Origin of the sequence: Citrobacter sp. Ca225 (assembly GCF_030337175.1) — a bacterium.
GTDB lineage: Bacteria > Pseudomonadota > Gammaproteobacteria > Enterobacterales > Enterobacteriaceae > Citrobacter_A > Citrobacter_A amalonaticus.
The window spans coordinates 170213-285555 of record NZ_JAOWCD010000100.1 but is presented as its reverse complement, the minus strand read 5'-3'; the positions used below and the strand labels follow the sequence as shown (position 1 = coordinate 285555).

The window sequence follows — 115343 nt, the reverse complement described above, 5'->3', positions numbered from 1 at the left end:
CGCGGCGAGTTGATACATTGCCCGCCAGCCAAAGGCTTCTCCGACCAGACCACTCACGGTGCGTGACAATAAAATGCCCAGCAGCAGGCCGGTCATCACTGTCCCGACCGTTTTTCCTTGTTTGCCCTCTGGGGCGAGAATCGCCGCCGCCGGGACGATATCCTGCGCCATCGTCGCGGCCATCCCCAGCAACAGGCTTACGGTCAGCAGAGAATGCACCTGGCCTGTGACGCTACAGGCCAGCAGCAACAGGGCGAGCGCGGCGCTTTTCATCAGAATGAGCCAGCGCCGATCGTAACGGTCGCCGAGCGGCAATAAAAACAGGATCCCTAACGCATAGCCAGCCTGCGTTAACGTGGGCACCAGTCCCATGCCGGTGATGCTGAGCGCCAAATCGGCCCCCATTAGCGGTAACAACGGTTGTGCATAGTAGATGGCGGCAACGCTGAAGCCTGCGCCCAGCGCCAGAACAAAGATCAGCCAACGAGACGGTGTGTGCATTTCAAAATCCTCAATCACAGGTGTGAGGCTATTTTTCTCTGAATGGCGGTGGTCTGGTAGTCAGCGAAGTGGTAAAACGATTATACGTAAAGCGTATGAGCATAGAATGAATGAAAAAGAATGAGCGTATAGACAGGGTGGAACTGATGCGAACGTTTGTGCGCATCGTGGAGGCCGGATCGTTGTCAGCTGCCGCTCGTCAGTTGAACACGACCCAGGCGACAATCAGTCGGCGGTTGCAGACGCTGGAGGCGATGCTGGGGGTAAAACTGGTCTTACGTACCACGCACGCCATGAAGCTAACGGACGACGGCGAGCGCGGATACCAGCACGCCAAACATATCATTGACGCCTGGCTGGCACTGGAGGACGGACTCAACGTCACGGAAGATGAGCCCGTCGGGACATTGCGGGTGCGGGCTCCGCATGCTTTTGGCCAGCAGCAGCTCCTCACGCCGTTACTGCACTTTTTAGCGCGCTACCCCAATCTGTCGGTGGAGTGGATGCTCAACGATAAAACGGTCGATTTTCTCAGCGACAATATCGACTGCGCGATCCGCGTGGGCGCGGAGGTCGATCCGGCAACGGTTTCGGTGCTGCTAGCGGAAGTGCCGCGTAGCGTGGTCGCTTCACCGGCGCTGCTGGCGCAATTTGCAACGATCGCGGTACCAGAACAGCTATCGTCGCTGCCCTGGATTGCCGTCAACACCTTCTATCAACACAACGTCTCACTTAGCCATCAGCACAGTCGGGAACCGGTGACCTTTCCGATCACGCCGCGACTGAGTACCGACAGTATCTACGTAGCGCGCAATGCAGCGCTGGCGGGGTTAGGCGTGGTGGTGGTGTCAAGCTGGACGGTGACCGAGGATATCGCGCAAGGACGACTCGTCGAGCTGGTTCCTGACTGGCAGGCCGCACCTTTGCCAGTACACCTGGTCTATCCCTGGGCGCGTTATTATCCCACTCGCCTGCGTAAGTTTCTGGAATTGATGAAAAAGGTGATGCCGGAACTGGCGGGAATGCGCCGACCTGAAGGGGAATAAAAAAGCCGACCCTGAGGTCGGCTTTTTACGCTATCGATTTTACTCGACAGGCTGAGGACGAGTCGGTCCAGCAGAGGCACTGTGCGAGGCAGTGTGACCACCTGCGGCGCCTTTACCATCAAAGGCGAAAGCAGGGCGCTGCCAGTCACTGTGGCGTGGCGCTTCAGGCACATATTCCGGCGCTGGCGCACGGGTCATCGGTGCGGTTGCGTGGCTGTGCTCAGCAACAGGTTCTGCCACGACTGGCGTTGCGGCTTCTGCGATCGGTGCAACGACAACGGGTTCGGATACTGGCGCAGGCGCTGTGGGTGCTTCAACGATCACTGGCGCTGCAACCGGTTCTGCAATGACTTCAGGCTCCGCAACCACTTCAGGCTCAACGGCGACAGGTTCAGCCGCAACCACTTCAGGCACGGCAGTCACTGTTTCAGGCTCGACCGTAACCACGTCTGGTGTCTCTTCAACGACCGGAGCAGTTTCCTGCGTTTCAGCGACAGGTTCTGCCTGAGCGGCAACCTCTTCGGCGACCGGCACATCGGCGTCGGCAATCACCTGCGGCTGTTCAACCACCGGGGCGGCAATAACTTCCGGATGCGTCGTTTCAACCACGGCCTCAGCCTGAACCGGCGCTTCTGCTACCGTTTCAACGACAGTTTCAACGGCGGGTTCGACTGCGGCAACAGCTTCAACGGCGGCTGCCACGGCTTGCGGTTCGGTCACAACAGGCTGGGCCTGTACCTGTTCGATTTCCTGTGCTTCTGGCTGCGCATCCTGAGGACGGGCTACCGGGTAGCGGATCCACACTTTGCCGGACGCCATTTCTGGCGAGGCGCAGGCGACAGTCAGCGGCATCGGCGACTGCAGTGGGTAACGTTCGTCACGATAACGACGACGACGCTGGCCGCTCACACGCAGATGACGTGGGGAACGACGCGAACGACGCGGCATACCGGCGTTATCACGTGCTTCACCATTGTCATCCTGCTCTGGGGTTGCTTCTGTCACGACAGGCAGCGGCACTTTCACCAGTTCAGTGCTTTGCGCTGGCGCAGCCTGTGCTGCAACTGGTGAGACAACGTTCTCTTCCGTGGTGGCGGTTTCTACCTCTGCCACTTCTGAGGCCTGGTCGTGGTAACGAACTTTCTGGTTCAGCTGACGCTGTTTACGGCGCGGCTGAGCCTGACGAACGCGCTCTTCCTGTTCGGTCTCTGGAGTCTGCTGCTCATCAAGATTCAGCGCTTTTACTTCCTGCTGAGCCTGACGTTTATCATCACTGCGACGGCGGTTACGTTCGCGACGTGGCTGCTGCTGCTCATCACCAGACTTTGCTTTATCCGCTACGTCGGTCGCTTGCTGACGGTTATCACGGTTTTCGGCATTCTGCTGCGCATTACGGCGGTTACGGCGATTCTCGTCGCGGTTCTCGCCATTTTCTGAACGTTCGCCACGGTTATCGCGGTTGTCACGACGTTCGTTGCGATCGTTACGGTCACGACGGTTGTTCTGGCGTTTACGGCGATCCTGCTGACGCTCTGGCTTCTCCGCGGCTTTCGGCGCAGGCTGCTCGGCAGGTTTCACGTCTTCACTACCGCTGAACAGCGATTTCAGTGCGCCAAAGAAACGGCTCAGCAGCCCCGGCTCTGCCGGAGCGGCTGGCGCAACGGCGGCCTTCGGCGCAGCGGCTTTCACTGGCGGTTCGGCAGGCGTTGGCGCAGGCGGAACTTCTGGCATGGCGAAGGTGGCAAGAGCGGGCTGCTCAGGACGTTTACGCTCGGCGAACTCTTCTTCAGACGGTAACGCCATCGCTTCTTCATGTAGCTTCGGCAGCATGTAGCTCAGAGTCGGCGTCTCTTCACCTTTACGCACGCGCAGTACGGAGTAGTGCGGTGTCTCCATTTGATCGTTAGGTACGATCACGCAACGCACGCCATCCTGTCGGGTTTCAATCGCATTAACGGCAGTACGTTTTTCGTTGAGCAGATAGGAGGCAATTGGCACTGGGACAATCGCGTGGACTTCCTGAGTATTCTCTTTCAGCGCTTCTTCTTCAATCAGACGCAGAATAGACAGGGACAGCGACTCGTTATCACGCACGGTGCCGGTACCGCTACAGCGTGGGCAGACGTGATGGCTGGACTCGCCCAGCGACGGGCTCAGGCGCTGACGGGACATTTCCAGCAGGCCGAAGCGTGAAATATGGCTGATCTGGATACGCGCACGATCCTGGCGGACCGCTTCACGCAGACGGTTTTCCACCGCACGCTGATGGCGTACCGGGGTCATATCAATGAAGTCGATAACGATCAGGCCGCCGAGGTCACGCAGGCGCAACTGACGGGCGATCTCATCGGCCGCTTCCAGGTTAGTGTTGAACGCCGTTTCTTCAATATCGCCGCCGCGGGTTGCGCGAGCGGAGTTAATGTCGATGGCGGTTAACGCTTCGGTGCTGTCGATAACGATAGAGCCGCCGGAAGGCAGACGCACTTCACGCTGGAACGCGGATTCAATCTGCGACTCGATCTGATAGTGGCTGAACAGCGGGATTTCACCGGTGTAAAGTTTGATTTTGCTGCTGAAATCCGGACGACCTAACGCCGCAATATGCTGGCGCGCCAGTTCGAGCACTTTCGGGTTATCGATAAGGATTTCACCGATATCCTGACGCAGATAGTCGCGGAAGGCGCGAACAATCACGTTGCTCTCCTGATGGATCAGGAACGGAGCAGGGCGGCTTTCCGCGGCTTTCTGAATGGCTTCCCAGTGTTTCAGACGGAAGCTTAAGTCCCACTGCAGCGCTTCGGCAGATTTGCCTACGCCCGCAGTACGTACAATAAGACCCATGCCATCAGGCAGTTCAAGGCTTGCCAGCGCTTCTTTCAGCTCGGTACGGTCGTCGCCTTCGATGCGACGAGAGATACCCCCCGCACGCGGGTTGTTTGGCATCAGAACCAGATAGCTGCCCGCCAGGCTGATAAAAGTGGTCAGGGCAGCGCCTTTGTTGCCACGTTCTTCTTTATCAATCTGAACAATAACTTCCTGGCCTTCGCGCAGCACATCTTTGATGTTTGGACGACCATGAGCGTTGTAATTAGCGGGGAAATATTCGCGGGCAATTTCTTTTAACGGGAGGAAACCGTGACGTTCAGCGCCGTAATCAACAAAAGCCGCTTCCAGACTCGGTTCAATACGGGTAATTTTGCCTTTATAGATGTTCGCTTTTTTCTGTTCATGTCCAGGACTTTCAATATCCAGGTCGTACAGACGCTGCCCATCTACAAGGGCAACACGCAACTCTTCCTGCTGAGTTGCGTTGATTAACATTCTTTTCATCGTAACTTACTCATTATTCTTACATTGACGACTAAGCTGCGGGCAGAGTATTGCCTTTCCGGGTGTGAACCGATGGCCTCGTGTCTATTCGCGTCGCCAACCTCACGGTTATCGTCAGCTCAAAGAGGCGCAGAGTGTCGGTTGCCTGCATTTCATACGGAAACGCAGCGCAATTATCAGGGGAACCGCCTGGGTATTACTCTCCAGAGAAGATCCGATCTACCGGTAAGGACTGCAACCCGCAGCCCGCTAACTGTCAGAAAGATCAATACGTCTTACGCCATTGCTGCGTGGATGATCGTCCGGACAAAATTGGGTCTTTCCGTAAAATTCCTTGTTTTAACAAGATTCAGCACAGAAGCGGTGACATTATTCCACTGCTAACCTTGTTATAGCAAGATGACTTTTACCATTTATCACCCGCTTACTCACAGTTTTTTCACTTATGCGCGGTGATTGGTTTAATAACCACCAAATCAGTCATGAAACACGTGAGTGACGAAGGATAAAGATAAATATAAGCATAGAAAAATGAGTGGCGCTAATCCTTGTGGCTATTTAGAATCGGCCCCCATGAAAACAGAGACTCCATCCGTAAGAATTGTTGCTATTACTGCTGACGAAGCGGGGCAACGCATTGATAATTTTTTGCGCACACAGCTCAAAGGTGTGCCGAAAAGTATGATTTATCGCATTTTGCGTAAAGGCGAAGTGCGGGTGAATAAAAAACGCATCAAACCCGAATACAAACTGGAAGCGGGTGATGAAGTGCGCATTCCGCCGGTTCGCGTGGCGGAGCGTGAAGAAGAGGCCGTTTCGCCGCATCTGCAAAAAGTGGCGGCGCTGGCGGACGTTATCCTTTATGAAGACGACCATATTCTGGTGCTGAACAAGCCGTCGGGAACCGCGGTGCATGGCGGCAGCGGGTTAAGCTTTGGCGTGATTGAAGGGTTACGTGCGCTGCGTCCTGAGGCGCGTTTTCTTGAGCTGGTACACCGTCTTGACCGCGATACGTCGGGCGTGCTGTTGGTCGCGAAGAAACGTTCAGCACTGCGTTCGCTACATGAGCAACTGCGCGAGAAGGGGATGCAAAAAGATTATCTCGCCCTGGTGCGCGGGCAATGGCAGTCGCATGTCAAAACGGTACAGGCACCGTTATTGAAGAACATTCTGCAAAGCGGCGAGCGTATTGTGCGGGTGAATCAGGAAGGCAAACCGTCGGAAACGCGTTTTAAGGTGGAAGAACGTTACGCGTTCGCCACGCTGGTTCGCTGTAGCCCGGTGACGGGCCGCACACACCAGATTCGCGTGCACACTCAGTACGCGGGTCATCCGATTGCTTTTGACGATCGCTACGGTGACCGCGAGTTCGATAAGCAACTGGCAGGGACCGGATTGTCGCGTCTGTTCCTGCATGCAGCAGCACTGAAATTTACCCACCCGGGTACGGGTGAGGTGCTGCGCATTGAAGCGCCGATGGACGACCAACTGAAGCGCTGTTTACAGGTGTTACGTAAGCCGGCCTGATGCGCATTTATCGCGCTAAACCTGCCGGATAAGACGTTTACGTCGCCATCCGGCAGGTCTCATTCTCCCGCCTACTGGATAGTGCTATTAATCAGGTTTTCAGCGGGTTCATCTCTTCCCGACGTAACATCTGGCACAGTGCGATCAGCGGTAAACCAATCAGCGTGTTTGGGTCTCGCCCCTCTAAGCGCTCAAAGAGCGCAATCCCCAGACCTTCGCTTTTAAAACTCCCTGCGCAGTGCAGCGGGCGTTCTTTACGCACATAGTCTTCAATTTCCGTTTCACTGAGATGGCGGAAGTGAACGTCAAAGGGCTCCACCTCGGTCTGTAAATGTCCCGTCGCGGAGTTATACAGCGCCAGACCGGTATAGAATGTAATGATATTGCCGCTGGCTTTGGCTAACTGTTGGCAGGCTTTCTCTTCTGTTAAGGGCTTACCGGCGATTTCGCCATCCAGTACGCATACCTGATCGGAACCAATAATAAGATGAGACGGAAAGCGGTGAGCCAGCGATTGCGCTTTCTCTTGCGCCAGTCGGTTGACTAAGTGGCGAGGACTCTCTCCGGGCATCGGCGTTTCGTCAACCTCAGGGGCCGCGCATTCAAAGGGCATCGCCAGTTTTTCCAGCAGGGCGCGGCGCCAGGGAGATGTGGAGGCAAGAATGAGATTAGGCATATTTTTTCCACCAGATATAGCGTATTGATGAGAGCCATTTTAAACTATGCTCTTCGTCCTTCAGGCGTGCCGTTGTGGCGTCTCCTGAGCGAAAATAAGTCTGTAAACCGCAATGTGTGCGAATTATTGGCAAAAGGCAACCGCAGGCTGCCTTTTTCTTTGACTATATGACGTTACAAAGTTAATATGCGCGCCCTATGCAAAAGGTAAAATTACCCCTGACTCTTGATCCGGTTCGTACGGCTCAAAAACGCCTCGATTATGAAGGTATCTATACTTCTGATCTGGTAGAGCGCGTCGCCGATTCTGTAGTCAGTGTGGACAGTGATGTGGAATGCGCCATGTCGTTTGCTATCGATAACCAACGTCTTGCCGTGATTACCGGTGATGCGAAGGTTTCGGTAACGCTCGCATGTCAGCGTTGCGGGAAGCCGTTTCCTCATCATGTTCACACAACGTATTGTTTCAGTCCGGTTCGTTCCGACGAACAGGCTGAAGCACTCCCGGAAGCGTATGAGCCGATTGAGGTTAACGAATTCGGTGAAATCGATCTGCTTGCAATGGTGGAAGATGAAATTATCCTCTCCTTGCCGGTAGTTCCGGTGCATGATTCTGAACACTGTGAAGTGTCCGAGGCGGACATGGTCTTTGGTGAACTGCCTGATGAAGCGCAAAAACCAAACCCATTTGCCGTATTAGCCAGCTTAAAGCGTAAGTAATTGAGGAGTAAGGTCCATGGCCGTACAACAGAATAAACCAACCCGTTCCAAACGTGGCATGCGTCGTTCTCATGACGCTCTGACCGCAGTCACCAGCCTGTCTGTAGACAAAACTTCTGGTGAAAAACACCTGCGTCACCACATCACCGCCGACGGTTACTACCGTGGCCGCAAGGTAATCGCTAAGTAATCACGCGTTACTCAACGAATTTTACGTAGCAGGCAGGCTGTTAATGCCTCTTTCGCGTAAGAGACGAAGAGAAACCGTGTGATGAAGCTTAGTGAGGAAATTCCCCGTTGCTGCGGGGAAATACCAAACCAGGCGGCGAAACGACTTTGACACGTCTAACCCTGGCGTTAGATGTCATGGGGGGTGATTTTGGCCCTTCCGTGACAGTGCCTGCAGCATTGCAGGCACTGAATTCTAATTCACAACTCACACTTCTTTTAGTCGGGGATCCCGATACTATCACGCCATTACTTGCTAAAGCTGACTTTGAACAACGTTCGCGTCTGCAGATTATCCCTGCACAGTCAGTTATCGCCAGTGATGCCCGGCCTTCGCAGGCAATCCGCGCCAGTCGCGGGAGCTCAATGCGTGTGGCGCTGGAACTCGTGAAGGAAGGGCGAGCACAAGCCTGCATCAGCGCTGGAAATACCGGTGCGCTGATGGGACTTGCAAAATTATTGCTCAAACCGCTCGACGGTATTGAGCGTCCTGCGCTGGTGACGGTTTTGCCGCATCAGCAGAAAGGGAAGACGGTGGTCCTCGATCTGGGGGCGAACGTCGATTGCGACAGCAAGATGCTGGTGCAATTTGCCATTATGGGCTCGGTGCTTGCGGAAGAAGTGGTCGGTATTAACAACCCTCGTGTGGCCCTGCTCAACATTGGTGAAGAAGAAACCAAGGGGCTCGACAGCATTCGGGATGCCTCTGTGGTGCTAAAAACGATCCCTTCCATCAATTACATCGGCTATCTTGAAGCCAATGAGTTATTGACGGGGAAAACGGATGTGCTGGTATGTGACGGTTTTACAGGCAATGTCACATTAAAGACGATGGAAGGTGTTGTCAGAATGTTCCTTTCACTGCTGAAATCTCAGGGTGAGGGTAAAAAACGGTCGTGGTGGCTGCTGATATTAAAACGTTGGTTACAAAAAAGCCTGGCGAGGCGATTCAGTCACCTCAACCCCGACCAGTATAATGGCGCCTGTCTGTTAGGATTGCGCGGCACGGTGATAAAAAGTCATGGTGCGGCCAATCAGCGAGCGTTTACCGTCGCGATTGAACAGGCAGTGCAGGCGGTGCAGCGACAAGTTCCTCAGCGAATTGCCGCTCGCCTGGAATCTGTATACCCAGCTGGATTTACAATGCTGGATGCTGGTAATGGCGACACATCGCAGCCACACTGATTACGGTGTGGCGTGAGAGCCCCAGCATCTTAGCCGTTGTGATGCGCGGTATATAACCAAAAAGTGACTGAGCGTACATGTATACAAAGATTATTGGTACTGGCAGCTATCTGCCTGAACAGGTGCGGACTAACGCCGATCTGGAAAAAATGGTCGATACGTCTGACGAGTGGATTGTCACCCGTACAGGTATTCGTGAACGCCATATTGCTGCGCCGAATGAAACCGTCTCAACGATGGGTTTTACGGCGGCTCAACGCGCGCTGGAAATGGCGGGCATTGATAAAGAACAGATTGGCTTGATTGTGGTAGCGACCACCTCAGCGACACATGCATTCCCCAGCGCAGCATGCCAGATTCAGAACATGCTGGGCATCAAAGGCTGCCCGGCGTTTGACGTCGCCGCAGCCTGTGCCGGCTTTACTTACGCATTAAGCGTCGCCGACATGTACGTTAAAACGGGTGCGGTCAAATACGCGCTGGTGGTTGGTTCCGATGTTCTGGCCCGCACCTGCGATCCAACCGATCGTGGCACAATCATTATTTTTGGCGATGGTGCCGGTGCCGTGGTACTGAGCGCCTCTGACAAGCCGGGCATCATCTCTACCCATCTGCATGCTGATGGCCGCTATGGCGAACTGCTGACGCTGCCGAATGCCGATCGCGTGAATCCGGAAAATTCGATTCATTTGACGATGGCAGGCAACGAAGTGTTCAAAGTGGCTGTTACCGAACTTGCACACATTGTCGACGAGACACTGGCGGCCAATAACCTGGATCGTTCAGAACTTGACTGGCTGGTTCCGCATCAGGCTAACCTACGTATCATCAGCGCGACGGCCAAAAAACTGGGCATGTCGATGGACAATGTGGTGGTGACTCTGGACAGACACGGCAACACGTCTGCGGCCTCCGTTCCTTGCGCGCTGGATGAAGCCGTGCGTGACGGACGTATCAAAGAAGGTCAGCTTGTGTTGCTTGAAGCCTTTGGCGGTGGATTCACCTGGGGCTCCGCGCTGGTTCGTTTCTAGTATAAGGATTTAAACATGACGCAATTCGCATTTGTGTTCCCTGGACAGGGTTCCCAGACCGTTGGGATGTTAGCCGATATGGCGGCAAGCTATCCCATCGTCGAAGAGACGTTTGCCGACGCTTCTGCGGCGCTGGGCTATGACCTGTGGGCGCTGACTCAACAGGGGCCGGCTGAAGAACTGAACAAGACCTGGCAGACGCAGCCTGCGCTGTTAGCCGCGTCCGTTGCGCTGTATCGCGTCTGGCAACAGCAGGGCGGTAAAGCGCCTGTGCTGATGGCGGGTCATAGCCTTGGTGAATACTCTGCGCTGGTTTGCGCCGGTGTCATTAATTTTGCTGACGCAGTGCGTCTGGTTGAGCTGCGTGGTAAATTCATGCAGGAAGCCGTTCCGGAAGGCACAGGCGGTATGTCTGCTATCATCGGTCTCGATGATGCGTCCATTGCAAAAGCGTGCGAAGAAGCCGCAGAAGGCCAGGTGGTCTCGCCGGTGAACTATAACTCACCGGGACAGGTCGTTATCGCCGGGCATAAAGAAGCCGTTGAGCGTGCTGGTGCCGCCTGTAAAGCCGCCGGTGCAAAACGTGCGCTGCCGTTACCGGTGAGCGTACCGTCTCACTGTGCGCTGATGAAGCCAGCAGCGGAAAAACTGGCAGCAGAATTAGCGAAAATTACCTTTAACGCGCCATCTGTACCGGTTATCAACAACGTGGACGTGAAATGTGAAACTGACGCAGACGCCATTCGCGATGCGTTGGTGCGCCAGTTGTACAGTCCGGTACAGTGGACGAAGAGCGTTGAATTAATGGCGTCTCAGGGTGTCGAGCACCTGTATGAAGTGGGACCAGGTAAAGTGCTTACGGGCCTGACGAAACGTATTGTTGATACCCTGACTGCCTCGGCTCTGAACGAACCGGCGGCAATGTCGGCGGCACTTGCGCAATAAAAGAGGAACACCATGAGTTTTGAAGGAAAAATCGCGCTGGTTACCGGTGCAAGTCGTGGCATTGGCCGCGCAATTGCAGAGACGCTTGTTGCCCGTGGCGCGACCGTTATCGGTACCGCGACCAGCGAAAGTGGCGCTCAGGCCATCAGCGATTACTTAGGTGCTAAAGGTAAAGGTCTGATGTTGAATGTGACTGATCCAGCATCTATCGAATCTGTTCTGGAAAAAATTCGCGCAGAATTTGGTGAAGTGGATATCCTGGTCAATAATGCCGGTATCACACGTGATAACCTGCTGATGCGAATGAAAGATGATGAGTGGAACGATATTCTCGAAACCAATCTTTCATCTGTTTTCCGCCTGTCAAAAGCGGTAATGCGCGCTATGATGAAAAAGCGTCATGGACGTATTATCACTGTCGGTTCTGTGGTTGGTACCATGGGAAATGCGGGTCAGACAAACTACGCTGCGGCGAAAGCGGGTCTGATCGGCTTCAGTAAATCGCTGGCACGCGAAGTTGCGTCCCGCGGTATTACAGTGAACGTTGTTGCTCCGGGCTTTATTGAAACGGACATGACGCGTGCGCTGACTGATGAGCAGCGTGCGGGTACGTTGGCGGCAGTTCCTGCAGGTCGTCTTGGCGATCCGAAAGAGATCGCCAGTGCGGTTGCATTTTTAGCCTCTGACGAAGCAGGTTACATCACGGGTGAGACTTTGCACGTCAACGGCGGGATGTATATGGTTTAACCACGAGATACGCAAAATCATCCAAATTGTATCAAGGCGGCAAGACCGAAAAGCCGGCGAGCATAGATGACTATGTGACCAGAGTTTGAGGATGCAGCCAACACAGAGACAATTTGAAGGATAAAGCGTAGAAAAATATTTGCGTTATTATAGGTCTTGGCCTCAAAATAACGTAAAATCGTGGTAAGACCTGCCGGGATTTAGTTGCAAATTTTTCAACATTTTATACACTACGAAAACCATCGCGAAAGCGAGTTTTGATAGGAAATTTAAGAGTATGAGCACTATCGAAGAACGCGTTAAGAAAATTATCGGCGAACAGCTGGGCGTTAAGCAGGAAGAAGTTACCAACAATGCTTCTTTCGTTGAAGACCTGGGCGCAGATTCTCTTGACACCGTTGAGCTGGTAATGGCTCTGGAAGAAGAGTTTGATACTGAGATTCCGGACGAAGAAGCTGAGAAAATCACCACCGTTCAGGCTGCCATTGATTACATCAACGGCCACCAGGCGTAAGTGAACATCTCCAGGCGGTCATTCGACCGCCTGAGTTTTATCTTTTTGTCCCACTTGAATCAATTATCCCTCCCTGGAGGACAACCGTGTCTAAGCGTCGTGTAGTTGTGACCGGACTGGGCATGTTGTCTCCTGTCGGCAATACCGTAGAGTCTACCTGGAAAGCTCTCCTTGCCGGTCAGAGTGGCATCAGCCTGATCGACCATTTCGATACTAGCGCCTATGCAACGAAATTTGCTGGCTTAGTAAAGGATTTTAACTGTGATGACATTATCTCGCGCAAAGAACAGCGCAAGATGGATGCCTTCATTCAATATGGAATTGTCGCTGGCGTTCAGGCCATGCAGGATTCTGGCCTTGAAGTAACGGAAGAGAACGCATCCCGTATTGGCGCCGCTATTGGCTCCGGTATCGGCGGTCTCGGACTGATTGAAGAAAACCACAGTTCTCTGGTGAACGGTGGACCGCGTAAAATCAGCCCATTCTTCGTTCCGTCGACGATTGTTAACATGGTGGCGGGTCACCTGACCATCATGTATGGCCTGCGTGGGCCAAGCATCTCTATCGCGACCGCCTGCACCTCAGGCGTACATAACATCGGTCATGCCGCGCGTATCATTGCATACGGCGATGCGGACGCGATGGTCGCGGGCGGTGCTGAAAAAGCCAGTACGCCACTGGGCGTAGGCGGCTTTGGCGCAGCACGTGCGTTGTCTACCCGTAACGATAACCCGCAAGCGGCAAGCCGCCCGTGGGACAAAGAGCGAGATGGCTTTGTTCTGGGCGACGGTGCAGGCATGGTGGTACTGGAAGAGTACGAGCATGCTAAAGCGCGCGGCGCAAAAATTTATGCTGAAGTCGTTGGCTTCGGGATGAGCAGTGACGCTTACCACATGACGTCGCCGCCGGAAAACGGCGCTGGTGCAGCCCTGGCGATGGTCAATGCATTGCGTGATGCGGCGATTGAACCTGGCCAGATTGGCTACGTTAACGCCCATGGGACGTCCACGCCTGCAGGCGATAAAGCTGAAGCGCAGGCTGTTAAATCTGTCTTTGGCGATGCGGCAAGCCGTGTGATGGTGAGTTCCACCAAGTCCATGACCGGCCACCTGTTGGGTGCAGCGGGCGCGGTAGAGTCGATTTACTCTATCCTGGCGCTGCGCGATCAGGCTGTTCCGCCAACCATCAACCTGGATAACCCGGATGAAGGTTGCGATCTGGACTTCGTTCCTCACGAAGCGCGTCAGGTCAGCGGAATGGAGTACACGCTGTGTAACTCCTTCGGTTTCGGTGGGACTAACGGTTCATTGATCTTTAAAAAGGTCTGACCGCCGTTCTGCCTTCCTGGTTAAAAGGTCCGCTTGTCGGGCCTTTTTTATTGCGTTTTCTTCCCTTGTCCTGCGCTAACCATCCTGCGACACTAACGGGCCATGCCTAAGGAGCCACCATGTTCTTGATCAATGGCCGTGAACAGGAATCTCTTCCCGCAAGCGATCGCGCCATCCAGTTTGGCGATGGCTGCTTTACCACTGCGTGCATTCTCGACGGCACCGTATCGCTGCTGGCGGCGCATTTGCGGCGCTTGCAGGCGGCCTGCGCAACGTTGCTGATTGCCTTTGATGACTGGGATGTGCTTGAGCGCGAAATGACCGTGCTGGCCGCGGGCCATCCACGTGCGGTACTGAAGGTGATTATCAGCCGTGGAAGTGGGGGACGAGGATACAGCGGCGCGCAGTGTCGTGACAGCACCCGCATTCTCTCTGTGTCTGCCTATCCGCAGCATTATGACCGCTGGCGCGAACAGGGGATCACGCTTGCCTTAAGCCCGGTTCGTCTGGGGCGTAACCCTTTGCTCGCGGGCATCAAGCACCTGAACCGGCTCGAACAAGTGCTGATCCGTTCTCATCTTGAGCAGACGGACGCCGAAGAGGCGTTGGTTCTTGACAGTGAGGGTTGGGTTACGGAATGCTGTGCGGCTAATTTATTCTGGCGAAAAGACAATGTGGTCTATACGCCGCGCCTCGATCAGGCGGGAGTGAACGGTATTATGCGACAATTCTGTATCCGGAAACTGGCACAATCGTCTTTTCAGGTTGTCGAAACCCATGCCCGCGAAGCAGCGCTGCAACATGCCGATGAAATGGTGGTCTGCAATGCGCTGATGCCGATTGTACCTGTGCGGGCTTATGGCGCTAACACGTTGTCTTCACGTGTATTATTTCAGTTTCTGGCCCCACTGTGTGAGCATCCGAATTAGTCATGAAAAAAATGTTTCGTGTTGTCTTTTTACTGGTTGTTGTATTGGGCATTGCCGCAGGGGCGGGAATGTGGAAGGTTCGCCATCTGGCGGACAGTAAAATCCTGATCAAAGAAGAGACCATTTTTACCCTTAAGCCGGGTACCGGGCGTCTGGCCCTGGGCGATCAGCTGTATGCGGATCGGGTGATTAACCGCCCGCGCGTGTTTCAATGGTTGCTGCGCGTCGAGCCAGAACTCTCCCACTTTAAGGCCGGAACCTACCGTTTAACGCCGGGTATGAGCGTCCGCGAGATGCTGCAACTGCTGGAAAGTGGCAAAGAGGCGCAATTCCCACTGCGGCTGGTAGAAGGTATGCGCTTAAGCGACTATCTCAAACAGCTGCGTGATGCGCCGTATATCAAGCATACCCTGAGCGACGATCGCTACGAAACCGTTGCAAAAGCGCTGGGCCTTGAAAGTATGGATGGGCTGGAGGGTTGGTTCTGGCCCGATACCTGGATGTATACCGCCAATACCACGGATGTTGCCTTGCTTAAGCGCGCACATCAGAAAATGGTGAAGGCGGTTGAGCGCGTCTGGGAAGGGCGTGCGGAAGGACTGCCGTATAAAGATCAAAACCAACTGGTGACGATGGCCTCGATTATTGAAAAAGAGACGGCCATTGCCAGCGAGCGCGATCAGGTCGCCTCTGTCTTTATTAACCGCCTGCGGATCGGGATGCGTCTCCAGACCGATCCAACGGTGATTTACGGAATGGGGGAGCGTTATAATGGCAAGATCTCGCGCGCGGACCTGGAAACGCCAACGGCCTATAATACCTACACGATAACAGGACTCCCGCCAGGACCGATTGCGATGCCGGGTGAAGCCTCGCTAAAAGCGGCGGCGCATCCGGCCAAAACGCCGTATCTCTATTTTGTGGCCGATGGTAAAGGCGGTCATACTTTTAATACTAATCTTGCCAGCCATAACCGGTCAGTGCAGGACTATCTGAAAGTGCTTAAGGAAAAAAATGCGCAGTAAGTATATCGTCATCGAGGGGCTGGAAGGCGCCGGAAAAACGACTGCAAAGAATGTTGTGGTTGAGACGCTTGAACAACTCGGTATTCGCGAGATGGTTTTTACCCGCGAGCCGGGCGGTACGCAGCTGGCAGAAAAACTGCGTAGCCTGGTACTGGACATTCGTTCGGTCGGTGACGAAACCATTACCGTAAAAGCCGAAGTGCTGATGTTCTATGCCGCGCGAGTGCAGTTGGTTGAGACGGTCATTAAACCTGCGCTTGCAGAAGGTAAATGGGTAATTGGCGACCGTCATGATCTGTCCACGCAGGCGTATCAGGGTGGTGGGCGCGGGGTCGATCAGCAGATGCTGGCGACGCTTCGTGATGCGGTACTGGGGGATTTCCGCCCGGATTTAACCCTGTACCTCGACGTCACGCCAGAGGTGGGTCTGAAGCGCGCTCGCGCCCGTGGCGAACTGGACCGCATCGAACAGGAATCGTTTGATTTCTTTAATCGTACTCGCGCTCGTTACCTCGAGCTTGCCGCTCAGGATGCCAGTATCCGCACGATTGATGCGACGCAGCCGCTGGATACGGTGATGAGCGATATCCGTACCACCATCACCGAGTGGGTGAAGGAGCAGGGAGAATGAAATGGTATCCATGGTTACGACCTGACTTCGAGAAGCTGGTAGCGAGCTATCAGGCGGGAAGGGGTCACCATGCGTTACTGATTCAGGCCCTACCGGGGATGGGCGACGATGCTTTGATCTATGCGTTGAGCCGCTACCTGCTTTGTCAACAACCGGATGGACATAAAAGCTGTGGCCACTGCCGTGGTTGCCAGTTGATGCAGGCAGGAACGCATCCGGACTACTATTCACTGTTCCCGGAAAAAGGGAAAAGCACGCTGGGTATTGATGCTGTGCGTGAAGTGAGTGAAAAACTGTATGAGCGTGCGCGACTGGGCGGAGCCAAAGTGGTCTGGATCCCGGATGCGGCGCTGATGACTGATGCCGCCGCCAATGCGCTGCTCAAAACGCTGGAAGAACCGCCCGCGCAAACCTGGTTCTTTCTCGCCAGCCGTGAACCCGCGAGGTTACTGGCAACGCTGCGCAGCCGGTGTCGTTTACATCATCTCGCGCCGCCGAGTGAATCATACGCGGTATCGTGGCTTGCACGAGAAGTGACAGCGTCACAAGATGCGTTATTGACTGCGCTGCGCCTGAGTGCCGGTTCTCCGGGGGCGGCGCTGACGCTCCTGGGGTCCGAAAGCTGGTCCCAACGTGACGCGTTGTGTCAGGCGCTGGCGAGCAGCATTCCTGCTGGTGACTGGTACTCATTATTGACGGTGCTTAACCATGAACAGGCGCCTGTCAGACTGCACTGGCTGGCGACGTTAATGATGGATGCGCTTAAACGTCAGCACGGGGCCAGTGTGATGACCAACGCGGATGCCGGGCAACTGATCGCCACGATTGCGGGTCAGCTTTCTCAGACGCGTATTCAGGCAATCCTCAATGCCATCTGCCACTGCCGCGAACAACTGCTTAACGTGACCGGAATAAACCGTGAACTGGTGTTAACCGATCTTCTTTTGCAAATCGAGCATTACCTGCAACCAGGCACTGTGTTGCCTGTTCCCCACCTGTAAGAGAGACATTATGTTTTTAGTCGACTCGCACTGCCATCTCGATGGCCTGGATTATCAATCTCTGCATAAGGATGTGGATGACGTGCTGGCGAAAGCCGCTGCGCGCGATGTGAAATTCTGTCTGGCGGTGGCGACAACGCTGCCAGGGTACCGCGGAATGCGGGAACTGGTCGGCCAGCGCGATAACGTCGTTTTCTCGTGCGGCGTACATCCACTCAATCAGGACGAACCGTATGACGTGGAAGAACTGCGTCATCTGGCGGCTGATGACGACGTGGTGGCGATGGGAGAGACGGGACTGGACTACTTTTATACTCCCGAAACAAAAGTGCGCCAGCAGGCGTCGTTCATTCATCATATCCAGATCGGCCGTGAACTGAACAAACCGGTGATCGTCCACACGCGCGATGCCCGCGCCGATACGCTGGCGATTCTTCGTCATGAAAACGTGACGGATTGTGGCGGCGTACTACACTGTTTTACAGAAGACAGAGAAACGGCGGGTAAACTCCTGGATTTGGGTTTTTATATCTCCTTTTCCGGCATTGTGACCTTCCGTAATGCTGAACAATTACGTGACGCTGCGCGATATGTGCCGTTGGATCGACTGCTGGTGGAGACGGACTCTCCGTATCTCGCGCCGGTACCGCATCGGGGTAAGGAGAATCAGCCTGCGATGGTCCGCGATGTGGCGGAATACATGGCCGTATTGAAAGGTGTGGCGGTTGAAGAATTGGCGCAGATCACCACCGATAACTTTGCCCGCCTGTTCCATATCAACGCTTCCCGCCTGCAGTCAGCCTCGTAGATGAGTTTTTTTAAAGCTCGTAATTAATAACTAAAGCGAGTAAAGTTCACCGCCACAAAGTGGGCGGTGAATGAGCGAACTGACACATTCTGATACCTTTTTTGTCAAAATGTGCAACTTAACGCGCTGTCCAGAGTTGAAACGTGATAGCCGTCAAACTATATTTCGCCGATTTATTTTACTCTGTGTAATAAATAAAGGGCACTTAGATGCCCTGTCCACGGCGGGGTTCTCCCCCCTCGCCAATGCGTGTGAACGTAGAAAGCACAAATACTCAGGAGCACTCTCAATTATGTTTAAGAATGCATTTGCTAACCTGCAAAAGGTCGGTAAATCGCTGATGCTGCCGGTATCCGTATTGCCTATCGCAGGTATCCTGCTGGGCGTCGGGTCCGCAAACTTCAGCTGGCTGCCAGCCGTTGTATCGCACGTGATGGCAGAAGCCGGCGGTTCTGTTTTTGCAAACATGCCGCTGATTTTCGCTATCGGTGTCGCGCTTGGCTTTACCAACAACGATGGCGTTTCGGCTCTGGCTTCGGTTGTCGCCTATGGCATCATGGTAAAAACCATGGCCGTGGTCGCGCCGCTGGTTCTGCATTTACCTGCTGAAGAAATCGCAGCAAAACACCTTGCGGATACGGGTGTACTCGGGGGGATTATCTCCGGTGCGATTGCAGCATACATGTTTAACCGCTTCTACCGTATCAAGCTGCCTGAGTATCTGGGCTTCTTTGCTGGTAAGCGTTTCGTGCCGATCATCTCTGGTCTGGCGGCGATCTTTACCGGTGTGGTTCTGTCCTTCATTTGGCCGCCAATCGGTACGGCAATCCAGACATTCTCTCAGTGGGCTGCGTATCAGAACCCGGTTGTGGCGTTCGGTATCTACGGCTTCATTGAACGCTGCCTGGTACCGTTTGGTCTGCACCATATCTGGAACGTTCCTTTCCAGATGCAGATCGGCGAATACACCAACGCGGCAGGTCAGGTCTTCCACGGCGATATCCCTCGCTACATGGCGGGTGATCCGACAGCGGGCATGTTGTCTGGCGGCTTCCTGTTCAAAATGTATGGTCTGCCGGCGGCTGCGATCGCTATCTGGCACTCTGCGAAACCAGAAAACCGCGCCAAAGTGGGCGGCATCATGATCTCCGCGGCGCTGACTTCGTTCCTGACTGGTATCACCGAACCGATCGAATTCTCCTTCATGTTCGTTGCGCCGATCCTGTACGTTATCCACGCGATTCTGGCGGGTCTGGCGTTCCCAATCTGTATCCTGTTGGGTATGCGTGACGGTACGTCGTTCTCACACGGTCTGATCGACTTTATCGTGCTGTCCGGTAACAGCAGCAAGCTGTGGCTGTTCCCGATTGTCGGTGCGGGCTACGCAATTGTTTACTACACCATCTTCCGCGTGCTGATCAAAGCGCTGGATCTGAAGACTCCGGGTCGTGAAGATAATACCGATGACGCGAAAGCGGGCGCGACCAGTGAAATGGCTCCTGCGTTGATTGCGGCATTTGGTGGTAAAGAAAACATCACTAACCTGGATGCGTGCATTACCCGTCTGCGTGTCAGCGTGGCTGACGTGGCTAAAGTGGATCAGGCTGGCCTGAAGAAACTGGGTGCCGCTGGTGTGGTGGTCGCAGGTTCCGGTGTTCAGGCAATTTTCGGTACGAAATCCGATAACCTGAAAACTGAGATGGATGAATACATCCGTAACAGCTAAGACCTAAGAAGTTGGGGAGAACTAAGGCAGCCGAATGGCTGCCTTTTTTACGGGCTACAATCAGAACTGATAGTTTGCGGTGATGCTCATATTGCGTGGCTCACCATAAACAATCGACCCTTCAACGTTGGTATCGTAGGTTTTATCGAACAGGTTATTGACGTTACCCTGCACGGAGAAGTTTTTGGTTACCTGATAGCGGGTGAATAAATCCACCAGCGCGTAACTGCCTTGCTCAGCACGGAAGGTACCGTACGGCGTCGCGGTATCGGTGTAGACGCGGTTCTGCCAGTTCACGCCACCGCCGACGGTCAAATCAGGTATCACCGGCAGACGGTAGCGGGTGAAAAGCTTGACGCTGGTACGTGGCAGATTCGGATTAACGGCGTTGCCTTCATTGTCTTCTGCGACGTAACGCGTCGCGCCAAAGGTCATCTGCCAGTTATCGGTAATCGCGCCGTTAACTTCGAACTCAACCCCTTTACTGACGGTCCCGTTCGCGGTTCTATAGGCGATTTCGCCATTGCTACCCGGAATCGGTGAACCGGTCGACTGGGCAACGTTATCCTGCTCAATGCGGAACACGGCGAGGGTGGTGGTCAGTCGGCTGTTCATCCAGTCAGACTTGAGGCCAACCTCATAGTTGTTACCGGTGATGGGCGTAAGGTATTTCCCGCCGCTATCGCGTTTATTCTGAGGCTGGAAGATGGAGGTATAACTGGCGTAAGTAGACCAGTTATCATTGATGTCATAAACCAGACCGGCATAGGGCGTAGTGTGGTTTTTTTCCATGCTGTAGCTTAGGGTATCAATACGCCAGTTGGTATAGCGTGCGCCGAGGATCAAGTGCAGCGGATCAGCCAGTGAAACGCGCGTTGCGGCGTACAACGACTTCATGTGCGTGGTGTCGTCCTGGGCCAGTGATTGCGGTGCCCAGTCGGTTTCCGGGAAATTGCCATTGAAGTTATTGAAACTGCCGATCTCATCCGGGAAGACGTTAGCCCAGGAGCTGTAATAGCGGTTGTTCTGTTTGCTGTAGCTGCCGCCGAACATCAGGTTATGCTGACGACCAAACAGGTCATAGCTGCCGTCAGCAAAAAGATCCAGCGCATCGACTTTACGTTTGCCGCTGTTCCAGCCCGTACCGCCCACGTAATCGAACCCCGGTCCATAGTTGCTGTAAGGACCGACCAGCATGCCATCTGCCTTATTCACATACGCATCGACATACATCGTTTTACTGTCGAACTTGATTTCCGAGTGAGTGGCATTCATCGTCGCCTGCCAGGTGTCGGTAAAACGCTGTTTGAACGTGACAAAGACTTTATTGATCTCTTTATCGTTATACGCCCAGTCTGGCGCGGTGCTACGGGCGCGGTCATAGCTGTTTTTGCTGCCATCGGTGTTCCAGCGCGGCAGGCCACCCCAGGTTGGGCTATCCACTCTGATTTTTTGGTACTCATACCCGGCGGCCAGGCTGGTGGTTTCACCCAGGTCAGCATCAATGATGCCAGAGAAGAAGTTTTTCTCGTTGTGATAGCGATCGAGCCAGGAGTCGTTGTCCTGATAACCTGCCACTATGCGGCCGCGTACATTACCGTCATCGGTGAGCGGGCTTTGCAGATCCATCACGTAGCGCTGTTTATTCCAGCTGCCATATTCCGCCGAGACGTTACCTTTGAACTCGCGGCTGGTGGCGTGTTTGCGGATCATATTGATGGAGGCTGACGGGTTGCCGGTGCCGGTCATCAGACCGTTTGCACCGCGTACCACTTCCACGCGCTCATAGAGCGCCATATCGGTGAGGGCGTCACCCAGGTTCCAGCGGGATTCGAACCAGGTCGGAATACCATCAACCATATAGTTATCAATCTGGAAACCACGGGAGAAGTAACTGACGCGGTCAGAATCCGCCTGGCTTTTGCTGATCCCCAGCGTGCTGTCCATCACGTCGCCCAGCGTTTGCAACTGCTGGTCTTCCAAACGTTGTTCGCTGACGATGCTGACCGACTGCGGAATATCGCGTTGGGTCATCATCATTTTGGTTCCGGCGGTGGTGGATTTGACGCTGTAATCCTGTTCGTCGTTGTCCGCAAAGGTTGCTGGCGCAGAACCGTCAACAATGACGGTCTCTTCCGGTGTGGTCGCCGCGAAACTCATGGATGGTATCAATGCCATCGCGATGCAGGCTGCCAGCAACGAGGGTGTTGCGCCAGCCTGGCATTGTTCATCCTTGTTGTGTGTTGTGAAAGACATCAGAAAGCCCTTAATAGTGAACGAACTCTGGCTCAGGCCGTGTAAGGTGGCGATGAGCCCCTTTTTATTTTTCTAACCATTTAATACGCATGAAAATGCAAATGCGAAATATACGCATTCATATTTACTCTGTAAACAGATGTAACTTGCTTTCTGAAATCTTGTTTCATTACTTTTTGGCACAGGAGAGGGGATAAATGGTTATAAGAGCGCCATTGTGATGGTTTTTTGCTTAAGAAATCGTGGGTTAAGGTTGAAAGAGCAGGTTTAAGTCGATCATACTCTATACTCGCAATGTGGCTCAGCGTAGCATGACATCACGCATGGCAATTTTTAGAAAAGGAAAACGTCGTGGCAGAAGAGACTATATTCAGCAAGATTATTCGTCGTGAAATCCCTTCCGATATCGTTTACCAGGATGACCTGGTGACGGCATTCCGGGATATTTCACCTCAGGCGCCTACACACATCCTGATCATTCCCAACGTTCTGATCCCGACGGTCAATGACGTCAGCGCAGAGCATGAGCAGGCGCTGGGACGGATGATTACCGTGGCGGCAAAAATTGCCGAGCAGGAAGGCATTGCCGAAGATGGCTACCGCCTGATCATGAATACCAATCGTCATGGCGGTCAGGAGGTGTATCACATCCATATGCATCTGCTGGGCGGTCGCGCGCTCGGTCCTATGCTCGCGCACAAAGGCCTGTCATGATGACCAGAGGATGCATTGCGCTGTCACTGGGTCTGCTCTTACTTGCCGGGTGCCGTTCTCATCCTGAGATCCCGGTAAGCGATGAACAGTCGCTGGTGATGGAGTCGACGCTGCTGGCAGCGGGTATCACCGCGCAAGCGCCGACATTGACCACGTCTGATATTCAGCCCTCTGCATCCTCAACGCTGTATAACGAAAGGCAAAAACCCGTTACCGTTCATTATCGCTTTTACTGGTATGACGCCAGGGGGTTAGAAATGCATCCTCTGGAAGCGCCGCGCAGCGTGACGATTCCGGCGCATTCGTCGGTCACGCTGTATGGCAGCGCCAATTATCTGGGGGCGCACAAAGTCAGACTTTATCTTTATTTGTAAGGGGTGAATCTTGAAGACAAAAATGAGTCGCTACGCATTGATAGCCGCGCTGGCGATGTTCCTGTCCGGTTGTGTGGTGCAACGTGAACCTGCTCCGGTTGAAGAGGTGAAACCCACGCCGGAACAGCCCGCACAGCCGCAAGAACCTGCTCCTGGGGTCCCTTCGGTGCCCACGATCCCGGGGCAGCCGGGGCCTATTGAACATGAAGATCAGACTGCGGCACCGGCGCCGCGCATACGTCATTACGACTGGAATAGCGCGATGCAGCCGATGGTGGGCAAAATGTTGCAGGCCGACGGCGTGACGGCGGGGAGCGTACTGCTGGTCGATAGCGTGAATAACCGTACTAACGGTTCGCTGAACGCGGGTGAAGCCACTGAAACGCTGCGCAATGCGTTGGCGAACAATGGCAAATTTACCCTGGTCTCTGCGCAACAGTTGTCGATGGCAAAACAGCAGTTAGGGCTGTCGCCGCAGGACAGTCTGGGAACGCGTAGCAAAGCGATTGGTATTGCCCGTAACGTTGGCGCGCACTACGTGCTTTATTCCAGCGCCTCGGGTAACGTCAACGCGCCATCACTGCAAATGCAACTAATGCTGGTACAAACTGGCGAGATAATCTGGTCAGGTAAAGGTGCCGTTCAGCAGCAATAATATCCCAGAGCGCGACGCGGTGTTGTCGCGCTACTTTCCGCACTATCGTCCCGTCGCTGAAGGCCAGAGCGGTCTTAGCGGTGGGAGTGTGATTATTGAAAGTCCAACCCAGCGGCTGGTTCTTCGCCGCCATCACGATCCCGATGCGCCGCAAGCGCATTTTTTACGCCAGTATCATGCTTTATCGCGGCTGCCTGAAAGCCTTGCGCCGAAGCCGCGTTTTTACCTGAACGGCTGGATGGCGGTGGACTATGTTCCGGGTGAGATAAAATCCGGACTGCCGGGAGCCGACGAACTGGCGAGCTTACTGTATTATCTTCATCAGCAGCCCTGCTTTGGCTGGCGTATCTGTCTGCTACCGCTGCTGGAACAATACTGGCAGGGAAGCGATCCGGCACGGCGAACACCACGCTGGTTAAGAGAGTTAAAACGTCTGCGCAAGCGAGGGGAGCCTCGTCCGCTACGCCTCGCGCCGCTGCATATGGATGTCCACGCCGCCAACATCGTTCATGGCCCGGCAGGGCTACGGCTGATCGACTGGGAATATGCCGGAGACGGTGATATCGCTCTTGAACTGGCGGCGGTGTGGGTGGACGATGTTGAGCAACACCGGCAACTGGTCGATGCGTATGCCGTTAGCGCACGCATAGACGGGCACAAATTATGGCAACAGGTCAGACGCTGGTATCCGTGGATACTGATGCTGAAGGCCGGTTGGTTTGAATACCGCTGGCAGCAGACCGGCGAACGACAATTTATCAGTCTGGCCGATGCAACCTGGCGGCAGCTGGCAACGAAGGATTAAGGAGAGCAGTGTGGGTCCAGTAATGTTGAATGTCGAAGGGTTTGAGCTGGATGCGGAAGAGCGTGAGATTCTGGCCCATCCGCTGGTGGGCGGTTTGATTCTGTTTACGCGCAATTACCACGACCCGGAACAGTTACGTGAACTGGTGCGCCAGATCCGTGCGGCGTCGCGCAACCATCTGGTAGTGGCCGTCGATCAAGAAGGCGGGCGCGTACAGCGTTTCCGGGAAGGATTCACCCGACTGCCCGCCGCACAGTCTTTTGCGGCGCTGCACGGGCTGGAAACAGGCGGTAAACTGGCGGAAGAGGCCGGATGGCTGATGGCCAGTGAAATGATCGCGATGGATATTGATATCAGCTTTGCGCCGGTACTGGATGTCGGGCATATCAGCGCCGCGATTGGCGAACGTTCCTATCATGCTGACCCGATCAAAGCGCTGGCGATGGCGACCCGTTTTATTGACGGTATGCACGCGGCAGGAATGAAAACCACCGGCAAACATTTCCCTGGACACGGCGCGGTAACCGCCGATTCGCATAAAGAGACGCCGACCGATCCGCGTCCGGAAGCGGAAATTCGGGCGAAAGATATGTCCGTGTTCCGCACGCTGATTACCGAAAACAAGCTGGACGCTATCATGCCGGCGCACGTCATTTACAGCGACGTTGATCCGCGTCCGGCGAGCGGCTCTCCGCACTGGCTGAAAACAGTTCTGCGTCAGGAGTTAGGTTTTGACGGCGTCATTTTCTCTGATGATCTGTCGATGGAAGGGGCCGCGATCATGGGCAGCTATGCTGAGCGTGGGCAGGCATCGCTGGATGCGGGTTGTGATATGATTCTGGTCTGCAATAATCGTAAAGGGGCGGTCAGTGTGTTAGATAATCTGTCGCCGATCAATGCAGAGCGTGTTACACGTTTGTATCATAAAGGTTCATTTTCGCGTCAGGAACTGATGGACTCGGCACGCTGGAAAACCGTCAGCGCGCAGCTCAACCAGTTACATGAACGCTGGCAGGAAGAGAAAGCAGGTCATTAACGCACGTTTGGTGAGGATGCGATGATTATCTATTTACACGGTTTCGACTCTAACAGTCCGGGAAACCACGAAAAAGTCTTGCAGCTGCAGTTTATCGACCCGGACGTCAGACTGATAAGCTACAGCACGCGTCATCCGAAACATGACATGCAGCATCTGCTGAAAGAAGTGGACAAAATGTTGCAGCTTAATGTTGATGAGCGACCGTTGATTTGCGGCGTTGGCCTCGGCGGCTACTGGGCAGAACGCATTGGTTTTCTCTGCGATGTTCGCCAGGTGGTGTTTAATCCGAACCTGTTCCCGTATGAGAACATGGAAGGCAAGATCGATCGTCCGGAAGAGTATGCCGATATCGCCACTAAGTGCGTGACCAACTTCCGCGAGAAGAATCGCGATCGTTGCCTGGTTATTCTCTCGCGTCATGACGAAGCCCTGAACAGCCAACGGTCGTCAGAAGAGCTCCACCATTTCTATGAGATCGTGTGGGATGAAGAGCAGACACATAAGTTTAAGAATATTTCGCCGCACTTGCAGCGCATCAAAGCGTTTAAGACCCTGGGTTGACCCCTTGTCTGTCAGAATTGTCGAATCAAGCCAGCCTTCGGGCTGGTTTTTTTTGCCTGTTTTTCTGGCGTTGTCTATCTTTTCAGCAGCAAAACTTGATACACATCAATTTTGGTATGACCAATGCACCGCATGTGTTATTCTCACTCTCGAAGGACATTTTCATTGTCGTAACTTGTTGTTAATTAAAGGCTATGTTTATAACGTTTAATTAACAATTGGTTAATCATTTTAAGGGGGTCACGTTGACTACACCATTGAAAAAGATCGTGATTGTCGGCGGGGGAGCTGGCGGGCTGGAAATGGCGACGCAGTTGGGACACAAGCTGGGTCGCAAGAAAAAAGCGAAAATTACGCTGGTTGACAGAAACCACAGCCACCTGTGGAAACCCTTGCTGCATGAAGTGGCGACCGGTTCGCTGGATGAAGGCGTGGACGCGCTGAGCTATCTGGCGCATGCCCGTAACCATGGCTTCCAGTTCCAGTTGGGCTCGGTGATGAACATCGATCGCGAAGCGAAAACCATCACTATCGCAGAACTGCGCGATGAGAAAGGTGAGCTGCTGGTGCCTGAACGAAAAATTGCCTATGACACGCTGGTGATGGCGCTGGGTAGCACCTCCAACGACTTCAACACGCCGGGCGTGAAAGAACACTGTATCTTCCTTGATAACCCGCATCAGGCGCGTCGTTTCCACCAGGAAATGCTGAACCTGTTCCTGAAGTATTCCGCCAATCTGGGCGCGAACGGTAAGGTGAATATTGCGATTGTCGGTGGCGGCGCGACGGGCGTAGAACTGTCGGCGGAACTGCATAACGCAGTGAAACAGCTGCACAGCTACGGCTACAAAGGACTGACCAACGACGCGCTGAACGTGACGCTGGTGGAAGCCGGTGAACGTATTCTGCCTGCACTGCCACCGCGTATTTCTTCGGCGGCGCATAACGAATTAACGAAACTCGGCGTTCGCGTACTGACCCAGACGATGGTGACCAGCGCGGATGCGGGCGGCCTGCACACTAAAGACGGTGAATATATTGAAGCCGATCTGATGGTCTGGGCGGCGGGCATCAAAGCGCCGGACTTTATGAAAGAGATTGGCGGTCTGGAGACCAACCGGATTAACCAACTGGTGGTCGAACCGACGCTGCAAACCACCCGCGATCCTGATGTTTACGCGATTGGAGACTGTGCTTCCTGTGCGCGTCTGGAAGGGGGCTTTGTGCCGCCACGTGCTCAGGCTGCGCATCAGATGGCGACCTGTGCGATGAACAATATTCTGGCGCAGATGAACGGTAAGCCGCTGAAAGCATATCAGTACAAAGACCACGGCTCGCTGGTGTCGCTCTCCAACTTCTCGACCGTCGGCAGTCTGATGGGCAATCTGACCAAAGGGTCGATGATGGTGGAAGGGCGTATTGCTCGTTTCGTCTACATCTCACTGTACCGTATGCACCAGATCGCACTGCACGGCTATTTTAAAACCGGTCTGATGATGCTGGTGGGCAGCATTAACCGTGTGATCCGCCCGCGTCTGAAACTGCATTAATCCCGCCTGACTCAGCATCGCCCGTGGGCGGTGCTGAGTGCCTTCTCCGTTCTGCCTCTTCCTTCAGAGTTCTCTGAATCATCCTGTTTTAACGACGACCAACGATATTTTCATCCGCAGTCTGATGGGCTTCTTATTGCATTGGTTGCAAAATTGTAACCAATAGCAAAGAAGGAGGATCTCCCGTGAATAAATCGATGTTGGCGGGTATAGGGATTGGCGTAGCTGCTGCGCTGGGTGTGGCGGCGGTTGCCAGTCTTAACGTGTTTGATCGTGGCCCACAGTATGCTCAGGTGGTTTCTGCAACACCTATCAAAGAGACGATTAAGACGCCGCGGCAGGAGTGTCGCAACGTGACGGTGACGCATCGCAAGCCTGTCCAGGATGAGAACCGCATTACCGGTTCAGTGCTGGGCGCGGTTGCCGGTGGCGTGATTGGTCATCAGTTCGGCGGCGGACGAGGTAAGGATGTGGCAACGGTGGTCGGGGCGTTGGGGGGCGGTTACGCCGGTAACCAGATCCAGGGCTCGATGCAGGAAAACGACACCTATACGTCCACGCAGCAGCGCTGCAAAACCGTCTATGACAAGTCGGAAAAAATGCTCGGTTACGATGTCACCTATAAGATTGGCGACCAGCAGGGCAAGATTCGCATGGATAAAGATCCCGGCACACAGATCCCGCTGGATAATAACGGCCAGCTGATTCTGAATAACAACGCGTAAAAAAGCGGTACTCTGTAAGTTAGCCCCTCATTCGCTCAGGCTGAGGGGCTTTTTTTATCAGAAAGTTAAGGCGTAGTTCAGACCAAAGGTGCGACCCCGGCCCTTATATTCGTACAGCGATGGACTGCCATAGGTTGGGCTGTACAGCAATGGCGCGCGCTGTCCCCACAGGGTGGTGTAATCTTCATCCAGCAGGTTTTCAATGCTGAAGGTCAGTTTGCCCAGCGGGAGTTGATAGCTGCCAATAAAGTCCACGGTGTTATAGCCATCCAGCTTGTTGCCGCTGGCATCGGTGAGATCAAACGACTGTTGGGTCTGAACCCGCAGCGACCACGGCTCGGGCGCCCAGCCGACCCAGGCGGTGGCTTTGGACGGCGACGCGAGCGTTACGTCCCATTTTTCCCATTTCCCGTTCTTTTTCACTTCAGATTTCAGGACGTTAAAGTTCGCACCGAGACTCCAGTCAGTGTCAGGGATGAAGTAATCCGCCGCGCCTTCCACGCCGTAAATCCGGCGATCGTCAGGTTCCACGCGGATCGTCATATCGCTACGGTTAATCACAATCGACTTATCGGACGTCGAATAGTACGCCGCCAGCTGGGTACGCAGATTATCGCCGGTATAACGCCAGCCCAGCTCATACGAATTGACCTTGATCCCTTCGAGACGCGAATCCGCCACGTTCACGCTGCGCTGGAGCTGGTAATGATCGCCCACCAACTGGTAAGTGCCGTTGCCGTAGTATTTCCCGGGATCCGGTAGCTCAACGCCCTGGGAGAAGTTAAACCAAGTCTGCTGGCGTTCGGTGAGATGCGCCAACAGCCCGGCATTGAACAAGAAGTTGTCGTAATCGGTTTTGCCGCCAGGGATGACATCGGCAGAACTTGCTAAACCGTTGGCAATCCCCTGTTGCTGCGCGTAACCCACGAAATCATCAACGCGGTTTTCTGTCCATTGATAGCGCACACCACCGCTCAGAGTGAAGATGTCGTTAATGTCGTAACTGCTTTGCAGGAACGGAGCGAAGTTGGTGATGCTGTATCCGGGATAACGTCCGGTCGTGTAGGCCGTGCGATTGTCCATCCCGCCTGACGGCACAGACCAGGCCAGATCGAAGAACTTCTGGTTGGAGTCGAAGGTTTCATGATCCGCATCGACGCCCCACGTCAGCTCCCAGTTGTCCATCAACTGACTGTTGAGAGTGATTTTGGCTCCGAACTGGTCGGTATCCTGCTGCGACGCCGAGAAGCTGGTCACTTGACCTTTGCTGAGCGTCGGGAAGGGGTAGAACTTTAGCGACTCGTCGCGGTAATAGATTTGGCTGACCAGATTCTGGCCGAAGAAGTCAGCGTCAGAGTATTGCAGGCTGATCAGATGGCGCTCCGTCCCCGGAATACGGTCTGAACTCAGTCCGCTGCGTGTGCTGGCGGTGCCGCTACCGGTAACGGCGGACATGTTTTCGCCCAGGTATAACCCGTAATCTTCATCGCCCTGACTCTTATAGTACTGGGTGACCAACTGTATCTGGCGGTTGTCATCGATATCGAGGGTGCCGGTCCCCATTACGTCCAGACGATCGGAGTGCTGCAGGCCGGTTTGCGTGTTGTCGAGCATCAGGGCATCACCGTTACCGTCGTACCAGCCGCCAAAGCGCTGATAGGCTACGGACAGTCGACCAGACGCGCGATCCGTTCCACCGCTGACCGCGGCGGCAACGCGCTCGTCGTGATCGTTGCTGTTGTTAAAACCCGATTTGCTGCCCAGTTCAAGGTCAACCTGGCGGTCCGGCTGGCCTTTTTTGGTCACAACGTTGATTAAGCCGCCGGTACTGCCGCCGCCATATAGCGAGGTTGCGCCTGAAATGACCTCAATGTGGGCGATGTTAAAGGGATCGATAGAATCCAGCTGACGACTGTCGGTACGTGAAGAATTCAGGCGTACGCCGTCGATCAGCACGACAATCGCACGACCACGCATGTTCATTCCGTAGTTGGTACGTCCCTGGCTGCTGACATCGATGCCCGGAATCAGTTGCGCCAGCACGTCTTTGAACTCTTTGCCGCCCTGAACCTGTTGTTCAATCTCCTGGCCTTCAATGACCCAGGTGGTCTGTGCCATCTCGGCGACGGTTTTCTGGCTACGGTTAGCGCTGACGATGAGGTTTTCTTCTTCTGTTTGCGCCGCCGCAGCGGGCAGAGTCAAGGCTAACAGGACAGGGTTGAGAACCCAAAGACGCTTATTCATTCGCATTCCTTTCTGAAAATATCTGTGCAGGTGAAGGTTTTCACCGGTCGTAGCCGGCTGTTACATTGTGAAACAGATACAAAATCAAATGCGAATATTGCTGATAATAATTGTTATTATCAATGTTTTTTTACAAAAAAGTGAACCTAACTCAGTGATAACATTAGTTATTATGCGGGAATCATGGTGTGGAAGGACCGGGAAATGACGTTTCCCGGTCAACAAAGCGATCAGGTCTTCAGCAGTTCAGGCCACAGGCGTAGGGTAGTGTGGGTGATTTGCTGCAGCTTGTCGAAACTGGCGCCTTCCCGGGCGCTGATGGACATCCCCTGCAAAATGCAGCTCAGATACTCGGCAAGATATTGCACATTGCAGTGCACCGGGATCTCGCCGCGTTCCTGCCGTTGACGAAGAAATTGCGTCAGGGTTTGTTCCTGCATGGCGTGACGTGATTTCACCGTATGCGCAATATCGCGTGACGCGGCGGCAAGCGTCGCGGAGGTATTAATCATAAAGCAGCCAGCGGGGGTGTCTTTGCTGGTGAAACAGGTTGCCACTGCGGTGAAGTAATCCTCCAGTGCCGCTTCAACGCTTTTCTCTTCGCAGAATAACTGCGCTTCATGTTTTGCCGCGAAGCGGGCGATGTATCTGTCCAGCACCGCGCGGAACAGACCCTCTTTATTGGTGAATTCCGCATACAGCGTTGGCGCTTTCGCACCCGTCGCTTCAACAAGGTCAGAAAGCGATGTTGCTTCATAACCGTGCTGCCAGAAGAGTGTCATGGCCTTATCAAGCGCGGCTTCCCTGTCGAACACTTTTGGTCGGCCACGGCTTTTTTTAACACAACCTGTCGATTCAGTTGTCATGATGCCGTTGTACCTTAATGGGCTTAGTGAGCAACCATTATAAAAATAAACCCGCACAGGCTCCAGCGCATTCGTGAGAAAAAGTTTTTCTGCTTAGTTGTATGAAAGATAAGTGCTTTTGTTTTTATATAACGATCGTTATAAAAAATGAGTTGACGTGTGACCTGGATCACATCTATCATTTATCTATCGATCGTTAAGTAAATGCTTACGACGCCCAATCATCTGCAAAAGGTCACTATTATGAAAAACGTAAAAACCCTCATCGCTGCTGCTGTTCTGAGTTCACTGTCATTCGCAAGCTTCGCGGCTGTAGAAGTTCAGTCCACGCCTGCCGGTCAGCAAAAAGTCGGCACCATCTCTGCAAATGCAGGGACTAACCTGAGTTCATTGCAGGACGAACTGGCGCAGAAAGCGGATGCCATGGGGGCGAAATCATTCCGCATTACTTCTGTGACGGGTCCAAACAACCTGCACGGTACCGCGGTAATTTATAAATAAGCATTAACCCTCATTGATGCCTGCTGCTGCAAAATAACGTGATAAAAAAAGCCCCGCTGATTGTATTTCAGCGGGGCTTTTTCATGTCCGGAATCGTTACATCGACTGCTGATCCACCTCGCGATGGCGTCGGACATCGACCGGCATCCCGGAGCGAACGTCCATCACATGCTGCATCACCGCCGCGTCCGTCTGTGCGGAATCTTTAAACGATTGCAGAGTGCTGTTCAATACGATAGGCAGAACCTGCGGGTCATCATCTATATTTTTCGACAGCGGCTGGTGGACTTCGACCAGCCGCGTCCCGTCCGGCTCAACCGAGGCTTTGATCGGGGTATTGATGATATTCACTTTGGTGCCCGGTGTAACCTGTCTGAACAGGGTCTCAATATCGCCATCACGCAGGCGGATACAGCCAGAACTGACGCGCATGCCGATACCGAAATCAGCGTTGGTGCCATGCAGCAGATAGACGCCACCATACGCCGCTAAGCGAATGGCATGGTGTCCCATCGGGTTATCCGGTCCGGCAGGCACCACCGCCGGAAGGATAATTCCTTGCGCTTTATAGCGGGCACGGATATTCGCCGTCGGCGTCCAGGTTGGGTTGGCGCGCTTGTCGGAGACGGTCGTGACCATCGTTGGAGTCAGGGTATCACCGCCCAACTGGCCAATGCCGATAGGGTAGACGGTGACCGAATTTTTCCCCGGATGGTAGTAGTAGAGACGCAGTTCAGCCAGATTGATAACAATGCCTTCACGCGGAGCATCCGGTAGCAGCGTCTGCAAGGGGATGGTCAGCACGCTGCCCGCGCGGGGAACGTAGGGATCCACGCCGGGATTCGCCTGCAACAGCGCGAGAAAACCGACGTTATATTTTTTCGCGATGGCTTCCAGCGAACCTCCGTTATTTTCAACAACGTGGTACTTATTTTCCCCAACCAGTTTGCTGCCAGGCGGAGGAAGAGGCCAGGTATTCGCCTGTGCGGGAAGCGCAAGCGTAATGCTGGCGGCGAGCGCAAAAAAGGCCAGCCAGCGGGAAAGTCGCATCTTGTTCATTATCATCACAAATCAAAGGGTTATTATGCCAGAAGAATCCAATAATAATTATGGCGGGGCGGCGTGTCTTAAAATGCAAGGGAAGTGCAAAGAGTTGTAAAGATCGCGGAACCTTGCCTGATAGCGCGGCGCTTATCAGGCCTACGGCCAGGAATCGATGTGTAGGCCGGATAAGGCGCAACCGCCATCCGGCACCACTCAATCACGCTACGGCGTTTTCTTCCAGTTGCTGCATAAACTGACGCACCCAGTCCATCCGCGTTTTCCGCTCGGTCAGATCCTGGATGAACTTCAGTCGTGTCGGCCCGTCAAGACGGAAGTGCTGCGGCTGTTTTTGCAGCAGTCCAATCAGCCAGCCTGGGTTAACATGGTTCTTCTCGGCGAATTCGATAGTGCCGCCTTTCTCATTGCCTTCCAGTTTGCGGATACCCAGCTTCTGCGCCTGTTGACGCAAGCGGGCGATATCCAGCAGGGTACGCGCCGGATCGGACAGCAGACCGAAGCGGTCGATCAGCTCCACTTTGATCTCTTCCAGTTCATTCTCGCTCTTCGCGCTGGCGATACGCTTGTAGAACGACAGGCGGGTATTCACGTCCGGGATGTAATCGTCCGGCAGCAGCGACGGCATACGCAGTTCGACTTCAGTTTGCTGGCTGGTGAGATCTTCCAGCGATGGCTCGCGTCCGGCCTTCAGGGCATCGACGGCGTTTTCCAGCAGCTCCATATACAGCGAAAAGCCGATGGTTTCCATCGAACCGCTCTGTTCTTCCCCGAGCAGTTCACCTGCGCCGCGGATCTCCAGATCGTGAGTCGCCAGCGCAAAGCCCGCCCCCAGGTCTTCCAGCGAGGCAATCGCTTCCAGGCGTTTTTGCGCGTCGGTGGTCATCGCTTTGGGATGCGGCGTCAGCAGCCAGGCATACGCCTGATGGTGTGAACGTCCTACGCGGCCGCGCAACTGGTGTAACTGTGCCAGACCGAAATGATCCGCACGCTCGATAATAATCGTGTTGGCGGTCGGGATATCAATCCCGGTTTCGATAATGGTGGTACAGACCAGCACGTTAAAACGCTGATGGTGGAAGTCGTTCATCACGCGTTCCAGTTCGCGTTCGCGCATCTGCCCATGACCAATGGCAATTCGCGCCTCCGGCACCAGCTCCGCCAGCCTGTCGGCGGCTTTCTGGATGTTCTCGACATCATTATAAAGATAGTAGACCTGCCCGCCGCGCAGCACTTCGCGCAGAATTGCCTCACGGACCACCAGTGCATCGTACTCGCGAACAAACGTTTTCACCGCCAGACGCCGCGCTGGCGGCGTGGCGATAATCGACAGATCGCGCATGCCGCTCATGGCCATGTTCAGCGTACGCGGGATTGGCGTGGCGGTCAGCGTCAGAATGTCCACATCGGCGCGCATCGCTTTGATCCGCTCTTTATGCCGCACGCCGAAGCGGTGCTCTTCATCGACGATCAGTAGCCCCAGATCTTTCAGTTTCACATCGCTTTGCAGCAGTTTATGCGTACCGATCAGAATATCAATTTTCCCTTCGGCAACCTGTTCCAGGATCTGCGCCTGTTCTTTGGCGCTACGGAAGCGGGAAAGCATTTCGATGCGCACCGGCCAGTTGGCAAAACGGTCGCGGAAATTATCAAAGTGTTGCTGGGCGAGCAGAGTGGTTGGCACCAGCACCGCCACCTGCTTGTGGTTTTCGACCGCGAGAAACGCGGCGCGCATCGCCACTTCGGTTTTACCAAATCCAACGTCACCACACACCAGGCGGTCCATCGCCAGCGGCTGACACATGTCGCTAAGTACAGCGTTAATCGCCTGTGCCTGGTCGGGGGTGGTTTCAAAGGGGAAACCGTCGCAGAACAGTTGATACTGCTCGCGATCGTGTTTGAAGGCGAAGCCCTCTTTTGCCGCGCGCTGGGCGTAGATGTCCAACAACTCGGCTGCCACGTCGCGCACTTTCTCTGCCGCTTTTTGTCGCGCGCGTGACCAGGCGTCGCCGCCGAGTTTATGCAGCGGTGCGTTCTCTTCTGCGCCTCCGGCGTAACGGCTGATCAGATGCAAAGAGGAGACCGGGACGTACAGTTTGGCGTCATTAGCGTAGGTGAGCATCAGATATTCACCTTTGATCCCGCCCGCTTCCAGCGTGGTCATCCCGGCATAGCGTCCAACGCCGTGCTCCAAATGCACCACGGGTTGACCCGGATGCAACTCTGCCAGGTTGCGGATCAGCGTATCCGGGTTAATCGTGCGGCGCGAATCCTGACGACGGCGCGCCACGCGCTCGCCCAGCAGGTCGCTTTCACAAATGAGTGCCAGATGGCGCGTCGTATCGATAAACCCGTGCTCGGCAGCGCCAATCATCAGGTAGCGTCCAGCCTCCGTCGCTTCATCCAGACGCATAATGCGCTTCGGCGCGACTTTGATTCTGGCGAGCAGTTCACCCAGAGATTCACGGCGGCCTTCACTCTCAACCGAGAAAATCACCGGCCCGTTGAAGGTCTCGAGGAATTTGCGCAGCGCATCCAGTGGTGATTTTTGCTGCGCCTGAACCGCGAGATCCGGCAGCGACTGGAAGCCTAAGTTGGTATTAGCCGCCTTGGCGGGAAGGTGGTCGGTTTTGAGCTGCACGCGCGGCCAGCGTTTGAGTTCAGAAAAGAGCTCATCGACACGCAACCAGAGGGACTCCGGTGGCAGCAGCGGACGCATCGGATCCACGCCACGGTTTTCGAAACGCGCCAGCGTATCGGCCTGGAAACGCTCGGCGCTGTTTTCTAAATCGCCAGTATTGACCACCAGCGTATTGGCCGGGAAATAGCTAAACAGCGGCGGCAGCGGCTCGCTGAAAAACAGCGGCTGCCAGTATTCGATCCCCGCCGGCAAAGTGCCTTTGCTGACCTGTTGATAAATATGCTCTGCGTCGCGCTTCACCTCGAAGGTATCGCGCCACTGGCTGCGAAACAGTTCGATCGCCGTTTTGTCGGTTGGGAACTCGTGGGCGGGCAGCAGATTGATGGCGTCGACTTCTTCCAGCGTGCGCTGGGTGTCCGCGTCAAACAGGCGCAGACTGTCAATTTCATCGTCGAAGAAATCCAGACGATAGGGCTGTTCGCTGCCCATAGGGTACAAATCCAGCAGCGCGCCGCGGGTAGCGTATTCGCCATGTTCCATGACCTGATCAACATGCCGGTAACCAGCGCTGTCGAGCTGTAAACGCAGGGCATCGCGCGATAAACGCTGGCCTTTTTTCATCACCAGCGCATGACCGTGCAGATAGCTGTGCGGGCAGACGCGCTGCATCAGGGTATTGACCGGGACGATCAGCACGCCGCGCTGCATCGACGGTAACTGATACAGCGTGGAGAGACGTGAGGAGATAATTTCCTGATGCGGGGAGAAACTGTCGTAGGGCAGTGTTTCCCAGTCCGCGAGGCTCATGACCATCTGATCGGTAAACTGACGGATTTCATCATGCAGGCGCAGCGCGTTTTGCATATCGGGCGCCACGAGCACGACGGGACCATCATGACGTTCGGCAATTTCCGCCACCAGTGTGGCGCAGGCAGCCCCGGTCAGTTCACCTAACAGGCGCTGATCGCCCGCTTTCACGGGCAGCGTGTAACGTTGTTGTTCAGGCATTCGGTTGTCAGAATCTCTTTTAGGTAGTCGTCTGATAAGCAATGCCCTTTATTATCCGTGATCGCTCCTCATTAGCAAATTGAATCGCCCTCACCGGAGGGCGAAAAGTTTAGCGGGAATAGCTAACGGTTTGCGGGCGAGAAGGGGGAGAGAAGAGGATATCGCCGAACAGGTCCTGCGACACTTTACGCATGGCAAGACCCAACAGCGTGCACACCAACAGACTGGCAAACGGATAGACCAACAACAGGGCCAGTTCCAGTTCGGGGGACCAGCCGGCGGCATTGATTTGCGGGATCAGCAGCAGGCTGAACGCCTCGACCAGAATGCGATGCGTGGTATAAATCGCGATAGTATTCGAACCGATCACGTTAAGCAGACTGGATTCACGCATACCGAAGCGCTGCTCATACTGATAAAACAGCTTCATGATCAGCACAATAGAGACCAACGACAGCAGCAATGAGACGTTAAACAGCCATGCGGCGATAGCCAGCACGAAGGCAGCTGCGCAGGGCAGCGCATATCGGCGCAACGGCACTTCTTTAATCCCTGCCATCAGCGGGACGCCAAACCAGGCGCCAAGGCTGTAATACGGCAGGTTGCGGATCACACTGTTCATTCCCCACCACGGGGTGGCAGAAAAGTTGACCGTCACGCTCAGTACAACAAACAGGGCGAACAGCGGCACGGCCCAGCGGCTGAACACTTTACAGACTATGAAATAGACAATGAGCGCATACAGATACCACAGGCTGGTGCTGGCAGTCAGCATGCCGTGAAGGAACTGGCTAACGGAACTGGCGTAAGCGGCGTTGGACGCATGAAGCAGATCGCGTGACGGCGCCAGCCAGTTGTTCAGGGCGTTGAGCGCCAGCCACTGGACCACACCCCACAGCGCCAGCACCCAGAAAATACTCCAGATTCGCTTATTAACGCTTTCTTTCCAGCTCACGCTGTCGATGTAGCGGCGAATCAAAAAGCCCGAGATAAAGAAAAATACCGGCATGCGAAACGGGGCGAGATAGAGATTAAAGTAAACCCAGCATTTCGACAGCAGCTGTGAAAGGGGCAACTGGAAGTGGGTCAGATGCGGGTAAAAGGTGATGACTGAGTGATAGATGACGACCAGACAGATACATAACCCTTTGATTTGATTAATCCATAGTTCTTTCTTTTTCATCAGGACAGCACGCTCGCGTTATTCAACATAGCCTGTGATCCTGCGGGGTGACTCTGGTGCTGTAATGCGTAACATTCTGTTTTTTGTTTTTTTTAAGAAAAGGATCAGGGTCAGCGAGGACGGTATCCTGCGCCTGTCGCGCGGTGGATCCCTTTCAACTGTGTACTGACGAACACTTACGGTTCAGGCGTTTACCCATGCGGCTTTCGCTTATATACTCGTGACTTTGCTAACAGCAACCAGACGGATTTCATGTACCAACCTGTCGCTCTATTCATCGGCCTGCGTTACATGCGCGGGCGTGCAGCAGATCGCTTCGGTCGCTTTGTCTCCTGGCTTTCCACCATCGGCATTACCCTTGGGGTGATGGCGCTGGTCACGGTTTTGTCAGTGATGAACGGTTTTGAACGTGAACTGCAAAATAACATCCTGGGGTTGATGCCCCAGGCCATCCTTTCTGCGGAACAAGGCTCTCTGAATCCACAGCAACTGCCGGAAAGCGCTGTAAAACTGAACGGTGTCAATCGTATTGCGCCGCTGACAACCGGCGATGTCGTGCTGCAAAGCGCGCGCAGCGTGGCGGTCGGGGTGATGTTGGGTATCGACCCGGCACAAAAAGATCCGCTTACGCCGTATCTGGTCAATGTGAAGCAAACCGATCTGCAGCCAGGTAAGTATAATGTCATCCTCGGTGAGCAGCTCGCAGGCCAGTTGGGGGTTAATCGTGGCGATCAGATCCGCGTGATGGTGCCGTCTGCCAGTCAGTTCACGCCGATGGGCCGTCTGCCAAGCCAGCGTCTGTTTACCGTGATCGGCACCTTTGCAGCGAACAGTGAAGTCGATGGTTACCAGATGTTGACCAATATTCAGGACGCCTCGCGCATCATGCGCTACCCGGCCGGGAATATCACCGGTTGGCGTTTGTGGCTGAATGAGCCGCTGAAGGTGGACTCGCTCAGTCAGCAGACGTTGCCGGAAGGGACGAAATGGCAGGACTGGCGCGAGCGTAAAGGCGAACTGTTCCAGGCCGTGCGGATGGAAAAGAACATGATGGGGCTGCTGTTGAGCCTGATCGTAGCGGTTGCCGCGTTCAATATTATTACCTCGTTGGGTCTGATGGTGATGGAGAAGCAGGGAGAAGTGGCTATTTTGCAAACGCAGGGGCTGACGCCGCGACAGATCATGATGGTCTTTATGGTACAGGGGGCCAGCGCCGGGATTATTGGCGCGCTGCTGGGTGCCGCGCTGGGTGCGCTGTTGGCCAGTCAGCTCAATACCCTGATGCCGGTGATCGGTATCCTGCTGGACGGTGCGGCGCTGCCGGTGGCGATCGAGCCGCTGCAAGTTATCGTCATTGCGCTGGTGGCAATGGCCATCGCGTTGCTTTCCACGCTTTATCCTTCCTGGCGCGCTGCCGCTACTCAACCCGCTGAGGCTTTACGTTATGAATAAGATCCTGTTGCAATGCGACAAACTGTGCAAACGCTATCAGGAAGGTTCCGTGCAAACCGACGTGTTGCACGATGTCAGCTTCAGCGTGGGCGAAGGCGAAATGATGGCGATTGTCGGCAGCTCCGGCTCCGGCAAAAGTACGTTGTTGCACCTGCTGGGCGGGCTGGATACCCCGACCTCCGGCGATGTCATTTTTAGCGGTCAGCCGATGAGTAAACTGTCGTCGGCGGCGAAAGCGGAGCTGCGTAATCAGAAGCTCGGCTTTATTTATCAGTTCCACCACCTGCTGCCGGATTTCACCGCGCTGGAAAACGTGGCGATGCCGCTGCTGATTGGCAAACACAAACCGGCTGAAATTAACGCACGGGCGCGTGAAATGCTGAAAGCGGTAGGGCTGGATCATCGTGCCAGCCATCGTCCGTCTGAACTCTCCGGCGGTGAGCGTCAGCGCGTGGCGATTGCCCGCGCGCTGGTCAACAACCCGCGACTGGTGCTGGCGGATGAACCAACCGGTAATCTGGATGCGCGCAACGCCGACAGCATCTTCCAGCTTCTGGGCGAATTGAACCGCTCGCAGGGCACCGCGTTTCTGGTCGTCACTCACGATCTGCAACTGGCGAAGCGCATGAGTCGCCAACTGGAAATGCGTGACGGACGCCTGACGGCAGAACTGAGCCTGATGGGGGCGGAGTAATGGCCTCGCCTTTATCGTTATTAATCGGTCTGCGCTTTAGCCGGGGACGGCGGCGCAGCGGTATGGTATCGCTGATTTCGGTGATCTCGACTATCGGTATCGCGCTGGGGGTGGCGGTTCTGATCGTCGGCCTGAGCGCGATGAACGGCTTTGAGCGTGAGCTGAACAACCGCATTCTGGCCGTGGTGCCGCACGGCGAGATTGAAGCGGTTAATCAACCGTGGACCAACTGGCGCGACGCGCTGGAGAAGGTACAAAAGGTGCCGGGTATTACCGCCGCAGCGCCGTACATCAACTTTACCGGACTGGTGGAGAGCGGGGCGAATTTGCGCGCTATTCAGGTAAAAGGCGTGGATCCGCAGCAGGAACAGCGTTTGAGCGCGTTGCCCTCGTTTGTGCAGAATAACGCCTGGGCTGATTTTAAAGCTGGTGAACAACAAATCATTATCGGTAAGGGCGTTGCAGACGCGCTGAAGGTGAAGCAGGGGGACTGGGTCTCCATCATGATCCCCAATTCAAATGCCGATCATAAGCTGATGCAGCCGAAACGCGTGCGGCTACACGTTGCTGGCATTTTGCAGTTAAGCGGTCAACTGGATCACAGCTTCGCGATGATCCCGATGGCCGATGCCCAGCAGTATCTGGAGATGAACAATACGGTTTCCGGCATCGCGCTGAAGGTCAACGACGTTTTCAACGCCAACAAACTGGTGCGTGATGCTGGTGAAGTGACCAACAGCTATGTTTACATCAAGAGCTGGATTGGCACCTATGGCTATATGTACCGCGATATCCAGATGATTCGCGCCATTATGTATCTGGCGATGGTGCTGGTGATCGGTGTCGCCTGTTTTAACATTGTCTCAACATTAGTGATGGCGGTAAAAGACAAGAGTGGCGATATTGCGGTATTAAGAACGCTGGGGGCGAAAGATGGCCTGATCCGCGCCATTTTTGTCTGGTACGGTTTGCTGGCAGGACTGTTCGGCAGCCTGATCGGCGTGGTCATTGGTGTGGTGGTTTCGCTACAGCTGACGCCAATCATTAACGGCATCGAAACGCTGATCGGCCATCAGTTCCTTTCCGGGGATATCTATTTTATCGACTTCCTGCCATCCGAATTGCACTGGCTGGATGTGATTTACGTGCTGGTCACCGCACTGTTGCTGAGTTTGTTGGCGAGTTGGTATCCGGCGCGGCGCGCCAGTAACATCGATCCTGCAAGAGTACTTAGCGGCCAGTAACCATAATTGCGTGAGAGATACACAACAACCTCCCTGTGACCAGAACAGCGGCCGCCTGAAGGATGAAGTGTATAAAACAAGGAGCGGCAATGTATTACGGGTTTGATATTGGTGGGACAAAAATTGCGCTAGGCGTCTTTGACAACGAGCGGAAATTACGGTGGGAAAAGCGTGTTCCCACGCCGCGCGACAGCTATGACGCTTTTTTAGAGGCTGTTTGCGGGCTGGTGGCGGAAGCCGATCAGCGTTTTGGCGTGAAAGGTTCGGTGGGCATTGGCATCCCCGGAATGCCGGAAACCGAAGATGGCACGCTGTACGCCGCGAATGTCCCTGCTGCCAGTGGCAAACCCCTGCGCGCCGATCTTAGCGCGCGCCTTGATCGCGACGTTCGTCTCGACAACGATGCAAACTGTTTTGCCCTGTCTGAAGCCTGGGATGATGAATTCACCCGCTATCCGCTGGTGATGGGCTTGATTCTGGGCACCGGGGTGGGCGGCGGTTTAATCCTCAACGGAAAACCGATTACCGGGCGCAGTTACATTACCGGCGAGTTTGGTCATATGCGTCTGCCGGTCGATGCGCTCACCCTGATGGGTCTCGATTTCCCGTTGCGCCGCTGTGGCTGCGGTCAACTCGGCTGTATTGAAAATTATCTGTCCGGGCGAGGATTTGCCTGGTTGTATCAGCATTATTATCATCAACCGTTACAGGCGCCTGAAATCATTTCACTGTGGGAGCAAGGCGATGAACAGGCGCGGGCGCATGTTGAGCGTTATCTGGATTTGCTGGCGGTGTGTCTGGGAAATATCCTGACTATTGTCGATCCGGATTTGGTCGTCATCGGCGGCGGATTGTCGAATTTTACCGCCATTACCACCGATCTGGCGGACAGACTACCGCGTCATCTGCTTCCCGTGGCACGAGTGCCCCGCATTGAGCGAGCACGACATGGTGATGCCGGTGGGATGCGTGGTGCTGCATTCTTACATCTTACCGATTAATCAAAAGAGGTTGCTATGCTGTCGCGTCGGGGTCATCGGTTAAGTCGATTTCGGAAAAACAAACGCCATCTGCGCGAACGCCTTCGTCAACGGATCTTTTTCAGAGACAGAGTGGTACCGGAAGTGATGGAAAAACCAAGAGTTTTGGTGCTTACAGGGGCAGGGATCTCCGCGGAGTCTGGTATTCGTACCTTCCGCGCTGCTGATGGACTGTGGGAAGAACACCGGGTTGAAGATGTGGCGACGCCGGAAGGCTTTGCCCGTAATCCCGCGCTGGTGCAGTCATTCTATAATGCCCGCCGTCGGCAATTGCAGCAGCCTGAAATCCAGCCTAATCCGGCGCACATCGCGCTGGCAAAGCTGGAAGAGGCATTGGGCGACCGCTTTTTGCTGGTGACACAGAATATCGATAACCTGCATGAGCGGGCGGGTAACCAGAACATCATCCATATGCATGGCGAGCTGTTGAAAGTGCACTGCTCGCAGAGCGGACAAATTCTGGAGTGGACGGGCGATGTGACGCCGGAAGATAAATGTCACTGCTGCCAGTTTCCTGCGCCGCTGCGTCCGCACGTGGTGTGGTTTGGTGAGATGCCGCTCGGGATGGATGAAATCTATATGGCGCTGGCCATGGCGGATGTTTTTATCGCCATCGGCACCTCCGGACACGTTTATCCGGCGGCTGGTTTTGTCCACGAAGCGAAGCTGCATGGCGCGCATACGTTTGAGCTGAATCTGGAACCAAGCCAGGTCGGCAGTGAGTTTGAAGAAAAATATTACGGTCCGGCAAGCCAGGTTGTACCTGAGTTTGTGGAGAAGTTATTGAAAGGTTTGTAATAAAAAGGCCCGGATTTTCCGGGCCTTTTTGCTGGATTAGCGTCCTGCTTTTAGCTTCTGATAATACTCTTCGTAGATCGTGCTGGCGGAGCCTACATCGTTCTGCCATTCGCCTTTGCTGATGGTTTCTGCATCCGGATAGAGTGATTTATCGTTGGCGATTTCCGGGCTTAACAGCTTACGTGCCGCCAGGTTTGGCGTCGGATAGCCGATGGTTTCCGCCACTTCTTTCGCCACATCCGGGCGCAACAGGAAGTTGATCAACTTCAGCGCGCCTTCTTTGTTTTTGGCGTTTGCCGGAATTGAAAGGCTGTCCATCCAGAAGATCCCGCCTTCTTTCGGCCAGACTACTTCCAGCGGCGTACCGGCCTGACGGGCGACGAAGGCAGAGCCGTTCCACACCATCCCCAGATTCACTTCGCCTTCCATATACGGATTCGCCGGGTTGTCGGAGTTAAACGCGGCAACGTTAGGCATCAGCTTTTTCAGCTCGTTATAGGCTGCTTCAATCTCTTTAGGATCGGTGGTGTTGCCGGAATAGCCCAGTTTACGCAGCGCCATCTGGAACACTTCGCGCGCATCGTCGGTCAGCAGCAGACTGCCTTTGTATTCCGGTTTCCACAGGTCAGCCCAACGGGTGACGGTTTTCGGGTCGATGCTGTCGCTGTTCACGCCAATGGCCGTCGCGCCCCAGATGTACGGAATGGAGTAGTCGTTGTTGGGATCGAACGGCTTGTTCAGCATCTCCGGATCGAGATTGTTGAAGTTGGATAACTTCGACTTATCAATCTTCTGAATCATGCCTTCTTTACGCATTTTATCGACATAGTAAGTCGATGGCACGACCAGGTCATATGCGCCGTCTTTGTACGTTTTGAGCTTGGCGTACATGGTTTCATTCGACTCGTAGGTCGAGTAAATAACCTTGATGCCGGTCTCTTTAGTGAACTGTTCCAGCAGTCCTGGCGGAACATACTCGGTCCAGTTGTAGAAATAGAGTGTTTTACTGTCGTCCGCGTGCGCAGCGCTGATTCCCATGACGAGAGCGCCTGCCGCGAGCAGGTGGCGTGACCATTTTTTCATTTTAACGTCCCCTGAACTTTAGTTTTATCACGAGCAATAAGTTGGCTGGCGATCACCAGAACCAGCGATAACACCAACAGAATGGTCGCCAGCGCATTCACCTCCGGTGAAACGCCGACTTTCACCATTGAGTAGATCTTCAACGGTAGAATTTCATAACCCGGCCCGGTGACGAACGACGAAACCACCACATCGTCCATCGACAGGGTAAAGCTCAACAACCAGCCAGCGGCGACTGCTGGCATCGCTAATGGCAGAATGATTTTACGCAGGATAGTCATTTCGCTGGCACCCAGATCTTTTGCTGCTTCCAGCATCCGCACGTCAAACCCCTTCAGCCGCGAATAGACCGTCACAACCACGAAAGGCAGGCAGAAGGTGATATGTGAGAACAGTAGTGACCAGAAGCCCAACTGAATGCCCAGCAGCATAAACAGCACCAGCAGTGAAATCGCCATCACGATATCCGGCGACATCATGACCACAAACAGCATCCCGCTGACGAACGGCTTGCCGCGAAAACGGTAGCGATACAGCGCCACGGCCGTTAACGACCCGATAGCGGTGGCGAACGTTGCGGAAAAAATCGCCATCGTCAGCGAATGTTGCGCCGCCTGCAGCAGGCTATCGTTGTTCATCAGCAGGCTATACCATTTGGTGGTAAAGCCCTGCCAGTTAATGCCAAAGCGCGAGCTGTTAAAGGAGTTCACAATCAAAATAATGATCGGAATATACAGGTACGCGTAGATAGCGGTCATGAAACCGCCGCGAAGCAGACGACCGATCATTCGAGTTCTCCCTTTTTGTTCAGCAATCGGGAGGCGCGCCAGTAAACCAGCAGCATCAGGCCCATCACAATCGTCAGGGTAATGCTGGTTGCGGCACCAAACGGCCAGTCGCGGATATTGAGGAACTGAACTTTAATCACGTTACCGATCAGCAGGTTTTTCGCGCCGCCCATCAGATCGGAGACGTAGAACAGTCCCATCGCGGGCAGCATTACCAGCAGGCAGCCCGCAATAATCCCTGGCATGGTCAGCGGAATGATGATCCGAATAAAGGTCTGCAATTTACTGGCACCCAGATCTTTTGCCGCTTCCAGCAACGGTCTGTCGAGTTTCTCAATGCTGGAATACAGTGGCATCACCATAAACGGCAGCAGGGTATACACAAGACCAATAATGACTGCGCTCGGGGTAAACATAATGCGCATCGGCGTATCGATCACCCCGAGCCAAAGCAGAAACTCGTTCAGGTAACCCTTGGTGCTAAGGAAAATTTTCAGCCCGTAGATGCGGATCAGCGAGTTGGTCCAGAAGGGAACAATCAGCAGAAATAGCAGCAGTGGGCGGACTTTCTCTGGCAGTCGCGCCAGAAACCAGGCAAATGGATAGCCGAGCACGAGGCAGGCGAGGGTGGCGATCAGCGCCATATTCAACGAGTGCAACAGCACTTCAAAATAGAGCGGATCGAGCAGGCGCGCGTAGTTGTCCAGCGTAAAGACCATTTTGACGAAGCTGGCATCGTCGCGGGTCAAAAAGCTGGTACCAATGATCATCAGGTTGGGCAGAAAGACAAACAACACAAGCCAACCGACGATAGTGACAATCACCACATTCTGGAATTTACTTGTGTTCTTCATCAGCCAGTACGACCTCCCAGCTTTCTACCCAGTTAATGGCCATTTTCTGGTCGAGAGAGTGGTCAAAGTCCGGGTCATCTTCGTTGAAGAATTCGCTGACCATCACCATCTTGCCATTTTCCAGTTCAACCACCGACTCCAGCGTCATACCTTTATAGTTACGTTCACGGACATAGCCGATCAGGCCGTCAATGTGGTTGTCATCGTTGATTTCATCCACGCGCAAATCTTCCGGGCGTAACAGAACGTGCAGTTTCTGTCCTGGCTCAACGGCGAAGTTGACGTAGATATTGCATTCACGGCCTTCGACGTTAGCACGAACGCGCTGTTCGTCCAGACGCTCGATCACCGTGGCGTTAAACATATTGATTTCGCCAATGAATCCGGCGACGAACAGGTTTTTCGGCTCTTCGTAAATTTCACGCGGCGTGCCGTCCTGTTCGATGCGCCCATCGCGCATCACGACGATGCGATCGGACATGGTCAGGGCTTCTTCCTGATCGTGCGTCACGAACACGAACGTGATGCCGAGCTTACGCTGCAAGGCTTTCAGTTCGTTCTGCATCTGCTTTCGCAGCTTATAGTCCAGCGCGGAGAGGGATTCATCCAGCAGCAACAGGCGGGGTTTATTGACCACAGCACGGGCAATCGCTACGCGCTGCTGTTGGCCGCCGGAAAGTTGATGTGGTTTACGCTGTGCAAACTCTTCCAGTTGCACCATCCGCAGGGCTTCCAGTACGCGTGGCGTGATGTCGGCTGCAGGGGTTTTCTGCATACGCAAACCGAAGGCCACATTTTCAAAAACAGTCATGTGGGGGAATAGCGCATAGCTTTGAAAGACGGTATTCACATAACGGTTTTCTGCCGGTACGTGAGTGATATCCTCGTTATCGAGCATGATGTGCCCGGAATCTACGGTTTCCAGACCGGCAATCAGGCGCAAAACGGTTGTTTTACCGCAGCCAGAAGGGCCAAGCAGCGTGAGGAACTCGCCATTATTGATTGTCAAATCCAGTTCAGAAATGACCTCTTTTCCATCGAAGCTTTTGCTGATACCTGACAAAAGAACCAGCGGTGAAAGCGAACGCGGTTGTTTATTCAATTTTTTACTCTGTCCCATGTAGACGCAACGGATGGCTGACCGAAGCGGGGTTTGTGGTTGACCACCTTGGTGACTCTTAATGAGGGCCGTAATTCTACGGCAAACCGTTGTCATCGCCAATGTTTGTTGCTAATTACTCTACACTTCATCCTTCAGACTGCCTGTTTGTAGACTGCACTCACATACCCCAGTCACGTACGGTTTGTTCGCGCCTGGGGGATTCATGCGCTTGCCGCCGCGATGCATCCTGTACGCTTTTGTGTATATATTTCCTGAATAAAGGGGTCCGGAAGCGAAATATTCTCGTTTGCGGGGATAAAAGTGACCTGACGCAATATTTGTCTTTTGTGGCTTACTGATAATGTTGTCACAAATAGTGAGGGTGACTGCATGGATAAACTACTTGAGCGTTTTTTACACTACGTTTCATTGGATACCCAATCGAAAGCGGGTGTGAGACAGGTTCCCAGTACCGAGGGACAGTGGAAGTTATTAAATTTGCTCAAACAGCAGCTCGAAGAGATGGAGCTGGTCAATGTGACGTTAAGTGACAAAGGGACGCTGATGGCAACGTTGCCGGCGAATGTCCCTGGCGATATCCCTGCTATTGGCTTCATTTCCCATGTGGATACCTCACCGGATTTCAGCGGTAAGCACGTAAATCCGCAGATCGTGGAGAACTATCGCGGCGGTGATATCGCGCTGGGCATTGGTGATGAAGTGTTGTCGCCGGTGATGTTCCCGGTGCTGCATCAGTTGCTTGGTCAAACGCTGATCACCACCGACGGCAAAACGCTGCTGGGGGCGGACGACAAAGCGGGTGTGGCGGAAATCATGACCGCGCTGGCGGTACTGAAGCATAAAAATATTCCGCATGGCGATATTCGCGTCGCTTTTACACCGGACGAAGAGGTGGGCAAAGGGGCGAAACACTTTGATGTAGCAGCCTTTGACGCCAAATGGGCCTATACCGTCGACGGCGGCGGCGTGGGTGAACTTGAGTTTGAGAACTTCAATGCCGCTTCGGTGAATATCAAAATCGTCGGCAATAACGTGCATCCGGGGACGGCAAAAGGCGTGATGGTCAACGCATTATCGCTGGCGGCGCGTATTCACGCCGAGGTTCCTGCGGATGAAAGCCCGGAAATGACCGAAGGATATGAGGGCTTCTACCATCTGGCGAGCATGAAAGGCACCGTGGATCGCGCCGATATGCACTACATCATTCGCGACTTCGACCGCAAACAGTTTGAAGCGCGCAAACGTAAGATGATGGAGATTGCCAGGAAGGTCGGGAAGGGGCTGCATCCGGACTGCTATATTGAACTGGTGATTGAAGACAGTTATTACAATATGCGCGAAAAAGTGGTTGAGCATCCGCATGTTCTGGATATCGCACAGCAGGCGATGCGTGACTGCGATATTCAACCAGATATGAAGCCGATTCGCGGCGGTACCGACGGCGCACAGCTCTCTTTCATGGGATTACCGTGCCCGAATCTGTTCACTGGCGGCTACAACTATCATGGCAAGCATGAGTTTGTGACGCTGGAAGGGATGGAAAAAGCGGTGCAGGTGATTGTGCGGATTGCCGAATTAACGGCGAAGCGGTCGTAGCGTGGTTGATGCCAGTTGACGCGACGCTTATCTGGCCTACAGGACATGTGAACCGTAGGCCGGATAAGACGCGTTAGCGCCGCCATCCGGCATCGTTTCAATGTTACCCTTCGAAGAACCAGTACCCGCTGTTAACCAGGGCTGCCAGCATCGCGAGGAACGATGGATCTTCCAGCGCGTCACCAAAGTTCTCTGCAGTCAGCACGATATGACTGGCAAGGGCTTCCAGCGCCGGACGGTGCGGAGAATCAATTCTCTCGCCGTTGGCATAAACGTCATCACCCACACGCAGTACCCGTAACCCCCCCAGACGCACCAGTACATCGCCTTGTTTCAGGGCATCGTAGATTTCATCAGGCTGATATGGCGGCTCTGGCGGCGCAATATCCAGTTCATGACGCGACTGGGAGATAAACTCGCCAAACCACTGTTTAAAATGCTCTGGCTGATTAATCAGATCCAGCATCATAGTGCGTAGTTTGTCCATCTCCTGCGGCAGGACGTCAGCAGGATGCTCACGCGACGGCATGTCCGGGTCGCAGTAATAAGTACTGCCCAGCTCACGTTGCAGGACGTAGTCGGCAAACCCGCTGATCAGTTCACGGGTGTTTGGCGCGCGGAAACCGACGGAATAGTTCATCGCGTTTTCCAGCGCATAGCCTTCATGCGGGAATCCTGGCGGAATGTAGAGAATATCGCCCGGCTCCAGTTCTTCATCAATGATGGCTTCAAAAGGATCGACCTGCAGCAGGTCCGGATGCGGGCAGTGCTGCTTCATCTGCAACTTTTCACCCACGCGCCAGCGACGACGACCGGTTCCCTGAATGATAAACACATCATACTGATCGAGATGGGGACCTACGCCGCCGCCAGGGACCGAGAATGAGATCATCAGATCGTCGATACGCCAGTCAGGCAGGGCGCGGAAGGGGCGCATCAGCGCGGCGGTTGGCTCATGCCAGTGGTTCACCGCCTGCACCAGTAACGACCAGTTATTCTCGCCGAGATGGTCATAGCTTTCGAACGGACCATGGCTTACCTGCCATTTGCCATCCTGATGGCTTACCAGGCGGCTATCGACTTCACTTTCCATCGCCAGCCCTGCCAGTTCGTCAGGGGAGAGGGGATCGATGAAGTTATTAAAGCCGCGTTTTAACACCACTGGGCGCTTTTGCCAGTGACGTTCAAGAAATTCGGGCCAGTTGAGTGTTAATTGGTATTCCATATTGAGCTTCCACAGGCTGGGGCGGGTATCTGTCACCGATTATAACGGATGCTTAACCAGATGCGTGCAGTTGGCTCATATTTATTACATTTTGGTTTAGTCGTCTTTCGGCCCCGGCTGTTGATGTCCAAAAATGACTTCCATACGTGCACCGCCGAGCAGGCTGTCGCTGGCAACGATTTTGCCATCGTATTGCTCGGTAATTTCTCGCGCCACCGCCAGTCCTACGCCTTGCCCCGGACGCATCGTATCCACGCGTTGACCGCGGTCAAAGACCAGATCGCGCTTGCTGAGTGGGATCCCTGGACCGTCATCTTCCACCACGATGTACAGATGATCGTCGGTCTGGCGGGCAGAAATCTCAACAAACTCGAGACAGTACTTGCAGGCATTATCCAGCACGTTGCCCATCACCTCGACAAAATCGTTCTGCTCGCCGACAAAGCTGATTTCCGGTGAGATATCGAGGCTAATGTTCACGCCTTTACGCTGATACACTTTGTTCAGCGCCGAGGTGAGATTATCCAGTAGCGGTGCGACCGGATGCAGTTCGCGGCTTAGCAGGACACCCCCGCCGCGCATACTGGCGCGATGCAGATAGTAGCCGATTTGCTGTGAAATCCGGCTGATCTGTTCGAGCATTACCGGTTCTGCCTCGCTGACGCTCATCTTATCGCTACGCATCGAACGCAACGTACTTTGCAGCACGGCGAGCGGCGTCTTCAGGCTGTGGGTGAGATCGGTCAGCGTGGTGCGGTATTTGTCATAACGTTCGCGCTCGCTTTTCAACAGGCGGTTCAGGTTACGCACCAGGCTGGTCAATTCCCGCGTCGTTGCAGGGTTAAGCTGTTCGCGGTGGTGTTCTTCCAGTTCGCGCACCTCACGAGCCAGTGCCTCAATGGGGCGCAAACTCCACCAGGCCGCCACCCAGAGCAGGGGAATGACCAGCAACAGGTTGGCAGCCAGCACATAAATAAACCAGCTCCAGACCATATACGAGCGTTTAAGCTCAATCGGAATGGTGTCTACCACCACAATCGTCAGTTGCGGCATGCGCGCGGTAGCCGGGTAGACGTTAACCGCCACCGAGTGGGTCATTTCGGCGTCGTCGTCATCTTCCCGAACCTCTTTCAATCGTTCCTGAACGGAGTGATCGTCATTGAGCAGCGAGCTGCTGGCGCTGATGTCGGCTTCTATTTCATGAAAACCATTACTTTTCAGCCAGTCGGGCTGAATCAGTCTGACCAGCCAGGGGACGTTACGCTGGGCCCACAGCAGTTTGCCGTTCTCATCATAGATCAACGACATCGTGGGACTCTGCATGTCGAGGTGCTCGGGAAGTTCGACGTGGATCTTATTACCTTCCCATTTTGCAAGCGTATAAAAGAGATTACTTTCGCCGCGCAGCAGACGAAACGTGGTCTTATCGAAACTCACGCTGTAGCCGACCAGCGCAACCATGCCATAGGCCAGAGAAAGCACCAGCACTACGCCTGCGGTGGCCAGCAGAAAACGCAGGCGCAGTGACAACGGAAAAAGATGACGCAACAGTTTATTCATCAGCGCAATTCAAAAAGATATCCCTGACCCCGCACAGTGGTAATGACTTCATCCGGATACTGCGCCTGTATTTTTTTACGCAGGCGGCCCATCAGCACGTCGATAGTGTGGCTTTCACGTAGCTCGGCGTCCGGATACAGCTGCAACATCAGCGAGTCTTTGCTGACCACTTTGCCATTATTGCGGATCAGCGTTTCCATGATGGTGTACTCAAACGCGGTCAGTTTGATCACTTCATCATTGACCGAGAGTTCGCGGCGCGAGAGATCAACCTGAAAAGGTGGAATAGAGATAATCTGCGAAGCGTGGCCGCTGTTACGGCGCATCAGCGCCTGCATCCGCGCGGCGACTTCCTCAATATGGAACGGCTTGGTGACGTAATCATCTGCACTTGCGCTCAGCACTTCCACTTTGTCCTGCCAGTTTTCACGGGCGGTGAGGACGAGAACCGGGAGAGAAACGTCATTGCTCCGCCAGCGGCGGATCAGTGAAAGTCCATCTTCATCCGGAAGACCCAAATCGACGATAGCGATGTCAGGCAAGTGTTCGTTAAGGTAATAATCGGCCTCTTTGGCATCTTCGGCGTCGTCAACCTGATGTCCGGCATCCTGAAGCTGAACTTTCAGGTGATGACGTAATAACGCATTATCCTCAACAACCAGTACACGCATCATCTTTTCTCACTCTATTTACGGTATGAATAGTTTAACGCTGATTATGTAAGTTGAAACCAGCACAATGAAATTAAATGACTTTTTTATCAGGCCCCGCCCTTGGGAGAATCCCTGGAGCAATGCTGTTGGCATTTGATTATTCCGCAGGCTGACCTGGTCCTGGTTTATGTCACCAATCCACGTAGAATAAACCTCACACACCATGCGAGCATCTTCATGCCCCATCTGGCGGGGCAATGAATGAAGGATTCGCTACGGCTATCAGCATCCAGCCAGCATAAGTATGCCGTGACTGACAGGCATTTCTCTCCCTGATACCTGAAAGTTTAGTACCACGTTTCCCGCCACAGGAAATCGAGTATTTGGAAAAGAAACCTTCTTTAGTATATGAGCCCGATCCGGGGATAAAGACAACGCGACGTTCTTATGCCAGCAACCGTTATGGGCGGAACACACAAATGTTTATTCGTCTGGTTTCTGGATACATGGATCTCACCTTTTTCAGGTCTACATCCTCCCAGGCCAGCGCACATATTTCCCCTGGTCTTATCCCCGTGTGTGCTGCCACTATAATGATGAAGGCAAGTTTGTGGGGAAGTGCCAAGATCAGCGCCTGATACTCATGAAGTAAAAGTGGATCGGGATCTGCTTTAACGAGCTGGAGCCTCGATACCCCCTCATAAGGTGCATGTAATATAAACTGACTTCTGTTCGCAAGCTTCAGCATTTACGATAAAACTGCCATTTGTTTATTTACTGTTGAAGGGGAGCGACCTTTTTTGATGAATTCTGGCATTGCAGGGTTACCCTATATTGCCATGCAGACGGACAGGCATGATGGACAGGACTGTCCGGGGAAATGTACGGTCAGGTTATAGTATTCGCGGTCACTTAATCTTTCTCACAGATAACTGAGGGAGTGAAACTTATCGGGAAACCTCACCTGTATCTCCATGGATTATAGGTCGCGGTGAGGGCGGAAAGCATATAAAAGTGTGCGGACTGCCACTTATCAGCGACAGCCCCGCAGATACTTATCGTTATGTTTTGGCGGATGATTAAAAGAGGAAGGTCACAGAACCATTGACAAATGAATAATCTTTTCCAGTTTTAAACTCCGGTGATACACGATTAAAAGATAAGGTGAAAGCGACCGGAGAATAACCTAAAGTGGCTCCGATGCGATATTCATCAACGGTATGATTAAGGGAGACGGTTTCATTTCGGGTCTGAAGCGTTTTTCCTTGTAATGTATAGTTACGGTCAACTTCCCGACGTTCCATCCCGGCAAATATCTTGTATATTAAACCATCATTTTTTGATGTATGCATTAACCCACGAGTCGCAAGCAGACCATACCCGTTATCTGAGTTCAGGGTTTTGTCATTGCCTATGGCAAGCGTTGCACCGTATCCTACATATTCAAAAAGATTTCCGCTTACCGCGGATATTTCTGGATAAATACCAACATTCGTTCCCAGGATATCCACATCAGGAGTCAGCGATAGCATTCCTTTAACCGTATACCCATAGCGATTTTCGATTTGATCATCCCATGCTTGATATTTTTCAGCATTAATCATTTGATGAGCTTTATTCTGGACTTGTTGACCGCCAGCATCTGGTCCAATCACGCCGACGTCTGTCCCCAGGCGATAGCGAAACCAGCTATTTGCTACAGAATTCCATTCAACACCCGTGTACAGAAAGGCACTAAAAGCTCTGTCTCCGGTTATTGCTGTCGGTAACCGCTTGTTGTCTCCTGATGGTGAGTAAATATCTTGTGCGATATGAAACGATAACTGGCTTGAGTCTGTAACATCATGGCTATAACCCAGGAAGAGACCTTGTGTATAATCATCGCGAGCTTCATCTTTATGACTATAAATTTTGTTAAGCGCAGGCTGAAAGATACCTGCGTCATCATTTGATAATGATAATGCGATGCTATCAGCCTGAACAACAGGTGTCATGAAAAACATTGTGAATAACGCAATGCGGGTTAATGATTTATTCATAAGCAGCCTCCTGAGAATTTCCCTTTTTTAATCGGCCAGGTATTACTTCTTTCATAAATTAACATAAAATAAACACCTTCCTCTCTGCAATAAAATATGGTTAATGTGTTATTTTTTTATCGCTTTATATGGCTTATATGTGGTAAAAGTTTTTTCATGAGAAATGGATATGAACAGTCATGCACTTTTGAAAAACTCTTCCGTATTTATTGCATATATGGGATGTTCTTGATGAAGTTGTGCGTTTTTACGGGTAGTGTATTGCTTTCTTTTTTCTGTAAAACAGAAAGATAAATGAGTGTTATTCCTGTCCTGAAGCGCGGGATATGATGCATGTCATCGACTCTACTGCAATGAATATGTTCATTTTGGTTATGCTTTTTTATGCAAAAAAAACCGCATATTGCTATGCGGTAAACCATTGGGAAGAATATTAAACACATCTGAATTTCGCAAGAACACTGTAATAAATAACGAAGGTTTATTCAATGTGTCATAGGCTAATTATGCTGATCTTTGCATATTATTATCATTTTGTTTCTTTTTTGCGTGATGATAGAGTGTAACATGACTATGAGAACACACTATTTTATCAATCCGTACGGACAAATGGCTATTCTGCAGTGTAGAGCACTTGTACATTGGGCTCCTTTAATGCTTTGCCTTCCAGGACATTCATTGCTGCACTCGATTATTTTCCAGAAGATCTTGTTAAAGGGAGTGACGTTATAAATTGTCAATGGAAAAAATTTCCCGTCAATGTAAATCCCTGAGTCAGTCTGCGAGACACTGGAACCTGGAGGAAGGAAAACATCAGATTCATACCAAATAATAAGCTTTATTTTACACCAGAGGATTGAAAATGAAATTCCACTCGAAGAACAGACAATAGTGTCAACAACTAACCATTCCATATTAGAGACCTTAACATTACTAATGACAATTTTTCATAGATGAAAAGTGTAGTTGTTTTTTGATAACTCATTGAAAAAGATCATTTTTTTTGATTTTGTTTTTGTTCGTGAGTTATTGATTTTATTATTATAACGATCTTTTGTTGAATCTTTTTGTTTCACTTTTTTAATATTTGTATTTCTTTTTTATAAGTCTTTATAAAATTGGTGGTCAAATTATAAACATAGATTTTTTCAGGGTGAGAGGGAATTATTTAATCTGTGATACCCCTATTTGTCATTGTGCATAGTGACATGCCTTATCCTTTTCTTTAGAGATGGTGATACAGCCTGTATGTTGAAGGTCGATTATTATGACTAGTACAAATCATCTTGTACCTGGGAGGCCAGTTATCACGTTAAGTCGTGGTTATGTCTCTCGTGGGCGCTAATGGAAGAAGGCTTTCGCGTAGTGAAAAATAACGGCGTCGGCCTGGTAGTGGTCTCTCTTTCTTATGCGATGAGGTTCATTGGAATAGTGGCGTGGGATGAATGTTTATGTGATAAGATGATTATACAGTAATCCCTATGTTAACTATTTATGGTTCATTAACTATAAGGTTGGCTGGCAATGAATACGCTACTTTTTCGATTAATAATGTTTATATTCATGTTTGGTTCTTTCCCATTACAGGCGGAAGTGCCAGATGACATGAAGCTTGAACGAGTTGTGATAGTAAGTCGCCACGGTGTAAGAGCACCAACAAAGTTCACCCCATTGATGCAGGAAATCACACCTTACCATTGGCCGCAATGGGATGTTCCCCTGGGCTGGTTGACGGCTCGGGGTGGTGAGCTCGTCACCGAAATGGGACGATATCAACAAAAAGTATTAATCGATAACGGCGTTCTGGAAAGTAACGTATGTCCGTCACCAGAACAGGTGGCAGTTATTGCCGATACCGATCAGCGCACTCGTAAAACCGGTGAGGCATTTCTGGCTGGATTTGCGCCGGGATGTAAAAATAAGGTTCATTATCAAAAAGATCACGATAAAAAAGATCCTCTTTTTAATCCAGTAAAAATGGGGGTGTGCGCTTTTAATGTACAAAAAACTCAGGAAGCGATTCTGACACGTGCCGAAGGAAACATTGAACGGTACACTCAGCGTTATGACTCTGCATTCCGTACTCTGGAACAGGTTCTCAATTTCTCCCGGTCAGCAGCATGCCGATCAGCAAGCCAGTCTGGTTGCACGCTACCAGGAACCTTACCTTCAGAACTCAGGGTTTCTGCGGATAACGTTGCATTATCTGGCGCGTGGAGTCTTTCTTCCATGCTGACGGAAATATTTCTATTGCAAGAGGCGCAGGGAATGCCAGAGGTTGCGTGGGGACGAATTCACGGGGAGAAAGAATGGACAGCATTATTAAGTCTGCATAATGCTCAGTTTGACCTTTTGCAAAGAACTCCCGAAGTTGCCCGCAGCAGAGCAACACCATTACTCGATTTGATCAGCGAAGCATTAGTGAGTGATGGGTCAACAGAAAATCATTACGGAATTAAATTACCCGTCTCATTATTGTTTATTGCTGGTCATGATACCAATCTTGCAAATCTCAGTGGGGTATTTGATCTTAACTGGTCTCTACCTGGGCAGCCAGATAATACACCTCCTGGCGGGGAGCTGGTTTTCGAAAGATGGACGCGAGTGAGTGATAACACTGACTGGATTCAAATTTCGTTTGTTTATCAGACTATTCAACAAATGCGTGAGTTTAAACCTTTTTCATCTTCGTCTCTCCCAAACAAGATTGTGCTTACGTTGCCCTCTTGTCAGGATAAAAATCCTGAGGGTATGTGTCCATTAAAGCATTTTATTGACATTGTGCAGACAGCACGTATTCCACAATGTGCAGTGATGGCTGATGTAACCCGTTAAATATAATTCGTAGAGAATAGGGAGATTAAGAACGGTAGTGGCAAACAGGTGAACGTTTAAAAGCGAAGTTTTGGGAATTTCAGGTGCGCATTTTGGGGCAGGATTTGGGAGCAAATCCTTCTCTAATGTCTCGGTATTAATATAATGTTTTGTTTTGATACTGTTTTATGTCTGCGTAGTTTGTGCTGATGATGGTGTTGTGGGGATCAATATTTCGTAAACCGGGGAAGGGACGTGCCGGGGGCGGCGCGAGCCATGCGCGAAAGTCGGCCCGGTGACGTCGTGTCACCGGGCAAGTGATTATTTCAGCTCATCCACCATGGTGATGGCTCGACCAATATAATTGGCCGGAGTCATGGCTTTCAGGCGGGTTTTCTCGTCATCCGGCAGCGGCAGGCTGTCGATGAATTGCTTCATGCCTTCCGCGTCGACACGTTTTCCACGGGTTAACTCTTTCAGCTTTTCGTACGGCTTTTCAATACCGTAACGACGCATCACAGTCTGGATCGGTTCTGCCAGTACTTCCCAGTTATGATCCAGTTCGTCCAGCAGATGGTCGCGGTTCACTTCCAGCTTGCTCACCCCTTTCAACGTGGACTGGTAGGCGATCAGTGCATAGCCGATACCCACACCCAGGTTACGCAGAACGGTGGAGTCCGTCAGATCGCGCTGCCAGCGGGAAACCGGCAGTTTGCTCGCCAGATGTTGCAATACCGCATTAGACAGACCCAGGTTGCCCTCGGAGTTTTCGAAGTCGATTGGGTTCACTTTGTGCGGCATGGTGGAAGAACCAATCTCACCGGCAATGGTTTTCTGTTTGAAGTGGTTCAGCGCGATGTAGCCCCAGACGTCACGATCGAAATCGATCAAAATGGTGTTAAAGCGGGCGATGCAGTCAAACAGTTCGGCAATGTAGTCGTGCGGCTCGATCTGTGTGGTGTACGGGTTCCACTGGATACCCAGCGAGGTGACGAACTCTTCGCTGAACTGATGCCAGTCTACTTCCGGGTAAGCGGCGATGTGGGCGTTATAGTTGCCGACGGCACCGTTGATTTTACCGAGAATTTCCACCTGATTAAGCTGGCGGAACTGACGCTCCATACGATAAGCGACGTTGGCCATCTCTTTACCCAGCGTTGACGGCGTAGCCGGTTGGCCGTGGGTACGGGAGAGCAGGGGAATGTCGCGATACTGTACGGACAGATCTTTGACCGCGTCGATCAGTTGACGCCAGTAAGGCAGCACCACTTCATCGCGGGCGGTTTTCAGCATCAGCGCGTGAGACAGGTTATTGATGTCTTCCGAGGTGCATGCAAAGTGAATGAATTCGGATACTGCATGCAGTTCCGGCACATTCGCCACTTTTTCTTTCAGAAAATACTCAACCGCCTTGACGTCGTGGTTGGTGGTGCGCTCGATAGTTTTAATACGCGCGGCATCTTCTTCATTGAAGTTCGCGACGATAGCGTCGAGGAAACCGATTGCGTCGGCAGCAAAAGCAGGAACTTCCTTGATCGCTGCGTGCGCGGCCAGTTTTTGCAGCCAGCGTACTTCTACCTGTACGCGGTATTTCAGCAAACCGTATTCGCTGAAAATCCCGCGCAGCGCGCTGACTTTATCGCCGTAGCGTCCATCGACAGGGGAAACGGCGGTCAGTGAGGATAATTCCATAGATCACAACTCCGGGGTTAAATGAGCAAGAATTTGTTTTGCCTGAGTGGTCAGGCGATTACGAGAAAACATGAGCTGCAGACGTCCACCGCCAACCTGGTGCCAGAGCACGGCAGCGCGAATGCCGGCCAGAAGCGAGGCGCGAACCTTGGCCTGTACCTGCGGGCTCTGCAATACAGCAGGGGAACCGGTCACCTGAATGCGCGGACCGAGCGGGCTGATGACATCGACATAAATTCCGGCCATCGCGCTCATCAGCGTTTCGGATTGCAGATCAAAGTGATCGAGCTGGCGTTGCAGGCCGTTGATCCGCTCGCCCAGTGTATCCAGAGCACCTTTGGCGGCGGTGAGTTTACGCTCGAGTACCATCAGACTTAGCGTGTAGCGGGTCAATTCCGCGTTCAGCCCCTGACGGCTGCTGGCATTCAGTACGCCGAGCAGGGTTTCCAGGCCGAGACGCAGATTCGCCTCGCTGCCGCCGAACACGCCCAGCGTTGAGCTGGGGTTCATATCGATAACGCTGTTCAGTGAGACGTGGAGCGCATCGGCATCACAATGTCCCTGGTGCGCCAGTTGTTGCACCAGGCGTGCAGACTGGCAGATCCCAGCCAGTGCGAGGGTGATGTCATAATAATTCTTTGCCACGGTCACTGCTTCCTTGTATCAGTCTGTTAAGAATAATTATACCGGCAGGGGCAGTCGCTGCTCGATAATACCGCCACCGAGGCACACTTCGCCGTTATAGAAGACCGCTGACTGGCCCGGCGTGACGGCGGCAACCGGCTCGTCAAACATCACTTCTACGCGTTCGGCGTCCAGCGCTTTGACGGTGCACGGAATATCAGTCTGGCGGTAGCGGGTTTTCACTGTGCAACGCATTGTGCCGGTGAACGGCAGGCGATCAACCCAGTGTAGTTGCTGCGCAATCAGGCCGACGGACATCAGACGCGGATGCTCATGACCCTGAGCGACCACCAGAATGTTGTTCTCAACGTCTTTATCCACCACATACCACGGATCTTCCGTGCCTTCTTTGGTGCCACCGATGCCCAGACCTTTACGCTGACCTAGCGTGTGGTACATCAGCCCCTGATGCTGACCAATCTCTTCGCCGTCCACGGTAATGATTTTACCCGGCTGCGCTGGCAGATAACGGCCCAGAAATTCGCGGAACTTACGTTCGCCGATAAAGCAAATGCCGGTAGAATCTTTTTTCTTCGCGGTAACCAGTCCCAGGTCTTCGGCAATTTTGCGCACCTGCGGTTTTTCCAGTTCGCCGACCGGGAACAGACTTTGTGCGATCTGCTCATGGCCCAGCGTGTAGAGGAAGTAGCTCTGATCTTTATTGCTATCTAAGCCGCGAAGCAGGCGACTTTTGCCGTCGACATCTGCCCGGCGGACATAATGCCCGGTAGCGATATAATCAGCGCCCAGATCTTCTGCAGCGAACTCCAGGAAGGCTTTAAATTTGATCTCTTTATTGCACAGAATATCCGGATTCGGCGTACGGCCAGCTTTGTACTCTTCAAGGAAGAGCTCAAAGACGTTATCCCAGTATTCTGCGGCAAAGTTTACGGTATGCAGTTCAATGCCGAGCTTGTCGCAAACGGCCTGAGCGTCAGCCAGATCGGCGGCCGCTGTGCAATATTCCTCACCGTCGTCCTCTTCCCAGTTCTTCATGAACAGGCCTTCTACCTGATAACCCTGTTGTTGCAACAGCCAGGCGGAAACGGAGGAATCGACACCGCCGGACATGCCGACGATCACTTTTTTTGGGCTTTCTGACATTGGAATACTCACGACATTGAACTTCAAGGCGGCGTATTCTATCACGCACCCCTTTTAGTTGACACCCTCTGTAAACGGCCAGTTAAATGCGCCGATCGTCTCCAGTGGGTAACGCACGCCGTTTTGATAGCAACGAACACTTTCGGCAACCAGCGGAGAACGCAGGTTTGGGGCGGTAAGGATGGTGTCGGCGCTCACCCACCGGCAGCAGTCGATATCGCTGTCATGGGGTTCGGTGTCGCACATATTGGCAAGTTCAATCGAAAACAGGAAACGCAAAAACGGCGTATTGTCCGGCGCAATCCACTGATGCATGCGAATGAAGTGCTGAGGCTGCGCCTGGATGCCGGTCTCTTCCCACAGTTCACGCGTGGCGGCCTGGACTAACGTTTCGTCGGCTTCCAGATGTCCGGCGGGCTGGTTCCACAGCGCTTTACCGTTGATGGTCTCTTCAACAATTAAAAACTTATCCTCTGCATGGACGATGCAGGCGACCGTGACGTGCGGTTTGAACATGATTTATCCTTTCTTTTGATCAGTGACATCCCGCCATTCACCGTTGCTCAGGTTTCCCAGGGTGTAATCACCCATCGCATAGCGGATCAGGCGCAGCGTGGGGAAGCCAACATGCGCGGTCATTCTCCGCACCTGGCGGTTACGTCCTTCATATAAGGTCACTTTCAGCCAGGCGGTGGGGATGCTTTTACGTTCGCGAATCGGCGGATTGCGCGGCCACAGCCACTCAGGTTCCTCGACGATCTCAACTCCTGCGGGCAGGGTAGGACCATCGTTCAGCGTCACGCCATTGCGCAACGCTTCCAGCGCTTCCACTGTCGGTTCGCCTTCCACCTGTACATAGTAAATTTTCCCGGTGCGCTTGCCGGGTTGTGTCAGACGCGCCTGCAATGCGCCGTCATTGGTGAGCACCAGCAACCCTTCGCTGTCTCTGTCGAGACGACCTGCGGCATATACGCCCTGCACAGGAATAAAATCTTTTAACGTGCGGCGTCCGGCCTCGTCGGTAAATTGTGGCAAAACATCGTAAGGTTTATTGAACAAAACCACGCGTTTTGGCTGGTTTTCTTTCCGGGGCTTAGTGACTTGTCGTTGGCTGAATCGCTCAACCCGGTGATTTCTAAAAGAAGTTTTTTGCATGGTATTTTCAGATCTTATCAATTGCCGCATTATAGCCTAATAACGAGTGTCTTTCATGGCAGCGAACATTAGGGTAGTATTGACATGCTCATTACAAAACATTAACAAAAAATTGCTCTAACGCAGTCGTGCAGCAGGACGCAAAGGCACATGCAGCGCGATGACAGACGAGCAAACCAGAAGCGCTCGAAGGAGAGGTGAATGGAAAGCAAAGTAGTTGTTCCGGCGGAAGGTAAGAAGATCACCCTGCAAAACGGCAAACTCAACGTTCCTGAGAATCCGATTATCCCGTTTATCGAAGGCGACGGTATCGGTGTTGACGTAACCCCTGCCATGCTGAAAGTGGTCGATGCCGCTGTCGAGAAAGCCTATAAAGGCGAGCGTAAAATCTCCTGGATGGAAATTTACACCGGTGAGAAATCTACCCAGGTATACGGCCAGGACGTCTGGCTGCCAGCTGAAACCCTGGATCTGATTCGTGACTACCGCGTGGCGATTAAAGGCCCGCTGACTACCCCAGTCGGTGGCGGTATTCGCTCTCTGAACGTTGCGCTGCGTCAGGAACTTGACCTGTACGTCTGCCTGCGTCCTGTTCGTTACTATCAGGGCACTCCAAGCCCGGTTAAACATCCGGAACTGACCGACATGGTTATCTTCCGTGAAAACTCAGAAGACATTTACGCCGGTATTGAGTGGAAAGCGGATTCTGCAGATGCGGAAAAAGTGATCAAATTCCTGCGTGAAGAGATGGGCGTGAAGAAAATTCGCTTCCCTGAACACTGCGGTATCGGTATCAAACCATGCTCCGAAGAAGGGACCAAGCGTCTGGTTCGCGCGGCGATCGAATATGCAATCACTAACGACCGTGACTCTCTGACCCTAGTGCATAAAGGCAACATCATGAAGTTCACCGAAGGCGCGTTCAAAGACTGGGGTTACCAGTTAGCGCGTGACGAATTCGGCGCTGAACTGATCGATGGCGGCCCGTGGATGAAAATCAAGAATCCAAATACCGGCAAAGAGATCGTGGTCAAAGATGTGATCGCTGATGCGTTCCTGCAACAGATCCTGCTGCGCCCGGCGGAATACGATGTGATTGCCTGTATGAACCTGAACGGTGACTACATTTCTGACGCCCTGGCAGCACAGGTAGGTGGTATTGGTATCGCCCCTGGCGCTAACATCGGTGACGAGTGTGCGCTGTTTGAAGCAACGCACGGTACGGCGCCGAAATACGCCGGCCAGGACAAAGTGAACCCGGGCTCTATCATCCTGTCCGCTGAGATGATGTTACGCCACATGCAGTGGTTCGAAGCCGCAGACCTGATTGTTAAAGGTATGGAAGGCGCGATTGCCGCGAAGACCGTGACCTATGACTTCGAACGTCTGATGGAAGGCGCTAAACTGCTGAAATGTTCAGAGTTTGGTGACGCGATCATCGCGAATATGTAATAGCGATAATTGTTAAATCTATTAACGGGAGCGTAACGCTCCCGTTGTTTTTTGTTAGTCTGCTAACGGTTATCAAAATTTTATCAAAACTAGTTATCAAAACCCCTGGTAGTCTGGGGGAGGCTGGTCGATCAGATGCCAGCTCCACTGCCCGGTTCCCATTAGGCATTTCTCAGTTTTGGTGGTGGATGCTCGTTAATAGTTAGGTCCGTTCTGTGCCAGGTGCGGGCGTCTTAATGTTTGTTCAGCTAACACAAGTTGAGCGTTTCATAATGATATCTCTTTGCGGATCAGCCCAACCTGGAAGATATGTTCACCCACTTCGGTAAACCCAACCTTACGGTAAAAAGAGATGGCATTACGCATTTTACCTTTACGGGCGAACTACACGGTCGTCTCTCATCATTTGAGGTGTTCGCGCGGTCAAGATCCCTGGCGTCCCGGATAGCCCTGCTGCAGCGACTGAGCGGGTGAATGCGTTACGTCAACATCTGCGCGCTGGCGTAACCATCGCTATCAGTGGCAATACGTATGCGGGGCTGGGATTAAATGCCGGTTGTGAGGTCTGGTACTCCGTATGTGGTGGGGCTGTTCCTGAAATGGCGAAACAAATCACTGAAGCTACGGCGGCAAACGCTCATCAACGCGTTATTGCCCATGTACAAGGGCGCTGGAGCTGAAGTCATTTCCCCGCAGGACTGGCAGTCTGTCGTCCTTTTGAAACCAGGCAGGAGATCGGTCATCTTCGCATGTTTGAAACAACAACTTTAGGCCGTTTTTCGCTCATAAGGAACAATCCTGCTCATCTCTCCCACATTAAGGAGATTGGAGTATGAACAGCGTCACTCAGGGTGAGATCATGGACGAACGGTGATGGCATCAGGGATGGTGAAAGACCAGCGAATAACCCTGCTCGTGCCAATGCTGAAGCAATTCCTGCTGGCGGCGGGTCGGTTCGATGCCGGTCCAGACAAACAACTGTTGTCCAGGAAAGAGTTCCGGACGTGGAGAATCCAGCGGTTCAGCCAGTACGGCGATGTGCCAGCCTTGCTGAGACAAACGCCAGGCTTCCAGCCACAGACGTGCGCGGTCTTCGGTATCCCAGCCAATCAACAACGCATCTTTGCCTGCTTTTTTGCGGGCTTCGGACATACAGGCGGTCACAAATTCAATCAGCACGCCATCAAGCAAGCTGCACATGATGCGGGCTGTATTATGGTCGAGGCTAAGGCGTTGGCGTACGGGAACGAAAATGTGATCGATAAGATCGTCTGAAGTATGCTCACGGGCAAGAGCACCGATTTTGGCCCGTAACCTGTCCGGATGAGCAAAACGCAGCACGCCCATCATTTCTTCCTGCAAAGTGGTCCAGTCATTATGGGTTGCCACAGTGCTTTGTTCCAGCAACACTTTGACCTTGCTTACCGGCACACCGCTTTTAATCCATCGCTTGATCTCTTCAATGCGCTGGATATCGTCTTCATCAAACTGACGATGGCCGCCTTCGCTGCGCCGGGGCTTTAACAATCCATAGCGCCGTTGCCAGGCGCGCAGGGTAACGGGGTTGATACCGCATCGTTCAGCGACATCGCCTATGCTGTAAAATCCCATAGTGTCCCTCATACGTGGACCGAATCGTTCCTTACAAACTAACGAATCAGCCGTGTTTGTACAATTTATTGTTTATTGTACAACAGCCTCGTAGTAAGCCTAGCTAAAAATAATGAACGTCAGGTAAACAAGACTGATGAGACAGGAAACGTGTACAGCATCCCCTGATGGTGTAGCGAGGTTCACCTGCCGCCATGAATACAGCAGGTGAAATAAGAGGATTACAGCGGTGTTTTTTTCTCAGGCCATGCAACCGGTGGAATTCCACAGAAGCAAGGCGCGGCAAAAAGATGCCCCTGGAACTGAGAAATACCCGCCGATTCCAGCCACATCCATTCTTCGGGCTTTTCAACCCCGACGGCTGATATCGCAATTTCCAGAGACGCACAGCACTTAATCATGGCCTGGATGATGGCCTGTCGTGGGCCGCTTTTATGAACATCGCAAATGAGGTCGCGATTAATTTTGATGCGATCGGGTTGGAACTGCGCCAGCAGCCGCAGACCGCCAAAACCGGCACCAAAGTGATCGAGGGCGATACTGATCCCAGATGATTTCAGGGTTCTCACCGTCTCCGTAAAGGCTTCAAACTCGGAGATAACCTCGCGTTCAGTGAACTCAACGATGATCTGTTCCGGAACAAGACCACTGTCAGCAATGGCATTAAGCAAATAGCTGGCTGCATCCGGCACCTTCACCAACGTCATGGGCAACAGATTCACGGACAAAACCTGATCGCGCAGACCCAGTGAGGTCGCCAGTGTAAAAGCGACTTTCTTACTTTCCAGGTCGGCCAGATAAATATCGTCGCCCTTAATATTGTCAAAATAGCGCTGTGGCGAATCACCCGAACGGGTACGCAGCAGCGCTTCCAGAGAGACAATTTCCTGAGCAAAAGGATCGATGATGGGCTGAAAAGCAAAGCTGCAATTGGCCTCCTCACTGACTGACGTCAGGGGAATCGTGCGAGCGGATTCGGTCGCAATAAAATCCCACGTGTCAGAGGGAGGGATCTCAAAATAATTCTCTTTTTCAGTGGCTTCCACGAAGGTGCGGAAGAACTGCAGCGCACGGTCGTTGTAGGTAAGTTGGTATCGGGATGTGCCCTTGTCGAGAATGGTCTGTAATACCTCCTCCCGATCATGTTCCCGTAAATCAAAAAGCTCCATTCCCACTTTCCCAAAGCGGCGGGAGGGACCGTGATCGCACAGCAGTTCGACAACATTATAGTGGCGCTTGTCTTCACAAATCGCCTGATAAATAGCCCTTACGTTTTCATCAGGGCCTTCAAGCAGCTGAAAAAAATGTGTGCCGTTAAACAGCAAAATGCCTGTCACGTCAGCACGCCCATTTGTAAGGTTAGCGGCGGCGACCATACTTTCGAGCGCCTTCACCGGGACGTCATCACAGAGATGACTGCGGTAGATAATGGTAGTGAGCATGATTTTCCGGCATTGAGGAATGATGTTTAACCCTAACAGAACGGAGGAGATATAACACATTAAATTAACGAAAGTTTTACTTAAAAGTGGCAGGTGGGGTTGGAAGTGGAGGATAGCGATGGCATCACCAAAAAATGAGCCTCAAAGTAGTGTACAGATAACTATCAGAAAAATACCTATGTATAAGTTATAACTTATTGAAAATAAATCATTAGCACTTTTTGTCAAAAATGAAATCATGCATTTGTACAGGTTTTGTGTACAATTTTTCTAACTTTGAATAACGCAGCATTAACCTTTTACTGATTCGCACAGGAGAGACTCATGCAGCAAAATGGTTACATTTCAGATACAGCTAACGCCATTGCGCAGTATTTCAGTAAGGCCAATTTGCCGACTCAGCAGGAAACATTGGGGCAGATTGTGGTGGAAATTCTAATGGACGGGCGCAATCTGAATCGCAAGACACTGTGTACAAAATTACTTGGTCGTCTGGAAAAAGCGACCTGTGTAGAAGAGGAGGGTCATTATAACGCGCTGATTGGTTTGCTTTTTGAGCGCTGAGCCCTCGTATTAAAATCGTGAATCAACATGATGCTGTGTTCCTGTCCCTGGCAACACGGCAGAAGAGAGAATGATGATGAACAGAAGTGACATTGAACAACTCACAGACGAACTTATCGGCCAGGCAGTGTTGACGCTGCTGAAACGTAAAGCGGCGGTGAATTCAATGGCCCTGGTCACTCAACTCCGCGTTATGCAGGAAACTGAAATGGACGCCCGTCGTCGAGAGGTATTTCCGCTAATTATTTCTTACATTGAAGCGGTGATAGCTGATAAAGCAACGTCAACACCGACATCCAGACATAGCGGTCAAATGGACACCGTCCGCTCACTTTCAGGGACAACCCTGAAGTCAGGAAAAGGAAAAATTCACTAAACGCTTAACTTTTAATGATGGTGAAAATGATGAACACAGCAATCACACAACAACCTGATATTTATAGTGCTTTGCCTGATCACGTCCTTTCAGATTATTTTCGTCATGCCGGCGACGCCCTTGCTGAAGAAGCAATGGTTTTGGGCGCAGCTATACGCCATATTCTTATAAAGGGTGAGCATATTAATAACAAAAATATCATTTTATCTCTGATACAAACGCTGGAAGTCACGGATGACATCGTACATGCAGATGTGATAAGAAAAACCCTGGAAATTGTTGTCGGACATACTATAGACGATATTTGATGTATTTAACGGGGGAAGTCAATTTTCTGCTCTATTTAAATGCTCAGCGTTGGGTCAGTCGATTATTGTCGACCTTATGTTCCTGGTTTTCCTGAACTGGAAAATAAATCATGCGTAGCGAAAACTAGGTGCAGTCAGCGCATGCCGACCTCTGGTTGTCAGATAATTATCTCAGGTGGGGAATGGAAAGCATTTTAGAACACATCTCCTTTGGGAATACTGCAATACGATACGTGTTTTAACCGAGAACCAATACATTGACGTCCTGAAGTATAACTACGATCGAGGTGGCAGCAAAATTATTCTCATGACGGAAGTGACGTTTGGAACAAACGTGCAGAATGTTCAGGTGGTGCGAAGATTAAAACTCGAGGCGATTCAGTCGCTAATGTGTAATTATCCCAGAAAGCTACATCGGCTACATTTGAATCCCTTTGGAGTCTGGATAAGTCTATGTCTGTTTTTCGCTGTGAGTTCAATGGGTCGATGCAACGCTATCCTTAATCAAGGTGGCGTTGTGATGCTTAAATTTTCACAACGTTACTTTGCTCCATCCTTTGCCGCAGTTATCGTGATAACGATCGGTTTGTTGATGCGTTTTATGGCCAGGTAGTTTTTGTATATCTAACCCTGTACTTTGTACAGACGCTCAGATAATAACCTCTGTTCATGGAAAATTGCCGGCGTTCCTTCTCCCCATTCAATGTCAGCAAGGTCTCCTGCTTTGCTAAAATTGATGCGTCGCATACAGTAGTTCGAAGCCGCAGACGCGATCATCAAAAGCATGTACTCCAGATTCTGGGTTGTATGTGAACGGGAGCCATCAGGCTCCCGTTATTACGTCCGTTCCGCTATCCTATCGCCTCGCAAAGGCGCGTCTTCATATCACTATAGGCCTGTGCGGCATAGCGTTCAGCCCACGACTGATCGTCGATCTTCTCGACATTAACCGCACAATACTTAGTTTCCGGCGTCTTTGAGATAGGGTCGAGATTATCCTGCGTGAGTTCATTACACGCGCCAATCCACCATTGATAGGTCATGTACACCGCTCCCTGATTGATGCGTCCGGAGACATCCGCCCGACTGATCACTTTTCCCCGACGTGAGCTGACCCACACCAGGTCGCGATGGCGAATTCCTGCCTTTTGCGCATCCTGCGTGCTGATCTGCACATAACCAGGCTCATCGGCAAGCGCCTGCAGGGCGGCACAGTTGCCGGTCATAGAACGACAGGAGTAGTGACCGACTTCGCGCACCGTACACAGAACCAGCGGATAGGCCTCGTCAGGCACTTCCGCGGGTGCGCGCCACGGTGCAGCAAACAGCTTGCCTTTACCGTCTGGCGTGTCGAAGCGGCTGTTTTCATACAGATAGGGCGTGCCGGGATGGTCGAGGTCGGGGCAGGGCCACTGGATATGCCCCAGGTCGCCCATCTTTTCCCAGGTGACGCCGTAGAACAGCGGACACAGTTCACGCATCTCATCCCAGATCTGTTGATTGTTTTCATAGTGCATGGGATAGCCCATTTCACTGGCGAGCAGGCTGATAATTTCCCAGTCTCGCTTCACGTCGCCAGTGGGGTCGACGGCCTTTTCGAAACGCTGGAAGCCGCGATCGGCGCAGGTGAATACGCCGCCGTGCTCGCCCCAGGAGGTGGCGGGTAAAATGACGTCCGCCATCTCGGCGGTTTTGGTCATAAAGATATCCTGCACCACGACAAAATCCAGCGCCGCGAAACCGTCACGCACCAGCCCCAGATCGGCTTCCGTTTGCAGCGGATCTTCCCCCATGATGTAGTAGGCTTTAATTTTCCCTTCCAGCGCCAGATGCGGGACTTCGGTAATGCGTGTGCCGACCTTGTCATCCATCCGGCTGGCGTCAATGCCCCAGGCTCTGGCGAACTTCTCTCTGACGGCCGCATCGGTGACATCCTGATATCCCGGAAAAAGATTCGGTAATACGCCCATGTCGCAGGCACCCTGGACGTTGTTCTGCCCGCGAACCGGGCCGACGCCGACGTGTGGACGACCCAGGTTACCGGTCAGCAGGGCAAGGCTCGATAATCCACGCACCACGTCCACGGCCTGACCGAACTGCGTCACGCCCATTCCCCACATCACTGTCGCGGAAGGGGCGGCGGCAAAGGTCCGCATCGCCTGACGAACTTGCGACGCCGGAACGCCGGTTAAATGCTCGACCGCTTCCGGCGCATAGTCTTTAACCGTTTGCCAGTAAGCATCCAGCCCCTGCGTGTGCTTATTCACGTACTCCTTGTCGTAAAGCAGTTCGTCAATGAGGACGTAACCAAACGCATTCACCAGCGCCATGTTGCACCCGTTATTCAGTTGCAGATGCTGGTCAGCAATGCGTGCGGTTTCAATACGGCGGGGATCGCAGACGATGATCTTCGCGCCATTCTGCCGCGCTTTGATCACCCGGCGCGCCACAATTGGGTGAGAGTCTGCGCAGTTATAACCGAAGATCAGCAGACATTTTGAGTTTTCGATGTCGCTGATGGAATTACTCATTGCACCATTGCCCAGCGTTTCCTGGAGGCCAGCGACCGAAGGCCCGTGACACACGCGGGCGCAGCAGTCCACGTTGTTGGTGTTGAGAACCGCGCGGGCGAATTTCTGCATCACATAGTTGGTTTCATTGCCGGTACCGCGAGAAGAACCGGTTGTCATAATGGCGCGAGGGCCCGCGTTGTCGCGGATTTCCAGTAAACGTCGGGCGGTATAGCGGATGGCTTCATCCCAGGTGACCGGGGTAAATTTGTCGCCTTTCTGGTAGCGGATCAATGGGCGGGTGAGGCGGGGAGTCAAAAGGCGGGTATCGTTAAGGAAATCCCAACCATAGTACCCTTTCAGACAAAGTTGGTTCTGGTTAGTCACCCCCTCAGCCGCTTCAGCACGGATGATTTTGTTATTTTCAACAACAAGCTTGAGCTTGCACCCGGCCCCACAGTAGGGACAGACACTGGTGATTTTTTTCATCAATAACAGACCTGTTAAAAGCTGAAATAGCGCGAATTGTGACGAAGCCTGAGCGGAGCCGCTGAAGCTTCGGGTTGTCGTCATGACGCAGGGGATAAGCACAATACGTGCCAGAGTGGCAAAGCCTGGGCTGACGCGGAACGAGGCACAAGCTGCAGGAAAAATGACAGCGGATTCGACATAAATGACGAACGGACGTCAAAAAAAAGCCCGCACAGAGGCGGGCAAGACATACTGGAAGCAATGTGAGCAATGTCGTACTGAATACCCGAGTTATTTACTCAACTATTCAGTGATGAGAAAGATAATCTTTATCATCTAAGTTTGCAACCCCATCTTTCATGGGAGAAATCAGCACGTTCAATTAAGTGATGTTCATCACAAACTTCAATTTCCTGACGATGTGCTATCCTTTTTAACGGCGAATAAACCGCTACTGTAAAATCGATAAGTGAGGAAAAAATGGGCATTATTTCATGGATTATTTTTGGTTTGATTGCAGGTATTCTGGCGAAGTGGATTATGCCTGGTAAGGATGGTGGTGGATTCTTTATGACGATCATTCTGGGGATCGTCGGTGCCGTAGTGGGCGGCTGGATCAGTACGCTGCTTGGTTTTGGGAAAGTCGATGGTTTTAATTTCGGCAGCTTTGTGGTGGCGGTTATTGGTGCTATCGTCGTCCTGCTTATTTACAGAAAAATCAAAAGCTAAGGCGCAATAATTGACTGACAAAAGGCGACCTGAGGGTGGCCTTTGTCATTTCAGGCCTGGCGTTACCACCAACCCAGTTCGGTACCCAGCACCACGACTATCGCGACGACAATCATAATCAGCGTCGTTTTTTTCATGATTTACGCCCCCGGTGCGGCATAGCCACCGATAAAAAACCAGGCCAAAAAAACCACGGCCGTAATAAAAATGACGACGGGAAACAGTATGCCCAGTCTCATGCGATCACCTGTCTGAATTATGCAAAGAGCTGCAAGGATAACAGGGGTTAATGGGTGACAAAAGGGGTTTTGTCCTCACGCTTTTCGCTTATTCTGCGAGTCGCCAGGACGTGACAAGTACGCTTTCGGCAGGCTATTATTTCTCAGAATTATCTTAAACACAGTCGCAAGCGCGCAACGAGAGAAGTATGTTCCAGCTAAAGCCGGGCACCCTGGCGCTGATTATTGGTGCGAAAACATCGGCCGGACGCGGCAATATCGGCAAGACGGTGGAATTGTTCCATCTCTGCCAGCCGGGTGAGGTATTTATTAATCCCATAAATGGATTTACCACCATGCTGCCGAAAGAGACGCCACGTGCGCTCTGGCTGGTGACGGGGGAGGTGGTGTCGGCAAACGGGCAGCAGGGTTTTGCCTGGGTCAGAGCGGAACACTTGATGCCTCTGTTGCCGGATATTCAGCCTGAATCGACGGTTACCCGCGAATCACAACTCGCGTAGCCAGTCTGCCAGCACAAGGGCGTGATTTTGTTCGCTGTTTTTGGCGGCGTACAGCAGCGTCAGTGTCTGCTGGCGGGCAATCTGCGCCAGCCGCTCGCCTTCCTTCTTCTGCGTGACAAGTTCCGCGCGGTACTGCTCAGTAAAATGCTGAAAATCGATCGTTTCTGCGTGAAAAGCTTTGCGCAGCTCTGTCGAGGGAGCGAGCGCTTTGACCCACTCATTGAGCACGAGATCCGCTTTTTTGATCCCGCGTGGCCACAGTCGGTCAACCAGCACCCGGTAGCCGTCGCTGTCTTCTGCCGGGTCGTAGACGCGTTTACACTGAATATTCATGTTTGTCATTCTCCTCAATCCAGGCGCAAAACTCATCGAGCTGTTGGTCGGAAAAAACCGTGATTCCGTGCTGGCGTAGCAGCGCGGTGGCCACTCCCATACCGGGATGACGTTGTCCGCTGAAGCTGCCGTCGTAGATAAACTGACTGCCGCATGTCGGGCTGCCGTCGGTGAGTAGCGCAACGTCACAGCCGGTCTCCTGTGCCGTGCGCAGCGCCAGCCAGGCGGCAAGCTGATAGTGCCCGGTGACATCTTGACCGTTCTTTTCCACAATGGATGCGCGCTCGTGCATCACATCGTTGCCATCGGCCCGAACAATTTCCGCCGGTGGGCGTGGTGTCGGCAAGCCTGCGGCCAGTTCAGGGCAATGGATGACCAGACGCTGTTCTGCCTGCAAACGCGCCAGTATCGCAGCGGGATGCGCTTTCTCGCTGCCGTTATAACGCACCTTCAGCCCCATCAGGCAAGCGCTCACTAAAACCTTACTTTTCATCGCATTTGCCTCGTCCGGCAGAAAAACTGCTCCCGATTACTATATCACTTCGCATGCGTTCATCCCTAAATTAAGGGATTGTGATGGCAGCAAAAGATCGGTAGGCTGAGGTTCCTTATGTTGTCCCCAATTGTTCTGACGTAAGGAATTCTCCATGGAAATATCCCCTGTAAAAGATACGCTGCGTATTGCGCTGGTGGGTGATTACAACGCTGGCATCACGGCGCATCAGGCGATTCCTCTGGCCATCGACGACGCTGCTGCGGTTCTGGAACTGCTGGCGGATTACGACTGGCTGTCCAGCACTGAAATCACCAGTGCAGAAGATCTGGTGGGCTATGACGCCATCTGGGTGGTGCCTGGCAGCCCCTATAAAAATACCGAAGGCGCGTTGACGGCCATCCGTTATGCCCGCGAAAACAGCATTCCTTTCCTGGGAACCTGTGGCGGTTTTCAACACGCCATCCTTGAATATGCGCGTAATGTGCTGGGCTGGTCAGATGCTGCCCATGCGGAAACTGACACAACGGGCCGGATGGTTATTGCGCCACTTGCCTGTTCGCTGGTGGAAAAAACCGACGATGTTGAACTGCGGCCCAATACGCTGATTGCTAAAGCCTATGGTCAGCCGGTGATTTCGGAGGGCTATCAGTGTAACTACGGCATTGCTGAGGCGTTTGCGGCTGAACTGGATAGCGGTGATCTGCGGGTGACCGGCTGGGATGATAACGGGGATATTCGGGCGGTGGAATTGGTGACGCATCCGTTCTTTGTCGCCACGCTTTTCCAGCCCGAACGTGGCGCTCTTACGGGGAAACCGGTTCCCCTGGCGCAAGCGATGCTGCGCGCTGCGCGAGGCTAATCAGTAGGGCAGACATCACGTCTGCCCTGAGCTTATCAGGCGGTAATCTCTTTATTTCGTCCCGCATAGAAACCGAATATCGCCATCGCTATCGCCAGCGCCGCAACGGTCAGCAGCGGGATCTGCCAGTCTCCCTGGGCGTCATGGATCCTGCCCATTAGCGGCGGCCCGCAAGCGGCTAACAGATAACCGACGGATTGCGCCATGCCGGAAAGCGCTGCTGCCTGATGCGCAGAACTGGCGCGCAGGCCGATAAAGGTCAGCCCCAGAATCATCGTTGCACCGGAGCCGAATCCAAACAGCAGCGTCCATAGCACCGCCTGATCCGGCATAAACCAGAAGCCAGCGGCACCCACAGCGCACATCAACGACACCAGTGCGGCGATGCAGCGCTGATCGTGAAAACGGTGCAGCACCAGCGGAATGAGTAAACCGGGAGAGGCGGTTGCTAACTGGAGCAAACCATGCAGCGAACCGGCCTGCGCCTCGCTGTAGCCGTGGCTGATTAAGATTGCTGGCAGCCAGCCGATAATCACGTAATAGATAAGCGAGTTAATTCCAAGAAATAACGTCACCTGCCAGGCCAGCGGTGAACGCCAGATGCCGCGTGCGTGCAGGGTGCGCGAGGTGGTTACGTTCGCGTGGGCGGCATGACGCCACTGCGGCAGCCAGATCAGCAACGCCAGTAGCGGAAACACCATCAACAGCAGCAACGCCCCGCGCCAGCCAAACCCGCTTAGCGCCAGCGGAACCACCAGCGCGGAGCCCAACGCGGCGGCAGCCCCCATCGTCAGGGAATAAGCACCGGTCAGTCTGGCGACGTGCTGCGAGAAATCGCGTTTGATAAGCCCTGGCAGCAGCACGTTGCCGAGGGCGATACCGCAGCCGATGATGGCAGTGCCAAGAAACAGTAAAGAGGCGTCCGGCAGTGAGCGCACGGAAACCCCGGCGCAAATCAGCAGCATTGCCGCGAAGAGACTGCGTTCCATGCCAATACGGCGGGCAATCCCAGCGGCAAGCGGAGAAACCAGCGCAAACGCCAACAGCGGCAGGGTGGTTAATAATCCCGTCTGGGCAGTCGTAAGACCATAGTCCGTGCGAATCGCTTCCAGCAAAGGGGCGGCGCCGGTAAACGTCACGCGCAGCGTGGTGGCAATCATCAGGATACCGGCAATCAGCAGGGCACCGTGGTTGCCGCGTGGTGGTGAAGAAGTCATTGTTCTCTCATATCAACAGGTGAGGCCGTACCTTACCGCGTTTATCTGTGTTGTGAATCAAGCTAAAATGACAGTTTATCGCTAAATTCGGACAAAATGATGTACAGCCTGCGACTCGACGGATATGACCCCGATCTGCACCACGATGCCGCCGTGGCGTTTCGTATCCGCGCTCGCCCTGATGAGCTGTTTAGCGCGCAGCACCAGCATCGTAAAGGGCAACTGATTATGGCACTGCATGGGGCTATCACCTGTGATGTTGAGTGCGCTATGTGGATGGTGCCACCGCAGTACGCGGTCTGGATCCCCGGCGGCGTTCCCCACAGCAATCACGTAACGGCAGGCGCGGAGCTCTGCTTTCTCTTTATCGAACCGGAAGCCGTCACACTACCGGGACGTTGCTGTACGTTAAAAATTTCTCCGCTTTGTCGCGAGCTGATCCTCTCGCTGGCGAGGCGTTGTGACGCTCAGCGGGCAGAGCCGCAAACGCAGCGCCTGACGCAGGTCTTATTTGATGAACTTCCGCAACAACCGCAGGAGCAGATGCAGCTGCCGGTTTCTGCGCACCCGAAGATCCGCCGGATGGTTGACACCATGGCGCGCGAACCGGCGCAATGGCAAACGCTGGGGCAGTGGGCCAGCGTATTTGCGATGAGCGAGCGTAACCTTGCCCGACTGGTGGTGAAAGAGACAGGGCTCAGCTTTCGTCGCTGGCGACATCAGCTACAGCTCATTCTGGCCCTACAGGCCCTGGTCGGCGGGCAGAACGTGCAGCAGGTGGCGCAACTGTTGGGGTATGATTCGACCACGGCGTTTATCACCATGTTCAAAAAAGGCCTGGGACAGACGCCAGGCCGTTATCTGGCGGGATTGACTACTGCCTTCCCACAATAAGCGAGACCAGACCGGCCGCGATAAGCGGACCAACAGGTACACCGCGAAACAGGGCCACGCCAAGCACGGTGCCGACCAGCAAACCGGCGACCAGCTGTGGCTGGCTGCCCATCAGCGTCACGCCGCGGCCGCCGAGCCAGGAGACCACCACGCCAACCACAATCGCCACCAGCGATTTCCAGTTAAGGAAAGAGTGGATCAAGGTGGAAGGTGGCAGTGTCCCGCTGGCGATAGGCGCCATGACGCCGATTGTCAGGATAATAATCCCGATGGTCAGCCCCTGTTTTTCAATCCACGGGAAAAAGGTATTGAGCGGGGTAACGCGGACAATAATCAGCACCAGAATTGAAACGGCGACAGTGGTGTTATGGCTGACAAAGCCCAGAGCTGCCAGTCCGAGCAGGATCAGCAGAGTGACATCAAACATCGTGGTTTCCTTGCCAAAAAAGTTAAGCCTGTTTACTTTACGCCCAAACGCCACGCAGAAAAGACTTTTTTAGAATCTGCTGGCTATTTCGGGCAAATGCCTGACGGCGAAAAACAGGCAATTTTTTATTTTGTCATCAAATTGCCATTATTGCGGACTATCAATAGCAGATGAACCGGTCTCGCTCATTTTGAGGTGTAGCCATGAACGATCAGATGTTTATTGAAACGCTCATTATTAGTTCATCCTTTTTCGCCATCGCCGCCGTTATCGTGATTTCTGTTTTAATTCTCGAACGTGGTAGCTGAACGCTTACGATATGCGGTGAAAAGCCACCAACTCTGGCCGGGCAATACGCAGATAATCGTCAGTATTGAGAATAATCGATTTCGTGAGCACGCCGGCGTTAAAGGCGATTTCACGATAACGTTCGAACAGCAGCGGATCGGCGACCAGCATTAACTGTGGATGAAAACTGAAAGGCGGGATCGCGCCAAATACGCAACCGGTGAGCTCGTCCACTTCTGCCGGGCTGGCAAGGGACGCACGCAGACCGCCAAGATACGTCGCCAGTTGACCAAGATCGGCCTGTTGGTCGGCAGGTAAAATAGCCAGTACATGCTGATTTACCCCATTCCCTTTCACTTTACAGACCAGCGCCTTTGCTCCCTGACCCAGTGCGGTGCCCCGAATTTCTGATACGGCCTCGCATTTCCCAACAGCCTCATGGCTGACGACGCGATAACGGGCGCCCTCCAGAGACAATAAATCGAGTAAACGCTGATGGATTTCGCTGCCTTTCTCCATTTCGCTCATTTTTTACTCCTGCTTGCGCGAAAAAACACGGTAAAGATTATCATGAACGCTGACGATTTTGGTGCTTGTTGAGGTAGAGCTGCTCGTCAGAAGCGGTGTAGGCATCTTGCAGGGAATCGTTCGGCTGCATGCTGTAGCTGCCTGATGAAAAACGAATATCCTTCTCAGGTGCCACGGTCCGCAGGTGGTTGGCTATCCGTTCCGGCAGACGAGCCGCCATATCTGGCTCTGCGTCCACCAGAATGATGCAAAATTCATCGCCGCCCAGACGGATGGCGTAATCGCTTTTGCGCACCGACGCCTCAATCGCATTTGCCAGTAAGGTGATCGCCCGATCCCCCTCGTGGTGTCCCTGCGTATCGTTAATCATCTTCAGCTTATCGAGATCGATAGCGATAAAGGTCACTGGCGTTCCGGTGCTGACAAAACGCTGTAATCGCTGCTCAAGCGTCGGGGTTAAAATTTTACGGTTATACAGGCCTGTCATCGCATCGCTGATATTTTCACGGGTAACATTATGGTAAAGGCGAAAATGCAGCCGGACCATATTGAGGAGCAGGGCAGTTGCCAGAAGGTAAAACAGAAACAGCTTCCAGGACGAGACAATGAAATACAAGATATCGAGTGACAGTTCGACGTGCAGACCACCAGGAAGATCGCTGATGTAATTGACGTACGGGAAAAGATTATTCTCGCTTTGATGAATAATAATCGTCTTATTCGAGTCGGTATCGGTGACGCTGGCATTGAGATAACGCCAGACCAGTGGGCGGTCGTGGGTAAAAACAATATTTTGCAAGTTGTGCTTATTAATATCCACCATCACGATGCCTTTTAACTTACCGTGCAGATAGACCGGTGTTAAAAAACTCATCACGTTAAGTTCGGTACGATCATCCTGATAGATACTCGACAGCACAGTACGTCCAGAAAACAATTCATCAATATCGGCCTGATGAATACCTAATGATCCTTTCTGTAAAAAAGCCCAGTGATGCATGGCAAACTGACGCGTATTGATCGGATCATAGAAATAAATATATTGATTTTGTAAATCCAGATAATAATGAAATTTCTCTTCTGACGTGGCGAGGCCTTTTCCATAATCAACCTGTTCCCGGTTAACCTTCACGGCCTGATCAAAAGCAGGAAGCAACAGCACATCGTCCGCGATACGCGCACAGTCATCAATGGAGGTTTGTAACGTACCGTGGAGCGCGGGATAATTATGCTGCGTCAGATTCAAACCATACACCGAGTTAACACTTTCAAACGACTGGCAAAGGGTATGTCGGGTATCCGCCGGGAGCGTTTTCTCGGGTGTTGCCAGTGTGCGCATCAGATGGGCGGCAATGCTCTGATTCTGGTATTTATCATACAGAAATGAGGAGTCTGCTTTTTCGATGATATAGCGCATATAGCCATTCATTGACTTATAGCTGGCAATAAGTTCATAGATCAAAAAGGAAGATGTCAAAACGACAACGCTTGCGGAAATAAAGAGCCTGAGCGCTTTATGGGGCAATTTCATGATAAACAACAACTCTCCAGGTCAGATAATCTATTTTATCATACGTCACAGGTGCAACCTACCGGCCAGCGGGGATATGGAGTGCAAAAGGCATGAAATGAACCAGCCAGGAGATTATTTTCCTGGCTGGCTGTCGTTTAATTGGTGCTGGTGGCACCTTGTTTATGAAAAAGTTCGCGGAACACCGGGTAAATATCATCCTGATCGCGAATATGTTGCATTGCAAAATTATCAAACGTGGCTTGCAGATGTTCATATTCGCGCCACAGGGTTTGATGCGCGCGGCGGGTAATTTCGATATAACTGTAGTAACGAACCACCGGCAGCAGTTTCTTCGCCAGAATCTCATGGCACAGCGGAGAGTCATCTGCCCAGTTATCCCCATCCGATGCCTGTGCGGCGTAGATGTTCCACTGCGCAGGATCGTAACGTTCTTTCACAACGTCATCCATCAACTTCAGGGCGCTGGAAACAATGGTTCCCCCGGTTTCCTGAGAGTAGAAGAACTCATGCTCATCGACCTCTTTTGCCTGGGTGTGGTGACGAATATAGACCACTTCCACATTCTTATAGGTTCGGCTCAAAAACAGGTAGAGCAGAATATAAAAGCGTTTGGCCATGTCTTTTGTCGACTGATCCATGGAGCCGGAGACGTCCATCAGGCAGAACATCACCGCCTGGCTGGACGGATCGGGACGCTTCTCGTAATTTTTGTAGCGCAAGTCGAAGGTGTCGATAAACGGCACGCGTTCTATCTTGGCCCGCAGCTCAGCAATCTCTTTGCGTAATCGTTCCTCCTCCAGCAGTTGCGCCGGTTCGCTTTTGCTGATGGTGTCGAGATCCTGTTCCAGCGCGTGTAACTCGCGTCGTTTGCCGGCCGTCATGGCCGTGCGCCGGGCGAGAGAATTTTGCAGCGAACGCACGACGCTGATATTAGCCGGAACGCCGTTGGCGGTATAACCCGCCCGGTGCGTTTTATACTCAGTAAGCTGGCGCTGCTGGTTTTGCTTCAGGTTAGGCAGCGCTAAGTCTTCGAAAAGCAGATCAAGGTATTCGTCTTTAGAGATCTGAAAGACGAATTCATCCTGGCCTTCACCGTCCTGACTGGCCTGGCCCTGTCCGCTACCTGAACCGCCGCCTCCGCCCTGCGGACGCTCGATACGGTCATTTTGTACGAAATGGTCGTTACCTGGGTGAACGCGATGGCGCAGGCCGCCGCGCCCCTGATGAAATATCGGTTCGCTGATATCTTCCGTCGGAATGGAGACAGATTCACCGCTGTCTACATCGGTCACCGAACGCTTGTTAATGGCCTCGGAGATCGACTGTTTAATTTGTGCTTTATAACGGCGTAAAAAGCGCTGGCGGTTAACCGTGCTCTTATTTTTGCCGTTAAGTCGTCGGTCAATGAACCAGGTCATATGTCCCCCGTACTGCATTTGCCAACTTTACGCTTCATCCTTCACGTTATCCCGGCGTTGGCTGCATTCGCTCACCCCAGTCACGTACTTATGTACGCTCCTGGGGATTCACTCATTTGCCGCCTTGATACACCTTGAATGATTTCGCGTACAAACGAACTATTTGCCCGGTAAACGGAGAAAATCTTCCGGGTCATTTATGCTGTTAAGACGATTTACGTACGCGCAGATACCATTCGCACAGTAAACGCACCTGTTTACGGGTGTAGCCTTTCTCCATCATCCGGTCGACAAAGTCGTCGTGTTTCTTCTGCTCATCGGTCGAGGTTTTGGCATTGAACGAAATGACCGGCAGCAGCTCTTCGGTATTGGAGAACATTTTTTTCTCAATGACCGTGCGCAGTTTTTCATAGCTGGTCCAGTTCGGATTTCGTCCGCTGTTGTTCGCTCTCGCACGCAGCACAAAGTTGACGATTTCATTACGGAAATCTTTCGGGTTGCTGATCCCCGCCGGTTTCTCAATTTTCTCCAGCTCCGCGTTCAGCGATTCACGGTCAAACAACTGACCGGTATCCGGATCGCGGTATTCCTGATCCTGAATCCAGAAGTCGGCATACGTGACATAACGGTCGAAAATATTCTGTCCGTATTCCGAGTAGGACTCGAGATAGGCGGTCTGGATCTCTTTACCAATAAACTCGGCGTATTTCGGGATCAGATAGCCTTTCAGGAACTCGAGATAACGCTCAGCTTGCTCCTGCGGGAACTGTTCGCGCTCGATCTGCTGTTCCAGTACATAGAACAGATGAACCGGGTTCGCAGCGACTTCGACATGATCAAAGTTAAAGACGCGCGAGAGAATTTTAAACGCGAAACGGGTCGACAGACCATTCATCCCTTCATCGACGCCGGAGTAGTCGCGGTATTCCTGATACGACTTCGCTTTCGGATCGGTATCTTTCAGACTCTCACCATCATAGACGCGCATTTTCGAGTAGATACTCGAGTTTTCCGGATCTTTCAGGCGGGAGAGAATCGAGAAACGTGCCAGCGTTTCCAGCGTTCCCGGCGCGCACGGCGCATGCGTCAGTTCGCTGTGGTTGAGCAATTTCTCGTAGATTTTAATCTCTTCGGAAATGCGTAAGCAGTACGGTACCTTCACGATGTAAACACGGTCGAGGAAGGCTTCGTTGTTTTTGTTGTTACGGAACGTCACCCATTCCGATTCGTTCGAGTGGGCGAGAATGATGCCGTTAAACGGCAGGGCGGAGATCCCCTCAGTGCCGTTGTAGTTACCTTCCTGAGTGGCGGTCAGCAGCGGATGCAGCACTTTAATCGGTGCTTTGAACATCTCGACGAATTCCATGATCCCCTGGTTGGCCCGGCACAATGCGCCGGAATAGCCATACGCGTCCGGATCGTTTTGTGCGTGGTGTTCGAGTTTACGAATATCCACTTTCCCGACCAGCGCGGAAATGTCCTGGTTGTTCTCATCGCCCGGTTCCGTTTTGGCAATCGCGATTTGCGCAAGAATCGACGGCCACACTTTCACCACGCGGAATTTGGTGATATCTCCACCAAACTCATGCAGGCGTTTGGCCGCCCACGGTGACATAATGGTGCCGAGATAACGGCGCGGAATGCCGTACTCTTTTTCCAGAATCTGGGTATCTTCTTGCGGATTAAACAGGCACAACGGATGATCGTTCACCGGGCTGCGTTCACCGTTGGCGCTCAGCACATAAATCGGGACACGCTGCATCAACGATTTCAGTCGTTCGGCAAGCGATGACTTCCCGCCCCCTACAGGCCCCAACAGATACAGGATCTGTTTCTTCTCTTCCAGCCCCTGAGCCGCGTGTTTCAGATAAGAGACAATCTGTTCGATCGCGTCTTCCATGCCGTAAAACTCTTCAAATGCCGGGTAACGTGCAATGACCCGGTTCGAGAAGAGGCGAGAAAGTCGGGGTTCCTGGGCAGTGTCGACCATGACGGGCTCACCAATAGCCATCAATAGCCGTTCTGCCGCGTTGGCATAAGCACTGCGATCTTGCCGACAAGTGGTAAGAAACTCCTGCAGTGTGAACTCTTCGTCCTTGGCAGCTTCATAACGCTGGCGATAGTGATCGAATATATTCATGATATGCCGTCCTTTCGTTTTTTAGCACAGGTTAAGAGCCGTTCATATGAATAGTAGAGGCTCCCGGAAGAGGTAGACTGAACGACGTCATTTACTGTCTCGTATCAAAAAAACAGCAACTCTCATGCCAGCTTTCACCGCGTGAGACCAACGTGCCCGGCGATACAACTTCTAAACTAAAGCGTAGATGGCATTTGCAAAACTTGCATGCACCCGCAAATGATTTTCAATGGCATATCAATAACTCATCCGCAAAAAGTGCATAGCAAATGTAAATAATGCAGTGGAAGATCACACCGTTTTCACCGCACTGTAAGCCAAGTGTCATCTCAGCCTGCAAAATTAGACGGTTACATTCTTTCATTAATTTGTAAAATGGTTGGGTTGTAACGTATTGGCGGTTACACTTTTGCCGCTGAACATTTGAAAAAGGAAAGATGGATTGTGACCAAACTCAAACTTCTGGCACTTGGCGTGTTAATCGCATCGTCTGCTACCGTGGTGCATGCTGAAAGCAACCTGACGCTTGGCGCTGGCGTTGGTGTGGTTGAACACCCATATAAAGATTACGACGCGGATGTTTATCCGGTTCCGGTGATTAATTACGAAGGCGATAACTTCTGGTTCCGTGGTCTGGGTGGTGGGTACTACCTGTGGAACGACGCCGCCGACAAATTGTCGATCACCGCTTACTGGTCCCCGATGTATTTCAAACCGGGTGACAGCGACGATCGTCAGATGCGTCGTCTTGATAAGCGTAAGAGCACCATGATGGCGGGCTTATCATACTCTCACCATACCGAATATGGTTTCCTGCGTACCACGCTCGCCGGGGATACGCTGGACAACAGTAACGGCATCGTCTGGGATCTGGCCTGGCTGTACCGCTATACCAACGGCGGCCTGACCCTGACGCCGGGTATCGGTGTGGAGTGGAATAGTGAAAATCAGAACGACTACTACTACGGCGTGTCACGTAAAGAATCCTCACGCAGTGGTATGCGGGGTTACAACCCGGACGATAGCTGGAATCCGTACCTGGAACTGAGCGCGAACTACAACTTCCTCGGTGACTGGAGCGTTTACGGTACCGCACGCTACACCCGTCTGTCTGATGAAATTACCGACAGCCCGATGGTGGACAAATCCTGGACTGGCCTGATTTCAACCGGGATCACCTATAAGTTCTGATTGTGCGTTATCACAGTGCAATCGATAAAAGCCACAAAGCCCGCAGCGCGGGCTTTTTTGTCACTGAGTCATTCGACCTCTTTGGCATGTTGCTTTGCTTTTTCAATAGACTGCCTGTCAAATATAAAGTGCTCATAGCCATCGGTGATGTTTTTGACTCTGTAGATTTTCCATCTCCGATCTTCTTTCTTCAGATAGACGCCTATCTGATAGGTTCTGTCGTTTTCGCATCCAAGCCAAACCGTAACGTATTGACTACCGTCAACGTCTTGTGCTTTGCCCACCTTCAATAAAGGGATCCAGTCGACCGAATAGTCCTGCGCGTACGTATAATAGTCAGTGTCGATGATTTCTTGTTCATAAATATGTGAAATAACATCAAGTTGAATTAACGTTTCGCGGGAGACGTAATCATGCATTTTCTCAGGATCTGGCTTTATTTTGCCGGGGCTATTGGCAAAAACAGGTAAATAGTAGCGATAAAAATCAGCTACGCGTTTTTCGGCATCATCGCCTCCTGAAACGCAGGACGCGAGTAAATACACCATGGATACGACAAAAAAGAGGCGCATTACTTTTTCCTGTACATTTGATAAGGCGGTTTCGATGAGCGATAGCCAGGTCCTCCCCAGAAGTCCCTTTGTTTGAAGTCAGAGTACCAGTCCTGACCATCGAATATCGCCATGTGGCCAGCGGCATGTCCGCCTTTTTATGGCTGGATAACGCCAACGTCGTGTGTCGGTGTAATTTTTCTAAAGCCAGCCGCCTCCAGCATCGAGCCGTAATCTTTAGCATTATGTGTATTGGTCACAATAACTCCGCCCGCCTGAATTGCTCTACGCACGTATGTTGCGCAGTTATTGGTTGGACCCGGTTCGGCGTGGTTTTTTGCCCAGTTTCCAGCATTCCTGGTATTCCATCCCATAAAGTATTATCCATAGTAAACATGTGGAATAACCAATAGACACCTTTATTAATTAGCAGGGTTAGTCATTTTGTGCCGGGTGGTATTATAGGGATGCTCCTGAAAAATATTGTCCAACATAAATTGCGCTTCCCTGGAAGTGTGAATATGCCTAAGTTTTAACTGAGCCCTGAGAGTGCAATCTGTGCATCAAAACAGGGCACTTGCGCCCTGTTTTGCATTACGGTGGTGCACAACTAAGGAGAACGTGATGACAGATAAACAGGTTGTCTTCGCTGGTGGAGTTGTTCTACCTGCGATCGGGCAGGGGACATGGTACATGGGTGAAAATGCCGGTCACCGCCGGGCGGAAGTGTCTGCACTTCGCGCGGGCGTGGATCTGGGGCTAACGCTCATCGATACCGCTGAAATGTATGCCGATGGCGGAGCGGAAGAGGTGGTCGGTGAGGCGCTCAACGGACTGCGTGAACACGTGTTCCTGGTGTCGAAGGTTTACCCATGGAACGCGGGTGGGCAAAAAGCGATTGCCGCCTGTGAGGCCAGTCTGCGTCGTCTGAAAACCGACTATCTGGATCTCTATTTATTGCACTGGTCAGGCAATTTCTCCTTCGCCGAGACGGTCAAGGCGATGGAAACTCTGATGGCTCAGGGTAAAATTCGTCGCTGGGGAGTGTCCAATCTTGACGTCGACGATATGCAGGCGCTGTGGCAGATTCCGGGCGGCAGGCAGTGTGCGACCAATCAGGTGCTGTATCATCTGGCTTCACGCGGCATTGAATACGATTTATTACCGTGGTGTCAGCAACATCAGCTTCCCGTAATGGCTTACAGCCCGTTGGCGCAGGCCGGACGTTTACGCAGCGGTTTATTGAATCATCCGGTGGTCAATGAGATTGCGCATGCGCACAATGCATCAGTTGCGCAGATCCTGCTGGCGTGGGCCATCAGTCATCACGGAGTGATGGCGATTCCAAAAGCGGCAAGTGTGGAGCATGTACAGCAAAATGCGGCGGCGCTGAGCATCACGCTTTCCGCTCAGGAACTCGCCGCACTGGATAAGGCGTATCCCGCGCCGAGAGGCAAAACGGCGCTGGATATGGTCTGATGAGGTTTTGACTCGTTGGCCGGATAAGATGCGCTGGCATCGCCATCCGGCAAACAATGCCAGATGACGACCTGTCAGGCCTGTGACATCTCAACCACAATCATGCTTAGCGCTTCGCAACGCGAATGGTTTGCGCCAGGCGAGAAGGCTTTTCTTCGGTGGCCTTCTGTGCGGCGGTGGCATACGCCGTTTCTACGCACACAAAGGTTTTATAGCCATCATCCGGCATATCGCCCATGCTCACAGACAGCGCCGGGCCAGGGTTCCAGCCGACCACGTTGAGGTGGTGATGATGTACAACGTCGATGTTACGGTTCAGTGCGGCATCGTGAATCACGCTGCAGGCTTCCGGGTTCAGATAGACACGGTCAGTACGATCCGGAAACGCCTGTACGCCATCAGTCAGGACGTCTTCTTTCGCATCATTCACTTTATCGATGAAACGATCGCCCAGGCCGCTGACTTTCACCGTCGCGATATCGCCAACGTTGAAATAGGTATGCAGCGCAGAGGTCGTTTCAAATTCACCGTGCGCTTCAAGCTCAATCTCACAGGTTTTGCCTACTTTAAAGCGCGCCAGCAGGGTGAAATCATGTGGCCACAGTTTCAGTGTCTCTTCAGTGTTTTGCAGTTCAAACGTCAGCACTGCGCCGTTGTCGTCTTCATTATGCGCTTTCAGCGTCCACGGCAGGTTACGGGCAAAGCCGTGAGAAGGCAGTCCTTGCTGTGCCGCCGGACCAAACCACGGCCAGCAAATCGGCACGCCGCCGCGCAGCGCGATGCCATTTTTAAACGGAGTGTTGTTGCTCAGCCACAGAACCTCTTCTTCTCCGGCTGGTTTCCAGGAGAGTAGGTGCGCGCCCTGTAACGCAAAAGACGCTTTTACCTGCGGGTGGTCGACGACGATCAGGTCCAGCTCGTCAAGCTGACGGCGGGAGAGGACAGGGGTAATATGTTCAATGACTGGAAGTGCAAAAATTTTATTAATCATGATGCAATCCTTGATTCAACCGTAGCGAAAAGCCATAAAAAAAGGCGACCGAAGTCGCCTTTTTGGATCAGTTTCTCATCTCAACTTATTTGGAGATGTGAGCGATCAGGTCCAGAACTTTGTTGGAATAACCGGTTTCGTTGTCGTACCAGGAGACCAGTTTCACGAAGTTGTCGTTCAGAGCGATACCTGCTTTAGCATCGAACACGGAAGTGCAAACTTCGCCGTTGAAATCGGTAGATACAACGTCGTCTTCGGTGTAACCCAGAACGCCTTTCATCGGGCCTTCGGAAGCTGCTTTGATGGCTTTCTTAATGTCTTCGTAAGAAGCCGCTTTTTCCAGACGAACGGTCAGGTCAACAACGGATACGTTCGGAGTCGGAACACGGAACGCCATACCAGTCAGTTTGCCATTCAGTTCTGGCAGTACTTTACCTACAGCTTTAGCTGCACCGGTAGAGGACGGGATGATGTTCTGAGCCGCGCCACGGCCGCCACGCCAGTCTTTGTGAGACGGGCCATCAACGGTTTTCTGAGTAGCGGTGGTTGCGTGAACAGTGGTCATCAGACCTTCGATGATGCCGAAGTTGTCGTTGATGACTTTAGCCAGCGGAGCCAGGCAGTTGGTGGTGCAGGATGCGTTGGAAACGATGTCCTGGCCAGCATATTTGTCAAAGTTAGCGCCTTTAACAAACATCGGAGTGTTATCTTTGGACGGACCAGTCAGTACGACTTTTTTCGCGCCAGCAGTGATGTGCTTACGAGCAGTCTCGTCGGTCAGGAAGATACCGGTCGCTTCAGCTACTACGTCAACACCAACTTCGTCCCATTTCAGGTTAGCCGGATCGCGTTCAGCGGTAACACGGATTTTTTTACCGTTAACGATCAGATGACCGTCTTTCACTTCAACGGTACCGTCGAAACGGCCGTGAGTGGAGTCATATTTCAGCATGTAAGCCATGTAATCAGCGTCTAACAGGTCGTTGATTGCAACGATCTCGATGTCAGAACGTTTCTGAGCAGCACGGAAAACAATGCGACCGATACGGCCAAAACCGTTGATACCTACTTTGATAGTCATATATTCCACCAGCTATTTGTTAGTGAATAAAAGGTTGCCTGTAAAATTACAAAAACCTTACGCAGCGTCAAGCGGAATCGTGTCAATCATTGCGACAAATCAATCCTCTGTACAAGCTTTGCACGGCTGACTCGCCTCACTCTTCCATTGGGCTTGAAACCATATGGGGGCGGCGCCCCGAATTTTAAAGGGCAACTGAGATAAAAATGTGATTCGCATCACGATTCACAAGCTGCCATTTCGCAAGGATCAAGTTTAGAACAAAAGTCTGCACTCAGGTGTTAATGTTTTGTTAGAATCTGTCGCGCAATGTCAGCGTCATGAAAAGTGAGATGTGAGCAAAATGGCGAACAAACCTTCTGCAGAAGATCTGAAAAAAAACCTGTCTGAAATGCAGTTCTACGTGACGCAGAATCACGGTACAGAACCGCCGTTTACCGGGCAGTTACTGCATAACAAACGTGACGGCGTCTATCATTGTTTGATCTGCGATGCGCCGCTGTTTACCTCCCAGTCCAAATACGATTCCGGCTGTGGCTGGCCGAGCTTCTACGAGCCGGTAAGTGAAGAGTCGATTCGTTACATCAAGGACTTTTCACACGGTATGCAACGCATTGAAATTCGCTGTGGAAACTGCGATGCGCACCTGGGGCATGTCTTCCCCGATGGTCCGCAACCCACCGGCGAACGTTACTGTGTCAATTCAGCTTCTCTGAGCTTCATCGACGACGAAAACGGTGCCCAGACGAAAGGTTGAAAAAACGATTCAGCAAATTATTCCATAGGAGCGGACTTATCATGAATCTTGATGAGATAATTAACAGCATGACGCCGGAAGTGTATCAGCGTTTATCCACCGCCGTTGAACTGGGAAAATGGCCGGACGGCGTCGCGCTGACCCCGGAGCAAAAAGATAATAGTCTGCAACTGGTGATGCTCTGGCAGGCGCGCCACAATACGGATGCGCAACATATGACGATCGACACCAATGGGCAGATGGTGATGAAGAGCAAACAGCAGCTGAAAGTGGATTTCGGCATCACGCCAGAACCAATTGCGACGTTCAAATCCTGATAGCGCACCGTGGAAGCCCGGCATTCTGTCGCTCTGCTGGGCTAACGCGGCGGATTATTTTTTATTCAGCATGGCTTTCAGGTCTGCGAAAGGGTTGTACGTGGCTTCGCCGACGCTCTTTTGCGCATCCTCGCCCGCTACAACCGTGGAACCATACTGGTCGGCTTCCGTATATTTGGAATGCTCATGATCGTGGCAGTACAGGCACAACATTTCCCAGTTGCTGCCATCTTCCGGGTTATTGGAATGATCGTGATCGATATGGTGCACCGTCAGTTCGCGAAGGTTTGAGTAAACAAACTCGCGGGAGCAGCGGCCGCAGACCCACGGGAAAAGTTTCAGCGCCTTTTCCCGGTAACCTACTTCCAGACGGGCGTAATTTTTAGGGATAAAAGCCATACAATCCCATGCCTCCTGTTGAAAATGAAACGATGCGTCAAACGCTGACGCAACGGGTTGGGGCCATCATAACCGATCCCGTTTCGTGTGACACACCTCATCCCACCGCTTACGAAAAAAATGCCCCATGCGGACATGCAGGGCATTTTTAATCATGAACGGGGCTTAGTGCGCAATGCTTAAGGATTCCGCCAGTTGTTTTGCAAGCTGGTTATGGTCGTCCGCGCCGTATTCCCAGAACATCGCGCCCGCCAGTCCGCGCTTCTTGATGTAATCTGCTTTGATTGCCACCGAGCGGGGATTCTCATACGAGAGGGCAAACAGCCGCTTACCGTCAGCAGACTGAACGGACAGCCATGGCACTTTTGCCTGATCGTCCCAGTGCTCGGTAAATCGTTTCTGCGGATCGTTAAGAAACATTTTGGCGATGTCGTGGTATTTCACGTAGGTGTCCTTGGTCAAATCGACACCCAGTGATTTAAACAACGCGATTTCCTGCTCACCAAAGTAGGGTTGCGTGACGGGATTTTTTTGCGCGTCCGGTTTTGTCCAGTCAATTCCGGGCTCGACAGAACGTTTGGGAACACGGCCATAAAAACCGATCCCCAGATTCATCTGCCGGGGCTTCAGTCCGGCGGCGAGGTAGTTGTTGACCACAAAGTCGACGCTGTATTTATCGGCCGCCGCGACGGTTGGCCAGTCTTTAGAATCATACAGGTTGGCGTTGAAATACTGCGTTCCGTAAGCCATGTCATAGGTCATCAGATTGATGTAGTCGAGCAGCGGTGCAATCGCTTTTACGTCCACCCAGCTTTTTGGACTTTCCGCATTCGCCCCGACGGCAATGGTCACCAGTTTCTGATTGCCGACTGCCTGACGCAGTTCTTTCAGCAGCAGCGTGAAGTTCTCGCGGTCGGCTGGCTGACTGGCGACCAGTCCCCAGGCGCCGTTAACCGGATATTCCCAGTCCAGATCGATACCGTCGAGGCCGTATTTCTGCATGATCTCCAGCGCAGACTGAATAAACACCGCACGCGTTTTCGGTGTTGCGGCAGCGCCTGAGAATCCGCGTGCGCCCCAGCCGCCAACAGAAAGCAGGACTTTCAACTGTGGGTTCTGTTTACGCAGTATCGGGATCAGGGCAAGGTCAGACTCCACTTTTGGCGATAGCCAGATCTGATGCAATTTCGTCGTATCTTTCAGCGCGGCGTTGGTTTCGTCTTTCTCAGCGTTGTAAATCAGGCCGAATGAGTAGTTCAGGTGGGTAATCTGGCGGACATCCAGGGTGTTGATATCGCCACCGGGTCCGGCGGTGACATCTCCGCCGCCATTGAAGTAGCCGACGGACATCATAGAACTGCCAGACGCGACAGATGCGCAAAGCAAGGGTAATGCTGCCAACAAAGGCAAACGTTTCATGGCTAATCCTCTTTGACATTAAAAAATGAAAAGCAAACACGCCACGGAAATGGCGTGGCGAAAAAACAGCCATCAAAGCGTAGCACCTGCGCAGCGTCACTGCTGGTTTCGGTTTATTTTATGTGACGGAAGGGAAAAGATTTTTCGCCGGATGACAAGGCAGGTCGTCATCCGGCGAGAGGTTTAGCGCTGAGTTTCTTCCCAGTCAGCGAGGGTATACAACGTAGCGCCTGCTGCTGCCATCTCCATAAAGGCATGGGCACTGTCCTGTGGCTGAATGTTCACGCCGCGACAGCCATCGGTAATGACATTCACCGTATAGCCCAGTTGCAGCGCATCCAGCACCGTAAACCTGACACAATAGTCGGTGGCCAGCCCCATGACGATCAGTTCATTCACGTCATGCTGGCGAAGCCACGCGTCGAGTCCGGTTGTCTGCCGACGTCCGTTATCAAAAAAAGCGCTGTAGCTGTCGACCAGCGGATTCTCGCCCTTATGAAAAACGGCCTCTATTGCCTTGCGGTTCAGCAACGGATGAAACGCCGCGCCGTCCGTATTCTGCACGCAGTGATCGGGCCAGAAGGTTTGCGGCAAGCCGTCGAGTTGACCCTGGCTGTAAGGTTCTGCCCGATGCTGACTGGCGAAGCTCCCGTGGTTCGCAGGGTGCCAGTCCTGGCTTGCGAGGACCGCATCACCGCGGGTCTGGCACCCTGCAATCAGCTGGTTTGCGATATCAACGGTGCTGTCGCCCTCCGGGACCGCCAGCGCGCCGCCGGCGCAGAAATCGTTTTGTAAATCGACCAGTAACAGCGCACGGTGTGTCATTCGATCCTCCTTAGTCGTCCGGCGTGAGTTCGCCACGCAGGTTTTGCGTCATCGCCTCGCGAATCGCATCCGTATCCAGCCCTTTGCTGAGCAGATAATGCAGTTTGGTCAGGGTTGCTTCTACGGTCATATCAGCACCGCCAACGACGCCAGCATGCGCCAGAGCATTGCCAGTGGCATAACCGCCCATGTTCACTTTCCCCGACATGCACTGCGTGAGGTTCACAACCACGATGCCGCGTTCGCTGGCTTCGCTAAGTTCTTTCAGAAACTCTTTATTCTGCGGCGCATTGCCGACGCCGTAGGAACGCAGAATCAGCGCTTTTACCGGCTGGCGCAGGAAGTTGCGCACCACATCGGCGGAGATCCCCGGATAAATGGTGACGACCCCAATGGGTTGTGGCGTGATCGGGTGAACAATCAGCTCGCCTTCACTACGGGGAGCCAGCGGCGTCCCCAGACGGCGGATGTGGATACCCGCTTCCAGCAGCGGCTGGAGGTTAGGGGAGGCGAAAGCGTCAAAACCGTCGGCATGCGCTTTTGTCGTGCGGTTGCCGCGAAACAGACGGTTGTTAAAAAACAGCGTGACTTCGTTGATCGGATAATTTGCCGCGACGTAAAGCGCGTTGAGAAGATTGATTTGTCCGTCAGAACGCAGCTCGGCCAGCGGGATTTGTGACCCTGTCACAATCACCGGTTTACCTAAATTCTCCAGCATGAACGAGAGCGCAGAGGCGGTAAACGCCATGGTGTCGGTACCATGTAGGATCACAAAACCATCGTACTCATCGTAATGGGTTTTGATGTCATCGGCGATATGCTGCCAGTCTTCCGGCGTCATATCTGACGAATCCATCAGCGGGGCATATTCATGAATGGTGAAGTCGGGCATTTCAGGACGATGGAATTCAGGCATCAGCGCCAGCTGGCGCTGAAGGTGTCCGGAGACCGGAATGTAACCCTGTTCGGAGCGCTGCATACCAATGGTCCCGCCGGTATAGGCAACGTAAATCGATTTCTTCTGCATGGCTAGTATCTTGTCGCTCAGAGAAAAGCCCTCTTCGCAGGAAGAGGGCGTGAGGATTAACGCACGTTCGCGCAGGTCAGACAGAACGCATAACGGTTTTGCGGATCGTTGAACGCGGCGAGCTTATCGCCTTCCGCTTTGACCGCACTGGCCGCTGAGGCCAGCGGCGCAGGGAGCATCGCCTGAATCGCCTGCGGCAGCATGGCGCGGACAGAACCTGACATACCGTCCATGATCATATCAAAGAAGGTTGGCTCATCCTGATAATAGTCGATATGCCACTCTTTGAGTTTCGCCAGTTCAGCCGCTTTAGCCACCGCATCATCGAAGTCACCCAGGCTGTCGACCAGGCCGTTCGCTTTGGCGTCCTGACCCGTCCAGACGTGGCCCTGCGCGATTTTATCAATCTGCTCAGGTGTGGATTTACGTGCCTGCGCCACCAGGGTGATAAAGCGCTTATAGCCATTCTCAATGCTCAACTGCATCATCTGCTGCGCTTCAGGCGGCAGGGCTTTAGTCAGCGAAATATCGGCCAGCGGTGACGTGGCAACGCCGTCGGTGTGTACGCCGATTGAGTCAAGGCTGTTCTCAACGGTATTAATCACGCCGAAGATACCAATCGAACCGGTCAGCGTGCTCGGGTTAGCCACAATGTAACTGGCAGGCGTAGAGATCCAGTAGCCGCCAGAGGCGGCCATTCCGCCCATCGATACGACCACCGGTTTACCGGCAGCACGTGCAGCGGCCAGTTCCGAACGAATCACTTCCGACGCCGTCACGCTACCGCCAGGGCTGTTGACGCGCAGAACGATGGCTTTCACTTTCGGATCCAGGCGCGCATCGCGAATCTGCGAGGCGGTGGTATCTCCGCCGACATTCCCCGGTGTTTCTTCACCATCCATGATGGCTCCGTTGGCAAAGACCACGCCGATGGCGCTGCCCGTATCCGCAGGCGGATTAAGCGTGTAATCGTAGTAGCTGATCGCGCGATAGTTATTCTCTGCCTTACTCCAGCCAAACTCTTTCGTCAGTGCTTTTTCCACTTCGGCACTTGAAAGCAGGGCGTCGACCAGTTTGCTGTCGAGCGCATACTTCGCCGTATCGCCATCGGCTTTCGTCAGCGCATCAAGCACGCCCTGAGCGCCAGGGAAGACCTGCTCTGCCGGGATTTGACGGTTGGCGGCAATGGTATTCAGGTAGTTCTGCCACAGTTCGCCAATCCAGCGGCTGTCTGCTTCCCGCGCCGCAGGCGACATGTCGTCACGAATAAACGGCTCGACGGCAGATTTATATGTGCCCACGCGGAACACATGCGTTGACACTTTCAGCTTATCCAGCAGGGACTTGTAATACAGTCCGTTAGTGGCAAAACCGTGGATATCAACGGAACCCTGCGGCGAAAGCCAGATTTTATTGGCGAAGCTGGCAAGGTAATACTGACCCTGACTAAAATTATCGCCAACGGCATAGACTGGCTTACCGCTGTCGCGGAATTCACGCAGCGCTTTACCGATATACTGCATTGACGGCTGATCGGCACCGGCGAAGTTCTTCAGGTCCATCACAATACCGGTGATATTGCGATCGTCTTTGGCCTGACGAATGGTATTGACGATATCGAACAGGGAGTTTTCCTGTAAGCGGTCGGAACTGGCACCGAGCAGTTGACGGCTAAGAGCGCCAAGACGACTGGTACTGGACTGCTTATCGACGATCACCCCGGAAATATCTAACATCAGGGCACCGCGACCGACTTTATCGCTGGTGTTATTGCTGCTGACCTGCATCCAGATCCCGACACCCACCAGGACAAGGAAGATAAAGAACAGGTTAAGCACCATTTCGCGGACAAAATTAAGCAGTCGCCACGTCCATTTAAAAAAACCGGCAATGAATCGCCACAGGGTTCGCATGTATTCTCCCTACCGTTACCAATACTACACCTGAGTCAGGTGTATGAGATGTGGCTATCCTAATGACCCTGCCGTCTCTTGTCAGCAGGAATCACTGTCGGCGCTGTAACAAAATCTGCTCTCGTGTTAATTTTGTGAATATTCACCCTGACAGGAGTTAACCAAATGGATGCACTTGAATTACTTGTTAACCGCCGTAGCGCTTCTCGCCTGGCCGAGCCTGCACCTGCCGGTGAGCAACTGCAAAATATTCTCCGTGCGGGCATGCGCGCGCCGGATCATAAGACCCTGCAACCGTGGCACTTCTTCGTTATCGAAGGCGAGGGGCGCGAACGCTTCAGCGCGGTGCTGGAAAAGGGGGCGATTGCCGCCGGAAGTGATGAAAAAGGGATCGAAAAAGCGCGTAGCGCACCGTTTCGCGCGCCTCTTATCATCACCGTGGTCGCAAAATGTGATGAAAATCATAAGGTCCCGGTCTGGGAGCAGGAAATGTCTGCAGGCTGCGCGGTGATGGCGATGCAAATGGCGGCTATCGCACAGGGCTTCGGCGGGATCTGGCGTAGCGGAGCCTTAACCGACAGTCCGGTGGTGCGCGACGCGTTTGACTGTCGCCCACAGGATAAAATTGTCGGATTTCTTTATCTCGGCACACCGCAACTGAAAGCCTCCACCACCATTAGCGTGCCGGATACCGCACCTTTCGTGACGAAATTTTAGTTAATCAGGCAAAACTGTCTGGATTCTGAGCAAAGACGCCGGAATTCGGACACTCTCTCTTATCACGTCATGGAATGAGCGCTACCATAGCCCGATTGCAATGACAGGAGATGTCCATGAGCGAGCATGCTATTCGTTTAACACAGTACAGCCACGGAGCGGGTTGCGGTTGTAAAATTTCCCCGAAAGTGCTGGAAACCATCCTGCACAGCGAGCAGGCGAAGTTTGTCGACCCGAACCTGCTTGTGGGAAATGAAACCCGTGACGACGCGGCGGTGTACGATCTGGGCAATGGTACCAGCGTCATCAGTACCACCGACTTCTTTATGCCGATTGTCGATAATCCGTTTGATTTTGGCCGCATTGCGGCGACCAACGCCATCAGCGATATTTTCGCGATGGGCGGCAAACCGATTATGGCGATCGCGATCCTGGGCTGGCCTATCAGCAAGCTGTCGCCGGAAATCGCCCGCGAGGTGACTGAAGGCGGACGCTTTGCCTGTCGTCAGGCAGGCATTGCGCTGGCGGGCGGCCACTCGATTGACGCGCCGGAGCCGATCTTCGGTCTGGCCGTCACCGGCATTGTTCCCACTGAGCGGGTGAAGAAAAACAGCACCGCCGAGGCCGGTTGCAAACTGTTCCTGACCAAACCGCTAGGCATTGGCGTGTTGACTACTGCAGAGAAAAAGTCGCTGCTAAAACCTGAACATCAGGGGCTGGCGACGGAAGTCATGTGTCGCATGAACATTGCCGGAGCGTCATTTGCCAACATTGACGGCGTGAAAGCGATGACCGATGTCACCGGCTTTGGTCTGCTGGGCCACCTCAGCGAGATGTGCCAGGGTGCAGGCGTCCAGGCGCAGATCCGCTATCAGGACATCCCTAAACTGCCGGGCGTCGAAGAGTACATCCGCCTGGGGGCTGTGCCGGGTGGCACCGAGCGTAACTTTGCCAGCTACGGCCACCTGATGGGGGAAATGCCGCAGGCGGTGCGCTCCCTGCTGTGCGATCCGCAAACCTCCGGCGGTCTGCTGCTGGCGGTAACGCCAGAGGCCGAAGAAGAAGTGAAAGCCACCGCCGCCGAGTTTGGCATTGACCTGACGGCGATTGGTGAGCTGGTTGAAGCCCGTGGCGGTCGCGCCATGGTTGAGATCCGTTAACCCAATGCGGTTGTTTATTGCCGAAAAGCCGAGTCTGGCGCGCGCCATTGCTGATGTGTTGCCTAAACCGCACCGTAAGGGCGATGGCTTTATTGAATGCGGTAACGGCCAGGTGGTGACCTGGTGTATTGGTCACCTGCTGGAACAGGCGCAGCCTGATGTCTATGACAGTCGTTATGCGCGCTGGAACCTTGCCGATCTGCCGATCGTGCCGGAAAAGTGGCAATTGCAGCCGCGTCCTTCCGTGACCAAACAGCTCAACGTGATTAAGCGTTTTCTGCATGAGGCCAGTGAGGTTATCCATGCGGGAGACCCGGATCGCGAGGGGCAACTGCTGGTGGACGAGGTGCTGGATTACCTGCAACTGGCGCCGGAAAAGCGTCAGCAGGTGCAGCGCTGTCTGATTAACGATCTCAACCCACAGGCCGTTGAACGTGCGATTGAACGTCTGCGCTCAAACAGCGAATTTGTGCCGTTATGCGTGTCGGCGCTGGCCCGTGCCCGCGCGGACTGGCTGTACGGCATCAACATGACCCGTGCGTATACCATTCTCGGGCGTAACGCCGGTTATCAGGGGGTGCTCTCCGTCGGGCGCGTACAAACGCCGGTACTCGGGCTGGTTGTCCGACGCGATGAAGAGATCGAAAACTTCGTTGCCAAAGATTTTTTTGAAGTGAAAGCACATATCGTGACCCCTGCGGAGGAACGCTTCACCGCGATCTGGCAGCCGAGCGAAGCGTGCGAACCGTATCAGGACGAAGAGGGACGATTGTTACACCGTCCGCTGGCGGAGCATGTGGTCAACCGCATCAACGGCCAACCGGCGATAGTCACCAGCTATAACGATAAACGGGAATCAGAATCTGCGCCGTTGCCGTTCTCGCTGTCAGCTTTACAGATTGAAGCGGCGAAACGCTTTGGCCTGAGCGCGCAGAACGTGCTCGACATCTGCCAGAAGCTGTATGAAACCCACAAGCTGATTACCTATCCGCGTTCTGACTGTCGCTATCTGCCGGAAGAGCACTTCGCTGGACGGCATGCGGTAATGAACGCCATCGGCGTGCATGCGCCGGATCTGCTGCCGCAACCGGCGGTAAATCCCGATACCCGTAATCGCTGCTGGGATGATAAAAAGGTTGATGCTCACCACGCCATTATTCCTACTGCGCGCAGCAACAGTATTACTCTGACGGACAATGAAGCGAAGGTGTATAACCTGGTAGCCCGTCAATACCTGATGCAATTTTGCCCGGATGCGGTATTCCGTAAATGCGTGATTGAACTGGATATCGCGAAGGGTAAATTCGTCGCTAAGGCCCGATTCCTTGCCGAAGCGGGCTGGCGAACGCTGCTGGGCAGTAAAGAGCGGGATGAAGAGAACGACGGCACGCCGCTGCCGGTGGTGGCGAAAGACGATGAACTGCTGTGTGAAAAGGGCGAAGTGGTTGAACGTCAGACCCAGCCGCCACGCCATTTTACCGATGCCACGCTGCTGTCGGCGATGACCGGGATTGCGCGCTTCGTGCAGGATAAAGATCTGAAAAAGATCCTCCGTGCAACGGACGGGCTGGGCACCGAGGCCACCCGCGCCGGGATCATCGAACTGCTGTTTAAGCGCGGTTTTCTGGTCAAAAAAGGGCGCTATATCCACTCAACCGATGCCGGGAAAGCGCTGTTCCACTCGCTGCCGGAGATGGCGACCCGTCCGGACATGACTGCCCACTGGGAGTCAATTCTGACGCAAATCAGCGAAAAGCAGTGCCGCTATCAGGATTTCATGCAGCCGCTGGTGGGCACGCTGTATCAATTGATCGATCAGGCGCGCAGTACGCCGGTGCGTCGCTTCCGTGGCATTGTTGCGCCTGGTGGTGATGGTGGAGAGAAGAAGAAGAGCGCGCCTCGTAAACGTGCGGCGAAAAAAAGCCCGCCATCAGCAGAGGCGGGCCTGTAATTCGGTTTGGGGGGACTTAAATCACACCCTGACCAAACATGGCGTCGGCAATCTTCACGAAGGCAGAGATGTTCGCCCCACGGACATAGTTGGTCTGTTTGCTTTCACCGCCGTACTCGACGCAGGCATGGTGAATATCCAGCATGATGTGGTGCAGACGGGCATCCACTTTCTCCGCCTTCCAGCTCAGACGCGCCGCGTTCTGTGCCATTTCCAGGCCGGAGGTGGCAACGCCACCGGCGTTCGCCGCTTTGCCCGGTGCAAACAGCACGCCGGCTTCGAGGAACAGATCGGTCGCTTCGATGGTGGTTGGCATGTTTGCCCCTTCCGCCACCGCTTTCACGCCGTTAGCAATCAGCACGCGAGCCGCTTCGACGTCGAGCTCGTTCTGCGTGGCACACGGCAGTGCGATATCGACCGGCACTGACCACGGCTGTTTGCCTTCCAGATAGGTCAGGCCAAACTCACGGGCGTAGTCCGCCACGCGGCCGTCACGGCTGGCTTTAATTTCGCACAGACGCGCCAGTTTCTCTTTCGTAAAGCCGCTTTCATCCACGACGGTGCCGCTGGAGTCGGAGGCCGTCACCACGCGAGCGCCAAATTCCATCGCTTTTTCAATGGCGAACTGCGCCACGTTACCGGAACCGGAAACCGCTACGCGCATCCCTTCAAAGCCCAGACCATGACGCTTGAGCATCGCTTCGGTGAAGTAGACCAGACCGTAACCGGTTGCTTCCGGACGGATCAGACTGCCGCCGAAGGAGAGCCCTTTGCCGGTAAACACGCAGGCGCTGTTGTTGGAGAGCTTACGCATCATCCCGGCCATAAAGCCCACTTCACGGCCACCCACGCCGATATCACCGGCAGGAACGTCAGTATCCGGACCCAAATGACGGTACAGTTCCGTCATCAGCGCCTGACAGAAACGCATCACTTCGCCTTCACTTTTGCCTTTCGGATCAAAATCGCTACCGCCTTTACCACCGCCCATCGGCAGGGTGGTCAGTGCGTTTTTAAAGGTTTGCTCAAAGCCGAGAAACTTCAGGATCGACAGGTTAACGGAAGGGTGGAAGCGCATCCCGCCTTTGTACGGGCCAATCGCCGAGTTGAACTGCACGCGCCAGGCGCGGTTAACCTGGACCTGATTACGATCGTCCAGCCACACGACACGGAACTGAATCACACGCTCTGGCTCAACCAACCGTTCCAGCAACGACATTTCACGATAGCGCGGGTTTTGCTCAATGAATGGCCACAGGGTGGTCATAACTTCACGGACGGCTTGCGCGAACTCGGTTTGATTCGGGTCGCGCTTTTGTACATGGTTGAGGAATGATTCCAGAGAGCATGTCTGATCCATAGATATAAAAACCTCTTATATTTAAATGTGGTTGTAATTGTGTTTTTTGTGGATATGTGTTTGCAGTTTTTGACTATACCATCAGGAATGTGACGGATAGCAAGAAAAAAATGCCGGTGCCAGACAAATTAATAACCAGACGGCTGTCATAACGAAAAACGATGACAGAAGAGAGTAAAGTTTCCCGCGCGGGTTACCGTTATACTAAGAACAGACCCGAAATAGTAAGGAAACCCTATGCGTTTTATCGCGATGGCGGCAGCGTTGATGACACTCTCTTTATCCAGCCTGGCGAACCAAAACCTTCGCCCGGATGTGCAGGTGAACGTGCCGCCGGAGGTCTTCAGTTCCGGTGGACAGCGCGCGCAGCCCTGTAATCAGTGCTGCATTTATCAGGATCAGAATTATTCAGAAGGGGCGGTAATTAAAGCCGATGGCGTGCTGTTGCAGTGCCAGCGCGACGAGAAAACGCTCAGTACGAATCCGCTGGTCTGGCGTCGCGTAAAACCATAAAGGCGTTAAGTAGCGGAATATCAGCGGGGGCGAGCGAATAGTCCAGCGCGACGTGCGGCTCGCACCACACCAGTTGCTGGTGCTCATGCGCCATCATTTCTCCGCTGAACGCCGGGACATGCCAGGCATGCAGATGAATCAACCGCCCGGAGACTTCACGCTGGTGGCTGGCAATATAGCGCCCCACCGTGGCCTCAATGCCTAACTCTTCGCGCAGTTCGCGGACCAGCGCCTGCGGCTGCGTTTCGCCCGCTTCCACTTTGCCACCGGCAAATTCCCATAAACCTGCCTGATCCGCCTGCGGCGGGCGCTGGGCGAGCAAAATTTTGCCATCACGTTCAATAATCGCGGCAACAACGTCGAGGGTTTTCATCATATTCGTCAATGTTCAACAGCAGAAAGTGACATACTATCGTCATCTTTGATTGACCTGAAGTCCCAGGAGTCTGCCTTGAACGATCCGCAACCGTGGGTAACGCCGTTGACCCGTCTCCCCGCCAGTCTCAATCCTCTCGTGATGACGCAAAGAAAACATTACGGAGAGGTATTACATCCGACGCGCTGGTGGGGGCGGATGCCGTTTTTGTTCTGGCTGGTGGCGCTGTTTGTCGGGTTTCTTGAGCGTAAACGTGCGCGTCTGACGCCGGTGATGCGGGCATTATTGATGACGCGCGTGTCGCAGGTCTGCCACTGCGCATTCTGCGTGGATGCCAACAGCCTGCGACTGGCAGAGCGTAGCGGCGCGATGGACAAAATGCTGGCCGTGGCGGACTGGCAGGCATCGTCGCTTTTTACACCAGAAGAGCGCGTTGCGCTGGCTTATGCTGACGCGGTGACCGCCACGCCACCGCGGGTAGATGATGCCCTGAAAGCACAAATGAAGCAGCATTTCAGCGATGACGTTATTAGCGAGATGACCGCGCTGTTGGCTTTTCAGAACCTCTCGGCGCGTTTCAATGCCGCGCTGGATATTCCTTCGCAGGGACTGTGCGACAGTCTCAAAGGAGCGCCGCGTGCTTGACCGGCATCTGCATCCACGGCTTAAACCGCTGCTTCACCGTTGCGCAGGCGTGCTCGACAGGCCGGGGGTTTCCCCGGACGGTCTGACGCTGGTTGGGTTTGGCCTCGGCGTACTGGCGTTGCCGTTTCTGGCGCTGGGCTGGTATCTGGCGGCGCTGGTGGCGATTGTCCTGAATCGTCTGCTGGACGGGCTTGACGGCGCGCTGGCGCGACGCCGAGGGCTTACCGATGCGGGCGGTTTTCTTGATATCTCTCTCGATTTTCTGTTTTACGCGCTGGTGCCGTTCGGCTTCATTCTGGCCGACCCACAGCAGAATGCGCTGGCGGGGGGCTGGCTGTTGTTTGCGTTTATCGGCACCGGCAGCAGTTTTCTCGCCTTTGCCGCGCTGGCCGCGAAGCACAATATCGACAACCCCGGCTATGCGCATAAATCGTTTTATTATCTGGGGGGATTGACCGAGGGAACGGAAACGATCCTGGTGTTTGTACTGGCGTGTCTTTTCCCGGAGAAGTTTGCCGTGCTGGCGTGGATCTTCGGCACACTGTGCTGGATGACGACGTTGACCCGCGTCTGGAATGGTTATCTGACGCTGAAGGGGTTACAACAGTGAACGCCGGATGGCGCGCAAGCGCCGCCATCCGGCAATCCATTACAGACTGCTGTCCGGGCCGCGCTCACCTGCGGAGACCGGGTTTTTCGGGTCTTTGCTCCATTCGTACCATCCGCCGTCATAAACCGAGACGTTTTTCCAGCCCATCGCCCGGGCGTACATAAACGTCTCTGACGCGCGCCAGCCGGTGCCACAGTAAAAGGCGACCTGCTGATCCGGCAGAATGTGCCACTGCTTCCACATGCTGGCGATGTCATCTGCGCTGCGCATGGTGCCGTCCGGGTTATGGAAATCTTCCATATGCGTCGAGTCGCTACCGGCATGTCCCCAGCGCGCCCCGGCAATTTCACCTTTTGGCTTGATATAGCTGTAGCCGCTGGTGGTGCCGATAAATTCTGGCCAGGAGCGAATACTGACCAGCGACGCATCCTGACGGTGCAACAGTCCGCGCGCCTGTTCCATATTAAGCATCAGCTGGGGTTGCGCCGGAATGGTCACGCCAAAATCGGGCTCCGGTTTAACTTTCGCAGGCGTGCCGCGCTCGACCGGCAGCCCGGCGTCGGACCAGGTCTGCCAGCCGCCATCGAGCAGACGCACGTCTTTCACTCCGGCATACAGCATGATCTGCGCCACCCGCGCGGCCGCGTAAACATCGCGTCCGTACAGGATCACCGTCGTGTCATGACGGATACCATGTTTCGCCAGCATCGCTTTCAGACTGTCATCAGGCACTTTGTTCCACAGCGGTTCACTTTCCACCTCGTTGGTGTCGATGTAATCCGCGCCTGGAATATGGCTGAGCAGATAAAACTTCGGCGCACCCCAGGCGGCTTCTATCACTTTCCAGTCGCCGGCCGGTTTCGCGGTGACCGCTTTACCCTGTTGCAGGTCATGCAGCCACTGCGGATAAACCAGTTGCTCGAAATGCGGCAGTCGTTGCAGACGCGCCGGATCCTGCAACGCGTCGCTCAGCGTGGCAACCTGTTGCAGTCCAGCCTTTTTCAGCCGGTTTTTCACCGCCTGCACGTCGCTGTCGTTGCCGTACAGCGCGACAGGGGCGTCGGCCTTCAGTTGATGCTGTTGGATCCAGGTCACGAGCTGTTCGTCGCTCATGGTATCAAGCCAGCGGGCAGAGAGGTTGAGGGCGGAAGGTTCGTGTCCGGACGGACCGTTTAGTGACTGTGGCCAGCCATTATAAAACGCGGAGGGACGGGTATCGATAGCCGTACCCTGTTTTTGCGCCAGTTGTTGGAAGTTAAGTACCTGCGCCATATCAGCAGCCCAGGTGGAAGCGCAAGCGAGCCCTAAAGCCAGAGCCAGCGCGGTCATTTGAGAAACACGTTTCATCGAATTGCCCGACGTTGAGATAAGGAGGCGCCATTCTGTGCTCGCGGTAGCGGAAAAACTTTGCGTTAACGCAGTATGTAAGCAGTTTCACAAGGCGGAAGATAACGGCAAAACGTGACCGCCCGGCGGAATATCCTGCGCGTCATGGGTGACCTGAACAACGGGAATGTCCAGCCGACGCACTTCATCAAAGACCCACTGACGAAAGTCTGCCCGACGATCAGCATCAAGACGGCTGAACGGCTCATCCAGCAGCAACGCTTTAGGCTGCGCCAGCAGGGCGCGAAGCAGCGCAACCCGTGCGCGCTGACCACCGGATAGCGTGGCGGGATCGCGAGAAGACAATCCCGCCATGCCCGCACGGTCAAGCGCGTGCTGAACCGCATCCTGCCGCGCTGTGCCTTTCAGACTGGCAGGAAGCGCTAATAGCAGGTTTTGTCCCACCGTAAAGTGATCAAACAGCAAAGCATCCTGAAATAAAATACCGATCTGCCGACGGGCGGTGGGGAGCGCATCCAGACGCTGCTCACCCAGCCACAGTTCACCGCGGACATGCAGCGGTGGCGTCAGCGCACCCACCATCCAGGCCAGCAGCGAAGACTTGCCGCAGCCGGAGGGACCCATTAATGTGACAATGTCACCTTTTGCCACTTCGAAGGTTAACGGGCCAAACAGCGGGGTCTGGTGGAGAAACAGGGAAAGATGGCGAACGGTGAGCATTAGCGCAATCCTTGTCGGCGGTGGCCGACCCATAACGAGAGTCCGGCCATTAGCGTAAACACGACCAGCGGTAACAGCAATTGCCAGAGCGCCTGCGCGGCCAGAATACCAGTACTGCCGCCGCTGCTGAGGGCCACCGCTTCCGTCGTCAGCGTCGGGAAACGGCCTGCGCCCAGCCACAGGGTCGGCATATACTGCGCGATGCTGACGGAGAAACCGACGGCCAGCGTCACGAGTACAGGACGCAAAATCTGCGGACATTTTACGCAGCAAAAGATTTTCATCGGTGACCAGCCCAGCGTCCGGGCAATCAGCAGCAGACGAGGGTCGATGCGTTGCCAGGCCGGTTTCAGGACAAACAACATCCACGGCACCACCCACAGCAGATGTCCCCAGATGAGCGAGGCAAACTGACCGTCCAGTTCAAGATGCAACGCCAGCGCGTATTGGCCCATCACCAGCGGCAGCGCCGGAAGAAGGATTGGCAGCCAGACCCAACGATGTCCGCGCTGCGGTCCCCATTCCAGCCATAGCAGCAAAATGACCAGTCCCAGCGCGCTGGCGGTCACTCCGATTGTTACGCTGTGGGTTAACGCGTCGAGATTGAGCGTAGATTGCTGCGCCAGAAAGGCCAGTAATACCGTGCAGAGCACTCCCGTCGCGGGCAGCGACAATGACAGCGTTTTCCCCGTTAGGGGCGAAACGCGGTGTTGACGTACGCCACTGACGTCAGGAAGCGTGCGTCGCCAGCTACGCCAGAGCTGATAACCCGCGAGTGCAAAGAGGGCGAGCAGCGCCAGCAAGAGCAGGCTAGCCAGCGCGCCTTTGATCTGCTGTTCGCTGTCTCCCTGACTAAGCCATTGCCAGGAGAGGACCGCCAGCGTCGGCGGATTGCCGGGGCCGAGGATGATGGCAACATCCACCGCCGAAATCGTCCACGCTACCACGGCCAGCATTACGGCTCCCAGTGCGGGGGCGATAGTGGGTAAGATCAACCAGCAGAGCGTCTGCCGGCGGTTGTAGCCCAGCGAATCCAGGACGATGACCTGCTGAGCGAGGCGTTTCTCACTCAGTAAAATGGATAAAATCCACAGCACGAAAGCGCTCTCTTTCACGGCCAGCGTCACGCCCAGCCCGATGCCGTAGCGATCAATCGCAGGCGAGAGAAACGGCAGGGCGTGCCAGAGCAGTCCGCCTTCAGCGAAAAGCAGTAGCGCGGCGCTGGCAAACGCGACATGGGGAATCGCCAGCAACCACGGCAGGCGGGTACTCAACCGTCGCCAGCGTAAGCCGGGCCAGAGCGCCACCACGATTGTTAACGCAATAAACAGCGCGCCAGCGGCGGCGATGAATACCGACACCACGGTCGCCAGCAACGCCTGCGGTAACTGCGGATCGGTAAAAAGAGCCTGCCAGTTTGCCAGTTTGCCAGTGACAGCGCGGGCGCGATCAGCAACATACCGGCAGGCAGTATCGGCGCATAAATCGCCGCCATGCCCAGCCAGGCGAGAAACATTAGCGCGATCCGTAGCGGCGCAGCCATTCTTGCTCCAGTGCGTTAACCCAGGCCGCATGAGGTTCAGGCAGCACGGCGGGCAGCCCGTCCGGAATGCGCGCTTCCAGCGCGGCCTGTTGTGCGGCGGGCAGTTTTTTCGCATCCAGCACCGACGGATCGCCCCAGACTGTTGGATCGGCCTTACGCAGCTGTGCGTCAGGAGAGAGCAGGAAGTTGGCGACCAGTTTCGCTCCGGCGCTGGCGCGGGCGTTAACCGGAATGGCGACAAAGTGCACGTTGCCAATCATCCCCGCGGTAAAACCAAAGCTGTAGCTGTGTTTTGGCAATTCACCGCGGGTGATCTTTTGCTGAGCGTGCGCCGGGTTAAAGGTCAACGACAGGCGCAATGTCCCGCTCTTAAGTAACGCGTCCATCCGCGCCGGAGATGGCGGGAAATCTTTCCCTTCTCGCCACAGACTCGGATGCAGCGCGTCGAGATAGCGCCACAGCGGCGCGGTTACATCGGCAAAGGTGGCGGCGTCTGGCGCGACGGTGAGCGCGTGCGGATTGTCAGTCAGCGAGATTAATAACTGTTCCAGAAACGCCGTGCCGGTAAAGTCCGGCGGTCGCGGGTAACTGACGGTGCCTGGATGTGCCCGGGCAAATGCCAACAGCGCCTGCGGACTTTGAGGCGGCTGCGGCGTCACGTCGCGATCTGCAATAAACGTCAACTGCGCGCCCCCCCACGGAGACTCAGCCCCGTCAGTGGGAATTGAAAAATCTTCACGTACCGGTTTTTGCGTATCAACATAGCGCCAGTTGGGCAGCGTTTCCGCCCACTGGGTTTGCAGCAATCCAGCCTCTTTCAACGTGCGAAAATTTTCGCCGTTAACCCACAACAGGTCGACAGAACCACCGGTCTTTCGCCCGGCGGCGGCTTCCGTCTGGATGCGCTTCACGGCATCAGCGGCATCGGCGAGACGCACGATTTTAAGATTGACCGCATAGTGGGTTTTCATCTCGCCACTGACCCAGTCAAGATACTGGTTAACGGCGCTGTCACCGCCCCAGGCGTTGAACCAGACGGTCTGGCCTCTGGCCTCATTCTGGATCTGCTGCCAGCGTTGTTCGGCGTGTCCCGGAGCGGCCAGCAACAGACTCGCGAGTAGTAATCCCCAGCGCATAATTACTCCTGAAAAAAATGTGTGACCAGCCAACGGGAGGCCAGTGGTAATAGCCCTAACAGAGCAAAAGCGGTCAGCATAGCGGGAGAAATAATGTCACGTATTGATGTTAACTGGCTTAACTGGCGTCCGGCATTCAGATAAACCACGGTGGCAGGCAGCATCCCCAACTGGCTGACCCACCAGTAGCGGCGCACGCCAACGGTGGTGAGACCTGCAAGCAGGTTGACGACAACAAATGGAAACAAGGGTATCAGGCGTAGCGCAAAAAGATAAAAGACGCCGTCCCGCGCCATCCCGTGATTCACCGTGGCCATATGCCGGGAAAACCGCCGCGCTACCCAGTCACGCAGCAGGTAACGACTGGTGAGCATGGCGAGCGTGGCGCCCAGCGTTGAGGCAAAAGAGACCAGCAACGTGCCTTGCCAGAGGCCAAACAGCGCGCCGCCAAGCAGCGTCAGCAGCGCCGCGCCAGGAATCGACAGCGCCGCGACGACGGTATAGAGCAGAAAATAGAGGCTTGCACTGAGAAAAGGGGACAGGCGTTGCCAGTCCGCCAACAGTGAATGTTCGCGCTTAAGCGTCTCCAGCGTGAGCAGGCCGGGGGGCAACACCCAAAGCACCCCGGCAAGACAGAGGATCAGTGCGCCCGCAAGCCCTATTTTTCTGGCGTTCACGGTTGAGCATCAGACCTTAAATTTCGCCCATACCGGCGCATGATCAGACGGTTTTTCCATGCTGCGAATTTCATAGTCGATACCGGTTTCCAGACAACGGTCCGCCAGCGGCTGGCTTGCCAGCAGCAAATCGATACGCAGACCGCGGTTATCATCAAACCCTTTCGAACGGTAATCAAACCACGAGAATTTGTCGGTGGTTTCCGGGTGTGCGTGGCGGAAGGTGTCAACCAGGCCCCAGTTCAGCAGGCGGTCCATCCATTCACGCTCTTCCGGCAGGAACGAACATTTGCCGGTGCGCAGCCAGCGCTTGCGGTTCTCTTCGCCAATGCCGATATCCCGATCGGACGGACTAATATTCATATCCCCCATGATCAGCACCGGATTGTCGCGCTTCAGTTGGTTGTCGAGATAGTTTTGTAAGTTCTGATAAAACTGCGCTTTGGCCGGGAATTTAATCGGATGGTCGCGGCTTTCACCCTGCGGGAAGTAGCCGTTGATTACCGTCAGGTTGCCCAGCGGAGAGGGGATTTCCGCCATGATGATGCGGCGCTGCGCCTCTTCGCCATCATCGGGAAAACCCCGGCGCACGGCGATGGGGGTCTCTTTGGTCAGCAGCGCCACGCCATAGTGACCTTTTTGCCCGTGGTAGAAAACGTTGTAGCCGAGTTTTGCGACATCTTCGAGCGGGAACATGTCGTCGTGAACTTTTGTCTCCTGCAGGCCAATGACATCGGGTTGGTGTTTTTCGACAATGGCTGTCAGTTGATGTGGTCTGGCGCGCAGGCCGTTGATATTAAAAGAGACAAATTTCATAGTCGCTGCCATTTTACAGGATGAATAGTGCATGGATGGTAGCAGAATTTCCGCAAACTGACTGCCCATAATGGTGAGATTCCGGCAATGGGTGTGAATGGTGTTAACAATGGGGCAATGCTTGCCCTGTTTTAGGGCGGATTGCGTCAAAATGGCGCAGTAATTTCCTGTAAATTTCGTAGATGATCACATTTCCAGAATTATATCTGGACTGTGCATAATATTGCGGTTTTTCCTCTATTTATTCTTCTTTCACGCAAACATATTCACTTTTTATGCACATATAGTGAATATCGCTGGGCTATAACTCGTTGATTTTCCGTTCCACACAACCGTTTATGCATTTTTTCCACTGGCTGGCACGAAGACTGCAATCTACATTTACAGCGCAAACACTACTTTTTATTAACATATAAATAACTATTTATTTACCGATGAGGTCGCTATGTCTCAGTCAATTACGCGTGAAAATTTTGATGAATGGATGATGCCCGTTTATGCACCGGCGCCTTTTATTCCGGTCCGTGGCGAAGGTTCACGCTTGTGGGATCAGCAGGGTAAAGAGTATATCGACTTCGCGGGAGGCATTGCGGTCAATGCCCTGGGACACGCGCATCCGGAACTGCGTGAAGCGCTGAATGTGCAGGCGAGCAAATTCTGGCACACCGGCAACGGCTACACCAACGAGCCAGCGTTACGACTGGCGAAAAAGCTAATCGACGCCACCTTTGCCGATCGCATCTTCTTTTGCAACTCCGGGGCTGAGGCCAACGAGGCGGCGCTGAAACTGGCGCGCAAATATGCGCACGACCACTACGGCAGCAATAAGAGCGGCATTGTCGCGTTCAAGAACGCCTTCCACGGTCGTACGCTGTTCACGGTCAGCGCCGGTGGACAACCGGCCTATTCGCAGGATTTCGCGCCGCTGCCGCCGGATATCCGCCACGCCGTCTACAACGACATTAACTCTGCCAGCACGCTGATTGACGATACCACCTGTGCGGTCATCGTCGAACCGGTGCAGGGGGAAGGGGGCGTTGTACCTGCAACCCAGGCCTTCCTGCAAGGGCTTCGCGAGCTGTGCGATCGACATAATGCGTTGCTGATTTTTGATGAAGTACAGACTGGCGTGGGGCGCACCGGCGAACTGTACGCTTACATGCACTATGGCGTGACGCCGGATCTGTTGACTACCGCCAAAGCGCTGGGCGGCGGGTTCCCGATTGGCGCGCTGTTGGCCAGTGAAAAATGTGCCAGCGTGATGACCGTCGGGACACACGGCACAACCTATGGCGGTAATCCGCTGGCGACTGCCGTTGCCGGGAAATTACTCGATATCATCAATACGCCTGCGATGCTGAACGGGGTGAAACAGCGCCATGACTGGTTTGTGGAGCGTCTGAACGCCATTAACCTGCACACCGGACTGTTCAGTGAAATCCGCGGTCTGGGACTGCTGATTGGCTGTGTGCTGAAGGATATGTTCGCCGGAAAAGCCAAACAGATTTCCCAGGAAGCGGCGAAAGCGGGCGTAATGGTGCTGATAGCCGGGGGCAACGTGGTGCGTTTTGCACCGGCATTGAACGTCACGCAGGAAGAGGTCGCCAGCGGTCTCGACCGTTTTGCGCTGGCCTGCGAACAGATTAAAGCCGGAGGTTCATCATGATGGTGATCCGTCCCATTGAGCATGCTGATATTAGCGCGCTGATGCAACTGGCCAGTAAAACCGGTGGTGGGCTGACCTCATTACCCGCGAATGAAGCCACGTTGGCGGCGCGTATTGATCGTTCCCTGAAAACCTGGCGGGGCGAATTGCCGAAAAGTGAACAAGGCTATGTCTTTGTGCTGGAGGATCTGGAAACCGGCACTGTGGCGGGGATTTGCGCGATTGAAGTCGCCGTGGGGCTTAACGACCCCTGGTATAACTATCGCGTAGGGACGCTGGTGCATGCTTCAAAAGAGCTGAACGTTTATAACGCGCTGCCGACGCTGTTTCTCAGTAACGATCACACCGGCAGCAGTGAGCTGTGCACGCTGTTCCTCGATCCCGACTGGCGCAAAGAGGGCAACGGCTATTTGCTGTCGAAATCGCGCTTCATGTTTATGGCCGCGTTTCGCGACCGTTTTAATGAAAAAGTGGTCGCGGAAATGCGCGGCGTGATCGACGAGCACGGCTATTCCCCGTTCTGGCAAAGCCTGGGGAAACGCTTTTTCTCGATGGAGTTTACGCGAGCTGATTTTCTCTGCGGTACCGGGCAGAAAGCGTTTATCGCCGAACTGATGCCCAAGCATCCGATTTATACCCACTTCCTCTCTGACGAGGCGCAGGCAGTCATTGGCGAAGTGCACCCGCAAACCGCTCCGGCGCGCGCGGTGCTGGAGAAAGAAGGGTTTCGCTATCGTAACTACATCGACATTTTCGACGGCGGCCCGACGCTGGAGTGTGATATCGACCGGGTGCGGGCGATCCGCAAAAGTCGGCTGATAGAGGTCGTCGAAGGGCAGCCCGCAACCGGTGATTTCCCGGCCTGCCTGGTGGCGAATGAAAACTACCATCACTTCCGCGTCATGTTGGTGCGCGCCGATCCTCATACAGAGAGGCTGGTGCTGACCGCCGCGCAGCTGGATGCCCTGAAATGTCACGCAGGCGATCGGGTTCGTTTTGTCCGTCTCTGCGCAGAGGAGAAAACGGTATGACTTTATGGATTAACGGTGACTGGGTGACCGGTCAGGGTGAACGTCGGGTGAAGAAGGATCCTGTGCAGGGCAACGTGCTCTGGGAAGGTCACGATGCCGATGCCGCGCAGGTGATGCAGGCGGCTCGTGCTGCCCGCACCGCGTTTCCGGCCTGGGCCAGACGCCCCTTCAGCGAGCGGCAGGCGATTGCGGAAAAATTCGCCGGGCTGCTGGAGAGCAATAAAGCGGATCTGACCGCCATTATCGCCCGTGAAACCGGCAAGCCACGCTGGGAAGCGGCGACGGAAGTGACGGCGATGATCAACAAAATCGCGATTTCCATCAAGGCCTATCACGCCCGCACCGGCGAGCATCAGAGTGAGTTGCTCGACGGCGCGGCGACGCTTCGTCACCGCCCGCATGGCGTGCTGGCGGTATTTGGCCCTTATAACTTTCCGGGACATCTGCCGAACGGACACATTGTGCCGGCACTGCTGGCGGGTAACACCATCCTCTTTAAGCCCAGCGAACTGACGCCGTGGACCGGAGAAGCGGTGATGCGGCTCTGGGAACAGGCCGGTCTACCGAATGGCGTGCTGAATCTGTTGCAGGGCGGTCGGGAAACAGGACAGGCGCTGAGCGCGCTGGATGCTCTCGACGGACTGCTGTTTACCGGCAGTGCGAATACGGGCTATCAACTGCATCGCCAGCTTGCCGGACAACCGGAAAAAATCCTTGCTCTCGAAATGGGCGGCAACAACCCGCTGATTATTGAGGATCCAGAGGATATCGATGCGGCGGTGCACCTGACTATTCAGTCCGCGTTTGTGACGGCGGGACAGCGCTGTACCTGCGCACGTCGCCTGCTGGTAAAAAAAGGCGCGCAGGGTGACGCATTTCTCGCCCGGCTGGTGGCCGTCAGCCAGCGTATCCAGCCAGGTCGCTGGGACGATGAGCCACAGCCGTTTATCGGCGGTCTGATCACCGAACAGGCGGCGCGTCATGTGTTTGATGCCTGGCAACAGCTTGAATCTCTCGGCGGACAGACGCTGCTGGCGCCGCGTTTGTTACAGGCCAGTACCTCACTGCTGTCACCTGGCATTATTGAGCTGACGGGCGTGGCAAATCTGCCCGATGAAGAGGTCTTCGGTCCGCTGCTTGGCGTCTGGCGCTATGAGCGTTTCGACGAGGCGATCGCGATGGCCAATAACACCCGCTTTGGTTTGTCCTGTGGACTGGTTTCGCCCGATCGTGCGCAGTTCGACCAGTTACTGTTGGAAGCACGCGCGGGGATCGTCAACTGGAACAAGCCGCTCACCGGCGCTGCCAGTACCGCGCCGTTTGGTGGCGTAGGCGCTTCCGGAAACCATCGCGCCAGCGCGTGGTATGCCGCCGATTATTGCGCCTGGCCGATGGCCAGTCTGGAATCCCCGGCGCTAACGTTGCCAGCCACGCTGAGCCCCGGCCTCGATTTTTCGCGTGAGGAGCCCGTATGAAAGCACGTGAGGTCAATTTCGATGGGCTGGTAGGGCTGACGCATCATTATGCCGGGCTGTCGTTCGGCAACGAGGCGTCCACCCGGCATCGTCATCAGGTTTCAAATCCCCGTCTGGCGGCGAAACAGGGACTGCTTAAAATGAAGGCGCTGGCGGATGCGGGATATCCGCAGGCGGTGATCCCGCCGCACGAGCGACCTTTTATTCCTGCATTACGCCAGTTGGGATTTAGCGGTAGCGATGAGCAGGTGATTGAGAAAGTGGCGCGTCAGGCGCCGCACTGGCTCTCCAGCGTCAGCTCCGCATCGCCGATGTGGGTAGCCAACGCGGCGACGGTGGCGCCGTCGGCGGATACGCTGGATGGCAAAGTGCACCTGACGGTCGCGAACCTCAATAATAAATTCCACCGTTCACTCGAGGCGCCCACCACGGAGGCGTTGCTGCGGGCGATCTTCCGCGATGAACGTTATTTCGCCGTGCATTCCGCGCTGCCGCAGGTGGCGATGCTCGGCGATGAAGGGGCGGCTAACCATAATCGCCTCGGCGGGGAGTATGGCGAGCCGGGAACGCAGCTGTTTGTCTACGGGCGTGAAGAGGGCAGCAATACGCGACCTTCACGCTATCCGGCGCGTCAAACCCGTGAAGCCAGCGAGGCGGTAGCTCGCCTGAATCAGGTGAATCCACAGCAGTGTATTTTTGCTCAGCAGCATCCGGAGGTCATCGACCTTGGTGTGTTTCATAACGATGTAATTGCGGTCGCGAACCGGGAGGTGCTGTTCTGTCATGAACAGTCCTTTGCGAGACAAAATGAGGTTATGAATCAACTGCGCGCCCGGGTGCCCGGCTTTACCCCTGTTGTGGTGCCAGCAGCTGACGTGTCGGTGCCGGATGCGGTCGCGACGTATCTGTTTAACAGTCAATTGTTGAGCCGCGATGACGGTTCGATGATGCTGGTCCTGCCACAGGAGTGCCGCGAACACGCGGGCGTATGGCGCTATCTGACGAACCTGCTGGAAGCCGATAACCCGATCCGCGACATGCGGGTGTTTGACCTGCGTGAGAGCATGTCAAACGGCGGTGGGCCAGCCTGCCTGCGGCTGCGAGTGGTGTTGACCGCAGAAGAATACCAGGCGGTCAATCCGGCGGTAATAATGAATGACGTTCTGTTTACGACGCTCAACGACTGGGTGGATCGCTACTATCGCGACCGCCTGACCGCCGCGGATCTCGCCGACCCGCAACTGCTGCGTGAAGGGCGCGAAGCGCTGGATTCACTGACTCAACTGTTGCAGCTTGGTTCTGTCTATCCGTTCCAGCAATCGGGAGGCGGGCATGGATGATTTCCTCGCCGCCACGCTGGCGGGAACGATGCCGGAGGTTCGGGAAGGCGAAGGCGCGGGATTTCGCTGGCATTGGGTTGACGCCGGTATTCTCGAACTCATCCCCGTCACGGTGACCGACCGTGCGCTGGTGATCTCCGCCGGTATTCATGGCAACGAAACCGCGCCGGTGGAGATGCTCAATACGTTGCTGTTGGCGTTGTCTAAGGGGGAGATAACGCTACGCTGGCGGCTGTTGGTGATCCTCGGCAACCCACAGGCGCTGGCTGCCGGGAAGCGCTACTGCCACAGCGATATGAACCGGATGTTTGGCGGGCGCTGGCAACAGTGTGCCGAAAGCGGTGAGACGCAGCGCGCACGTCAACTGGAACAGTGTCTGGAAAATTTTTATGCGACGGGCACGGAGTCGGTGCGCTGGCATCTCGATTTACATACCGCCATCCGTGGTTCTTACCATTTGCGCTTCGGCGTGTTGCCACAGCGTCCCATCCCCTGGGATGAGACGTTTCTTGGCTGGCTGGGTGCCGCAGGACTGGAAGCGCTGGTGTTTCATCAAACGCCGGGAGGCACGTTTACCCACTTTAGTGCTCAACACTTCGGTGCGCTCGCCTGTACCCTGGAGCTTGGCAAAGCCTTGCCATTCGGTCACAACGATCTCCGCCAGTTTGCGCCGACGTCTGCCGCGCTGACCTGTTTACTGTCGGGGCAAATTGACCAGGCAGACGGCACTCCGCCAGTCCGCTATCGGGTGGCGTCGCAGATCACCCGACGCAGCGACGCATTTGTACTGCACATGGACAGCCAGACGCTCAACTTCACTCCCTTTACCGCCGGAACGCTGCTGGCGGAAGAGGGTGACGAGTGTTTTGTCGTCACTCATGACGTGGAATACGTTCTTTTTCCCAACCCTGGCGTGGCGCCGGGATTACGTGCGGGCCTGATGCTGGAGAAATTGCGCTAACCTGTTTCCCGCAGGCGAGGGCCTGTGGGTTTTAATTTATCGTGCGCCAGGAAATTAATCCGGACTATTCCTGGAGAGCTGCTTTATTTATCATCAGCGCTCAGGTATAGTTCTTCATATTCCCTGCAAAATCATGCTGTTGTCATTTTTTCTTTCAACTCTTCGCAATAATTTCTTTTTTTCTCCACAATTGGCGAAAAAATGTTTTTTACACTTTCATTGTTTTACTGATGCTCTGACTAATTGACGATTAAGCCGTTAAAGTTAATCTCGTCAACACGGCACTGTACTTCTTCATAAGTGACAAGAAAGCCGTAAAATAACTGAAAGGAAGGATAAAGATTATGCGTAAATTAACTGCACTGTTTGTGGCTTCAACTCTGGCACTGGGCGCTGCGAACCTGGCTCACGCAGCGGATACCACCACCGCGGCACCGGCAGACGCCAAACCGATGATGCAGCATAAAGGTAAATTCGGCCCACATCATGACATGATGTTTAAAGACCTGAATCTGACCGATGCTCAGAAACAACAGATTCGCGACATCATGAAAGATAAGCGTGACCAGATGAAGCGTCCGCCGGTTGAAGAACGCCGCGCAATGCACGACATCATTGCCAGCGATACCTTCGATAAAGCGAAAGCAGAAGCGCAGATTACGAAGATGGAAGAACAGCGCAAAGCGAACATGCTGGCACACATGGAAACGCAGAATAAGATCTACAACATTCTGACCCCGGAACAGAAAAAACAGTTTAATGCCAATTTTGAGAAGCGTCTGACAGAACGTCCGGCGCGTGACGGTAAAATGCCTGTACCTGCTGAGTAATCGCTGAGCAGACTTATTCGAAGACCGCCGGTCTTGTCCATCCTCTCCACTGAGGCGATGGACAGGATCGGCGGTTTTTTCTTTTTCATACCCTATGGAAAATCATCATGGCTGCCGATAACGACGTTGTGCTTTATTATTCCGCATGATGTTTATCAGGAGCGATGATGGAATACTTTGATATCCGCAAGATGCCGGTCAGTCTCTGGCGCAACGGTGCTGGTGAAACGCGTGAAATTTGCTGTTTTCCTCCGGCGACCCGCGATTTTCACTGGCGTGCCAGCATTGCTTCTATCGCCGGTAATGGCGAGTTTTCGCTCTTTCCTGGTATCGAGCGGGTGATTACCCTGCTGGAAGGCAGCGAAGTGACGCTGGAAAGTCAGGGCGCCTTCAGCCATACCCTTAAGCAGCACCAGCCGTTTACCTTTGCCGGCGAGCGTGTGGTGAAGGCCAGACTGACGGAAGGGCAGATGTCGATGGATTTTAATATCATGACCCGGCGTGACT

General features: G+C 53.6%; 110 protein-coding genes and 3 pseudogenes (2 of these 113 running past the window's edge). 59 read left to right on the top strand and 54 right to left on the bottom strand.

Annotated elements, in window-relative coordinates; all coding sequences use genetic code 11:
- Positions 1-501, bottom strand: partial view of an MFS transporter gene (locus tag OGW13_RS22075; RefSeq protein ID WP_287116480.1) — the start only. Its footprint begins 693 nt before the window's first position; only the first 501 of its 1194 coding nucleotides appear in the window; its start codon is at positions 499-501; its stop codon lies off the left edge, out of view.
- A gap of 110 nt (positions 502-611) precedes the next feature.
- Here OGW13_RS22075 and OGW13_RS22070 point away from each other — a divergent pair, with 110 nt between their 5' ends.
- Complete coding sequence (locus tag OGW13_RS22070; RefSeq protein WP_287116479.1) at positions 612-1547, top strand: LysR family transcriptional regulator; 936 nt, start codon at positions 612-614, stop codon at positions 1545-1547.
- Positions 1548-1586: 39 nt separating this feature from the next.
- On the opposite strand, the gene rne is transcribed toward OGW13_RS22070, so the two are convergent.
- Positions 1587-4877 (bottom strand): ribonuclease E, encoded by a 3291-nt coding sequence (gene rne / locus OGW13_RS22065; protein ID WP_287116478.1) that lies wholly within the window; start codon positions 4875-4877, stop codon positions 1587-1589.
- Between the two features lie 573 nt (positions 4878-5450).
- Between rne and rluC the strand changes: the two genes are divergently transcribed.
- Positions 5451-6404: a 23S rRNA pseudouridine(955/2504/2580) synthase RluC gene (rluC, locus tag OGW13_RS22060; RefSeq protein WP_054176598.1), complete on the top strand. Its 954-nt coding sequence runs from the start codon at positions 5451-5453 to the stop codon at positions 6402-6404.
- A 91-nt stretch (positions 6405-6495) separates the two neighbouring features.
- Here the strand turns inward: rluC and OGW13_RS22055 are convergent, their stop codons facing one another.
- Entirely contained in the window at positions 6496-7080 is a 585-nt protein-coding gene (locus OGW13_RS22055; protein ID WP_061077176.1) for a Maf family protein, read from the bottom strand.
- Between the two features lie 197 nt (positions 7081-7277).
- Here OGW13_RS22055 and yceD point away from each other — a divergent pair, with 197 nt between their 5' ends.
- From yceD to ptsG, 14 genes are all read left to right on the top strand, one after another.
- The gene (gene yceD, locus OGW13_RS22050) at positions 7278-7799 is read left to right on the top strand and encodes a 23S rRNA accumulation protein YceD (RefSeq protein ID WP_043000987.1); all 522 of its coding nucleotides are present in this window, start codon (positions 7278-7280) and stop codon (positions 7797-7799) included.
- A gap of 16 nt (positions 7800-7815) precedes the next feature.
- A complete protein-coding gene (gene rpmF / locus OGW13_RS22045) occupies positions 7816-7989 on the top strand; it encodes a 50S ribosomal protein L32 (protein WP_000290727.1) in 174 nt (57 codons plus the stop codon).
- Positions 7990-8135: 146 nt separating this feature from the next.
- Positions 8136-9212 (top strand): phosphate acyltransferase PlsX, encoded by a 1077-nt coding sequence (plsX, locus tag OGW13_RS22040; RefSeq protein ID WP_046402096.1) that lies wholly within the window; start codon positions 8136-8138, stop codon positions 9210-9212.
- A 77-nt stretch (positions 9213-9289) separates the two neighbouring features.
- Positions 9290-10243: a beta-ketoacyl-ACP synthase III gene (gene fabH, locus OGW13_RS22035; protein WP_043000985.1), complete on the top strand. Its 954-nt coding sequence runs from the start codon at positions 9290-9292 to the stop codon at positions 10241-10243.
- 15 nt (positions 10244-10258) lie between these two features.
- Positions 10259-11188, top strand: coding sequence for an ACP S-malonyltransferase (gene fabD, locus OGW13_RS22030; RefSeq protein WP_043000984.1), 930 nt, complete (start codon positions 10259-10261; stop codon positions 11186-11188).
- A gap of 12 nt (positions 11189-11200) precedes the next feature.
- Positions 11201-11935, top strand: a complete 735-nt coding sequence (fabG, locus tag OGW13_RS22025) for a 3-oxoacyl-ACP reductase FabG (protein ID WP_042319622.1) — start codon at positions 11201-11203, stop codon at positions 11933-11935.
- Between the two features lie 277 nt (positions 11936-12212).
- Positions 12213-12449 (top strand): acyl carrier protein, encoded by a 237-nt coding sequence (gene acpP / locus OGW13_RS22020; RefSeq protein ID WP_000103754.1) that lies wholly within the window; start codon positions 12213-12215, stop codon positions 12447-12449.
- Between the two features lie 86 nt (positions 12450-12535).
- Positions 12536-13777 (top strand): beta-ketoacyl-ACP synthase II, encoded by a 1242-nt coding sequence (gene fabF, locus OGW13_RS22015; RefSeq protein ID WP_043000983.1) that lies wholly within the window; start codon positions 12536-12538, stop codon positions 13775-13777.
- A 119-nt stretch (positions 13778-13896) separates the two neighbouring features.
- A complete protein-coding gene (pabC, locus tag OGW13_RS22010) occupies positions 13897-14706 on the top strand; it encodes an aminodeoxychorismate lyase (protein WP_043000982.1) in 810 nt (269 codons plus the stop codon).
- A gap of 2 nt (positions 14707-14708) precedes the next feature.
- Positions 14709-15731, top strand: coding sequence for a cell division protein YceG (gene yceG / locus OGW13_RS22005; RefSeq protein ID WP_287116476.1), 1023 nt, complete (start codon positions 14709-14711; stop codon positions 15729-15731).
- Entirely contained in the window at positions 15721-16362 is a 642-nt protein-coding gene (gene tmk / locus OGW13_RS22000; RefSeq protein WP_043000980.1) for a dTMP kinase, read from the top strand. The genes yceG and tmk overlap by 11 nt, the downstream gene beginning before the upstream one ends.
- Positions 16359-17363 (top strand): DNA polymerase III subunit delta', encoded by a 1005-nt coding sequence (gene holB / locus OGW13_RS21995; RefSeq protein ID WP_044266009.1) that lies wholly within the window; start codon positions 16359-16361, stop codon positions 17361-17363. The genes tmk and holB overlap by 4 nt, the downstream gene beginning before the upstream one ends.
- A 10-nt stretch (positions 17364-17373) precedes the next feature.
- Entirely contained in the window at positions 17374-18171 is a 798-nt protein-coding gene (locus OGW13_RS21990) for a metal-dependent hydrolase (protein WP_061070236.1), read from the top strand.
- Between the two features lie 292 nt (positions 18172-18463).
- Entirely contained in the window at positions 18464-19897 is a 1434-nt protein-coding gene (ptsG, locus tag OGW13_RS21985) for a PTS glucose transporter subunit IIBC (RefSeq protein ID WP_042319612.1), read from the top strand.
- A 60-nt stretch (positions 19898-19957) separates the two neighbouring features.
- On the opposite strand, the gene fhuE is transcribed toward ptsG, so the two are convergent.
- Positions 19958-22153: a ferric-rhodotorulic acid/ferric-coprogen receptor FhuE gene (gene fhuE / locus OGW13_RS21980; RefSeq protein WP_287116475.1), complete on the bottom strand. Its 2196-nt coding sequence runs from the start codon at positions 22151-22153 to the stop codon at positions 19958-19960.
- Between the two features lie 351 nt (positions 22154-22504).
- Between fhuE and hinT the strand changes: the two genes are divergently transcribed.
- From hinT to OGW13_RS21940, 8 genes are all read left to right on the top strand, one after another.
- Positions 22505-22867, top strand: a complete 363-nt coding sequence (hinT, locus tag OGW13_RS21975) for a purine nucleoside phosphoramidase (protein WP_043000975.1) — start codon at positions 22505-22507, stop codon at positions 22865-22867.
- The gene (locus OGW13_RS21970) at positions 22867-23241 is read left to right on the top strand and encodes a YcfL family putative periplasmic lipoprotein (protein ID WP_043000974.1); all 375 of its coding nucleotides are present in this window, start codon (positions 22867-22869) and stop codon (positions 23239-23241) included. The genes hinT and OGW13_RS21970 overlap by 1 nt, the downstream gene beginning before the upstream one ends.
- Positions 23242-23263: 22 nt before the next feature.
- Positions 23264-23896 carry a penicillin-binding protein activator LpoB gene (lpoB, locus tag OGW13_RS21965; protein WP_043000973.1) on the top strand — a complete coding sequence of 211 codons (633 nt, stop codon included), beginning with the start codon at positions 23264-23266 and terminating at the stop codon, positions 23894-23896.
- Positions 23877-24701 carry a thiamine kinase gene (gene thiK, locus OGW13_RS21960; protein ID WP_043000972.1) on the top strand — a complete coding sequence of 275 codons (825 nt, stop codon included), beginning with the start codon at positions 23877-23879 and terminating at the stop codon, positions 24699-24701. Before lpoB ends, thiK begins: the two co-directional genes overlap by 20 nt.
- 10 nt (positions 24702-24711) lie before the next feature.
- On the top strand, positions 24712-25737 hold the full coding sequence (gene nagZ, locus OGW13_RS21955; protein WP_043000971.1) for a beta-N-acetylhexosaminidase: 1026 nt from the start codon (positions 24712-24714) through the stop codon (positions 25735-25737).
- Between the two features lie 21 nt (positions 25738-25758).
- Positions 25759-26301: an alpha/beta hydrolase YcfP gene (gene ycfP / locus OGW13_RS21950; RefSeq protein ID WP_043000970.1), complete on the top strand. Its 543-nt coding sequence runs from the start codon at positions 25759-25761 to the stop codon at positions 26299-26301.
- 245 nt (positions 26302-26546) lie between these two features.
- A complete protein-coding gene (gene ndh, locus OGW13_RS21945) occupies positions 26547-27851 on the top strand; it encodes an NADH-quinone dehydrogenase (RefSeq protein ID WP_287116474.1) in 1305 nt (434 codons plus the stop codon).
- A 185-nt stretch (positions 27852-28036) separates the two neighbouring features.
- Complete coding sequence (locus tag OGW13_RS21940; RefSeq protein WP_043000968.1) at positions 28037-28576, top strand: glycine zipper 2TM domain-containing protein; 540 nt, start codon at positions 28037-28039, stop codon at positions 28574-28576.
- 57 nt (positions 28577-28633) lie between these two features.
- On the opposite strand, the gene OGW13_RS21935 is transcribed toward OGW13_RS21940, so the two are convergent.
- Together OGW13_RS21935 and comR are read right to left on the bottom strand one after the other, a co-directional pair.
- Entirely contained in the window at positions 28634-30820 is a 2187-nt protein-coding gene (locus tag OGW13_RS21935; protein WP_044257981.1) for a TonB-dependent siderophore receptor, read from the bottom strand.
- A 230-nt stretch (positions 30821-31050) separates the two neighbouring features.
- On the bottom strand, positions 31051-31686 hold the full coding sequence (comR, locus tag OGW13_RS21930; RefSeq protein ID WP_043000966.1) for a TetR family copper-responsive transcriptional repressor ComR: 636 nt from the start codon (positions 31684-31686) through the stop codon (positions 31051-31053).
- A gap of 243 nt (positions 31687-31929) precedes the next feature.
- On the opposite strand from comR, the gene bhsA reads away from it, so the two are divergent.
- Positions 31930-32187, top strand: coding sequence for a multiple stress resistance protein BhsA (bhsA, locus tag OGW13_RS21925; RefSeq protein ID WP_043001950.1), 258 nt, complete (start codon positions 31930-31932; stop codon positions 32185-32187).
- 96 nt (positions 32188-32283) lie between these two features.
- Here bhsA and ldtC read toward each other — a convergent pair whose 3' ends face one another.
- The 3 genes from ldtC to OGW13_RS21910 all read right to left on the bottom strand — a co-directional run bounded on the left by ldtC (position 32284) and on the right by OGW13_RS21910 (position 38078).
- Positions 32284-33249, bottom strand: a complete 966-nt coding sequence (gene ldtC, locus OGW13_RS21920; RefSeq protein ID WP_044254958.1) for a L,D-transpeptidase LdtC — start codon at positions 33247-33249, stop codon at positions 32284-32286.
- A gap of 199 nt (positions 33250-33448) precedes the next feature.
- Positions 33449-36895: a transcription-repair coupling factor gene (mfd, locus tag OGW13_RS21915; protein WP_287116472.1), complete on the bottom strand. Its 3447-nt coding sequence runs from the start codon at positions 36893-36895 to the stop codon at positions 33449-33451.
- Between the two features lie 109 nt (positions 36896-37004).
- Positions 37005-38078, bottom strand: a complete 1074-nt coding sequence (locus OGW13_RS21910; RefSeq protein WP_287116471.1) for an acyltransferase family protein — start codon at positions 38076-38078, stop codon at positions 37005-37007.
- A gap of 252 nt (positions 38079-38330) precedes the next feature.
- On the opposite strand from OGW13_RS21910, the gene lolC reads away from it, so the two are divergent.
- From lolC to cobB, 5 genes are all read left to right on the top strand, one after another.
- Entirely contained in the window at positions 38331-39530 is a 1200-nt protein-coding gene (lolC, locus tag OGW13_RS21905) for a lipoprotein-releasing ABC transporter permease subunit LolC (protein ID WP_043000963.1), read from the top strand.
- On the top strand, positions 39523-40224 hold the full coding sequence (gene lolD, locus OGW13_RS21900) for a lipoprotein-releasing ABC transporter ATP-binding protein LolD (RefSeq protein WP_043000962.1): 702 nt from the start codon (positions 39523-39525) through the stop codon (positions 40222-40224). Before lolC ends, lolD begins: the two co-directional genes overlap by 8 nt.
- On the top strand, positions 40224-41468 hold the full coding sequence (lolE, locus tag OGW13_RS21895) for a lipoprotein-releasing ABC transporter permease subunit LolE (RefSeq protein WP_043000961.1): 1245 nt from the start codon (positions 40224-40226) through the stop codon (positions 41466-41468). The genes lolD and lolE overlap by 1 nt, the downstream gene beginning before the upstream one ends.
- A gap of 89 nt (positions 41469-41557) precedes the next feature.
- Positions 41558-42469, top strand: a complete 912-nt coding sequence (nagK, locus tag OGW13_RS21890) for an N-acetylglucosamine kinase (protein ID WP_043000960.1) — start codon at positions 41558-41560, stop codon at positions 42467-42469.
- Positions 42470-42484: 15 nt separating this feature from the next.
- Positions 42485-43306, top strand: coding sequence for a Sir2 family NAD+-dependent deacetylase (cobB, locus tag OGW13_RS21885; protein ID WP_287116470.1), 822 nt, complete (start codon positions 42485-42487; stop codon positions 43304-43306).
- A gap of 36 nt (positions 43307-43342) precedes the next feature.
- Here cobB and potD read toward each other — a convergent pair whose 3' ends face one another.
- From potD to potA, 4 genes are read right to left on the bottom strand one after another with little or no spacing between them, the layout of a single operon-like run.
- Positions 43343-44389 carry a spermidine/putrescine ABC transporter substrate-binding protein PotD gene (gene potD, locus OGW13_RS21880; protein WP_044254924.1) on the bottom strand — a complete coding sequence of 349 codons (1047 nt, stop codon included), beginning with the start codon at positions 44387-44389 and terminating at the stop codon, positions 43343-43345.
- Entirely contained in the window at positions 44386-45177 is a 792-nt protein-coding gene (potC, locus tag OGW13_RS21875; RefSeq protein WP_043000957.1) for a spermidine/putrescine ABC transporter permease PotC, read from the bottom strand. Before potC ends, potD begins: the two co-directional genes overlap by 4 nt.
- Positions 45174-46031 carry a spermidine/putrescine ABC transporter permease PotB gene (gene potB, locus OGW13_RS21870; protein ID WP_287116469.1) on the bottom strand — a complete coding sequence of 286 codons (858 nt, stop codon included), beginning with the start codon at positions 46029-46031 and terminating at the stop codon, positions 45174-45176. The genes potC and potB overlap by 4 nt, the downstream gene beginning before the upstream one ends.
- Entirely contained in the window at positions 46015-47151 is a 1137-nt protein-coding gene (potA, locus tag OGW13_RS21865) for a spermidine/putrescine ABC transporter ATP-binding protein PotA (RefSeq protein WP_043000955.1), read from the bottom strand. Before potA ends, potB begins: the two co-directional genes overlap by 17 nt.
- A gap of 372 nt (positions 47152-47523) precedes the next feature.
- Between potA and pepT the strand changes: the two genes are divergently transcribed.
- The gene (gene pepT / locus OGW13_RS21860) at positions 47524-48750 is read left to right on the top strand and encodes a peptidase T (protein ID WP_043000954.1); all 1227 of its coding nucleotides are present in this window, start codon (positions 47524-47526) and stop codon (positions 48748-48750) included.
- A gap of 103 nt (positions 48751-48853) precedes the next feature.
- On the opposite strand, the gene roxA is transcribed toward pepT, so the two are convergent.
- From roxA to iraM, 5 genes are all read right to left on the bottom strand, one after another.
- Positions 48854-49975: a [50S ribosomal protein L16]-arginine 3-hydroxylase gene (gene roxA / locus OGW13_RS21855; RefSeq protein WP_058587938.1), complete on the bottom strand. Its 1122-nt coding sequence runs from the start codon at positions 49973-49975 to the stop codon at positions 48854-48856.
- 96 nt (positions 49976-50071) lie between these two features.
- Positions 50072-51535 (bottom strand): two-component system sensor histidine kinase PhoQ, encoded by a 1464-nt coding sequence (gene phoQ, locus OGW13_RS21850; RefSeq protein WP_043000952.1) that lies wholly within the window; start codon positions 51533-51535, stop codon positions 50072-50074.
- Entirely contained in the window at positions 51535-52206 is a 672-nt protein-coding gene (gene phoP / locus OGW13_RS21845; protein ID WP_287116501.1) for a two-component system response regulator PhoP, read from the bottom strand. Before phoP ends, phoQ begins: the two co-directional genes overlap by 1 nt.
- Before the next feature lie 1061 nt (positions 52207-53267).
- Complete coding sequence (locus OGW13_RS21840) at positions 53268-54191, bottom strand: lipid A deacylase LpxR family protein (RefSeq protein ID WP_235188502.1); 924 nt, start codon at positions 54189-54191, stop codon at positions 53268-53270.
- A 620-nt stretch (positions 54192-54811) separates the two neighbouring features.
- Complete coding sequence (gene iraM / locus OGW13_RS21835; RefSeq protein WP_072185388.1) at positions 54812-55141, bottom strand: anti-adapter protein IraM; 330 nt, start codon at positions 55139-55141, stop codon at positions 54812-54814.
- A gap of 610 nt (positions 55142-55751) precedes the next feature.
- Here iraM and OGW13_RS21830 point away from each other — a divergent pair.
- A complete protein-coding gene (locus OGW13_RS21830; protein WP_222168063.1) occupies positions 55752-57062 on the top strand; it encodes an AppA family phytase/histidine-type acid phosphatase in 1311 nt (436 codons plus the stop codon).
- Positions 57063-57362: 300 nt separating this feature from the next.
- On the opposite strand, the gene purB is transcribed toward OGW13_RS21830, so the two are convergent.
- Genes purB through rluE form a run of 5 tightly spaced genes read right to left on the bottom strand, consistent with a single transcriptional unit; the run spans position 57363 to position 61706 of the window.
- A complete protein-coding gene (gene purB / locus OGW13_RS21825; protein ID WP_043000947.1) occupies positions 57363-58733 on the bottom strand; it encodes an adenylosuccinate lyase in 1371 nt (456 codons plus the stop codon).
- 3 nt (positions 58734-58736) lie between these two features.
- The gene (gene hflD / locus OGW13_RS21820) at positions 58737-59378 is read right to left on the bottom strand and encodes a high frequency lysogenization protein HflD (RefSeq protein ID WP_042320078.1); all 642 of its coding nucleotides are present in this window, start codon (positions 59376-59378) and stop codon (positions 58737-58739) included.
- A gap of 36 nt (positions 59379-59414) precedes the next feature.
- Positions 59415-60521, bottom strand: a complete 1107-nt coding sequence (mnmA, locus tag OGW13_RS21815) for a tRNA 2-thiouridine(34) synthase MnmA (protein ID WP_044254911.1) — start codon at positions 60519-60521, stop codon at positions 59415-59417.
- Between the two features lie 54 nt (positions 60522-60575).
- Positions 60576-61037: an NUDIX hydrolase gene (locus OGW13_RS21810; RefSeq protein WP_044265517.1), complete on the bottom strand. Its 462-nt coding sequence runs from the start codon at positions 61035-61037 to the stop codon at positions 60576-60578.
- Positions 61038-61040: 3 nt separating this feature from the next.
- Positions 61041-61706, bottom strand: a complete 666-nt coding sequence (gene rluE / locus OGW13_RS21805) for a 23S rRNA pseudouridine(2457) synthase RluE (RefSeq protein ID WP_061070223.1) — start codon at positions 61704-61706, stop codon at positions 61041-61043.
- Between the two features lie 171 nt (positions 61707-61877).
- Between rluE and icd the strand changes: the two genes are divergently transcribed.
- Entirely contained in the window at positions 61878-63128 is a 1251-nt protein-coding gene (icd, locus tag OGW13_RS21800; RefSeq protein WP_043000943.1) for an NADP-dependent isocitrate dehydrogenase, read from the top strand.
- 470 nt (positions 63129-63598) lie between these two features.
- The gene (locus OGW13_RS21795; RefSeq protein WP_224788339.1) at positions 63599-63808 is read left to right on the top strand and encodes a hypothetical protein; all 210 of its coding nucleotides are present in this window, start codon (positions 63599-63601) and stop codon (positions 63806-63808) included.
- Between the two features lie 199 nt (positions 63809-64007).
- Here OGW13_RS21795 and OGW13_RS21790 read toward each other — a convergent pair whose 3' ends face one another.
- Together OGW13_RS21790 and OGW13_RS21785 are read right to left on the bottom strand one after the other, a co-directional pair.
- The gene (locus OGW13_RS21790) at positions 64008-64739 is read right to left on the bottom strand and encodes a MerR family transcriptional regulator (RefSeq protein WP_043000942.1); all 732 of its coding nucleotides are present in this window, start codon (positions 64737-64739) and stop codon (positions 64008-64010) included.
- Between the two features lie 221 nt (positions 64740-64960).
- The gene (locus tag OGW13_RS21785) at positions 64961-66181 is read right to left on the bottom strand and encodes a diguanylate phosphodiesterase (RefSeq protein WP_043000941.1); all 1221 of its coding nucleotides are present in this window, start codon (positions 66179-66181) and stop codon (positions 64961-64963) included.
- 324 nt (positions 66182-66505) lie between these two features.
- On the opposite strand from OGW13_RS21785, the gene ycgZ reads away from it, so the two are divergent.
- From ycgZ to OGW13_RS21770, 3 genes are all read left to right on the top strand, one after another.
- The gene (gene ycgZ, locus OGW13_RS21780) at positions 66506-66745 is read left to right on the top strand and encodes a regulatory protein YcgZ (protein WP_043000940.1); all 240 of its coding nucleotides are present in this window, start codon (positions 66506-66508) and stop codon (positions 66743-66745) included.
- A gap of 70 nt (positions 66746-66815) precedes the next feature.
- Positions 66816-67121, top strand: a complete 306-nt coding sequence (locus OGW13_RS21775; protein ID WP_104446392.1) for a hypothetical protein — start codon at positions 66816-66818, stop codon at positions 67119-67121.
- A 41-nt stretch (positions 67122-67162) separates the two neighbouring features.
- Positions 67163-67429 carry a biofilm development regulator YmgB/AriR family protein gene (locus tag OGW13_RS21770; protein WP_043001947.1) on the top strand — a complete coding sequence of 89 codons (267 nt, stop codon included), beginning with the start codon at positions 67163-67165 and terminating at the stop codon, positions 67427-67429.
- 532 nt (positions 67430-67961) lie between these two features.
- Here the strand turns inward: OGW13_RS21770 and OGW13_RS21765 are convergent.
- A pseudogene (locus OGW13_RS21765) lies at positions 67962-68167 on the bottom strand (site-specific integrase); the annotation flags it as partial.
- Positions 68168-68280: 113 nt separating this feature from the next.
- Positions 68281-70428, bottom strand: coding sequence for a formate dehydrogenase subunit alpha (gene fdhF, locus OGW13_RS21760; RefSeq protein WP_142765060.1), 2148 nt, complete (start codon positions 70426-70428; stop codon positions 68281-68283).
- 462 nt (positions 70429-70890) lie between these two features.
- On the opposite strand from fdhF, the gene OGW13_RS21755 reads away from it, so the two are divergent.
- The gene (locus OGW13_RS21755) at positions 70891-71139 is read left to right on the top strand and encodes a GlsB/YeaQ/YmgE family stress response membrane protein (RefSeq protein WP_043000937.1); all 249 of its coding nucleotides are present in this window, start codon (positions 70891-70893) and stop codon (positions 71137-71139) included.
- 62 nt (positions 71140-71201) lie between these two features.
- Here the strand turns inward: OGW13_RS21755 and yoaJ are convergent, their stop codons facing one another.
- Positions 71202-71276: a protein YoaJ gene (gene yoaJ / locus OGW13_RS21750; RefSeq protein ID WP_086513017.1), complete on the bottom strand. Its 75-nt coding sequence runs from the start codon at positions 71274-71276 to the stop codon at positions 71202-71204.
- 3 nt (positions 71277-71279) lie between these two features.
- Entirely contained in the window at positions 71280-71378 is a 99-nt protein-coding gene (locus OGW13_RS21745) for a YoaK family small membrane protein (RefSeq protein WP_042287604.1), read from the bottom strand.
- Positions 71379-71566: 188 nt separating this feature from the next.
- On the opposite strand from OGW13_RS21745, the gene OGW13_RS21740 reads away from it, so the two are divergent.
- Positions 71567-71878 carry a hypothetical protein gene (locus OGW13_RS21740; protein WP_044254899.1) on the top strand — a complete coding sequence of 104 codons (312 nt, stop codon included), beginning with the start codon at positions 71567-71569 and terminating at the stop codon, positions 71876-71878.
- Here the strand turns inward: OGW13_RS21740 and OGW13_RS21735 are convergent.
- Together OGW13_RS21735 and OGW13_RS21730 are read right to left on the bottom strand one after the other, a co-directional pair.
- Complete coding sequence (locus OGW13_RS21735; protein ID WP_043000934.1) at positions 71864-72211, bottom strand: DUF488 domain-containing protein; 348 nt, start codon at positions 72209-72211, stop codon at positions 71864-71866. The two genes, OGW13_RS21740 and OGW13_RS21735, sit on opposite strands and share 15 nt — an antisense overlap.
- On the bottom strand, positions 72195-72704 hold the full coding sequence (locus OGW13_RS21730) for a 2-thiouracil desulfurase family protein (protein WP_044254892.1): 510 nt from the start codon (positions 72702-72704) through the stop codon (positions 72195-72197). Before OGW13_RS21730 ends, OGW13_RS21735 begins: the two co-directional genes overlap by 17 nt.
- A 154-nt stretch (positions 72705-72858) precedes the next feature.
- Between OGW13_RS21730 and OGW13_RS21725 the strand changes: the two genes are divergently transcribed.
- The gene (locus tag OGW13_RS21725) at positions 72859-73566 is read left to right on the top strand and encodes a CTP synthase C-terminal region-related (seleno)protein (protein WP_044265505.1); all 708 of its coding nucleotides are present in this window, start codon (positions 72859-72861) and stop codon (positions 73564-73566) included.
- 35 nt (positions 73567-73601) lie between these two features.
- Here OGW13_RS21725 and OGW13_RS21720 read toward each other — a convergent pair whose 3' ends face one another.
- On the bottom strand, positions 73602-74783 hold the full coding sequence (locus tag OGW13_RS21720) for a CynX/NimT family MFS transporter (protein WP_287116467.1): 1182 nt from the start codon (positions 74781-74783) through the stop codon (positions 73602-73604).
- Positions 74784-74882: 99 nt separating this feature from the next.
- Here OGW13_RS21720 and OGW13_RS21715 point away from each other — a divergent pair, with 99 nt between their 5' ends.
- A complete protein-coding gene (locus OGW13_RS21715) occupies positions 74883-75677 on the top strand; it encodes an AraC family transcriptional regulator (protein ID WP_090049957.1) in 795 nt (264 codons plus the stop codon).
- Here OGW13_RS21715 and OGW13_RS21710 read toward each other — a convergent pair.
- Positions 75658-76104 carry a DUF441 domain-containing protein gene (locus OGW13_RS21710; protein ID WP_043000929.1) on the bottom strand — a complete coding sequence of 149 codons (447 nt, stop codon included), beginning with the start codon at positions 76102-76104 and terminating at the stop codon, positions 75658-75660. The two genes, OGW13_RS21715 and OGW13_RS21710, sit on opposite strands and share 20 nt — an antisense overlap.
- Before the next feature lie 203 nt (positions 76105-76307).
- Here OGW13_RS21710 and yoaI point away from each other — a divergent pair, with 203 nt between their 5' ends.
- Positions 76308-76412 (top strand): small membrane protein YoaI, encoded by a 105-nt coding sequence (gene yoaI, locus OGW13_RS21705; protein WP_086512617.1) that lies wholly within the window; start codon positions 76308-76310, stop codon positions 76410-76412.
- A gap of 4 nt (positions 76413-76416) precedes the next feature.
- Here yoaI and OGW13_RS21700 read toward each other — a convergent pair whose 3' ends face one another.
- The 4 genes from OGW13_RS21700 to yeaG form a co-directional block, all read right to left on the bottom strand.
- Positions 76417-76920, bottom strand: coding sequence for a YbaK/prolyl-tRNA synthetase associated domain-containing protein (locus tag OGW13_RS21700; protein ID WP_142765062.1), 504 nt, complete (start codon positions 76918-76920; stop codon positions 76417-76419).
- Between the two features lie 40 nt (positions 76921-76960).
- Positions 76961-78451 carry a diguanylate cyclase DgcJ gene (gene dgcJ, locus OGW13_RS21695; protein ID WP_287116500.1) on the bottom strand — a complete coding sequence of 497 codons (1491 nt, stop codon included), beginning with the start codon at positions 78449-78451 and terminating at the stop codon, positions 76961-76963.
- Between the two features lie 137 nt (positions 78452-78588).
- Positions 78589-79872, bottom strand: coding sequence for a YeaH/YhbH family protein (locus tag OGW13_RS21690; RefSeq protein ID WP_287116466.1), 1284 nt, complete (start codon positions 79870-79872; stop codon positions 78589-78591).
- Positions 79873-80077: 205 nt separating this feature from the next.
- Complete coding sequence (gene yeaG / locus OGW13_RS21685) at positions 80078-82012, bottom strand: protein kinase YeaG (protein ID WP_043000926.1); 1935 nt, start codon at positions 82010-82012, stop codon at positions 80078-80080.
- A gap of 444 nt (positions 82013-82456) precedes the next feature.
- Here yeaG and OGW13_RS21680 point away from each other — a divergent pair, with 444 nt between their 5' ends.
- Positions 82457-83203 (top strand): MipA/OmpV family protein, encoded by a 747-nt coding sequence (locus OGW13_RS21680; protein ID WP_043000925.1) that lies wholly within the window; start codon positions 82457-82459, stop codon positions 83201-83203.
- A 68-nt stretch (positions 83204-83271) separates the two neighbouring features.
- On the opposite strand, the gene OGW13_RS21675 is transcribed toward OGW13_RS21680, so the two are convergent.
- Positions 83272-83775 (bottom strand): YqhG/Tai3 family protein, encoded by a 504-nt coding sequence (locus tag OGW13_RS21675; RefSeq protein ID WP_044328180.1) that lies wholly within the window; start codon positions 83773-83775, stop codon positions 83272-83274.
- Positions 83775-84128 (bottom strand): annotated as a pseudogene (locus OGW13_RS21670) (hypothetical protein). Before OGW13_RS21670 ends, OGW13_RS21675 begins: the two are co-directional and overlap by 1 nt.
- Positions 84129-84378: 250 nt before the next feature.
- On the opposite strand from OGW13_RS21670, the gene OGW13_RS21665 reads away from it, so the two are divergent.
- Positions 84379-85233 carry an aldo/keto reductase gene (locus OGW13_RS21665; protein WP_287116465.1) on the top strand — a complete coding sequence of 285 codons (855 nt, stop codon included), beginning with the start codon at positions 84379-84381 and terminating at the stop codon, positions 85231-85233.
- Positions 85234-85339: 106 nt separating this feature from the next.
- Here OGW13_RS21665 and OGW13_RS21660 read toward each other — a convergent pair whose 3' ends face one another.
- Both OGW13_RS21660 and gapA read right to left on the bottom strand, forming a co-directional pair.
- Positions 85340-86224: a D-hexose-6-phosphate mutarotase gene (locus OGW13_RS21660; protein WP_090049964.1), complete on the bottom strand. Its 885-nt coding sequence runs from the start codon at positions 86222-86224 to the stop codon at positions 85340-85342.
- 85 nt (positions 86225-86309) lie between these two features.
- Positions 86310-87305, bottom strand: coding sequence for a glyceraldehyde-3-phosphate dehydrogenase (gapA, locus tag OGW13_RS21655; RefSeq protein WP_043000921.1), 996 nt, complete (start codon positions 87303-87305; stop codon positions 86310-86312).
- Between the two features lie 343 nt (positions 87306-87648).
- On the opposite strand from gapA, the gene msrB reads away from it, so the two are divergent.
- Together msrB and OGW13_RS21645 are read left to right on the top strand one after the other, a co-directional pair.
- On the top strand, positions 87649-88062 hold the full coding sequence (gene msrB, locus OGW13_RS21650; RefSeq protein WP_043000920.1) for a peptide-methionine (R)-S-oxide reductase MsrB: 414 nt from the start codon (positions 87649-87651) through the stop codon (positions 88060-88062).
- Positions 88063-88103: 41 nt separating this feature from the next.
- Entirely contained in the window at positions 88104-88379 is a 276-nt protein-coding gene (locus OGW13_RS21645) for a YeaC family protein (RefSeq protein ID WP_043000919.1), read from the top strand.
- Between the two features lie 54 nt (positions 88380-88433).
- Here the strand turns inward: OGW13_RS21645 and yajD are convergent, their stop codons facing one another.
- The 5 genes from yajD to sppA all read right to left on the bottom strand — a co-directional run bounded on the left by yajD (position 88434) and on the right by sppA (position 93962).
- Positions 88434-88778, bottom strand: a complete 345-nt coding sequence (yajD, locus tag OGW13_RS21640; protein ID WP_042319478.1) for an HNH nuclease YajD — start codon at positions 88776-88778, stop codon at positions 88434-88436.
- Between the two features lie 165 nt (positions 88779-88943).
- The gene (gene chiD, locus OGW13_RS21635; RefSeq protein WP_248382191.1) at positions 88944-90197 is read right to left on the bottom strand and encodes a chitinase ChiD; all 1254 of its coding nucleotides are present in this window, start codon (positions 90195-90197) and stop codon (positions 88944-88946) included.
- A 183-nt stretch (positions 90198-90380) separates the two neighbouring features.
- Positions 90381-91022, bottom strand: coding sequence for a bifunctional nicotinamidase/pyrazinamidase (gene pncA / locus OGW13_RS21630; protein ID WP_156595304.1), 642 nt, complete (start codon positions 91020-91022; stop codon positions 90381-90383).
- Between the two features lie 10 nt (positions 91023-91032).
- Entirely contained in the window at positions 91033-92049 is a 1017-nt protein-coding gene (gene ansA, locus OGW13_RS21625) for an asparaginase (protein ID WP_043000916.1), read from the bottom strand.
- A 56-nt stretch (positions 92050-92105) separates the two neighbouring features.
- The gene (gene sppA / locus OGW13_RS21620; RefSeq protein ID WP_287116464.1) at positions 92106-93962 is read right to left on the bottom strand and encodes a signal peptide peptidase SppA; all 1857 of its coding nucleotides are present in this window, start codon (positions 93960-93962) and stop codon (positions 92106-92108) included.
- Between the two features lie 165 nt (positions 93963-94127).
- On the opposite strand from sppA, the gene OGW13_RS21615 reads away from it, so the two are divergent.
- From OGW13_RS21615 to topB, 3 genes are all read left to right on the top strand, one after another.
- Complete coding sequence (locus OGW13_RS21615) at positions 94128-94679, top strand: NAD(P)H nitroreductase (protein WP_043000914.1); 552 nt, start codon at positions 94128-94130, stop codon at positions 94677-94679.
- Positions 94680-94795: 116 nt separating this feature from the next.
- The gene (gene selD / locus OGW13_RS21610; RefSeq protein WP_043000913.1) at positions 94796-95839 is read left to right on the top strand and encodes a selenide, water dikinase SelD; all 1044 of its coding nucleotides are present in this window, start codon (positions 94796-94798) and stop codon (positions 95837-95839) included.
- Between the two features lie 4 nt (positions 95840-95843).
- A complete protein-coding gene (gene topB / locus OGW13_RS21605) occupies positions 95844-97790 on the top strand; it encodes a DNA topoisomerase III (protein WP_043000912.1) in 1947 nt (648 codons plus the stop codon).
- 16 nt (positions 97791-97806) lie between these two features.
- Here topB and gdhA read toward each other — a convergent pair whose 3' ends face one another.
- Positions 97807-99150 carry an NADP-specific glutamate dehydrogenase gene (gene gdhA, locus OGW13_RS21600; protein ID WP_043000911.1) on the bottom strand — a complete coding sequence of 448 codons (1344 nt, stop codon included), beginning with the start codon at positions 99148-99150 and terminating at the stop codon, positions 97807-97809.
- Positions 99151-99402: 252 nt separating this feature from the next.
- Between gdhA and OGW13_RS21595 the strand changes: the two genes are divergently transcribed.
- A complete protein-coding gene (locus OGW13_RS21595; protein ID WP_172961335.1) occupies positions 99403-99663 on the top strand; it encodes a YnjH family protein in 261 nt (86 codons plus the stop codon).
- Here the strand turns inward: OGW13_RS21595 and OGW13_RS21590 are convergent.
- Positions 99623-100036, bottom strand: coding sequence for a pyrimidine (deoxy)nucleoside triphosphate diphosphatase (locus OGW13_RS21590; RefSeq protein WP_044327844.1), 414 nt, complete (start codon positions 100034-100036; stop codon positions 99623-99625). The two genes, OGW13_RS21595 and OGW13_RS21590, sit on opposite strands and share 41 nt — an antisense overlap.
- A 78-nt stretch (positions 100037-100114) precedes the next feature.
- Between OGW13_RS21590 and OGW13_RS21585 the strand changes: the two genes are divergently transcribed.
- Positions 100115-100684, top strand: a complete 570-nt coding sequence (locus tag OGW13_RS21585) for a carboxymuconolactone decarboxylase family protein (protein ID WP_287116463.1) — start codon at positions 100115-100117, stop codon at positions 100682-100684.
- Positions 100677-101294: a CDP-alcohol phosphatidyltransferase family protein gene (locus OGW13_RS21580; RefSeq protein ID WP_287116462.1), complete on the top strand. Its 618-nt coding sequence runs from the start codon at positions 100677-100679 to the stop codon at positions 101292-101294. The genes OGW13_RS21585 and OGW13_RS21580 overlap by 8 nt, the downstream gene beginning before the upstream one ends.
- A gap of 39 nt (positions 101295-101333) precedes the next feature.
- Here OGW13_RS21580 and OGW13_RS21575 read toward each other — a convergent pair whose 3' ends face one another.
- From OGW13_RS21575 to xthA, 6 genes and pseudogenes are all read right to left on the bottom strand, one after another.
- Complete coding sequence (locus OGW13_RS21575) at positions 101334-102641, bottom strand: rhodanese-like domain-containing protein (protein ID WP_287116461.1); 1308 nt, start codon at positions 102639-102641, stop codon at positions 101334-101336.
- An 87-nt stretch (positions 102642-102728) separates the two neighbouring features.
- On the bottom strand, positions 102729-103361 hold the full coding sequence (locus OGW13_RS21570; protein ID WP_044265474.1) for an ATP-binding cassette domain-containing protein: 633 nt from the start codon (positions 103359-103361) through the stop codon (positions 102729-102731).
- A pseudogene (locus OGW13_RS21565) lies at positions 103361-104904 on the bottom strand (ABC transporter permease family protein). The gene OGW13_RS21570 and the pseudogene OGW13_RS21565 overlap by 1 nt, the downstream one beginning before the upstream one ends.
- Positions 104877-106040, bottom strand: coding sequence for an ABC transporter substrate-binding protein (locus tag OGW13_RS21560; RefSeq protein WP_044254841.1), 1164 nt, complete (start codon positions 106038-106040; stop codon positions 104877-104879). The pseudogene OGW13_RS21565 and the gene OGW13_RS21560 overlap by 28 nt, the downstream one beginning before the upstream one ends.
- A gap of 2 nt (positions 106041-106042) precedes the next feature.
- Positions 106043-106717, bottom strand: a complete 675-nt coding sequence (locus OGW13_RS21555; protein WP_044254837.1) for a TVP38/TMEM64 family protein — start codon at positions 106715-106717, stop codon at positions 106043-106045.
- Between the two features lie 9 nt (positions 106718-106726).
- Positions 106727-107533, bottom strand: coding sequence for an exodeoxyribonuclease III (gene xthA, locus OGW13_RS21550; protein WP_043001945.1), 807 nt, complete (start codon positions 107531-107533; stop codon positions 106727-106729).
- Positions 107534-107978: 445 nt separating this feature from the next.
- On the opposite strand from xthA, the gene astC reads away from it, so the two are divergent.
- The 7 genes from astC to ves form a co-directional block, all read left to right on the top strand.
- The gene (gene astC, locus OGW13_RS21545; RefSeq protein WP_287116460.1) at positions 107979-109199 is read left to right on the top strand and encodes a succinylornithine/acetylornithine transaminase; all 1221 of its coding nucleotides are present in this window, start codon (positions 107979-107981) and stop codon (positions 109197-109199) included.
- Positions 109196-110230, top strand: a complete 1035-nt coding sequence (gene astA / locus OGW13_RS21540; protein ID WP_043000900.1) for an arginine N-succinyltransferase — start codon at positions 109196-109198, stop codon at positions 110228-110230. Before astC ends, astA begins: the two co-directional genes overlap by 4 nt.
- Positions 110227-111705 carry a succinylglutamate-semialdehyde dehydrogenase gene (gene astD, locus OGW13_RS21535; protein WP_287116459.1) on the top strand — a complete coding sequence of 493 codons (1479 nt, stop codon included), beginning with the start codon at positions 110227-110229 and terminating at the stop codon, positions 111703-111705. The genes astA and astD overlap by 4 nt, the downstream gene beginning before the upstream one ends.
- Entirely contained in the window at positions 111702-113045 is a 1344-nt protein-coding gene (astB, locus tag OGW13_RS21530; RefSeq protein ID WP_054176632.1) for an N-succinylarginine dihydrolase, read from the top strand. The genes astD and astB overlap by 4 nt, the downstream gene beginning before the upstream one ends.
- Positions 113038-114006, top strand: coding sequence for a succinylglutamate desuccinylase (gene astE / locus OGW13_RS21525; protein ID WP_287116458.1), 969 nt, complete (start codon positions 113038-113040; stop codon positions 114004-114006). Before astB ends, astE begins: the two co-directional genes overlap by 8 nt.
- Before the next feature lie 344 nt (positions 114007-114350).
- Positions 114351-114836, top strand: a complete 486-nt coding sequence (gene spy, locus OGW13_RS21520; protein ID WP_043000896.1) for an ATP-independent periplasmic protein-refolding chaperone Spy — start codon at positions 114351-114353, stop codon at positions 114834-114836.
- Positions 114837-115003: 167 nt separating this feature from the next.
- Positions 115004-115343 carry the 5' portion of an environmental stress-induced protein Ves gene (ves, locus tag OGW13_RS21515; RefSeq protein ID WP_043000895.1) on the top strand. Its footprint extends 236 nt past the window's final position, so the window shows 340 of its 576 coding nt (coding positions 1-340); it begins with the start codon at positions 115004-115006; its stop codon lies beyond the right edge, outside the window.

Coding starts and splice junctions, on each gene's coding strand:
- OGW13_RS21910 (WP_287116471.1), bottom strand. CDS start 38,078: ATGAAAAAGAAAGAACTATGGATTAATCAAATCAAAGGGTTATGTATC.
- fhuE (WP_287116475.1), bottom strand. CDS start 22,153: ATGTCTTTCACAACACACAACAAGGATGAACAATGCCAGGCTGGCGCA.
- OGW13_RS21710 (WP_043000929.1), bottom strand. CDS start 76,104: ATGTTTGATGTCACTCTGCTGATCCTGCTCGGACTGGCAGCTCTGGGC.
- potD (WP_044254924.1), bottom strand. CDS start 44,389: ATGAAAAAATGGTCACGCCACCTGCTCGCGGCAGGCGCTCTCGTCATG.
- rpmF (WP_000290727.1), top strand. CDS start 7,816: ATGGCCGTACAACAGAATAAACCAACCCGTTCCAAACGTGGCATGCGT.
- OGW13_RS21665 (WP_287116465.1), top strand. CDS start 84,379: ATGACAGATAAACAGGTTGTCTTCGCTGGTGGAGTTGTTCTACCTGCG.
- spy (WP_043000896.1), top strand. CDS start 114,351: ATGCGTAAATTAACTGCACTGTTTGTGGCTTCAACTCTGGCACTGGGC.
- OGW13_RS21570 (WP_044265474.1), bottom strand. CDS start 103,361: ATGCTCACCGTTCGCCATCTTTCCCTGTTTCTCCACCAGACCCCGCTG.
- comR (WP_043000966.1), bottom strand. CDS start 31,686: ATGACAACTGAATCGACAGGTTGTGTTAAAAAAAGCCGTGGCCGACCA.
- purB (WP_043000947.1), bottom strand. CDS start 58,733: ATGGAATTATCCTCACTGACCGCCGTTTCCCCTGTCGATGGACGCTAC.
- potA (WP_043000955.1), bottom strand. CDS start 47,151: ATGGGACAGAGTAAAAAATTGAATAAACAACCGCGTTCGCTTTCACCG.
- gapA (WP_043000921.1), bottom strand. CDS start 87,305: ATGACTATCAAAGTAGGTATCAACGGTTTTGGCCGTATCGGTCGCATT.
- ycgZ (WP_043000940.1), top strand. CDS start 66,506: ATGCAGCAAAATGGTTACATTTCAGATACAGCTAACGCCATTGCGCAG.
- holB (WP_044266009.1), top strand. CDS start 16,359: ATGAAATGGTATCCATGGTTACGACCTGACTTCGAGAAGCTGGTAGCG.
- OGW13_RS21720 (WP_287116467.1), bottom strand. CDS start 74,783: ATGACTTCTTCACCACCACGCGGCAACCACGGTGCCCTGCTGATTGCC.
- OGW13_RS21745 (WP_042287604.1), bottom strand. CDS start 71,378: ATGAGACTGGGCATACTGTTTCCCGTCGTCATTTTTATTACGGCCGTG.
- OGW13_RS21740 (WP_044254899.1), top strand. CDS start 71,567: ATGTTCCAGCTAAAGCCGGGCACCCTGGCGCTGATTATTGGTGCGAAA.
- OGW13_RS21660 (WP_090049964.1), bottom strand. CDS start 86,224: ATGATTAATAAAATTTTTGCACTTCCAGTCATTGAACATATTACCCCT.
- astB (WP_054176632.1), top strand. CDS start 111,702: ATGAAAGCACGTGAGGTCAATTTCGATGGGCTGGTAGGGCTGACGCAT.
- acpP (WP_000103754.1), top strand. CDS start 12,213: ATGAGCACTATCGAAGAACGCGTTAAGAAAATTATCGGCGAACAGCTG.
- pabC (WP_043000982.1), top strand. CDS start 13,897: ATGTTCTTGATCAATGGCCGTGAACAGGAATCTCTTCCCGCAAGCGAT.
- msrB (WP_043000920.1), top strand. CDS start 87,649: ATGGCGAACAAACCTTCTGCAGAAGATCTGAAAAAAAACCTGTCTGAA.
- OGW13_RS22070 (WP_287116479.1), top strand. CDS start 612: ATGAAAAAGAATGAGCGTATAGACAGGGTGGAACTGATGCGAACGTTT.
- pepT (WP_043000954.1), top strand. CDS start 47,524: ATGGATAAACTACTTGAGCGTTTTTTACACTACGTTTCATTGGATACC.
- OGW13_RS21560 (WP_044254841.1), bottom strand. CDS start 106,040: ATGCGCTGGGGATTACTACTCGCGAGTCTGTTGCTGGCCGCTCCGGGA.
- OGW13_RS21615 (WP_043000914.1), top strand. CDS start 94,128: ATGGATGCACTTGAATTACTTGTTAACCGCCGTAGCGCTTCTCGCCTG.
- lpoB (WP_043000973.1), top strand. CDS start 23,264: ATGAGTCGCTACGCATTGATAGCCGCGCTGGCGATGTTCCTGTCCGGT.
- fdhF (WP_142765060.1), bottom strand. CDS start 70,428: ATGAAAAAAATCACCAGTGTCTGTCCCTACTGTGGGGCCGGGTGCAAG.
- dgcJ (WP_287116500.1), bottom strand. CDS start 78,451: ATGAAATTGCCCCATAAAGCGCTCAGGCTCTTTATTTCCGCAAGCGTT.
- phoQ (WP_043000952.1), bottom strand. CDS start 51,535: ATGAATAAACTGTTGCGTCATCTTTTTCCGTTGTCACTGCGCCTGCGT.
- lolE (WP_043000961.1), top strand. CDS start 40,224: ATGGCCTCGCCTTTATCGTTATTAATCGGTCTGCGCTTTAGCCGGGGA.
- OGW13_RS21715 (WP_090049957.1), top strand. CDS start 74,883: ATGTACAGCCTGCGACTCGACGGATATGACCCCGATCTGCACCACGAT.
- OGW13_RS21730 (WP_044254892.1), bottom strand. CDS start 72,704: ATGAAAAGTAAGGTTTTAGTGAGCGCTTGCCTGATGGGGCTGAAGGTG.
- OGW13_RS21725 (WP_044265505.1), top strand. CDS start 72,859: ATGGAAATATCCCCTGTAAAAGATACGCTGCGTATTGCGCTGGTGGGT.
- rluE (WP_061070223.1), bottom strand. CDS start 61,706: ATGCGGCAATTGATAAGATCTGAAAATACCATGCAAAAAACTTCTTTT.
- OGW13_RS21840 (WP_235188502.1), bottom strand. CDS start 54,191: ATGTTTTTCATGACACCTGTTGTTCAGGCTGATAGCATCGCATTATCA.
- OGW13_RS21675 (WP_044328180.1), bottom strand. CDS start 83,775: ATGCGCCTCTTTTTTGTCGTATCCATGGTGTATTTACTCGCGTCCTGC.
- mfd (WP_287116472.1), bottom strand. CDS start 36,895: ATGCCTGAACAACAACGTTACACGCTGCCCGTGAAAGCGGGCGATCAG.
- tmk (WP_043000980.1), top strand. CDS start 15,721: ATGCGCAGTAAGTATATCGTCATCGAGGGGCTGGAAGGCGCCGGAAAA.
- ycfP (WP_043000970.1), top strand. CDS start 25,759: ATGATTATCTATTTACACGGTTTCGACTCTAACAGTCCGGGAAACCAC.
- bhsA (WP_043001950.1), top strand. CDS start 31,930: ATGAAAAACGTAAAAACCCTCATCGCTGCTGCTGTTCTGAGTTCACTG.
- phoP (WP_287116501.1), bottom strand. CDS start 52,206: ATGCGTGTACTGGTTGTTGAGGATAATGCGTTATTACGTCATCACCTG.
- astC (WP_287116460.1), top strand. CDS start 107,979: ATGTCTCAGTCAATTACGCGTGAAAATTTTGATGAATGGATGATGCCC.
- potC (WP_043000957.1), bottom strand. CDS start 45,177: ATGATCGGTCGTCTGCTTCGCGGCGGTTTCATGACCGCTATCTACGCG.
- potB (WP_287116469.1), bottom strand. CDS start 46,031: ATGAAGAACACAAGTAAATTCCAGAATGTGGTGATTGTCACTATCGTC.
- xthA (WP_043001945.1), bottom strand. CDS start 107,533: ATGAAATTTGTCTCTTTTAATATCAACGGCCTGCGCGCCAGACCACAT.
- ptsG (WP_042319612.1), top strand. CDS start 18,464: ATGTTTAAGAATGCATTTGCTAACCTGCAAAAGGTCGGTAAATCGCTG.
- mnmA (WP_044254911.1), bottom strand. CDS start 60,521: ATGTCAGAAAGCCCAAAAAAAGTGATCGTCGGCATGTCCGGCGGTGTC.
- OGW13_RS21935 (WP_044257981.1), bottom strand. CDS start 30,820: ATGAATAAGCGTCTTTGGGTTCTCAACCCTGTCCTGTTAGCCTTGACT.
- yceG (WP_287116476.1), top strand. CDS start 14,709: ATGAAAAAAATGTTTCGTGTTGTCTTTTTACTGGTTGTTGTATTGGGC.
- fabD (WP_043000984.1), top strand. CDS start 10,259: ATGACGCAATTCGCATTTGTGTTCCCTGGACAGGGTTCCCAGACCGTT.
- rluC (WP_054176598.1), top strand. CDS start 5,451: ATGAAAACAGAGACTCCATCCGTAAGAATTGTTGCTATTACTGCTGAC.
- rne (WP_287116478.1), bottom strand. CDS start 4,877: ATGAAAAGAATGTTAATCAACGCAACTCAGCAGGAAGAGTTGCGTGTT.
- nagK (WP_043000960.1), top strand. CDS start 41,558: ATGTATTACGGGTTTGATATTGGTGGGACAAAAATTGCGCTAGGCGTC.
- OGW13_RS22055 (WP_061077176.1), bottom strand. CDS start 7,080: ATGCCTAATCTCATTCTTGCCTCCACATCTCCCTGGCGCCGCGCCCTG.
- OGW13_RS21690 (WP_287116466.1), bottom strand. CDS start 79,872: ATGACCTGGTTCATTGACCGACGACTTAACGGCAAAAATAAGAGCACG.
- gdhA (WP_043000911.1), bottom strand. CDS start 99,150: ATGGATCAGACATGCTCTCTGGAATCATTCCTCAACCATGTACAAAAG.
- fabH (WP_043000985.1), top strand. CDS start 9,290: ATGTATACAAAGATTATTGGTACTGGCAGCTATCTGCCTGAACAGGTG.
- lolD (WP_043000962.1), top strand. CDS start 39,523: ATGAATAAGATCCTGTTGCAATGCGACAAACTGTGCAAACGCTATCAG.
- OGW13_RS21990 (WP_061070236.1), top strand. CDS start 17,374: ATGTTTTTAGTCGACTCGCACTGCCATCTCGATGGCCTGGATTATCAA.
- OGW13_RS21970 (WP_043000974.1), top strand. CDS start 22,867: ATGACCAGAGGATGCATTGCGCTGTCACTGGGTCTGCTCTTACTTGCC.
- ansA (WP_043000916.1), bottom strand. CDS start 92,049: ATGCAGAAGAAATCGATTTACGTTGCCTATACCGGCGGGACCATTGGT.
- yajD (WP_042319478.1), bottom strand. CDS start 88,778: ATGGCTTTTATCCCTAAAAATTACGCCCGTCTGGAAGTAGGTTACCGG.
- selD (WP_043000913.1), top strand. CDS start 94,796: ATGAGCGAGCATGCTATTCGTTTAACACAGTACAGCCACGGAGCGGGT.
- iraM (WP_072185388.1), bottom strand. CDS start 55,141: ATGGAATGGTTAGTTGTTGACACTATTGTCTGTTCTTCGAGTGGAATT.
- OGW13_RS21645 (WP_043000919.1), top strand. CDS start 88,104: ATGAATCTTGATGAGATAATTAACAGCATGACGCCGGAAGTGTATCAG.
- yoaI (WP_086512617.1), top strand. CDS start 76,308: ATGAACGATCAGATGTTTATTGAAACGCTCATTATTAGTTCATCCTTT.
- OGW13_RS21775 (WP_104446392.1), top strand. CDS start 66,816: ATGATGATGAACAGAAGTGACATTGAACAACTCACAGACGAACTTATC.
- OGW13_RS21810 (WP_044265517.1), bottom strand. CDS start 61,037: ATGTTCAAACCGCACGTCACGGTCGCCTGCATCGTCCATGCAGAGGAT.
- pncA (WP_156595304.1), bottom strand. CDS start 91,022: ATGACACACCGTGCGCTGTTACTGGTCGATTTACAAAACGATTTCTGC.
- OGW13_RS21830 (WP_222168063.1), top strand. CDS start 55,752: ATGAATACGCTACTTTTTCGATTAATAATGTTTATATTCATGTTTGGT.
- fabG (WP_042319622.1), top strand. CDS start 11,201: ATGAGTTTTGAAGGAAAAATCGCGCTGGTTACCGGTGCAAGTCGTGGC.
- astE (WP_287116458.1), top strand. CDS start 113,038: ATGGATGATTTCCTCGCCGCCACGCTGGCGGGAACGATGCCGGAGGTT.
- OGW13_RS21700 (WP_142765062.1), bottom strand. CDS start 76,920: ATGAGCGAAATGGAGAAAGGCAGCGAAATCCATCAGCGTTTACTCGAT.
- astA (WP_043000900.1), top strand. CDS start 109,196: ATGATGGTGATCCGTCCCATTGAGCATGCTGATATTAGCGCGCTGATG.
- sppA (WP_287116464.1), bottom strand. CDS start 93,962: ATGCGAACCCTGTGGCGATTCATTGCCGGTTTTTTTAAATGGACGTGG.
- OGW13_RS21595 (WP_172961335.1), top strand. CDS start 99,403: ATGGCGGCAGCGTTGATGACACTCTCTTTATCCAGCCTGGCGAACCAA.
- yeaG (WP_043000926.1), bottom strand. CDS start 82,012: ATGAATATATTCGATCACTATCGCCAGCGTTATGAAGCTGCCAAGGAC.
- chiD (WP_248382191.1), bottom strand. CDS start 90,197: ATGAAACGTTTGCCTTTGTTGGCAGCATTACCCTTGCTTTGCGCATCT.
- yceD (WP_043000987.1), top strand. CDS start 7,278: ATGCAAAAGGTAAAATTACCCCTGACTCTTGATCCGGTTCGTACGGCT.
- cobB (WP_287116470.1), top strand. CDS start 42,485: ATGCTGTCGCGTCGGGGTCATCGGTTAAGTCGATTTCGGAAAAACAAA.
- icd (WP_043000943.1), top strand. CDS start 61,878: ATGGAAAGCAAAGTAGTTGTTCCGGCGGAAGGTAAGAAGATCACCCTG.
- lolC (WP_043000963.1), top strand. CDS start 38,331: ATGTACCAACCTGTCGCTCTATTCATCGGCCTGCGTTACATGCGCGGG.
- OGW13_RS21755 (WP_043000937.1), top strand. CDS start 70,891: ATGGGCATTATTTCATGGATTATTTTTGGTTTGATTGCAGGTATTCTG.
- OGW13_RS21735 (WP_043000934.1), bottom strand. CDS start 72,211: ATGAATATTCAGTGTAAACGCGTCTACGACCCGGCAGAAGACAGCGAC.
- OGW13_RS21790 (WP_043000942.1), bottom strand. CDS start 64,739: ATGGGATTTTACAGCATAGGCGATGTCGCTGAACGATGCGGTATCAAC.
- OGW13_RS21575 (WP_287116461.1), bottom strand. CDS start 102,641: ATGAAACGTGTTTCTCAAATGACCGCGCTGGCTCTGGCTTTAGGGCTC.
- topB (WP_043000912.1), top strand. CDS start 95,844: ATGCGGTTGTTTATTGCCGAAAAGCCGAGTCTGGCGCGCGCCATTGCT.
- roxA (WP_058587938.1), bottom strand. CDS start 49,975: ATGGAATACCAATTAACACTCAACTGGCCCGAATTTCTTGAACGTCAC.
- OGW13_RS21785 (WP_043000941.1), bottom strand. CDS start 66,181: ATGCTCACTACCATTATCTACCGCAGTCATCTCTGTGATGACGTCCCG.
- OGW13_RS21590 (WP_044327844.1), bottom strand. CDS start 100,036: ATGAAAACCCTCGACGTTGTTGCCGCGATTATTGAACGTGATGGCAAA.
- astD (WP_287116459.1), top strand. CDS start 110,227: ATGACTTTATGGATTAACGGTGACTGGGTGACCGGTCAGGGTGAACGT.